The organism is Blastococcus sp. SYSU DS1021 (assembly GCF_054050995.1).
Window position 1 is genome coordinate 1 of record NZ_JBJHAL010000012.1, and the last position, 111,983, is coordinate 111,983.

The following is a 111,983-nucleotide window of genomic DNA, read 5'->3' on the forward strand; positions in this document are numbered from 1 at the left end:
AACCCGGAAGCTAAGCCTCTCAGCGCCGATGGTACTGCCCTGGAGACGGGGTGGGAGAGTAGGACGCCGCCGGACAACCATTCCCGAAGGGGCCCCAGCATTCGTGCTGGGGCCCCTTCGTCGTTCCTCCCTCACCGCGCCGGCCCCCGCGCACGGCGCCTCTCCGCACGTCGCGGAGGAGCCGGCAGGGGCGGCGGGTCACCGGTCGTCTGCCCGGGTCAGCGCCGGGGGCGGGGCTCCTTCGTGGTGGCGCCGACGTTGTCGGCGAGCCACGCGTTCAGCCGGCCCAGGTCCCGCCAGGCGGCGCGAACCCGGTCGACGGCCTCCCGGGTGTGCAGCCAGTCCTCCGGCGTCCACCGGCGGGTGGCGTGCAGCGCCTTGTGCCTGAGCAGCTCGATGCGGGGATCCGCAGCCGAGTACCCGGCCGGGACCCGCACCAGGCGGTCACCCTCGATCTCCCAGCCGGCGGTGCGCAGGCGGGACACCTCGGCCTCCAGGCGGGGCCCCTGCACCGGGTCGGCCACCGCCCGCCGGTACCTCGCCACCTGGTCGGACTCCAGGCGCCAGGCGCCGCCCGAGACGGACAGCCCGTCGGCGGAGATCTGGACGTACCAGGCGCCCGCGCCGCGCCCCTCCGGGTTGACGACGGCGCCCTGGTGGGTCTTGTAGGGGGTCTTGTCGTGGCTGAACCGGACGTCGCGGTACGGGCGGAAGACCTTCACCGTCCCGAACTCGGGCGCCAGCTCCTCGACCAGCGCGGTCATCGGTGCGCGGACGTGGGCGTCGTAGTCGGCGCGGTGCGCGGTCCAGTAGGCCTTGCTGTTGTCGGCCTCGAGCCCCTCGTAGAAGACCAGTCCCTCGTCCGGGAAACCGTCGAAGGTCATCGGTCCATGTCCTCCTCGTCCAGCGCGACGTGCCAGCGCAGCTCCCGCAGAGGTGCTGCCCCGGTGTCCAGCGTGCGCGCCCACCCGTCGGGCGCCCAACCCGCCGATGAGTAGAAGTCGGCGGACGCCCGGTCGGATTCCGCGAGCCACACCTGGAGCCGGGCGGTGCTGTCGGCAGCGGCGAGGTCGGTGACCGCGGCCAGCAGGCGGCTGCCGTGGCCGCGCCGTCCCCACCGGGGCTCGACCAGCAGCGTGGTGATCTCGGCGGCGTCGTCCCCGGGCGTCACGGCGGCGAAGCCCACGACCGCCTCCCGCTCGACGGCGACCAGCACCCGGTGCCGGGTCGAGGGCGGGCTCGCGACGGCCGACCGCCAGGACGCCGTGACGGCCGCCTCGTCCCAGCTGTCGAGGACCTCCGGCGGCAGCAGCGCTCGGTACGCCGTCCGCCAGGTGACACCCTGCACCCGGGCGATGGCGGCGGCGTCGTCCGGTCGGGCCGGTCGGACCGACACGTCGGCGGAGCCCGTGCGGCGGGGGAACGGGAGCGAGGTCACCCGGGCAGCGTAGGTCCGGTGGCCGGAGCGGCGGGTGTCGTACCGGGCGGGCAGGATCCTCGGGCGTGACCTCTGTCGAACGGTTGCCCGCCGCGCTGGCGAGGCGGATCGCCCTGGCCGCCCAGGGCTTCGCCGAGCCGCGGCCGGTCGCCGCCGTCGGGACGCGGCAGCTGCGGCGACTCACCGAGCGGCTGGCCGTCGTCCAGATCGACTCGGTCAACGTGCTCTCCCGCTCGCACTACCTGCCGGCGTTCAGCCGGCTGGGGCCCTATCCGCGCGAGGCGCTCGACGGGTTGGCGAACCGACGGCACGACCTGTTCGAGTACTGGGCGCACGAGGCGTCGTTCCTCCCGGTACGGCTGCACCCCTTCCTGCGCTGGCGCATGGCGGCCGTCCAGCGGGAGGCCTGGGGCAGCATGACCCGGGTGCACCGGGAGCGACCCGAGTACGTGGCGGCGTTGCTCGAGCGGGTGCGTCGCGACGGCCCGCTCCGCGCCGGCGAGCTGCAGGAGGAGCGGCCCAACCGGCCGGGCAGCATGTGGAACTGGCACGCGGGCAAAGCCGCGCTGGAGTACCTCTTCTTCACCGGCGCGCTCACCGCCGCCCGCCGGACGGCGGGGTTCGAGCGCGTCTACGACCTGCCGGAGCGCGTCCTGCCCTCCGCCGTCCTCGCCGCCCCCACCCCGGAGCGGCCCGACGCCGTGCGGGAGCTCGTCCGCACCGCCTCGCGGGCGCTTGGCGTCGCCACCGAGACCGACCTGCGCGACTACTTCCGCCTCACCGCGGCCGACGCCAGGACGGCGATCGGCGAGCTGGCCGACGCCGGTGAGCTCCTTCCGGTCGAGGTGGCCGGCTGGGGGCGCCCGGCCTGGCTGGACCCCGCGGCCCGCCGTCCTCGGTGGATCCGGGCGCGGGCGCTGCTCAGCCCGTTCGACTCCCTGGTGTGGGAGCGGCCACGGGTCGAGCGGATCTTCGGCTTCCGCTACCGGCTGGAGATCTACACACCGGCGCAGCAGCGGGTGCACGGCTACTACGTGCTGCCCTTCCTGCTGGGCGACCGGCTGGTGGCTCGCGTCGACCTCAAGGCGGACCGGAAGGCCGGCGTCCTGCGCGTGCAGGCGGCGCACGCCGAGGCCGGCGTGGAGCACGCTGCGGTCGCCGCCGAGCTCGCCGACGAACTGCGGCTGATGGCCGGGTGGATGGCGTTGGACGACGTCGCCGTCGTCCAGCGGGGGGACCTGTGGCCCGACCTCAGCCGTGCGCTGGGGGCCCCGCCGCTCCCGGCCTGAGGCCGGCGAGCCGGCGCACCACCTGCAGCCCCGCCGGCTCCCCGGGCCAGTGCCGCACGAGGGCGTCGTCGCCGGCGCGGCGCACCACCGAGCGCAGCGCCCAGGCCACGACCACGATGTCGTCGGCCTGGCCGAGGACCGGCACGACGTCGGGCACGAGGTCCACCGGCGAGAGCAGGTAGGCCAGCAGCAGCCAGAGCCGCACACGCAGCGCCGCGGGCAGGGTGCGGTCGGCGGCCAGCCGGCGCACCAGCCGCACGACGTCGGGGAGCAGGCGCAGGCCGTCTCGGACGGTCAGCCCGTCGGGCCGGGTGCGCCACAGGGCGGCGAGCAGCACCAGCCAGACCAGCAGGAATCCGCCGACCACGGCGAGCAACGGACGCCACCACTCCACACCGCCAGTCTGCCCGCCCGGCCGCCGTAGGCTCGACGGGTGCCAGAGATCGCGCCGCTCCGGGTCCAGGTCGTCGCGCAGACGCAGTTCACCGCGCCGGCGGACGTGCCGTGGGAGACCGACGCCGACGGCGGTCAGGCGCTCGCCGAGTTCGCCGGGCGGGCCTGCTACCAGGCGTGGGACAAGCCGAACCCGACCACCGCCACCAACGCCGGCTACCTGCGGCACATCCTGGAGGTCGGGCACCTCTCGGTGCTGGAGCACGGAACGGTGAGCATGTACCTCACCGGGGTCTCCCGCTCGCTCACCCACGAGCTGGTGCGGCACCGGCAGTTCTCCTACAGCCAGCTCTCCCAGCGGTACGTCCCCGAGGACGGCGCGGCCGTCGTCGAGCCGGCCGTGATCGCCGAGGACCCCGAGCTGCACGCACGGTTCCTCGCCGCCACCGAGGCCGCCGTCGCCGCGTACGGTGCGCTGCTCCAGGGGCTGGAGGAGCGGGTCGCCGACGCCCCTTCCGCGACGCTGCGCCGCAGGCAGGCCCGCCAGGCGGCCCGCGCGGTGCTGCCCAACGCCACCGAGACCCGCATCGTCGTCACCGGCAACTACCGGGCCTGGCGGCACTTCGTGGCCGTGCGGGCCAGCGAGCACGCCGACGTCGAGCTCCGCGAGCTGGCGATCGCCTGCCTGCGCGAGCTCCAGCGCGTGGCCGCCAACGTCTTCGGCGACTTCCGGATCAGCCGGCTCGGCGATGGCACCGAGGTCGCGGCGAGCCCCTTCGTCACCGAGGGCTGAGCCCCGCGCGACGGCTGGGGCGGGTGTTCCCGGGCCGCGTCCCGGTGGAGGCGGGCCGCCGTAGGCTCGGGGTCGTGGCAGCACCGATCGACACCCAGTACGAGGACCTCCTGCGGCGCATCCTGGCGCAGGGGACGCCGAAGGCGGACCGGACCGGGACGGGGACGGTGAGCGTGTTCGGCGAGCGGCTGCGCTACGACCTGTCGGAGACCTTCCCGCTGGTGACGACGAAGAAGGTGCACTTCCGGTCGATCGCCGTCGAGCTGCTCTGGTTCCTGCGCGGCGACAGCAACGTGAGCTGGCTGCGCGAGAACGGCGTCACCATCTGGGACGAGTGGGCGTCCCCGGACGGCGAGCTCGGCCCCGTCTACGGCGTGCAGTGGCGGTCGTGGCCCACCCCCGACGGCGGGCACGTCGACCAGATCGCGAACCTGCTCGACACGCTGCGCACGGACCCCGACTCCCGCCGGATGATCGTCTCGGCCTGGAACGTCGCCGCCCTGCCCGAGATGGCGCTGGCCCCCTGCCACGCGTTCTTCCAGTTCTACGTGGCCGACGGCAAGCTCTCCTGCCAGCTCTACCAGCGCAGCGCCGACATGTTCCTCGGCGTGCCGTTCAACATCGCGAGCTACGCGCTGCTCACCCGGATGATCGCCGCCCAGGTCGGGCTGGAGCCCGGCGAGTTCATCTGGGTCGGGGGTGACTGCCACATCTACAACAACCACGTCGACCAGGTGACCGAGCAGCTCTCCCGGGAGGTGCTGCCCTTCCCGACGCTGGAGCTCGCGCCGGCGCCCACGCTGTTCGACTACGGCTACGAGCACTTCACGGTGCGGGACTACCGCCACCACCCCGCGATCCGGGCGGCCGTGGCGGTGTGACCGGCCCGGCGAGCTCGCCAGCCGAGCGGAGCGGCGTGGCGCTGATCTGGGCGCAGGCGCGGGGTGGCGTCATCGGTGCCGACGGCGGCCTGCCCTGGCACCTGCCCGAGGACCTCGCGCTCTTCCGCCGGCTGACCACCGGGTCGACGGTGGTGATGGGCCGGCGCACGTGGGAGTCGTTGCCGGAGCGCTTCCGCCCGCTGCCGAACCGGGTCAACGTCGTGCTGACGTCGGATCCCCGGTGGTCGGCCGAGGGGGCGCTGGTCGCGCACTCGGTCGCCCAGGTGCTGGCCGAGCACCCGGCGTGCTGGGTGATCGGCGGGGGAGAGGTCTACGCCGCGTTCCTGCCGCACGCCGACCGGGTGGTGGTCACCGACGTCGACGTCGCCGTCGACGGCGACACCTGGGCGCCGGCGCTGGACGGGGGGTGGGTCCGCACCGCGCGCACGCCGGCCGAGGGCTGGTCGGTGTCGGCGTCGGACGGCCTGCGCTTCGCGGTGTCGGAGTACGTGAGGGGATCGGTTCCCTCCGCTGGGTAGATTCTCCCCATGACCACCGACCCCGCCCGGCCGTTCGGGCGCCTCCTCACGGCGATGGTCACCCCGCTGGCCGAGGACGGGTCGATCGACCTGGCCGGGGCCCAGGAGCTGGCCGCGCACCTGGTCGACCGGGGTGGGAACGACGGGCTGGTCGTCTTCGGGACGACGGGTGAGTCGCCGACGATCAGCGACGCCGAGCAGCGCGCCGTCCTCGAGGTGGTGCTGGACGCCGTCGGTGACCGGGCCACGGTCGTCGCCGGCGTCGGGACGTACGACACCGCGCACTCGATCGAGAAGGCGCGCGCGGCCGCGGAGCTCGGCGTCCACGGCCTGCTGGTCGTGACGCCGTACTACAACCGGCCCCCCCAAGCCGGTCTGCTCCGCCACTTCACCTCGGTCGCCGACAGCACCGACCTGCCGGTGATGCTGTACGACATCCCCGTCCGCACCGGGATGCCCATCGAGGTGGAGACGCTCGTGCGCGCCGCGGAGCACCCGCGGATCGTCGCGGTGAAGGACGCCAAGGGCGACTTCGGTGCCATGGCCTGGACGATGGCGCGCACCGACCTCGCCTACTACAGCGGCGAGGACATGCTGAACCTGCCGATCCTCGCCCTGGGCGGCGTCGGCATGGTCAGCGTCGTCAGCCACGTCGTCGGGCCCCGCCTGGCCGAGCTCGTCGCCGCCGTCGAGGGGGGTGACCTGGTCAAGGCCCGCGAGATCAACGACAGCCTGCTGCCGGTCTACACCGGCATCTTCCGCACCCAGGGCGTCATCCTCGCCAAGGCGGCGCTGCGCGAGCTCGGCCTCCCGGCCGGCCCCGTGCGGCCGCCCCTGGTCGACGCCACCCCCGAACAGATCGCGCAGCTGCGCGCCGACCTCGCCGCCGGCGGGGTCCAGCTCCGAGAGGCGACGACGTCGTGAGCGGACAGGCCACCCAGCCCCACCTGGACCTCAAGGCGCCCCCGCCGCTGCCGGAGGGCGGGCTGCGGGTGATGGCGCTGGGCGGTCTCGGCGAGATCGGCCGGAACATGGCCGTGCTGGAGTTCGACGGCACGCTGCTCGTCATCGACTGCGGCGTGCTGTTCCCGGAGGCGGAGCAGCCCGGCGTCGACCTGATCCTGCCGGACTTCGGCGTGATCGAGCACCGCCTCGACGACATCGCCGCGGTGGTCCTCACGCACGGGCACGAGGACCACATCGGTGCGATCCCGTACTTGCTGCGGCTGCGCGAGGACATCCCGCTGGTGGGCTCCCGCTTCACGCTGGCGCTGGTGGCCGCCAAGCTCCGCGAGCACCGGCTGGACGCGACCCTGGTCGAGGTCGCCGCCGGCGACGACCACGTCGCCGGGCCGTTCCACTGCGAGTTCATCTCGGTGAACCATTCGATCCCCGACGCGCTCGCCGTCGCCGTGAGCACGCCGGCGGGCCTGCTCGTGCACACCGGTGACTTCAAGATGGACCAGCTGCCCCTCGACGGGGTGCTGACCGACCTGGGGGCGTTCGCCCGGCTGGGCGTCGAGGGCATCGACCTGCTGCTGGCCGACTCCACCAACGCCGAGGTGCCCGGCTTCGTCACCCCCGAGCGGTCCATCGGGCCGGTGCTCGACGACGTCTTCGCGCGCGCCTCGCAGCGGCTCATCGTCTCCAGCTTCGCCAGCCACGTGCACCGCATCCAGCAGGTGCTCGACTGCGCGGACAAGCACGGCCGAAAGGTGGCGCTGGTGGGCCGCTCGATGGTCCGCAACATGGGCGTCGCCCGCGACCTGGGGCTGCTGCGGGTGGCGCCGGGCCTCATGGTCTCGCTGGACGACGCCGCGAAGATGCCGCCCGAGCAGGTCGTGCTGGTCAGCACCGGCTCGCAGGGGGAGCCGCTGTCGGCGCTGGGCAGGATGGCGCGCGGCGAGCACCACCAGGTCACCATCGAGGCCGGGGACACCGTCGTCCTGGCCTCGTCGCTCGTGCCCGGCAACGAGACCGCCGTCTACAAGGTGATCAACGGGCTGGCCCGGCTGGGCGCCACCGTGGTGCACAAGGAGACGGCGCGGGTGCACGTCTCCGGGCACGCCCCCGCCGGCGAACTGCGCACCCTGCTCAACGTCGCCAAGCCGAAGTACCTCATGCCGGTGCACGGGGAGTGGCGGCACCTGCGGGCGCACGCCAAGCTCGCCGAGGAGACCGGCATGGCCGCCGACCGGATCCTGCTGGCCGAGGACGGCGTCGTCGTGGACCTCCTCGACGGCAAGGCCTCGATCGTCGGCTCGGTGCCGATCGGCGACGTCTACGTCGACGGGCTCAACGTGGGTGACGTCGGCGAGGAGTCGTTGCAGGCCCGCCGCATCCTCGGCGACGAGGGGTTCGTCTCCCTGACCGTGGTGATCGAGCCGTCCACGCGCACCATCGTGCGGCCGGTGCACCTGTCCACCCGTGGCTTCTCCGACGACCCGTCGGCCTTCGACGAGGTGCTGGCCCTGGTCGAGGACAACCTCAAGCGGGCGCTCGCCGACGACGACGTGGACGCCCACCGCCTGTCGCAGATCATCCGGCGCACGGTCGGCAAGTGGGTGTCGGACAAGCACCGCCGCCGGCCGATGATCATCCCGACGGTGCTGGAGGTCTGAGCTCCCGCCGCATGGCGGCCCTCGGCCAGCGGTCGAGGCCGCGAGCTGCCTCCGCCCGGCGGATGCGCCGCAGGCCGTGCGTGAGCTCGGCGTCCGACAGGAACCGGAACCCCTGCCGCCGGAAGTGAGGGCCGTTCCACGGGACGTCGACGTAGGTGGTGAGCGTGATCGCCGGTAGGTCCCGATCCTTCGCCCACTCCTCCAGGCGGGCGAGGAGCTCCTGACCGAGGCGGCGGCCGGCGTGCTCCGGGTGCACGCTCACCTGCTCGACGTGGGCGCAACCGTCGACCTCGTCGGCGAGGAGATAGGCCACCGGCCGGCCGTCGTCGTCCGTGCGGACCCAGGCGCGGCCCGCGTCCGCGTACTCCCGCAGCGTCTCCAGCGACGGGGGATCGTCCTCCGCCACCAGGCTCATGCCGAGGTCGGCGAACGGGCGGCCGGCGGCGCGCTCGACGTCCTGGAGCGCGGCCAGGTCGGCGTGCACGGCCGCCCGGACGACGCCGGTCATCCCCGCACGACCGCGATCGGCTCGATCGCCTCGCCCGGCGGCAGGTCGAACCCCCAGACCTGCGCGTAGAAGGAGAGCTCCCCGTCCAGCGCGGCGCGGATGTTCTCCGCCTTGCGGAAGCCGTGCTGCTCGCCGGGGAACAGCAGGTAGGCGTGCGGCACCGCTTTGTCGCGCAGCGCCGCGACGATCGCCTCGGCCTGCGACGGCGGCACGACGGCGTCCTCGTCGCCCTGGAACACCGCCAGCGGGGTGTCGAGGGTGTCGACGTGGTTGATCGGTGAGCGCTCGGCGTAGACGTCGGCGCCCTCGGGCCACGGCGCGACCAGGCCGTCGAGGTAGCGGGACTCGAACTTGTGCGTCTCGGCGGCCAGCGCGCCCAGGTCGGCGACGCCGTAGTGGCTCGCCCCGGCGGTGAAGACCCCCGGGCGCATGGAGAGCGCGGCCAGCGTGGTGTAGCCCCCGGCCGACCCGCCGCGGATCGCCATCCGGGCGGGATCGACCCGGCCGGCGTCGGCGAGGAAGCGCGCGCACGCGACGACGTCGTCGAGGTCGACGACGCCCCACCGGCCCTGCAGCGCGTCGCGGAAGCGGCGGCCGTAGCCCACCGAGCCGCGGTAGTCGACGTCGGCGACGCAGAACCCGCGGGAGGTCCAGTACTGGATCTCCAGGTTCAGCACCGGGACGGCGGCCGCGGTAGGGCCACCGTGGACGACGACCACCAGCGGCGGGAGGCTCCCCTCCGGGGGCGTCACCTCCGGGTTCGCCGGCGGGTAGACCTGGGCGTGGGCGACGCCGATCCCCGTGCCGCGGTCCTCGGTCGGAAAGGTGACGTGCTCGGGCCGGGAGAACCAGGCCGGGTCCAGCTCCAGGTCCCGCGCCGGGCGCAGCACCTCCGCCGCGCCGTTGTCGACGTCGACCCGCAGGACCACCGGCTCGCTCGCCGGGCCGCCGGCGACGCAGACCACCGAGGTGCCCTGCGCGGTCAGGTACCGGAACGTGCCGTAGGGGAGGTCGAGCTCCCGGGGCTCCGCGCCGGGGCTCAGTACCGCCAGGCGGTCGCGCCCGGCCCGGCCGTAGGCCAGGACGACCCTCCCGTCGGCCAGCAGGGCGTAGCGCGACTGACCGAACACCCACTGCGGCCCGGCGATGTCGCTCCCGGCGTCGAGCACGAGGTCCGGTGCCCCGCCGGGACGCCGGCGGTAGAGGGACCAGACGTCGGTGCGGTCGCACAGGAACCACAGGGTGCCGTCGGGGCTCCACGTCGGCTGGACGACGGACTCGCCAGGACCGCCGGCGACGACAGTCTCGTTACCGTCACCCGACCGGACGACCAGCTGCGCCGCGTCCCACGGCATGTCCGGGTGGTCCCACTGCAGCCATGCCAGCGTGACCCCGTCAGGGCCCGGCCGCGGGTCGGAGACGAAGTCGGGACCGGAGACGAGCACCTCCGTCGCCCCGTCCGGGCGCACCAGCACGATCTCGTTCACCACGTCGGCCGCTGCGCCGGAGGCGGTGTGCGTCTCCCGCACCGCGAGCACGCCGTCCGCGACCACGGCGAGGTCCGCGTGCCGGACGCCGGACGGAACGGCCGGCTCCGGGGTCACCGCGGCGGGCGAACCGTCGCCGGGCGCCAGTCGGTACAGCCGCTGGTCCGAGAACTCCGTGAACCACAGGACGCCGTCGGACACCGTCCAGGCGCCGCCGCCGTACTCGTGCACCCGGGTGCGGGCGTTCCAGGGCGCCGGCAGGGCGTCGGTGACCACGCCGTCGGGGGATCGCCGCACGAGCGCGGTGCGGCCGCCCTCGGCCGGTCGCGACTCGGCCCACCAGACGTCGTCCCCGTCCACGACCACCTCCCCGAGACGGGCCGCCGCCCGCACGACGAGCTCGGAGGTGACGGGGGTGGGCCAGCTGCCGTGGGGGAGCGGGGTGCTCATGCGTGTGACGTTATGGGATGGCGGTGCGCGGGACACGACGTCCGGCCTGCCCGCCGGGAACCCGCCCCGGGCTTACGGTCTGACGCATGCCTGCCCGCACCACGCCGAACCGCCGGCCGGCCGCGACCCGCAGCCGCTCGGGCTCGACGGCGGCGAGCAAGAAGCGGCCCGCCACCAAGCGGGCGCCCAACCGGCGGCAGCCCGCCCGGAAGAAGCCGTCGTCCGGTGGCTCGGTCTGGCGGATCGCCAGCGGGGGCTGGAACCTGCTCGCCCGCGGCGCGGGCGGTCTGGCCCGGTCCGTCGCCCGGCCGGAGGAGGCGGAGCCGCTCGCCCCCGAGCACCGGCGCGACGGGGTGGGACTCGCCGTCCTCGGTCTGGCGATCGTGCTCGGGGCCGCCGCATGGAGCAACGGCATCGGCCCGGTCGGGGCCGCCCTCACCGACGGGGTGCGCTGGGTCGTCGGCTCGCTGGTGATGGTGCTGCCCGTCGTCCTCTTCTTCGCCGCCCTGCGGCTGCTGCGCCGCGGCCCTCGTCCGGAGGCGCGCGGCCGACTGGCGATCGGCTGGCTGTGCGCCGTCGCGTCGGTGCTGGGCATCGCGCACGTCCTCGGTACCCCCGCAGTGCCGGAAGCGGGCGAACCCGGGTCCGGTGGGATGGTCGGCTGGGCCGTCGGCACGCCGCTGGTGGCCGGTGTCGGTGCCGCGGTCACCGTCGTGCTGCTCGGGCTGCTCGCCTTCTTCGGCCTGCTCGTGATCACCGCGACGCCGGTCCACCAGATCCCCGAACGGGTCCGCGAGCTCACAGATCGGCTGCTGGGCCGCGACGACTACGACGAGGACCACGACGCCGACGAGGACGACGAGGAGCCCGCGCCCAAGGGGCGCCGGCGCCGCAGCTCGCTGTCGGAGGACCTGCTCACCACCGGGCCCATCGACCACGGGGCCTACGCGGAGGCGCCGGAGGCGACCCGCACCACCGACCCCGAGCACACCGTGCTGGCCCCCCCGCCGCCGGTACCGCCGACCGTGCGGCGGCCGGTCGAGGACCGCACCTCCCCGCCCGAGGACCTGCCGCCGATCACCGAGCCCGAGCAGCTGTCCATCCAGCCGGTCGAGGGCGACTACGTGCTGCCGGCGCTGTCCATGCTGCGGGCGGGGGACCCGCCGCGGGCGCGGTCGAAGGCCAACGACGTCGCCATCGAGGCCATCAGCGGGGTGCTCGACCAGTTCAACATCGACGCCGCCGTCACCGGGTTCACCCGTGGACCGACGGTCACCCGCTACGAGGTCGAGCTCGGTCAGGGCGTCAAGGTCGAGAAGATCACGCAGCTGACCAAGAACATGGCCTACGCGGTGGCCAACGACAACATCCGCATCCTCGCCCCGATCCCGGGCAAGTCCGCGGTGGGCATCGAGGTGCCCAACACCGACCGCGAGAAGGTCAGCCTGGGCGACGTCATGCGCTCGCAGGCGGCCAAGCAGGACCCGCACCCGATGCTGGTCGGGCTCGGCAAGGACATCGAGGGCGGCTTCGTCTGCGCCAACCTGGCGAAAATGCCGCACCTGCTGGTCGCCGGTGCGACCGGTGCGGGTAAGTCCAGCTGCGTCAACTCGATCCTGACCTCGCTGCTGCTGCGGGCCACCCCCGACCAGCTGCGGATGATCCTGGTCGACCCGAAGATGGTCGAGCTCACGCCGTACGACGGCATCCCGCACCTGATCACGCCGATCATCACCGACCCGAAGAAGGCGGCCACCGCGCTGGCCTGGCTGGTCGAGGAGATGGAGCAGCGCTACCAGGACATGAAGTCCACCGGCGTGCGGCACATCGACGACTTCAACCGCAAGGTCGAGAAGGGCGAGATCACCGCGCCCCCCGGCAGCGAGCGGGTCTACCGGCCCTACCCGTACATCCTGGCGATCGTCGACGAGCTCGCCGACCTGATGATGGTGGCCCCGCGGGACGTCGAGGAGCACATCGTCCGGATCACGCAGAAGGCGCGTGCGGCCGGCATCCACCTGATCCTGGCGACGCAGCGCCCCTCGGTCGACGTCGTCACCGGCCTGATCAAGGCCAACGTGCCCTCGCGGCTGGCGTTCTCCACCTCCAGCCTGACCGACAGCCGGGTCATCCTCGACCAGCCGGGCGCCGAGAAGCTCATCGGCATGGGTGACGCCCTCTTCATGCCCATCGGCGCCGGCAAGCCGATGCGCGTGCAGGGCGCCTTCGTCACCGACGCCGAGATCGAGGCGGTCGTCGAGTTCACCAAGCGCCAGGCCGAGCCGGAGTACCGCGAGGAGGTCTTCTCCGCGGGCAGCGCCGGGGGCGAGCAGAAGGAGATCGACGAGGACATCGGCGGCGACCTCGACCTGCTGCTGCAGGCCGTGGAGCTCATCGTCACGAGCCAGTTCGGGTCGACGTCGATGCTCCAGCGCAAGCTGCGGGTCGGCTTCGCCAAGGCCGGTCGGCTCATGGACCTGATGGAGAGCCGCGGCATCGTCGGGCCGTCCGAGGGCTCCAAGGCCCGCGACGTGCTGGTCAAGCCCGACGAGCTCGAGGCGACGCTGTTCACCCTCCGCGGCGGATCGTGATGAAGGACCCCGCTGCCCCCCGCCACTCGCAGGCTCGCGGCGGGACCCTGCCCCGGGGCCGGACTACGATGGCCGGGTGACAGCCACGCCCAGCCCTGCCCGGACCGTGGCCGTGGTGACCCTCGGGTGCGCGCGCAACGAGGTCGACTCCGAGGAGCTGGCCGGCCGGCTCGCCGCGGAGGGCTACCAGCTGGTCGAGGACGCCGAGGGCGCCGATGCGGTGCTCGTCAACACGTGCGGGTTCATCGAGACGGCCAAGAAGGACTCCGTCGACGCGATCCTCGCCGCGACCGACTCCGGTGCCTCCGTCGTCGCGGTCGGCTGCATGGCGGAGCGCTACGGCTCCGAGCTCGCCGACGCACTGCCCGAGGCCACCGTCCTCGGCTTCGACGACTACGCCGAGATCGGGGGCCGCCTCGACGACGTCCTCACCGGCCGCCCCCTCGTGCCCCACACGCCGCGGGACCGCCGCACGCTGCTCCCGATCAGCCCCGTGGAGCGCTCGGCGGTGCTGGCCGGCGCCGGGGGCCGGACGGACGCCGCCGCCGGCCCGGCGATCCCCGGGCACGACTGGCTGCGCCGTCGCCGGCTGGCCTCGGGGCCGTCGGCCGCGCTGAAGCTCGCCTCCGGGTGCGACCGGCGCTGCGCCTTCTGCGCCATCCCGGCCTTCCGCGGCGCCTTCGTCTCCCGGCCGCCGGCCGAGGTGCTGTCCGAGGCGGCCTGGCTGGCCGGCCAGGGCGTCACCGAGCTGGTGCTGGTCAGCGAGAACTCCACCTCCTACGGCAAGGACCTCGGCGACCTGCGCTCGCTGGAGAAGCTGCTGCCGCAGCTGACCGCGATCGAGGGCGTCGCGCGGGTGCGGGTCGCCTACCTCCAGCCGGCCGAGCTCCGTCCGGGTCTGCTGGAGGTCATCGCCGCGACCGACGGGGTGGCGCCGTACTTCGACCTCTCCTTCCAGCACTCCTCGCCGTCGCTGCTGCGCCGGATGCGCCGCTTCGGCGGTACCGACGACTTCCTGGCGCTCATCGAGCGGGCACGTGCGCTCGCGCCGGCGGCGGGGTTCCGCACCAACGTCATCCTCGGCTTCCCGGGGGAGACCGAGGACGACGTCGCCGAGCTGGAGCGCTTCCTCGTCGAGGGCCGGCTCGACGCCGTGGGCGTCTTCGGCTACTCCGACGAGGAGGGCACCGAGGCGATCGGCCTGGACGGCAAGCTCGACCAGCACGAGATCGACGCCCGGGTCCGCCGGATCACCGACCTGGTCGAGGAGCTGACCGCCCAGCGGGCCGAGGAGCGCATCGGCGAGCGGGTGGAGGTCCTGCTCAGCGAGGACCTCTCCGCCACCGACGGCCCGGGCACCTGGTTGGGGCACGCGGCCCACCAGGACCCGGACGCCGACGGCACCACCACCCTCACCGGCGTGCCGGCGGGTGCGGTCGCCGGTCAGGTGGTCCCCGCGGAGGTCGTCGGCACCGAGGGCATCGACCTCGTCGCCACCGCGCTCGTCGCCGCCGTCGCACCGGCCGGGCGGTGACGCAGATGAGCGGCGTGGCCCCCGACCCGGCGGCGACCCCGCCGCAGTCGGTGCGTCTGCTCAACCTGCCGAACGCCCTCACGGTGCTGCGGCTGGCGGTGGTGCCCGTGCTGGCCGTGCTGCTGCTGCGCGAGGACGGTCTCGACGACGCCGGGCGCTACTGGGCCACGGTCGTCTTCGGCCTGGCGATCATCACCGACCGCTACGACGGGCTGATCGCCCGGCGCACCGGTCAGGTCACCGAGTTCGGCAAGCTCGCCGACCCGATCGCCGACAAGGCGCTGACTGGCACCGCGCTCGTCGCCCTGTCCGTGCTGGCGCTCCTGCCCTGGTGGGTGACCGCGGTCATCCTGGTCCGCGAGGTGGGGGTCACCCTGCTGCGGTTCTGGGTCATCCGCCACGGCGTCATCGCCGCCAGCCGCGGCGGCAAGGCCAAGACCGTGCTGCAGTCGCTCGCGATCGGCCTGTACATCCTGCCGCTCAGCGGCGTCCTGGCCACCACCCGCTGGTGGGTCATGGCCGCCGCCGTGGTGCTGACGGTGCTGACCGGCCTGGACTACGTCTACCGCGCCATCACGCTGCGGCAGACCAGCGCCCGGGCCATGCGGGCGGCGACCGCCCGCCGCCAGTCGGGTGCCGACCCCTCCACCCGCCGCGACACCGCCGCCTGAGCGGTCGTGGCCACCGCGGACGGCTCCGCCGCGCTCGAGGCGCTCGCCGGTGAGGTGCACCACGCACTGCTCACCCGCGGCGCGACCGTGGCGGCCGCGGAGTCGCTCACCGCGGGGCTGTTCTGCGCCACCCTCGCCGCCGTCCCCGGCGCCAGCGCCACGCTGCGCGGCGGGGCCGTCGTCTACGCCACGGATCTGAAGACGGTCCTCGCCGGCGTGCCTGCCGACGTGCTGGCGGCCTCCGGGCCGGTCAGCCCGGAGACGGCGGCGGCGCTGGCGGAGGGCATCCGTGCCCGGTGCTCGGCCACCTTCGGCATCGGGCTCACCGGGGTCGCGGGCCCCGGCGAGGTGGACGGGCACGGCCCCGGCCGGGTGTACCTCGGGCTCAGCGACGGGCAGCGCACCGACGTCGTCCGGCTGGACCTGCCGGGAGACCGCGCCGCCGTGCGCGCGGGCGCGGTGGCCAGCGCGTTCACCGCCCTGCGGGACCGGCTGCGTGGAGCGGGCGACGGGAACGCCGAGCCCGGGGACGGCGTTACGCCATGAGCGGACTCGGCCCCGTCGGCGGGCTGACGGCGCACGCGCCGCGTACCGTGAGCGCACGGTGCCGGACGGCACCGCCGCTTCCCCGCTCGCAGGACAGGAGACGGCCATGACGCTGCTGCGCACCCAGCTCGGGAACACCCTGCGCGGCCACCGGCTGCGTCAGCACCGCACGTTGCGCGACGTCTCCGGTGCTGCCCGGGTCAGCCTCGGGTACCTCTCCGAGGTGGAGCGGGGGCAGAAGGAGGCCTCCTCGGAGCTGCTCGCCTCCATCTGCGACGCGCTCGAAGTCGAGCTGGCCGACCTGCTCGCCGAGGTGAGCCTCGAGCTGCGCGGTGCCGCCGCCGGCGCGGAGGTGCGCCCGCTGGCGGCCTCCGGCGAGGCCGCCCCGGCAGCCGAGACCGCCGAGGCACCTGTCCCGGTGGACGCCGGCGCCGAGCCCGCGCTGGCGCTGGTCGGCGCCGGGCAGCAGGGGCGCACCGCGCGCCGACGCGACGCGGTCTCGCTCGCCGCCTGACCGCCCGTACTTGACGGCGCCGTCCGTCGGTGCGAGACAGGGCACGTGCTCCCCGACCCGGATCCTGGTGCCGTGCCGGCGCGTCCGGTGCCCGGCCGACGGGCCCGGGGTGGGATGAACCGCACCCGCGCGGGGCTGCTCGAGGGCGCCACGCGCGCGTTCGCCGCTGCCGGGCTGCGGCGCAGCACGATGCAGTCGGTCGCGGCGGCAGCCGGGGTCGCCAAGGCCACCCTGTACAACCACTTCCGGACCAAGGACGACGTGGTGCGCGCGCTGCTGGCCGCGGAGCTGCACCGCCTCACCGACCTGGCGGCCGGGCTGCCCGCGGCCGAGGCCCTCGCCGTGCTCGCCGACGAGCTCGCCACGCACCCGGTGCTGCGCCGGCTGGCCGAGACCGAGCCCGACCAGCTGGCCGGGCTGCTGGCGCCCGGCGCCGAGACGTGGGCGGGCCTCACCGGCCGGCTCGCCGTCGTCCTCGGCGTGGACGACGACGGCGCGCAGCTGGCCGGCCGATGGCTGCTCGGCGTGGTGCTGCAGCCAGGGCTCACGACGCAGCGGCGCCGGCAGGCGGCGCTGCTTGGTCAGCTCCTGGATTCCGCCGGCTGAGCCGGGTGCTCCAGGGGCAGCCGGCGGGTGAACACCACCCGGTCCTCGTCGGGACCCGCGTGACCCGCTGAGGGCGCCGAGTGTGCCCCGAGGTGGGCGGCCAGGGCGGCAGCCCCGGCGTCCCCGGGCAGGGCGACGGCCTGGAGGACCCGGGCGCCCACCCCGGCCGCGAGGCCCGCGAACCGCTCCAGCAGCCGGACGGCGACGCCACGGCCGCGGTGGGCCGGGTGGACGGCCACGGCCTGGACGACGGCGAGCCGGTCGGCGCTCACGACACCGAGCAGGTACCCCGCGTCCTCATCGTGCGGCGTGAGGGCGACCGCCCCGAAGCCACCCAGCTGGTGGAAGAACACCGGGTCGTGCAGCGCGGTGACGGCGGCGTCCTCCAGGGGTGAGCCGGCCCAGAACTCGGCACGCCGGGCGAGCAGCCGGCCGCGCAGCGCCCCCGCGGAGAGCTCCTCGAGACCGACGAGGCGGAGGCCGGCGTCACTCACCGGGGGCCCCGCGCCGCCGCCAGCGCCGCGCGGGTGGGCGGATCGGCGCCCACCCGGGTGCAGTTGACCGCGGCGACGAGCGCGGCGTCGTCGAGCAGCGCCAGGAGCTGGTGGTCGGGAGCGGCCGCCAGGGCGGCTCGCGTGGTGAGTCCCGCGCCCAGAAGCCCGGTCAGCAGCCCGGCGGCCAGCGAGTCGCCCGCTCCCACCGTGTCGACCACGGCGACGCGGGGGCTCTCGCGGTGCTGCACCGGCCGGCCCGGACGGGCCATCCGCAGCGGAGCGCCGCCGTCGGTGAGGACGACCAGCGCCGGACCGCGGTCGGCCCAGCGCCGGGCGGCGTCGTCCAGGTCGGTGACGCCCGGTTCCAGCCAGGCGAGGTCCTCGGCGCTGACCTTCACCACGTCGGCGTGGCCGACGAGCTCGTCCAGTCGGCTGGTCACGGCTGCCCGGTCGTTGCCCAGCGAGGCGCCGACGGGCCCCTCGGCCAGCATCGGGCGGATGTTGGGGTCGACGCTGACCAGCGCGCGGCCCGACAGCCGGCGGACCAGCCGGGAGATCGCATCGCTGCCGGGCTCGGTCCAGCTGGAGATCGAGCCGACGTGCAGCGCGCCCACGTCCTCCGGCAGCACCCGGTCCAGCTCCTCGTCGGTCCACTGCCAGTCGGCGGCGCCGAGCACGTGGAAGCCGTAGTCCGGGGAGCCGTCGGCGTCGACCCCGACGACGGCCAGGCTCACCGGTTCGGCGGCCTCGACGAAGCCGGTGGTGTCGACGCCGGCCAGTTCGGCGTGCCGGCGCAGGTTGGCGGCCAGCGGGCCGGTGCCCAGCCGGGCGAGCAACCGCACCGGGGTCTCGAGGCGGGCGGCGGCGACGGCGACGTTCAGCGCGTTCCCCCCGGGCCGCGCGACGTAGTGCGGCGCCGTGCTGCTCTCGCCGGCCCCGGGCACGGGCAGCAGGTCGACGACGAGCTCGCCGAGGACGCAGAGAACGGGGCTGGCGGGCGGCATTCTGCGCACCCTAGCCGCGACGCGGCTGGCCCGCGTTGGCTGCCGAGGGTGATCACCTGGGACGATGCTGGGGACGAGCATCGCCGGTCCGGCGAGTGCGCCGGAGCAGGAGGACCCCATGCCCAACCCGTTCGTGAAGCTGTGGAAGTACCTCACCGCATCGGCCAATGCGCAGATCGACCAGCGGGCGGACCCGAAGGTGCAGATCGCGCAGGCGATCGAGGCGGAGCAGCAGCGGCACCAGTCGCTGGCCAACCAGGCCGCCGCGGTGCTCGGCAACCAGCGGCAGCTGGAGATGCGGCTCAACCGCCAGCTGGGCGAGGTCGAGAAGTTGCAGTCCTCGGCCCGCCAGGCCCTGACGCTGGCCGACCAGGCCCGCGCCAAGGGCGACGCGGCGAAGGCGGCCGAGTACGAGCAGGCCGCCCAGGCGTTCGCCACCCAGCTGGTGGCTGCCGAGCAGTCGATGGAGGACCTCAAGCGCAGCCACGACGAGGCGCTGCAGGCCGCCGAGCAGGCGCGTGGCGCGGTGGAGCAGTCGCGGATGCGGCTGCAGACGACGCTGGCCGAGCGCACCAAGCTGATGAGCCAGCTCGAGCAGGCGAAGATGCAGGAGCACGTCGCCAACTCGATGCGTCAGGTCAACGAGCTCTCCGCGCCCGGCAACACCCCCAACCTGGGGGAGATCCGCGACAAGATCGAGGCCCGCTACGCCAACGCGCTGGGTCAGGCAGAGCTGGCGCAGACCTCGGTCGAGGGCCGGATGCTCGAGGTCGAGAAGGCGACCCTCGACGTGGCCGGGGCCTCGCGGCTGGACCAGATCCGCGCCGGGATGGGCGGCGGGACGCCGGCGGTCGAGGCCGGCGGCGCCGCGGGTGCGATCGAGCAGGGTGCGCCCGCGCCGGAGCAGGCCGCCCAGCCGCAGGCGCAGCCGGCGGAGCGCCCCGAGCAGGCCTGAGCAGCTAGCGGTAGACGGTCACCGGCTGCGGGCGGTCCGGCTCCCCGGTGCGGGCCTGCGGGTCGATCGGGGAGCGGGCCGCCTGGCAGCGGGGGCACCACCACGTCACGCGCTCCTGCGTCGGCGGCCCCTGCTCGCCGAGCAGGATGCCCGTTCCGCACCGGAAGCAGGGGCGGCCCTTCCGGCCGAAGACCCAGTGGTCGCGGCCGCGCCGCGGGTCGCCGGTGGTGTTCTGCTCGGGGTGGTGCAGGTTCGCACGCATGAGCCGCTGAGCGCGCTCGACCAGCGGAGCCAGGCGGCCGTCGACGTCGGCCACCCGCGCCCACGGGTGCAGGCCCAGCAGGAACAGCGACTCGACCTTGTAGAGGTTGCCGATCCCGGCGAGGTTGCGCTGGTCGAGGATCGCCACGCCGACCTGTTCGTCGGGGTGGGCGCGCAGGCGGCGCAGCGCCTCGTCGAGGTCCCAGTCGGGACCGAGCACGTCCGGCCCGAGGTGGCCGACGAGCTGCTCCTCGTCCGTGGTGGGCACGAGGTCCACGTCGTGCAGCCGGTAGCCGACGCACTCCCACTCGTCGGTGGCCAGCACGATGCGGACGTCGTGGGCCGGGCCGCCCTTCCAGCGGGTGCCGGGGCGGTGGATGTGCCAGCTGCCGTCCATCCGGAAGTGGGTGCGGAGCGTGCGCCCGTCGGCCAGGCGGATCAGCAGGTGCTTGCCGCGAGGGAGGACCTCGGTGACGGCCGCGCCGGTGACGTCCAGCGCGGCCAGCTGAGGGAGCCGGAACTCGCCGCGCCGCAGCGTGGCCCCGGCCAGCGCGGTGTTCAGGCGCTCGGCGGCCAGCCAGACGGTGTCTCCCTCGGGCACGTGTCCATGATCCCCGGCGGTGGGCCGGCCTGCCCCTCCGGTGTGAGAGCCCCGACAACCGGGAAGCCTGCCGCCGCCCGATGCGCTGGCCCGGCTGTGAGCGTGCCCCCGCGACTGCGCACCCGGCTCGGAAGCGCCCGAACCGCCCCCGACCGCCAGCCGGTCACCGTCACCGTCGCGCGCGTGGTGCGGCCCGATCGGCGGGCGGCCTTCGAGCGGGCGGCCGGCGCGGTCCTGGCCGAGGCCGCCAACTACCCCGGCAACCTCGGCGCATCCCTGCTCCACCCGGGCTCCGGCAGCTCCGAGTACCACCTGGTCTACCGCTTCGCCGACGCGGACTCGCTCGCCGCGTGGGAACGCTCGCCCGAGCGGCAGGCGTTCCTCGCGCGGTTGCCGGGGATGGTCGAGGACGAGCGCTACGCCCGCGCCGACGGCCTGGACAGCTTCTTCACCCGCCCGGCCCGGCCCGGCCCCCGCTGGCGGGCGTCGGTTCTCACGATCGCGGCGGTGTTCGGCATCACCTCGGTGCTGCAGCAGGTCGTCATGCCGTACCTGTCCGGCTGGCCCCTGGAGCTGCGCCTGCTGCTTTCGGCCTGCGTGGTCGTGACCGCTCTCGGATACGTCGTGATGCCGGTGCTCACCCGCCTGTTCGCCCGCTGGCTGCACCCCGACAGGGACTGATCCCCCGGCAGGTCGAGGTGGTGGCGCGGGGCGCCGGCAGACGTAGGCGCGGCGTTCGGTCGTAGGCCATCGGCCGTTCGCCGGCCGGCGTGACCCTGGGAGAGGTCGGACCGCCTACCGGGGGGAATGCCGTGACCGACCCGACCGACGAAGCCGCCACATCCGCGCAGCCGGCCCCACGCTTGAGCCGGAAGCAGATCCTGGTCCGCGCCGCACTGGCCCTCGTGCTGCTCTACCTGTTCCTCGTGGGCGTCGGCATGGTCGAGGACGGCATCGCCCACATGGGCGAGGGGTTCAACGATGCGGTGCTGGCCGGGGTCAGTCATCCGCTCTCCGGCCTGTTCGCCGGTGTGCTGGCCACCATCCTCGTGCAGTCCTCGTCGGTGTCGACGTCGGCGATCGTCGGGATGGTGGCGGCCGGGGTGATCCCGGTGGAGATCGCCGTGCCGATGGTCATGGGAGCCAACATCGGCACCACCGTGACCAACACGCTGGTCACGCTGGTGAGCATGCGCCGGAGGGCGGAGTTCCGGCAGGTGGTGGCGGCGGCGACCATGCACGACCTGTTCAACTTCCTCGCCGTGCTGATCCTGCTGCCGCTGGAACTGCTCACCGGCTTCCTGGCCTCGGCGGCGCGCTGGCTGGGTGACGTCATCGCCGGCACCGGCGTGACCGGGGTGGACGTCGAGAGCCCGTTGGCGATGGCCACCGACCCGGCCGTCGAGGGCGTCTCCACCCTGGTGGCCGCGCTGGTCCCGGCCGGCGCCTTCCTCGGCACCGTGCTGCTGGTCGGAGGCATCGTCGCGCTGTACGTGACGATCCGCTTCATCAGCACGAACATGCGGGCCGTGGTGACCGGCCCGCTGCAGGAGAAGGCGAATCGGTCGGTGAGCAAGGCGGGTGGCCTGGTGGGCATCGCGGTGGGCACCGTCGCCGCCATCGCGGTCGTGAGCTCCTCGATCGTCACGGTCACGCTGCTCCCGCTGGTGGCCGCGGGGGTGCTGACCGTGCGGAACGCCTATCCGATCACCATCGGCGCCAACCTGGGCACCACGGTGACCGCCCTGCTCGCGGCGCTGGCCACCGGGCAACCAGAGGGGCTGGTGATCGCGCTGGTGCACGTGCTGTTCAACATCTCCGCCGTCCTGCTGATCTACCCCGTGCCGCAGGTCCGCTACCTGCCGGTGCGGCTGGCCGAAGGCCTGGGGGCCTTCGCCGCACGCCAGCGCTGGGCCATGCCGGCCTACGCCGGTGGGGTGTTCATCGCCCTGCCGATCGCCGCCGTGAGCCTGGGCTGAGGCCGGCGCGGGGGCTCACCCGCGCAGGCGCAGGCCGCGGGGAGTGGCCGCGAAACCGGCTGCCTGCAGTGCCTGGGACAGCGCGGTGTCCTCGTGCACCGAGGCGCCGTCGGCCTTCTGCACGACCATCCGGCCCAGCGCACCCGCGGACACCGCGCCGGAGAGCGCCGTCGCTGCTTCCTTGAGCACCTGTTCCTCCTCGGTCCAGGAGAGCAGCGTCTTCCCACCGCGCTCGACGTAGAGCACCAGCTCGCCGTCGACCAGGACGACCAGCGCCCCCGCCTTGCGCCCGGCCCGGTGCCCCGCCTTCCGGCCGGCGCCGGTGCCCTCGCCGAGGTCCACGGCCGTCCCGTCGGCCGCGACCGTGCGCTCGGGCCAGGGCAACGCCGCCCCGTAGACGTTGGCCGGGTCGGTCGCGGCGAGCACGACGGCGCCCGCCGGCACCCGGTCGGGCGAGGCGAAGCTGCGCAGCCGGTCGACCGATCCGGGCGTGCCGAACTGGGCGGCCCCGAGGGTCTCCACGAAGTAGCCGCGCCGGGCCCGGCCGTTCTCCTCGAACGCCCGCAGCACCGGGTAGACGGCGGAGAAGCCGCCGACGACCTGCTCGGCCATGACCGCGCCGCGGGTGAGGACGCCGTGCCGCTCCAGCAACGCCTCGGCCCGTGCCGTGGTGCGCCGGGTGGCGTTGGCCTCCCGGTCGGGCAGCCGCGACCAGCGCCCGGCCACCGTGGGCGGGCCGCTGCGGGTCGGCATCGCGCCCCGGCTCAACCGCGGGCGGCCGTACCGGTTGCGCGTGACCCGCGGGGGAGCGGCGGCCCGCTTGTGGGTGCCGCCCCCGCCGAGCCGGGTGCGCAGCGGGGCCAGGGTGTCGTTGGTCAGCGCGCCGGCCCACACCAGGTCCCACACCAGGTCGGCGAGCGCGGCGTCGTCGGTGGCGCCGAGGGCATCGGAGAGACCCCGGAAGAACATCGCCTGCCCACCGGCGAGCAGTTCGAGCAGCGGCTGCCCCTCACCGGCGACCTCCAGCTGCTCGGGCAGCAGCAGCGGCGCCAGGTCGGCGGGCACCAGGCTGAGCCAGCCGTCCCCGCCGGGCAGCCCCCCGGCGCCGGCCCACAGCACCTCGCCTGCGCTGGTGAGCTCGTCGAGCATGGCCGGCGAGTAGTCGCGTACTCGCGCCGGAAGCACGAGCGACTCCAGCGCGCTGGCCGGTACCAGGGCACCGGCCAGCTGCTCCACGACGGCTAGCACTCCGTCGGCACCCCGCAACCGGCTGCCCACCGACTGCCAGGACGGCGTGAACCGGGCCAGCGTGCCGGTGGGCACCGGCTCGACCTCCTGCCGGAGTTTGGCCAGGCTGCGCCGCCGGATGGACCGGAGCACGTCGGCGTCGCACCACTCCTGCCCGGTGCCGCCGGGGCGGAACTCCCCGGAGACGAGCCGCCCGGTACCGGTGAGCCGCTGCACCGTCGCGGTGACCACGGCGACGCCCAGGCCCAGCCGGGTGGCGGCCTCGGCGGGCTGGAAGGGGCCGTGCGTGCGCGCGTAGCGGCCGACCAGGTCGCCGAGCGGGTCGGCGACGGGCTCGGTGAACACCTCGGGCACGCCGACGGGCAGCGCGGTGCCCAGGGCGTCCCGTAGCCGGCCGGCGTCCTCGATGGCGACGTACCGCTCCTCGCCGGCGATGCGGACGACCAGGGCCCGGCGGGCGGCGACCAGCTCGTCGAGCCACTCCCGGGGCACGCCTCGGCGCGCTGCCTCTGCGGCGGTGAGGTCACCGACCACCCGGAGCAGGTCGCCGGCGCCGTCGACGTCGCGGGGGTGGCGCTGCTCGGGCAGCCGCTGCAGCTCCGCCTCGATCTCGGCGATCGCCTCCGCGTCGAGGAGCTCGCGCAGCTCCGAGCGGCCGAGCAGCTCCGCGAGCAGGCCGGTGTCCAGGGCGAGCGCCTGGGCCCGGCGCTCGGCCAGCGGGGCGTCACCCTCGTAGAGGAACTGGCCGACGTAGCCGAACAGCAGCGACTGGGCGAACGGTGACGCCGTCTCGGTCTGCACGTCGACCACCCGCACCCGGCGGGCCCGCACGTCGCGCATCAGCTCGACCAGCCCGGGCACGTCGTAGACGTCCTGCAGCACCTCGCGCGCCGCCTCGAGGGTGATCGGGAACGAGGCGAACTCGCTGGCGACCGAGAGCAGCTGGGCGGCGCGCTGCCGCTGCTGCCACAGCGGGGTGCGGCGGCGCGGGTCGCGGCGGGGGAGCAGCAGCGCGCGGGCGGCGCACTCGCGGAACCGGCTGGCGAACAGCGCCGAGCCGCCGACCTCCGCGGTGACCTCGCGCTCGACGTCGTCGGGGTCGAGCACGGCCAGCTCGCCCTCCGGTGGCTCGCCGGTCGTGTCGGGCAGCCGCAGCACGATGCCGTCGTCGGAATGCATGGAGGAGACGTCGACGCCGTAGCGCTCCCGCAGCCGCGCAGCGAGCACCAGCGCCCACGGAGCGTTGACCTGGGCGCCGAAGGGGGAGTGGACGACCAGCCGCCAGTCGCCGAGCTCGTCGCGGAACCGCTCGACCAGCAGCGTCCGGTCGTCGGGCAGGTGGCCGGTGGCCGCCTTCTGCTCGCCGAGGTAGGCCGCCAGGTTCGCCGCGCCCCACTCGTCCAGCCCGGCGGCCCGCGCCCGCTCCAGCCCGGCCTCCGGGGTGGCCGAGCCGACCTCCCGCAGGAACGCCCCCAGCGCCCGGCCGAGCTCGAGCGGCCGCCCGGGGGCGTCGCCGTGCCAGAACGGCATCTTCCCGGGCTGGCCGGGCGCGGGGGTGACCAGCACGCGGTCGTGGGTGATCTCCTCGATCCGCCAGGACGAGGACCCCAGCAGGAACACGTCGCCCGCGCGCGACTCGTAGACCATCTCCTCGTCCAGCTCGCCGACCCGGCGGCCACCGGCCCCTTCGCCACCGACCAGGAAGACGCCGAACAGCCCGCGGTCGGGGATCGTGCCGCCGCTGGTGACGGCGAGCCGCTGGGCGCCGGCGCGGGCGGTGAGCGTGTCGGTGACCCGGTCCCAGGTGAGCCGCGGGCGCAGCTCGGCGAAGGCGTCCGACGGGTAGCGCCCGGCCAGCATGTCGAGGACGGCGTGCAGCGCCGACTCCGGCAGCGAGGAGAAGGCCGCCGAGCGCCGCACCAGCGCGCCGACCTCCTCCACGGTGCGGGGCCGCTCGGAGACGATCGCGACGATCTGCTGCGCCAGCACGTCCAGGGGGTTGCGCAGGTAGCGGATCGACTCGATCGCGCCAGCCTTCATCCGCTCGGCCACCAGCGCGCACTGCACCAGGTCACCGCGGTACTTGGGGAACAGCACCCCGCGGCTGACCGCCCCGACCTGGTGCCCGGCGCGACCGACCCGCTGCAGCCCGCTGGCGACCGTGGGCGGCGCCTCGACCTGGACGACGAGGTCGACCGCGCCCATGTCGATGCCGAGCTCGAGGCTCGAGGTCGCGACGACGGCGGGCAGGCGGCCGGATTTCAACGCCTCCTCGACGACGGCCCGCTGCTCGCGGGAGACCGAGCCGTGGTGGGCCGCGGCGACCGGCTGGAAGGCCTCCGGGAGGCCGCCGCCGGAGCCGGCCTGGGCCATCAGGGCGGCGGCGTTCGTGCCGGGCGGGACGGGCTCGCCGGTGGTGCGCTCGTAGGCCAGCTCGTTGAGCCGGCTGGTCAGCCGCTCGGCCAGCCGACGGGAGTTGGCGAAGACGATCGTGCTGCGGTGCGCCTGCACCAGGTCGAGCACCCGCTCCTCGACCGCCGGCCAGATCGAGTTGCGCGGCTGGTGCCCGGCCGCCGAGCCCTCCAGCTCGCCGGTCGGTTGCCCCAGCTCGCTCATGTCCTCGATCGGCACGACGACCGAGAGGTCCCAGCGCTTGGTCGAGCCGGGGGAGACCACCTGCACCGGCCGGCCGCCGGCGAGGAAGGTGGCGACCTCCTCGATGGGCCGCACGGTGGCCGACAGGCCGATCCGCTGCGCCGGCCGGTCGAGCAGCTCGTCGAGCCGGTCGAGGGAGACGGCTAGGTGGGCGCCGCGCTTAGAGTCGGTGACCGCGTGGACCTCGTCGACGATCACCGTCTCGACGCCGCGCAGCGCCTCCCGCGCCTGGCTGGTGAGCAGCAGGAACAGCGACTCCGGCGTGGTGATGAGGATGTCGGGCGGGCGGCGCGCGAAGGTGCGCCGCTCGTCGGCGGGGGTGTCGCCCGAGCGGATGCCGACGCGGATCTCCGGCCGCGGCAGCCCCAGCCGTGCGGCGGCCTGGCCGATGCCGGCCAGCGGCGCCCGCAGGTTGCGCTCGACGTCGACGGCCAGCGCCTTGAGGGGGGAGACGTAGAGGACCCGGCACCGTGTCCGCTCGTCGGCCGGCGGGGTGGCGGCGAGCCGGTCGAGCGACCACAGGAACGCCGCCAGGGTCTTCCCCGACCCGGTCGGGGCGACGACGAGGGCGTGCTCGCCGCTGCTGATCGCCTGCCAGGCCCCGTCCTGGGCGGCCGTCGGCTGCTCGAACGCACCGGTGAACCAGGCGCGGGTGGGCTCGGAGAACCGGGCCAGCGCACCGGGGGCGGGAGTCGGGCGGGCGGGCACGCGCTCAGTGTCCCCGCCGTGTACGACACTTCGCTGACCGGCGGGCGCCGGACGGCGGGACCTTCCCGCCCGGGAGACGGGAGTGCACGTGCCACCGCTGCAGCAGCCCGAGGCCACCATCAACGTCGCCGGCGTGCAGCGCCGCACCCTGGGCGTCCTCAGCGGCGGTGTGGCGCTCGCCGGGCTCGGCGTCACCGTCGGCATCACCGCGGGCGGGTTGCTGGCCCGCGACGTCGCCGGCACCGACACCGCCTCGGGCCTGGGGCAGACGGCCGGTGTCCTGGGGGCGGCGGTGCTGGCGGTGCCGCTGGCGCGGATCAGCGACACCGCGGGGCGGCGGGCCGGTCTGGCCACCGGCTACGGCGTGAGCGTCGTCGGCGCCGTCCTCACCGTCCTCGCCGCGGCGGCGTCGTCCCTGCTCCTGCTCCTGGCCGGGCTGTTCCTGTTCGGCGCCGCGACGGCGTGCGGGCTCCAGTCGCGCTACGCCGCGGCCGACCTCGCCGCACCCGAGCGCCGCGGCCGGTCGCTGTCGCTGGTCGTGTGGGCCACGACCGTCGGCTCGGTGGTCGGCCCCAACCTCGCCGCACCGGGCGCCGAGCTCGGCGAGGCCCTCGGGCTGCCGGCGCTCGGTGGCGTCTTCGTGGTGTCGGCGGTCGTGTTCGCGCTCGTCGCCGTGGGCTTCCTGCTGCTCCTGCGGCCCGATCCGCTGCTGGTGGCCCGGGCGCTCGGCGGAGGCGACGGCGGTTCCCGGCCGCGGCACGCCACCGGGGCCGCTCTGCGGGCGGTGTGGGCGACCCCGGCCGGGCGGCTGGGGATCACCGCGGTCGTGGTGGCCCACTCGGTGATGGTCGGGGTCATGGTGATGACGCCGGTGCACATGGGCCACGCGGGCGGGCCCGAGGGGACGGTGCTCCGCCTCGTGGGCCTGGTGATCAGCGTGCACGTCGCCGGCATGTACCTGTTCTCCCCGCTGGTCGGCATGCTCGCCGACCGGGTCGGCGCGCCGACGGTCGTAGCCCTGGGTGCCCTGCTGCTCCTGGCCGCGGCCGCCGTGTCGGGGACGGCGGCCCCCGCCGACTCGGTGCAGCTGGGCGCCGGCCTGCTGCTGCTCGGCCTGGGTTGGTCGTGCGGGCTGATCGCGGGGTCGGCGCTGGTCACCGCGTCGGTCGGCCCGGAGCTGCGGCCGACCGCGCAGGGCGGCACCGACCTGCTGATGGGGCTCGGGGCCGCGCTGGCGGGGGTGGTCGGGGGGCCGCTCCTCGCCTGGGGCGGGTTCGGCCTGGTGTCCGCCGTGTCCGCCGCGCTGGTGCTCCCGCTGGTCGTGGTGTGGCTCGGGACGCGGGTCAGCGCCCGCGGTAGTTCCTGATCAGCACCACGATGATCGCGACGAGCGCGACGACGATGCCGATCTCGAGGACGGTGTCGAGCGTCGCGGAGCCGGTGCCCGGGATCATGCGCGCCAGCCTAGGGCGGCACCGGCGCGAGCGGGTCCCGGCGGGTTAGCGTCGGGGTGTGCGCCTGCAGGAGTTCTGGTCCCGGCTCGACGGTCAGTTCGGGTCCATGCGCGCCCAGAGCGTGGCGCGCGACCACGTCTTCTCCACCCTGGGCGGCCGCACCGCCGTGGACGCCATCGACGAGGGCGTGCCGGTCCGCAAGGTGTGGCTGGCCATCTGCGAGGACTTCGACGTGCCCGTCAAGGAGCGCTGAGACGACGCCCACGGCCGGGTCGGCGTGTCGGCCTGGCAGTCGAACAGGTGTTCGGCCTACTGTGACGTCCACAGGGCGGCCGCTCCTCCACACCCCGCCCCGCAATCCGGAAACTGTCGGTGCCTCGCCCTAGCGTCGGTCCCGACCCGCTTCTCGCGAACCGAAGGTGACGCACCATGCCAGCAACGCTCGACCGCGACAAGGCCCTCGACATGGCCCTCGCCCAGATCGACAAGCAGTTCGGCAAGGGCTCGGTGATGCGGCTGGGCGACAGCCCCGAGGTGGCCATCAAGGTCATCCCGACCGGCTCGATCGCCCTCGACATCGCGCTGGGCATCGGTGGCCTGCCCCGCGGCCGGGTCATCGAGGTCTACGGGCCGGAGTCCTCCGGTAAGACCACGGTCGCCCTGCACGCGGTGGCCAACGCCCAGGCCAACGGCGGCATCGCCGCGTTCATCGACGCCGAGCACGCGCTCGACCCGGAGTACGCCCGCGCCATCGGCGTGGACACTGACGCGCTGCTGGTCAGCCAGCCCGACACCGGTGAGCAGGCGCTGGAGATCGCGGACATGCTGATCCGCTCCGGCGCGCTCGACATCATCGTCATCGACTCCGTCGCGGCCCTGGTGCCGCGCGCCGAGATCGAGGGCGAGATGGGTGACAGCCACGTGGGTCTGCAGGCCCGCCTGATGAGCCAGGCGCTGCGCAAGATCACCGGTGCGCTGAGCAACTCCGGCACGACGGCGATCTTCATCAACCAGCTGCGCGAGAAGGTCGGCGTCGTCTACGGCTCGCCCGAGGTCACCACCGGTGGCCGGGCGCTGAAGTTCTACTCGTCGGTGCGGCTCGACGTCCGTCGTATCGAAACCCTCAAGCAGGGCACCGACGCGATCGGCAGCCGTACCCGCATCAAGGTGGTCAAGAACAAGGTCGCCGCGCCGTTCAAGCAGGCCGAGCTCGACATCCTGTGGGGCCAGGGCTTCAGCCGCGAGGGCGGCATCGTCGACGCCGGTGTCGAGCAGGGCATCGTGAAGAAGTCCGGTGCTTGGTACACCTACGAGGGCGACCAGCTCGGCCAGGGCAAGGAGAACGTCCGCAACTTCCTGAAGGACAACCCCGACCTCGCCGACGAGATCGAGAAGAAGGTCAAGGAGAAGCTGGGCATCGGCCCGACGCTGGACGCTCCGGCGCCGGTCGACGCCCCCGACTTCTGATCCGGTGCTGGACGACCGGCCCTCGAACCGTCGGCGCGGCTCCGGGGTGACCCGGGCCGGCCGACGTTCGCGGACGCCGGGTGGCGACGATCCCCTGACCCCGGACGTCGCCCCCGGTTCCCCGGAGGACGACGCGGGCGATCCCGAGCAGGTAGCACGGTCGATCTGCCTCCGTGCGCTGACCGGGGCCCCGAAGACCCGCCAGCAACTGGCGGATCTCCTCGCGACCCGGGGAGTGCCCGATGACGCGGCCGAGGCGGTGCTGGACCGGTTCACCGAGGTCGGCCTGATCGACGACGCCGCGTTCGCCCGCGCCTGGGTGAGCAGCCGGCAGGCCGGTCGTGGACTGGCGCGCCGGGCGCTCTCCGCCGAACTGCGGGCGAAGGGCGTCGATCCGGAGACGGCCGCGGAGGCCGTCGAAGCGGTGGATGACGACGACGAGCGCGACGCGGCTCGTCGGCTCGTGGCCCGGCGGGTCGGGAGCATGCGCCGGCTCGACCGTGCGACGGCCACCCGCCGGCTCATCGGCATGCTCACCCGCAAGGGCTACAACGGCGGTCTCGCCGCGGCGGTCGTGCGGGAGACGCTGGACGAGGCAGAGCTCGGCGATGACGTCGGCGACCTCCCCGAGTTCGACGAGGAGAGCGCGCTTCCCTGACCGGCGAGGTCGAGCCGGCCGTGAGTACGGCTCACGAGGGGTGGCGGCGAGGTCCGTCTGGTGCCGGCCGGTCGAGCCGGCGCATCAGCTCGAGCACCACGTCGGTGACCGGCTGTCGGGCGTCTACCCGTAGGGGCGATTCATGAGCCCAGGGTGCGTACGCCGCCGCGCGCGCGACGATCTCGCCCCACGAAGGCTCCGGCACGTGCGACAGGTCTCGTAGCCGGCCCTCCAGCCGACGGCGGTGCTCGACCTCGTCCTCGAGGACCAGCAGCACGAAGGCGAGGTCCACGCCGGCGGTGGCGGCCGCCACCCGCCAGGTCTCGCGGGCGGGTTCGCTGTCGTTCACCGCATCCACCACGACGGATGCTCCGAGCGCGAGGTTCTGCTGCACCACGGCCCGTGCGGCTTCGTACGCCGCTACCCCGGTCTCCCCGGAGCGGGGGAGCCCTGCGCCCAGGAGCGCGTCCTCGATCGGGTCGATGGAGATGTGGACGGCCCTCAGCCGGGCAGCCAGCTCGGTGGCGACCGCGGACTTGCCGGTGCCCGGCAGCCCCGAGATGACGATCAGCATCCACTCACCGTGCCGGGTCGGGGCGCGGTGCACCGGCCGACTCGGCGTGTCCGGCGGGCTCCGGTGCGCGTTCAGCCGCCGGCGACCTCGGTGCCCTGGTGGTAGATGACGCGCCAGTCGTCGGCCGTGCGTTCCCAGATGGTCGCGCGTCGCGTGACCCGGGCATCCTGCCGGAGTCGGTAGGTCAGCAGGAACGTGTCACCACCCAGCGGGCGGCAGGCGACGTCGCTGGTCTCCCAGTCATCGAGGACGCCGTCTGCGTAGCGCTGCTCCAGCACCGACCACACGTGCTCGCGGTCGTAGCGGGCGCCGGACGCGCCGACCTCCCAGAAGTCCTCGGCGGTCATGGCCTCGAAGGCGGACCGGCTCGTTCCTCGCTCGGTTCGGTGGAACAGAGGTTCCCGGGCCATCAGTTCGTCGAGGACGGCGGTGACGTCCGAGGCACCCATGCACGCCACTGTGCCTGTCCGCGAGACGATCGCACCGGGCGAGGACCGGCCACCATCGCGTTCCTCGGCCAGACTTAGCCTGCGGCGAGCCAGGCGGTCACGTCGACGGCCACCCCGTCCGGGGCTTCCGGGTCGGCCACCAGCCAGGCCGGGTCCCGGAGTTGGCCGCTCGACAGCCAGCGGGTGATCTCCGCGTCGAAGGCGTCCTCGTCCGAGGCGTTCGGGCGGCGGCGCTCACCGACGAACGTCAGATCGGTCTCGGTGCCGTCCTCGTAGCGGAGCACCACCCGGCACCGCGACCGCCGGTGCCGGGCCGGCGGCACGACCTCGCGGACGACCGCGCTCTCCGCGCCGGCTGCCTCGGCGAGCGCCGGCGCGGCGGCGCGCAGACGCTCGACGAACGCCTGGCCCGCGTCCAGCTGGGCCGCCGCATCCACGGTCACGGGGGCGACGACGGGCGCGTCGGCGGCCGGCGGGATCGTCTCAGTGGAACTCCGGGGAACCGGGGGCAGGTTGCGGCGCCCGGCCGCGTGCATCGTCTCCATCGTGCCGACCAGTCTCGCGACCGTTTCGCTCCGTGACCCTCCGGCGCGCCCAGCTGGGACGAGTGGGTCGGACGTGAACGAGCCGGTCAGGCGGGTGGCGAGTCGGTGGCCCCCTGGTCGAGGGCGCCGTCGGTACGAGCGGGCAGCTCACACCGCGCCGCCGCCACCACCCATCTGCACGTCCGCCGGCAACTCGGCCTTGCCTCCACCCGACGTAGCGCTCCGGCGGGTGCGCCGCTCGACGAGTTTCGCCAGCTGTGAGAGCAGCACGTTGATCACGATGTAGATCAGCCCTGCGGCGACGTACAGCTGGAAGGTGTACTGGTTGCCGAAGCTGAGGGAGAAGAACTCCACCAGGCTGCGCGCACCTCGGAGCAGCTCGAAGTAGCCGATGATGAACCCGAGCGAGCTGTCCTTCAGCAGGACGACGAGTTGGGCGATCAGGACCGGGAGCATGCGTCGGGTGGCCTGGGGGAGCAGCACCAGCGACATCACCTGGTACTTGCGCATGCCGATGCCGAAGGCGGCCTCGCGCTGCCCCTTGTCGATCGACAGGATCCCGGCCCGGAAGATCTCGGCGAGCACCGCCGAGTTGTAGAGGATGAGCCCGCCGGCGAGCGCCTGGAAGGCGGAGAGCTCGATGCCGTACTTCGGCAGTACGAAGTACAGCGCGAAGATGACGACAAGCAGCGGGATGGCCCGGAAGAACTCGATGTAGGTGCCGACCAGCCAGCGCACTGGGCGGTGGTCGGACAACCGCCCGACGGCCAGCAGCAGCCCCAGGACTGTGGCCACGACCATGCCGACAGCTGCGACCTGGAGCGTGTTGACCAGCGCGCGGCCGAGCGTCTGCGGGACGCCGGTGCGCGGATCGAACAGCACCGCCCAGCGCTGGCTCTCCAGCTGACCGTTGCCGGCCAGCCGGATGAGGACGACGGCGAGGATCCCCAGGATCAGCAGAATGCCGATGCCGGTACCGACGCGGATGCGGGCGCGCGCCTTGGGCCCGGGGATGTCGAAGAGGACCGGCGTGGTCATCGGAGGATCGCCACCCGTCGCTCCAGGCGGTGCACGCCGAAGGCGAGCGGCAACGTGATGATCATGTAGGCGACCACGACCCCCAGCAGGACGGCGGTGAGCTGCCCGGCGTCGGCGTTGACCAGGCGGGGGAGCAAAGAGCTCAGCTCGCTGGTGGCGAAGCCTGCCGCGATGGAGCTGTTCTTGACCATCGCGATGAAGACGTTGCCCAGCGGCGGGACGACGGTGCGGAACGCCTGCGGGAGCACCACCTCGCGCAGCGACTGCCCGAAGGTGAGGCCGATGGCGCGGGACGCTTCGGCCTGCCCGGTCGAGACGGAGTTGATCCCCGAGCGCACCGCCTCGCAGACGAACGCCGCGGTGTACAGCCCGAGGGACAGCACAGCCCCTGTGTAGAAGCCCAGGATGAAGTCGATCTGCGGCAGGCCGAAGATCAGGAAGAAGAAGACCACCGTCAGCGGCGTGTTACGGAAGGTCTCGACGTAGAAGGTCGCCAGCCCGCGCAGCGGCGGGACCGGACTGACCCGCGCCGCGGCCAGGAGCGTGCCCAGCACCAGCGCCAACAGGCCGGCGAGCAGTGACAGGCTCAGCGTCGTCAGGAACGCATCCCACAGCAGGCCGAAGTTGTCAGCGAGGAACTGCACACCGCCTCCTCTCGGGGCTGGTCAGAAGGCGGCGCTGTGGGGCGGATACCCCCGCCCCACAGCGCCGGAGATTGTCAGTAGCGGTCGACGTCCGGCGGCTGGGGGGCCTCCTGGCCGCTGATGGCGCCGGCGGTGCGGTCCCAGGCGTCCGCCCAGGCGCCGCTCTCGTAGGCCTCTTCCAGCGTGTCGTTGATGAACGCGCGGAACTCGTCGTCACCCTTCGGCACGCCGATGCCGTACGGCTCCTCGGTGAACGGGTTGCCCACGAGCTCGAACGCGCCGTCGCTGCCGGCGACCAGGCCGGTGAGGATGACGTTGTCCGTGGTCACGGCGTCGACCTGGCCGTTGGCCAGGGCGTCGGCGCACTTGGAGTAGACGTCGAACAGCGTCAGGGTCGCCTCCGGGTAGTTGTCCCGGATGTTCTGTGCCGGCGTGGAGCCCTCCACCGAGCAGACGTTCTTGCCCGCCAGGTCCTCGGGGCCCTCGATGCCCTCCGGGTTGCCGGCCGCCACCATGATGTCCTGGCCGGCCTCGTAGTACGGCCCGGCGAAGTCGATCAGCTCCTTGCGGGCGTCGTTGATGGTGTAGGTCGCCACCACCATGTCGACCTGGCCGTTCTGGAGGAAGGGCTCGCGGTTGGCCGAGACGGTCTCGGTCCACTCGATGTCCTCGGGTGCGATGCCGAGTTCGGCGGCGATGATCTTGGCGATCTCGACGTCGAAGCCCTCAGGGGTCTCGGTGTTGGGGTTGAGGAGCCCGAACCCGGGCTGGTCGAACTTGGTGCCGACGGTGATGGACCCCGCCTCGGCCAGTTCGGCCATCGTGGTGCCGGCTTCGAAGTCGACCTCCTCCTGCACCTCGACGGTCGAGTCGGCGGCGTCCTCTGCCTGGTCGCCGGCCTCGCTGCCACCGCAGGCGGTGAGCATGAGGCCGAGGGCCGCGAGCGAGGCGGCGTAGCGGGTGGTGCGCATGAGCTGTCCTTCCGTAGGGACGGTCAGTGGTTCAGGATCTTGGACAGGAAGTCCTTGGCCCGGTCGGAGCTCGGGTTGCTGAAGAACGTCTCGGGGTCGGACGACTCCACGATCCGGCCGCCGTCCATGAACACGACGCGGTTGGCGGCCTTCCTCGCGAAACCCATCTCGTGGGTGACGACGATCATCGTCATGCCCTCGGCCGCCAGGCCGACCATCACGTCGAGCACCTCGCTGATCATCTCGGGGTCCAGGGCCGAGGTCGGCTCGTCGAAGAGCATGACCTTCGGGTCCATGGCGAGGGCCCGCGCGATCGCCACCCGCTGCTGCTGACCACCCGAGAGCTGAGCCGGGTACTTGTCCGCCTGGGCGCCCACGCCCACCCGGTCCAGCAGCTCGCGGGCGCGCTTCTCGGCGTCCACCTTGGAGCGCTTGCGGACCTTGATCGGCCCCAGGGTGACGTTCTCGAGGATCGTCTTGTGCGCGAAGAGGTTGAAGCTCTGGAAGACCATGCCGACGTCGGCGCGCAGGCGGGCGAGCTGCTTGCCCTCCTCGGGCAGCCGCTCGCCGTCGATGACGATCTCGCCCCTCTCGATCGACTCGAGGCGGTTGATCGCACGGCACAGCGTCGACTTGCCCGACCCCGACGGGCCGATGACGACGACGACCTCCCCGCGGGCGATCTCGAGGTCGATGTCCTGCAGCACGTGCAGGTCGCCGAACCACTTGTTCACGCCGGACAGGCGGACGAGAGGCTCTCCGGTCGTACGGCTGGTCACCCTGGGGACCCTAAGGGTGGGAGGTCGCGGTTCCCGCACCGCGCGATCACGAAGGCGTAACGAACCCCGGTAGGTCGCGCGCTCACGGCTCGGTGTCCGCCCGTTCGGGTGACCGCTCCGGCGCGACGGAGAAGAGATCGCCCGGCTGGCAGCCCAGCGCGCCGCAGACCGCGGTCAGCGTGGAGAACCGGACGGCGCGCGCCCGCCCGTTCTTGAGCACCGACAGGTTGACCACTGAGACGCCGACGCGTTCCGAGAGCTCGACCAGCGTCATGCCCCGCTCGTCCAGGAGCCGGTCCAGGTGGCAGACCACGCGGTGGGCGGCGTCCTCGTCGGGGGCCGGCTCGCCCAGGCGGGGGCTCACACGGTCCCCTCGACCTCGTCCTCCAGCGCGCGCCCGCGGCGGAAGGCCTCGGCCGCGGCCAGGAGGGCGAGGGCCAGCCCGATCGGCATGAACGGGATCGTGACCTCGAACAGGACGAGCGGGGAGTCGGGCCCGGCCAGGTCGAGGTGCTCGAGCACGGCGGTGGCGACCACTCCCTCGGCCATGGGCACCACCAGGCCGCCGAGGACGACGGCCGCGGCGAGGCCGGCCAACCGGCCGGGGTTGCGCCGGTCGAAGGGGTGCCCGTCGTGGATGGCCCAGAGCACCCGCGCCAGCAGCCATGCGCCGACAGCGACGGCGATCGCGCTCAGCGAGGCCGGCAGCTCGGTGAGCGCCCGCAGCCCGGCCGGGAGGTCGGAGGCGACCAGCGTCGACTCCGGCGTGGAGTCGACGACCCAGACGCCCTCCGGCAGCCCGGGCAGGTCGAGCGCGCGGTCCCCGTCCGGTTCGGCCGCGTTCACCGTGATGCTGCCGCCCGGCTGGGTGAGCTGGTTGATCGGCTGCACCACCGCGAAGAGGGCCGCGACGCCGGCGACGACGAACAGGACGGCGGCGCCCAGGTTCGTGCCGGTGCGGCCGAGGAAGGGGCGGCTCGTCGTCATGGCGCGGACCATAACGACTTTCGATAGCAACGACAATCGTTGTTCGGGCCGCGACGTACCCTTCCTCCTGTCATGAGCAGCCTTGTGGAGAGCCCCGCCCCGCGCACCTACCGGGTGCGCACCTACGGGTGCCAGATGAACGTGCACGACTCCGAGCGGCTGTCCGGCCTCCTGGAGCAGGCGGGGTACACCGCCGCGGCGGACGGGGACGACGCCGACGTCGTCGTCCTCAACACCTGCGCCGTGCGCGAGAACGCCGACAATCGCCTCTACGGCAACCTCGGGCACCTCCGCCCGGTCAAGGACGCCCGCCCCGGCATGCAGATCGCCGTCGGCGGCTGCCTCGCGCAGAAGGACCGCGGCGAGATCGTCCGGCGGGCGCCGTGGGTCGACGTCGTCTTCGGCACCCACAACGTCGGCTCGCTGCCGGCCCTTCTGGAGCGGGCCCGGCACAACGCCGAGGCGCAGGTGGAGATCGCCGAGGCGCTGGAGGTCTTCCCCTCGACCCTGCCCGCGAAGCGGGACTCCGCCTACTCCGGCTGGGTGTCGATCAGCGTCGGCTGCAACAACACCTGCACGTTCTGCATCGTCCCGGCGCTGCGCGGCAAGGAGAAGGACCGCCGTCCCGGCGAGATCCTGGCCGAGGTGCAGGCGCTGGTCGACCAGGGCGTGCTCGAGGTGACCCTGCTCGGGCAGAACGTGAACAGCTACGGCAGCGACTTCGGTGACCGTGGCGCGTTCGCCGACCTGCTGCGGGCCACCGGCCGCATCGAGGGGCTGGAGCGGATCCGGTTCACCAGCCCGCACCCGGCGATGTTCACGGACGACGTCATCGCCGCCATGGCCGAGACGCCGGCGGTCTGCCACCAGCTGCACATGCCGCTGCAGTCCGGCTCGGACGACGTCCTCAAGCGGATGCGCCGCGCCTACCGGCAGGAGCGCTACCTCGGAATCATCGACCGGGTGCGCGCCGCCATGCCCGACGCCGCGATCACCACCGACATCATCGTCGGGTTCCCCGGGGAGACGGAGGAGGACTTCCAGCAGACCCTGGACGTCGTCCGGCGGGCGCGGTTCGCCAGCGCCTTCACCTTCCAGTACTCCAAGCGGCCGGGCACGCCCGCCGCCGAGATGGAGGGGCAGCTGCCCAAGGAGGTCGTGCAGGAGCGCTACCTCCGGCTGACCGCGCTGCAGGACGAGATCAGCTGGGACGAGAACCGGAAGCTCGTCGGCGCGCGGGTGGAGCTGCTCGTGGCCGCGGGGGAGGGGAGCAAGGACGCCGCGCGCGGCCGGCTCTCCGGCCGTGCCCGCGACGGGCGGCTCGTGCACTTCACGGCGGCCGACGGGGTGCGCCCCGGCGACGTCGTCGAGACCGTCGTCACCCAGGCCGCGCCGCACCACCTGGTCGCCGACGGCCCGCTGCTGTCCCACCGGCGCACCCGCGCCGGGGACGCGAGCGAGGCCGGGACCCGGCCCACGACCCCGGGCGTCTCGCTGGGCATGCCGCGGATCGGCGTCCCCGAGCCGCTCCCGGTGCTCACGACCGGCTGCTGAACCAGGGCACAGGAAGCTTTACCTACGGGATCGCGAGCAGAACCGTAGGTAAAGCTTCCTATGCCTGGCAGGGCTAGCGGCGAGCGGACTTCTCGGCCTCGGCCAGCCACTCCCGCCGGGTGGCGAGGTTCGCCTGCGCCTCGGCGATGCGGCGCTGGTCGCCCGCGGCCTCGGCCTTGGCCAGCTGCTCCTCGGCCTTGGTGACGGCGGCCCGCATCGAGGCGACCATCGGGTTCTCCGGGGCGGTGCGCACCCGGCCGGCGTCGGCGGCCCCGCGCACCTTCTGCTCCACGGCCTGCATCCGGTCCTCGAGCTGTCGCATCACCGCGCGCGGCACGTGCCCGATGGCGTCGTAGCGCTCCTGGATCTTCCGCAGCGCGTTCTGTGCCCCGCGCAGGTCCTTGCCCGGGTCGAGTTGCTCGGCCTCGGCCAGCAGCTCCTCCTTGGCCCGCTGGTTGGCGACCTGCTCGGCGTCACGCGCCTTGTCCTGCTCGGCGCGGGCGCTGAAGAACACGTCCTGCGCGGCGCGGAACTCCTTCCACAGGTCGTCGTCGCCGTCCCGGCCGGTGCGCGGCACGGCCTTCCAGCGGTCCATCAGCGAGCGCATCGCGGCGCTGGTGGAACCCCAGTCGGTGGACGTCGACAGCCGCCGCGCCTCGGCGATCAGCTCCTGCTTGGCCGCACGGGCCTCACCGCGCTGGGCGTCCAGCTGCGCGAAGTGGGCGCCGCGGCGGCGGCCGAAGGCGTCGCGGGCGGCGGCGAACCGGGACCACAGCGCGTCGTCGGTCTTGCGGTCGATGCCGCGGATGGTCTTCCACTCCTCGACGATCGCCTTGAGGCGGTCGCCGGCGGCCTTCCAGGACGTCGACTCGGCGGCGATCTGCTCGGCCTCGGCGGCCAGGGCTTCCTTGCGCGCCACCTGCGCCGCCCGGGCGGCGGCCTTCTCCGCCCGGTACTCGACGGCGGCGGCCTCGGCGGTCGCCACGATGGCGCGGGCCCGGGCGGCCAGCCCCTCGAGGTCGCCCACCGCGGCGGCGGTCGGGATCGACTCGGCCAGCGCCTGGGCCTTCGCCTTGATCTCGCCGGGGTTGCCGGTGTGCGCCTTGAGCCGGGCCTCCAGCAGCGACACCTCGGTGGCGAGGTCGTCGAAGCGGCGGCCGTAGTGGGCGAGCCCCGCCTCGGCGTCGCCCGCCTGCCACGAGCCGACCTCGCGCTCGCCGTCGGCGGTGCGCACGTAGACGGTGCCGTCCTCGTCGACCCGGCCCCACTGCGCCGGGTCGCTCACCACCCGCTCGACCGGAGGAGCCGCCGGGGCCGGGGCCGGCGTCGGCTCCGGGGTGGTCGCGGGTTCCGGTTCGGCCGCGGGTGCGGGCGCCGGCTCCGGTGCCGGCGCCGCGCCGGTGGGGTCGGCGAGGGCCGCCTCCGCGGGGGTCGGCGCCGCCGGCGTGCCGGCCGCGGGGGTCACCGCGTCGGCGCCGTCGGTCGGGGTCGCCGCCTCGGGGGCGGGGGTCTCGGGGGTCTCCGCAATCGGCGGAGCGGCCTGCTGCACCCCGTTGCCGGGGTCGTCCGTGCTCGACACGTCCGGCAGTGTCCCACGTCGCATCGGCGACACTGCTGCGGTGACCTCCCACCACGGCGGCGTCCCGGCCCGGACGCCCCGCCCGTCGGCTGCCGTCGCCTTCTGCCCGTGCCCGCCGCTGCTCGTCCCGGCGGTGGAGGGGCGGCCCTCGCCCGAGACCGCCGCGCTGCGGTCGGCCTGCGCGGATGCGGTGACCGCCTTGCTCGGCGCCGCGCCGGAGGTGGTGGTCGTCGTGGGGCCCGGTGCGGCGCCCGGGGAACGCTTCGGGCCCGGCGACGGCGGTGACCTCCGCGGGTTCGGCGTCGACCTGGAGCTGCCCTTCGACGGGTGGTTGCGCCCGGGAGGTCTCCGGCTCCCCCTCGCGCACACCGTCGGTACCTGGCTGCTCGACCAGGCGTCGTTCGCCGGCACCCGCGTCGGGGTCGGGCCGGCCGACCTCGGCCAGCTGCTGCGGGACCTGCCGCCTCCGGTGGGCGTGCTCGCGATGGGCGACGGCTCGGCCCGGCGCTCGGTCAAGGCACCCGGGTACCTGGATCCGGCGGCCGAGCCGTTCGACGCCGCCGTCGCCACCGCCCTGGCGACGGGGGACACCGCCGGGCTGGCCGCGCTCGACCCGGCGGCGGGGGAGCGGCTCCTCGCCGCCGGCGTACCGGTCTGGCGGGCGGTGGGAGCCGCGCTCGCGGGCCGGCACGTCACCGCGCGGCTGCGGTACGACGGGGCGCCGTTCGGGGTGGGCTACCCGGTCGCCGACTGGGTGGTCGCGTGAGCGGAGCGCCCGGCGGCGGCGGACCAGTGGTCCCGACCCCGCCGCCGGTGGTCGCGATCGTCGGCCCGACGGCGACCGGCAAGACCGCGCTCGCCGTCGAGCTGGCCCGGCGGCTGGGCGGCGAGGTGGTGAACGCCGACTCGATGCAGCTCTACCGCGGCATGGACATCGGCACCGCCAAGCCCGGTCTCGCCGAGCGCGGCGGGGTGCCGCACCACCTGCTCGACCTGTGGCACGTGCGCGAACCGGCATCGGTGGCCGAGTACCGGCGGCGAGCGCGAGCCGAGATAGACCGGCTGCGGGCCGCCGGCACCGTGCCGCTGCTCGTCGGCGGCTCGGGGTTGTACGTGCGCGCCGTCCTCGACGAGCTGGAGTTCCCCGGCACCGACCCGGTGGTCCGCGCCCGCCTGGAGGGGGAGCTCGCGGACGCCGGTCCGGCCGCGCTGCACGCCCGGCTGGCCGGGCTCGACCCGGCCGCCGCCGCGGCCGTCCTGCCCAGCAACGGCCGGCGGATCGTGCGCGCTCTCGAGGTGATCGAGCTGACCGGTGGGCCGTTCCGCGCCGAGCTCCCCGAGCCGCGCCCGCACTACCCGGCGGTGGTGCTCGGGCTGGACCGCGAACCCGCGGAGCTCGACGAACGGATCGCCGTCCGGGTCGACCGGATGTGGGCCGCGGGGTTCGTGGACGAGGTGGCGGCGCTCGCCGCCGACGGGCTCCGCGAGGGGCCGACGGCCTCCCGCGCCCTCGGCTACGCCCAGGTGCTGGCCCAGTTCGACGGCGCGCTGTCGGCCGAGGAGGCACGCGAGCGCACCGTCACCACGACCCGCAGGTTCGTGCGTCGGCAGCGGTCCTGGTTCCGGCGGGACGCCGCGACGATGTGGCTCGACGCCGCCCGGGCCGACCTGGCCGACGCAGCGACCGGGGTGATCACCGGCCGTACGATCGATCCGTGACCTCCTCGCCGCGCGTGCTGCTCGGGCACGGCACCGAGAACGACTTCGTGGTGCTGCCCGACCCCGACGGCACCGTGTGGGCCGGCGACCGGCTGGATGCCGCCATGGTGCGGCGGCTGTGCGAGCGCCGGGCCGGGCTGGGGGGCGATGGCGTGCTGCGGCTGGTGCGCAGCGCCCACGTGCCCGACGCTCCCGCCGTGCTGGGGGAGGACCTGCCCCGGTGCGAGTGGTTCATGGACCACCGCAACGCCGACGGCTCCTACGCGGAGATGTGCGGCAACGGCATCCGGCTGTTCCTGCACGCGCTGATCAGCGAGGGGCTCGTCGACCGCGCCGCCTGCGCCGACGGCCTGCTCGTCGGCACCCGGGGCGGGCCCCGCCGGGTGGGCGCCGGTGCCGACGGCGGCTACTGGGTCGACATGGGCCCCGCCCGCCCGTTCGGCGAGGGCGAGGCGCTGCTCGACGGCCGGGCGTTCGCCGGTCTCGCCGTCAGCATGGGCAACCCCCACCTGGCCTGCCTGACCGACGTGCCCGTCGAGCAGCTGGACCTGACCGGTACCCCGGCGTTCGACGAGGGGCTGTTCCCGGAGGGCGTCAACGTCGAGCTGGTGAACGTCCTGGAGCCGGGTGCCCACGTGCGGCTGCGGGTCAGCGAGCGCGGGGTGGGCGAGACGCGGTCGTGCGGCACCGGCGCCTGCGCCGCGGCCTACGCGGCCCTGCGTGCCGCGGGCGCCGACGAGGGCACGGTCGTCGTCGACGTCCCCGGGGGCCGCCTGTCGGTGCAGGTGACCCCCGGGACGACGGTCCTCAGCGGTCCGGCCGTGCTGGTGTCGGCCGGCACGCTGTGCCCGGAGTGGCTCCGGGCCTGAGGCGTCAGCGGCGGTCGTCGTCGGGCGGCAGCGGGACCATCGCGTCGTCGTCGCCGGTGGCCGGAGGGGTGGGTGGCGCCCCCCGGCCGCTGTCCTGGTCGGCGCCGGCACCCATCGGGTTGCGCGGCGGGCCGCCGATGCCCTCGGGGTCCCGGCCCGGGTCGTCCAGCTCGCTGTTCGAACCCAGCCGGCTCGATCCGCTCTCGCTCATCGGTTCCTCCTCCGTGCGTCGCGTTCGTCGCGCTGGCCCTACCCCTGCCGCCGGTCGGGATGCATCCGGGGCGTCGATGCGTTGTACCGGGCGATGACAACTCAGGTGCTTTCCATGCAGGACCGTGCCACGCTGGAGACGATGACGACCGCCCCCGACGCCCTGCCCCTCGACGAGCAGGCCGACCTCGACACCCGCTCCGCGCCCACCGGGCGGTGGGCCGAGGCCGACGACACCACCGGCTCCTACGCGCTCGAGGCGCGCGGCGCCCTGCGCCGGGTGGCCGGTCTCTCCACCGAGCTCGCCGACGTCACCGAGGTCGAGTACCGGCAGCTGCGACTCGAGCGCGTCGTGCTCGTCGGCGTCTGGACCGAGGGCACCCAGGCCGACGCCGACCGCTCGCTGGCCGAGCTGGCCGCCCTGGCCGAGACGGCGGGCTCGCAGGTGCTCGAGGCGGTCAGCCAGCGGCGCGACAAGCCCGACGCTGCCACCTACGTCGGCTCGGGCAAGGCCAACGAGATCCGCGACATCGTCGCCGCCACCGGCGCCGACACCGTCATCTGTGACGGTGAGCTCACCCCCGGCCAGCTCAACCAGCTGGAGAAGGTGCTCAAGGTCAAGGTCGTCGACCGGACGGCGCTGATCCTCGACATCTTCGCCCAGCACGCGACGAGCCGGGAGGGCAAGGCCCAGGTCGAGCTCGCCCAGATGCAGTACATGCTGCCGCGGCTGCGCGGTTGGGGTGAGTCGATGTCCCGGCAGGCCGGTGGCCGGGTCGCCGGCGGTGGCGGCATCGGTACCCGCGGACCGGGTGAGACGAAGATCGAGACCGACCGCCGGCGCATCCGCGCCCGGGTGAGCAAGCTGCGCCGGGAGATCGCCGGCATGGCGACCGCCCGCGCCACCCAGCGGGCGAGCCGGGGACGCAACGCCGTGCCGAGCGTGGCGATCGCCGGGTACACCAATGCGGGCAAGTCAAGCCTGCTCAACCAGCTCACCGGCGCCGGCGTGCTGGTGGAGAACGCGCTGTTCGCCACCCTCGACCCGACGGTGCGCCGGGCGCAGTCGCCGGACGGCCGGGAGTACACGCTCACCGACACCGTCGGCTTCGTGCGCCACCTGCCGCACCAGCTGGTGGACGCGTTCCGCTCCACGCTGGAGGAGGTCGCCGCGGCGGACCTGCTGCTGCACGTGGTCGACGGCTCCGACCCCGATCCGCTCGGTCAGATCGACGCCGTCCACGTCGTGCTGAGCGAGATCGACGCGGCCGCCGTGCCGGAGGTCATCGTCGTCAACAAGGTCGACGCGATGAGCGAGGAGGACATCCTCACCCTCCGCCAGGCCCTGCCGGGCGCGGTCTGGGTCTCGGCCCGCACCGGCGTCGGCATCGACGCCCTCCGCAAGCTGGTGGCCGAGCGGCTGCCGCACCCCGACGTCGAGGTCGACGTGCTCGTGCCCTACGAGCGCGGTGATCTCGTGGCCCGGGTGCACCGGGACGGCGAGGTGCTCGGCGAGCGGCACGAGGACGGCGGCACACGGCTCACCGCGCGGGTGGACGGCGCCCTCGCCGCGGTGCTCGAGGAGTTCGCGGTCCCGGTGGGCTGAGCTGGGGCGGTCGATCGGCTCGGATCACGATCCGGTCACGGGCCGGTACGGTGGCGGCGTGACCAGGGGCGCGGTGCGGGTGGCCGAGTCACCGCGCGCCGCCCCCGTGGTCCCGCCCGGCCGGCCGCCGTGGTGGCTGGTCGCCGTGGCGCTGCTGGTCGGCGTCCTCATCACCGCCGACCTGCTCCGCCACGGGCCGTCGGAGCGGATGGACCTCCGGGTGTCGGAGATCGTCAGCGACTGGGGCCTGAGGGACACGCCGGGCTACCCGGCGGTGTGGGTGGTCACGCAGCTCGGCGGGCGCGTGACCATCCTCGTCGTCCTCGCCGGCCTGGTCGGCTACCTGCTGTGGCGGCGCGGCACCTGGATGCCGGCCCTCCGCGTGCTGCTGGCGCTCGGGGTGCTGACCGCCGGGGTGTACGCGATCAAGCACGGGATCGGGCGGACGGCGCCGGCGTTCCCGGGCTCCTACTTCTTCCACGCCGACGGCGCCTCGTTCCCCTCCGGTCACGTCGCCAACGCAGTGCTCATGTGGGGGGTGGCCCGCTGGCAGGCGGTCGAGTACGGGCTCCCGCCGGCGGTACAGCGGACCTTCTGGTGGCTGAGCGTCGTCGGGCCGGTCGCCACTGGCGCGGCGATGGTGTCGCTGGACTTCCACTGGGTCACCGACGCGGTCGTGGGCGCCGCTGTCGGGATCGTCCTCCTGGGCGTGGTTCATGCACTGGACGCGATGGTTCTGTCACGCTTGGTACGTGCCCGAGCAGGCCAAGCGAGTTCCTAGCCGCGCCCGGCGGCGTCGGCTCGTCGTCGCGAGCGCCCTGACCGGCGCCCTGGCCGTGCTCGTCCCCGGGTCCGCGTCGGCGGAGGAGCCGGCGCCGGAGGTCCGGTGCGCCATCACGGACCCCCGACTCGCCGAGCTGTCCGGCCTGGTGGTGGTAGGAGAGCAGATGCTCGCCCTCAACGACGGCGGTGACCGGGTCGAAGTCCTCGGGCTCGATGCCGCCTGTGCGGTGGTCGACGTGCAGGCCGGGGCCGCGGACCCCTTCGACCCCGAAGACCTCGGCGTCGGCTCGGACGGGAGCGTCTGGATCGCCGACACCGGTGACAACGGCACGAGCCGTGCCACCGTCGCGCTGCATGTCCTCCGGCCCGACGGCGCGGCAGCGCTGCATCGGCTGACCTACCCCGACGGCGCGCACGACGCCGAGGCGCTGCTCCTGGCCCCGGACGGGACGCCGTACCTCGTGACCAAGGAAGTGCTCGGCTCCAGCGGGGTCTACCGGCCCGCCGCCGCGCTCGTCGACGGCGGCACTGTGCCGATGGAGCGGGTGGGCACGGTCAACGTCACCCTCACCGGAACCCCGGGTGGCCCCGTGGGTCGTGCGGGGCAGTTGCTGATCACCGGAGGTGCCGTTGCCGGCGACGGGAGCGCACTGGCGCTGCGCACCTACACGGACGCCTACGTGTGGCCGCTGTCCGGTTCGGACGTGCCCGGTGCGCTGGCCGGCGAACCGGTGCGGGTGGCGCTCCCCGAGTCGCCGCAGGGCGAGGCCGTCAGCTTCTCCGCCGACAACCGGGCGCTCGTGGTCGCGAGCGAGGGCCTGCCCAGCGCCGTCACCGTGGTTCCCCTGCCCGCCGCGACCGCCGCCGCGAAGCCGACTCCCGCGGAGGACCCGCTGCCGTCCTTCGCGGAACTCACCCGCTCGGACCGCTCGCCGATCGCCTCGGCGCTGATCGCCGCCGTCGTCGCCACTCTCGTGGTCTGGGTGGGCGGGAAACTGCGCCGCCGGACCTGACCCTCAGACCCGGCGCAGGACCGACACCACCCGCCCGAGGATCGTCGCCTCGTCTCCGGGAATCGGTTCGTAGGCCGGGTTGTGCGGCAGCAGCCACACGTGACCGTCCCGGCGCTTGTAGGTCTTCACCGTCGCCTCGCCGTCGATCATCGCCGCCACGATCTCCCCGTTCTCGGCGGTCGGCTGCTGGCGGACGACGACCCAGTCGCCGTCGCAGATGGCGGCCTCGACCATCGAGTCGCCGGCCACCTTGAGCATGAAGACGGTTCCCTCGCCGACCAGCTCGCGCGGCAGCGGGAAGACGTCCTCCACCGCCTGCTCGGCGAGCACTGGGCCACCGGCGGCGATCCGGCCCACGAGCGGGACATAGGCGGGCGCGGCGGCCTGCACGCCGTCGCCGACCACGGGGGGTTCGACCGGTGCGGCGGTGGCCCGGCCGGCATCCCCGGGCAGTCGCACGTCCAGGGCGCGCGGGCGGTTCGGGTCGCGCCGCAGCCAGCCCTTCTTCTGCAGCACCGAGAGCTGGTGCGCGACCGAGGATGCCGAGGACAGCCCGACGGCCTCGCCGATCTCACGCACCGACGGCGGGTAGCCGCGCCGGTCGATGGAGTCGCGGATCACCTCGAGCACCCGCCGCTGCCGCTGGGTGAGCCCGTCCCCATCGGCCGCGCGGTCGGGAAAGGCCCGTACCGACGCCGAACCGTCCGCCGTCCCCGGGGCCACGCCCGCGGTGCCGCCCCGGTTGCCGGACGTCCTGCTCGAGTCCGCCACGTCTCCTCCTCGCCGGCTGCCCGCGCAGCTCTCGACCCTCGTCGTCGGAGGAACGGTAGCGCCGATCGGCGGCCACTTCAAACAGGTGTTCGAAACTTTCCCGTGTCGCTCCCCAAGTGTCGGTCCCATCCGGTAGACATCGGACAAGCGTTCGAATCGAACACACGTTCGCGTCCGGCGGGTGCCGGCCAGGAGGGCTGAACACATGACGAGCAGCACGGCACTGCGGGTCCGCGGCCAGGTGTCGGTCGACCCGGGGGAGCGGCGCGCCGGTCCGCCACCCGCCCGGCGTCTCCGGGTGCTCCCGCCGCCTCGCTCCTACGCGGAGATGCCCGAACCTCTGCCCGCGCCGGCTCGCGGGAGGATGAGCGGCCCACGGGCGACGGTGGGGCGATCGCCCGGCCGGGGGCGTCGGGAGCGGGTGGAGCAGCCGCCGCTCCGGTTGACGTCGCGCGGCCGTCGTGTGCTCGCGGTCCTCACCCTCCTCCTCGCCGCGGGCGTGATCGTCCTCGGCAGCGCCGTCCTCGGGGATGCGGGTGGCGGATTGGAGCTCATGGGGACGACCAATGTGATCGTCGAGCCGGGTGACACGCTCTGGTCCATCGCCGGCGCGGTCGCCGACGGGCGCGATGTCCGCGACGTCGTCGTCGACATCCAGCGGCTGAACGGGCTCGGCTCCGCGGCCATCTCGCCTGGTCAGGTCCTCGTCCTGCCCTGACGGCCCCGTAGGGCTCGGTGCCTGCGCGCCAGGGCGAGGTGTTCACAACGCGGCCCGGCGACTTCGTCAACCCTCAGTACAGGCACGTTCACCGTGCGTGCTGGTCGGCCACCTACGGTACGTCCGTGTCCAGCGTCATGGAGAACCGCGCCGCCGTGTTCACCACTCGTCCCCAGGCCGTCGAGGTCCACCAGGCGGGTGCCTGGTGTGCGGGGGAGCTGTTGGGGTGGCGACACGACGACTCCGGCGCGTGCCAGATGTGGGTGCGGGTCGTCGCCGGAGGCGAGGAGCAGGCGCTCTGGATCGACCTGGGGGATGTGCGGCTCCCGGAGTCGCCGGCCGTCGAGGTGTCCCCGGTGACGCAGGCGATGCCCGCCTCCCTGTCAGCGGCACCGCTGCGTGACGGTCCGTCGACCGATGTCGAGGCGACCGCCAGCCTGCCGCTGCTGCGCGACCGCTGCGAGCCGCGAACCGGTGCCCAGCGGCCGGGCGGTCGCCGGCGCGCGCCGGAGAGCGACGCCGTGCAGGCCGCGCCGGCGTCCTCGGTGCCGGTGCCGGTGCCGCCCCCGGGTCGGCACCGCGCTCCGGCCACCGAGTCCGGCCCGGTCGTGGGCCGGCACCGCGCCGCCGACACCGACCTCTTCCCGGCCGTCGTCGAGAGCGCGCCGGACGCGCAGTCCCCGACCCGTGAGGACCGACCGCGGGGCGGTGGCTGGTCGGTGCCCGCGGCCCGCTCCGCGAGCACGGTCGAGACCCGCTCCACGGCGAGCGGCTGGACCCCGCCGGCCGACGTCGACCAGGATCTCCTGACCCGCCCGATGCGGTTGAGTGACCAGATCCCGCACTCGCGGCGGCCCCGGGTGGGCGGCGCGGTCAGCGTCTGATCGTCGTTCGGCGGCCCTCGCCGCGTCGACCCCGCGGGGGTGCTCGGCGCCGCCGTCGCGTGCCCGCCGGGTCGCCCGTGGCCGGGTGCGGACCGCCCAGTTCGCCGATCGGTGTGCGGCCGGCGCGTGGTTCTGCGGGTCGGAACCGCGCATGAGCGCACAGCCTTGCCGGGGCGAGCGTCCCCGGGTCGTTCCTGCGGTGTGTCGCCGCGCTCGGCACCCTCTCCGGGGAGCGTCGGGCACGGAGTTCGGCGCGTCGTCGCGGCGTGTCCTGTGACAGCTGGGGACCGCTGTTCCGCCTGCGCACCGCAGTGTCGGGGCGGAACACGCCGACGGAACGATCACTTGCACATCTTGTGTGGCCCGTCCTAGGGTTCCCCTACATCTAGTAGTTACAGAGCTGTAAGCCCGTCCACAGGCTGGTCCTCAGGTTGTCCCCGGCGCATCCACCGGATGTCCCCAGGGGAGTGCACAGCCGGCCGGTGGCGGGCGCGGCGCGAAGGGAGGTGAACCACCGTGCGTTGCCCGTTCTGCCACAACGCCGACAGTCGGGTCATCGACTCGCGGGAGGCCGACGAGGGCGCCACCACCCGGCGTCGTCGCTCCTGTCCTGCGTGCGGGCGGCGGTTCACCACCGTCGAGGAGGCGGTGCTCGCCGTCGTCAAGCGCAACGGCGTCAGCGAGCCGTTCAACCGCAGCAAGGTGGTTGCCGGCGTCCGGCGGGCCTGCCAGGGCCGGCCGGTCGACGAGGGCCAGCTCAAGCTCCTCGCCCAGCAGGTGGAGGACGCCATCCGCGCCAGCGGCGCGGCGGAGGTGCCGAGCCACGAGGTCGGCCTGGCCATCCTCGGCCCGCTGCGCGAGCTGGACGAGGTGGCCTACCTCCGGTTCGCCAGCGTCTACCGCTCCTTCACCTCGGTGGCCGACTTCGAGCGGGAGATCGCCGAGCTGAAGGCCCGGCAGCCCGCCGCGCCGCCGGGGGAGACGGGCCCGCCCGAGCCCCGGCGACCCGTTCCGTCCGGCACCGGCGCCGGCACCTGAGAACTGTCGGTGCCACCCGATAGACAGCAGTTCGAGCAGTTACCGATCGCGGCTCTTCCCCAGCCCCCGATCCACCACCGCGCAGCACCACCGCGCAGCCCCGCGAAGCACCACGCGACACACGACCAGGGAGAGCTCCACACCATGACCGAGACCGACGACCGCGTGGCCGGCGCCCGCCCCCGCCGCAGCGCCAAGACTCCCAGCCGGGCCAAGGGCCTCAAGATCAAGCGCGTCTTCACCACCGCTGGTGTGCACCCGTACGACGAGGTGACCTGGGAGCGTCGTGACGTCGTCATGACCAACTGGCGGGACGGCTCGATCAACTTCGAGCAGCGCGGTGTCGAGTTCCCGGCCGAGTGGAGCATCAACGCCACCAACATCGTCACCACGAAGTACTTCCGCGGCGCCGTCGGCACCCCGCAGCGCGAGACCAGCCTGCGCCAGCTCATCGACCGCGTGGTGCTCACCTACACCGAGGCCGGCCGCGAGCACGGCTACTTCGCCACCGAGGGCGACGCCGAGGTCTTCGAGCACGAGCTGACCTGGATGCTGCTGCACCAGTACTTCAGCTTCAACTCGCCGGTCTGGTTCAACGTCGGCACGAGCGCGCCGCAGCAGGTCAGCGCCTGCTTCATCCTCGCCGTCGACGACGAGATGGACTCGATCCTGAACTGGTACCGCGAGGAGGGCCTGATCTTCAAGGGCGGCTCCGGTGCCGGCCTGAACCTCTCCCGCATCCGCTCCTCCAAGGAGCTGCTCTCCTCCGGCGGCACGGCCTCCGGCCCGGTCAGCTTCATGCGCGGCGCCGACGCCTCCGCCGGGACCATCAAGTCCGGTGGCGCCACCCGCCGCGCGGCGAAGATGGTCGTCCTCGACATCGACCACCCCGACATCGAGGAGTTCATCGAGACCAAGGCGCGCGAGGAGGACAAGATCCGCGCGCTGCGCGACGCCGGGTACGACATGGACCTCGGTGGCAAGGACATCACCAGCGTCCAGTACCAGAACGCCAACAACTCGGTCCGCGTCTCCGACGAGTTCATGCGCGCGGTGGAGGAGGGCGACGAGTTCGGCCTGCGGGCCCGCCTCGACGGCTCGGTCATCGAGACCGTCGACGCCAAGTCGCTGTTCCGCAAGGTCACCCAGGCCGCCTGGGAGTGCGCCGACCCGGGCATCCAGTACGACGACACGATCAACGACTGGCACACCAACCCCGAGACCGGCCGCATCAACGCGTCCAACCCGTGCTCGGAGTACATGAGCCTGGACAACAGCTCGTGCAACCTGGCGTCGCTGAACCTCATGAAGTTCCTCAAGGACGACGGCACGTTCGACGCCAAGAACTTCGTGAAGGCCGTCGAGCTGGTCATCACCGCGATGGACATCTCGATCTGCTTCGCCGACTTCCCGACCGAGCCGATCGGCGAGACCACCCGCGCCTACCGGCAGCTGGGCATCGGCTACGCCAACCTGGGCGCCCTGCTCATGGCGACCGGCCACGCCTACGACTCGCGCGGTGGCCAGACGCTGGCCGCGGCGATCACCTCGCTGATGACCGGCACCGCCTACCGGCGCTCGGCCGAGCTCGCTGGCATCGTGGGGGCCTACGAGGGCTTCGCCCGCAACGCCGACGCGCACGCCCGGGTCATGCGCAAGCACGCCGCGGCCAACGACGCGATCCGCCCGGTGGGCGCCGACGACGCCGACGTGCTGAAGGTCGCCACCCAGCAGTGGCAGGAGTGCCTGGAGATCGGCGCCGAGAACGGCTGGCGCAACGCCCAGGCCTCGGTGCTGGCCCCCACCGGCACGATCGGTTTCATGATGGACTGCGACACGACCGGCATCGAGCCGGACTTCTCGCTGGTCAAGTTCAAGAAGCTGGTCGGCGGCGGCTCCATGCAGATCGTCAACCAGACGGTGCCGCGGGCGCTGCGGAGCCTGGGCTACCAGGAGGAGCAGATCGAGGCGATCGTCGAGTACATCGCCGAGCACGGCCACGTCGTCGATGCCCCGAGCCTGCGCCCGGAGCACTACGAGGTGTTCGACTGCGCCATGGGTGAGCGGGCCATCTCCCCGATGGGCCACGTCCGCATGATGGCCGCGGTCCAGCCCTTCATCTCCGGCGCGATCAGCAAGACGGTCAACATGCCGGAGACGGCGACCGTCGAGGACGTCGAGACGATCTACTTCCAGGGCTGGAAGATGGGTCTCAAGGCGCTGGCGATCTACCGCGACAACTGCAAGGTCGGCCAGCCGCTGTCCGGCGGCAAGGGCAAGAACGACGGCACCAAGGACGAGGTGAAGGCCGAGGCGACGGCGCCGGCCGCGCTGGCGCACCCGGTGCGCAAGCGGCTGCCGAAGAAGCGGACGAGCGTCACCACCTCGTTCAGCGTCGCCGGGGCCGAGGGCTACATGACCGCCGGGATGTACGAGGACGGCAGCCTCGGTGAGGTCTTCCTGAAGCTCGGCAAGCAGGGGTCGACCCTCGCCGGCGTGATGGACGCCTTCTCCATCTCGCTGTCCATCGCGCTGCAGCACGGTGTTCCGCTGGAGACCTACATCCAGAAGTTCACCAACATGCGCTTCGAGCCGGCCGGCATGACCGACGACCCGGACATCCGGATCGCCCAGTCGGTGATGGACTACATCTTCCGTCGCCTGGCGCTGGACCACCTGCCGGTCGAGAAGCGGGCCGGGCTCGGCATCTTCACGGCCGAGGAGCGCGCGGCCCAGGTGGCCGGGTACGACACCTCTGCCTCGACCGCCGCGGTCGTCGAGGAGGAGGAGGTCGACCTGGAGCAGCTGCGCGGCTCCGCGCCGATCGAGAGCGCTCCGGCCAAGGAGAAGGTGACCCCGGAGGGTCCGAAGTCGGTCAAGGAGGCGCACTCCTCGGCCGAGCTCCTCGAGCTGGTCACCGGCACCGCCACCGACGCGCCGCTGTGCATGACCTGCGGCACGAAGATGCGCCCGGCCGGCAGCTGCTACGTCTGCGAGGGCTGCGGCTCCACCAGCGGCTGCAGCTGAGATGAACGGCCAGGAGGACTTCCGCTGAATCGGACGCCTTCTCCCGCCTGAGGGCAGGAGCGCCCGATCCCGGTCGGCGGGAGACCTCCTCGGCCAGCACGGCTCGCCCACCGGCCCGGCTCTGCTCGGCAGAGCCGGGCCGGTGGCATGTCCACGGCCGGAACGACGCCACCGGCGGACGGTCGGCGGCCGTGATGACGGAGCGGCGACTCAGCCGGGGTGCGGGTGGCCGCGGCGGGCGACCGTAGGCTGGTGGCGGTACCGATCACGCTCGGAAGGACGACGATGTCGGACGGCGAGGGCGCGAGCGCGCCGCAGTCACAGACGCTCGACCGCGGCATCCGCATCCTCGAGCACCTGGCTGCCACCGGCAGTCCCCAGCCGATCGCCGACATCGGGCAGGCGCTCGGTCTGCACCGGTCCATCACCTACCGCCTGCTCCGGACGCTCGAGGACCACCAGCTCGTCGAGCGCGACGCGGTCGGCCGGTACTGGCTGGGGCTGGGGATGGCCGGCCTGGCGCGCGGTGTGCGCAGCGACCTCCAGACCGCCGCCCTGCCGCGGCTCAACGCGCTCGTGGCGGAACTGGCCATGACCGCCTTCCTCGTCGTCCGGACCGGCGACGAGGCGGTCACGGTGGCCACCGTCGAGCCGCAGGACGCGTCCGCGCACGTGGTGTACCGGCCCGGCACCCGCCACCCCGTCGGCCGGGGAGCGCCCGGGCTGGCGCTGCTCATGCCCGAGCCCCCCGCCCCCGACGACCGCGACGCGCTGCGGGAGGCCCGGCGGGTCGGCTGGGCCTCCTCGCACGGCGAGGTGATCCCCGGCCTGCGATCGATCGCCGCGCCCGTGGTGGGCCCCGACGGCGGGCAGCGAGCGGCGCTCGCCGTGGTCTTCGTCGACGACACCGCCGACGTGGCCCGGATCGGGCGCGCCGTCGTCGAGGCGGCCGAGAAGGTCGGCGCCGCGCTCCGCTGACCCGCGCGGAGGACGCCGCTGCCCCGGCACCCGTGGGGGATGCCGGGGCAGCGGCGGCGCGAACCGGGACCCGGGCTCAGCCGTTGATGACCTGCGGAACCGCGACCGCCTTCAGCCCCTCCACCCCGAACTCGAGCCCGTAGCCGGACTTCTTGACCCCGCCGAAGGGGATCATCGGGTGCACGGTGCCGTGCGAGTTGATCCAGACGGTGCCGGCCTGCAGCCGCGCCGCCACGGCGCGCGCCGCTGCCCGGTCACTGCTCCACACCGAGGCGCCCAGGCCGACGTCGAGCCGGTTGGCCATCGCCACCGCCTGGTCGACGTCCTCGTACCGGATGATCGGCAGCGCCGGGCCGAACTGCTCCTCCGCCACCAGCGGGTTGTCGTCGGCCACGTCGGTGACGATCGTGGTCGGGTAGAAGTACCCGGCCGCGTCGGGGTCGGGGTCCCCACCGAGGAGCACCGTCGCGCCGGAGTCCCGCGCCGCCTCGACCAGCCGGGCGACGATGTCGAACTGCGCGCGGTTCTGCAGCGGGCCCAGCACGTTCTGCTCGTCCAGGCCCCGGCCCATGGGCATCGCCTTCGCCACGTCGACCAGCGCGGCGACGACCTCGTCGTAGACGTCGGTGTGCACATAGAGCCGCTTGAGCGCGGCGCAGGTCTGCCCGGTGTTGATGAACGCGCCCCAGAACAGGCCCTCGGCGATGGCGCGGGGGTCGACGTCGGGCAGCACGATGCCGGCGTCGTTGCCGCCGAGCTCGAGGGTCAGCCGCTTCACCGTGTCCGCCGAGCTCTTGATGATCGCCTGCCCGGTGGCGGTCGAGCCGGTGAACATCAGCTTGTCGACGTCGGGGTGGCTGGACAGGCGGGCCCCGATCTCCCGCCCCCCGGCCACGACGGAGAGCACGTCGGCGGGCAGCACCCCGCTGAGCACGTGGACGAGGGCCAGCACGCTCAGCGGCGTGTACTCCGAGGGCTTGACCACCACGGTGTTGCCCATCCGCAGGGCGGGCGCGACCTGCCAGACGGTGATCATCATCGGCCAGTTCCACGGTCCGATGGCGCCGACGACACCGACCGGGCGGTAGTGCAGCTCCGCGTGCACCTCGCCGTCGTCGACCACTGTCTCGACCGGCAGCTCGGTGGCAGCGGTGGCGCGCAGCCAGGCCGCGCAGGCGCCGACCTCGAACCGGGCGTTGGGACCGTTGAGCGGCTTGCCCTGCTCGCGGGAGAGCAGCTCGGCGAGCGGCTCCGCGTACGCCTCGACCGCGTCCGCGGCACGCAGCAGCAGCTCGATGCGCTCCGCGTCGGTGCGGGCCGCCCACGCCGGCTGGGCGGCGCGGGCACGGGCGACGGCGTCGTCGAGGTCCGCGACGGACTGCTCCGGGGCGCGGCCGACGACCTCGCCGGTCGCGGGATCCAGGATCTCCCGGCCACCGGGATCGACGACGGCGGCCAGCAGGCTCTCGCACGTCGGGGTCTCCGGCGTGGTCGTAACGGGCTCGGTCACGGTCGGGGTGGTCATCGTCGTCCTCCGGGGTGGGGGCTGGGGCGGTGCCGAACGGGTCGCCGGCGGTCGGGACGGTGGTGCTCACGGCGCGGGCACGGGTTCGACCCGGCCGGTGACCTCGCCGAAGGAGATCCGGCGACCGCCGGTTCCCGGCGCGGTGGCGGTGAGGGTGACGACGTCGCCGTCCTCGAGAAAGGTGCGGCTGGTGCCGTCGGGCAGCTGCACCGGCTGCTTCCCGCCCCAGGACAGCTCGATGAACGAGCCGCGCTGGTCCTCGGCCGGGCCGGACACGGTGCCCGAGGCGAACAGGTCGCCGGTGCGCAGGCTCGCGCCGTTGACCGTCATGTGCGCCAGCTGCTGGGCGGGGGTCCAGTACATGAGGCCGAACGGCGGGCAGGACACCAGCTGGCCGTTGAGCCGCACCTCGATGGCGATGTCCAGTCCCCAGTGCTCCTCGGTGGTGTCGTCCAGGTAGGGGAGCGGCCGCGGATCGCGCGGGGGCGGGGAGACCCGGGCCGCCTCCAGCGCGGCGAGGGGCACGACCCACGGCGAGACCGAGGTGAGGAAGGACTTGCCGAGGAACGGCCCCAGGGGCACGTACTCCCACGCCTGCAGGTCCCGGGCCGACCAGTCGTTGACCAGGCAGACGCCGAAGACGTGCTCCGGGAAGGCGCCCAGCGGCACCGGCCGGCCGAGCGACGAGGGGGCGCCGACGACGAACCCCACCTCCGCCTCGATGTCCAGCCGCTGCGAGGGCCCGAACGTGGGCGCCTCGTCGGTCGGGGCCTTGCGCTGCCCGCTGGGCCGCACGACCGGGGTGCCGGAGACCTGCACCGTCCCGGCGCGGCCGTGGTAGCCGATGGGCAGGTGCTTCCAGTTGGGGGTCAGCGGCGGCGAGTCCGGCCGGAACATCCGGCCGAGGTTCTCCGCGTGGTGCTGGGAGCTGTAGAAGTCGACGTAGTCGGCGACGTCGAACGGCAGGTGCAGCGTCACCTCCGCGCGCGGCAGCAGGTGCGGCTCGACGGCGCCCCGGTGCGCCGGGTCCGCGAGCAGCTCCTGCAGCCGGTCGCGCAGTGCGTTCCAGGTCTCCCGCCCCCGGCTCATGAGCGCGTTGAGCGTCGGTGCGGCGAGCGCGTCGGCGGCGGGGACGTCCAGCCGGGAGACGTCGAGGACGGAGTCGCCGATGGCGACACCGATCCGGCGGGGGCCGTCGGGCTCGGTGGAGAAGACGCCGTAGGGCAGGTTCTCCGGCCCGAAGCCCGTGCCGTCGGGGAGCTCCAACCAGGTGGCGCTCATGCCAGGGTCCGTTCCGGGGCGGCCAGCAGGCCGAGCGCCACCAGGTCCTCGACGGGCTCGGTCACGCTGCACGTGCCGAAGGAGGTGAACAGCGACCGCACCCGGTGCACCCGGTCGGCCGGCCAGGTGCGCACGGCCGAGGCGACCGTGCCCGGGTCGGTCTCGCCGAGCCAGTCCGCCGCCACGGCCGCCGGGGCCCCCGAGCTGAGCGCGGAGACGGCCAGCAGCACGTTGAGGAAGCCGTGGTGCGCGAAGCCGGTCGCCGGGGCGGTGTGCCGCACGGCGTGGTGCAGGCCGGCGGTGCACTTGAACGGCACGCTCCGCGCGATGCACGCCTGCAGGCTGTCGGCCAGCTCGGCGGAGGAGGGGAACAGCTCCGCCGACACGCCACCGGTGCGCAGCTTGGCCCGATAGCGGGTGCCGGCCAGCACGTCGAGGACGGCGTCGCGGGCGGTGGTCCGCGGCAGCTCCAGCGCCGCGGGCACCCCTTCGGGGAGGACGTCGTCCAGGGCGCGCAGCGCCTCGGCGGCGGCCGCGGCGTCGGGCGTCACCGGCACCTCGACCGCAGCCAGCGCCAGGCGCGGCTCGGCGGCGACCCGGGCGGCGGCGGCCGGGAGGTCACCGGCCGCCGCGATCAGCGAGACGTCGACGGCGGGTCCGTCGCCGACCTCGGCCACCAGCTCGTCGAGCCGGGCCGCGGGGACCACGAACGGCCCGACCAGTCCACCGAGGCGGTCGCGCAGCGCGCGGTGCTGCGGAACGGCCGCCGGCATCGGCGCGTTCCCGGGTGGGAACAGTGCGGCGTCGTCGAACAGGCCGTCGAACAGCGGCGTCGTCGCCGGTGCCGGGGCGGGCGGGTGCACCGGGGCCGTCACGCCGACGGCCCCCGTCCCGACCAGGACCACGCGTACTTGCCGTCGTCGACGGCGGTGCCGCCCTCGCCGAGGTCGAGCGGGCGGAACGTGTCGACCATGACGGCGAGCTCGTCGAAGAACTCGACACCGAGGGAGCGCTCGACGGCGCCGGGCTGCGGGCCGTGGCTGTGCCCGCCCGGGTGCAGGCTGATCGAACCCTTGCCGATGCCCGAGCCCTTGCGGGCCTCGTAGTCGCCGTCGACGTAGAACATGACCTCGTCGGAGTCGACGTTGGAGTGGTAGTAGGGCACCGGCACCGCCTCGGGGTGGTAGTCCACCTTCCGCGGCACGAAGTTGCAGATGACGAAGTTGGAACCCTCGAACACCTGGTGCACCGGCGGCGGCTGGTGCACCCGGCCGGTGATCGGCTCGAAGTCGGCGACGTTGAAGACGTAGGGGTAGAGGCAGCCGTCCCAGCCCACGACGTCGAACGGGTGCTCCGGGACGACGTGGATCGTGCCGGCGAGGCCCCCCGGGCCGGCGCCGCGGTGCTTGACGTAGACCTCGACGTCGCTGCCGTCGGCCAGCAGCGGCTCGGCGGGGCCGCGCAGGTCGCGCTCGCAGTAGGGGGCGTGCTCGAGGAACTGGCCGTAGCGGGAGAGGTAGCGCTTGGGCGGCGCGATGTGGCTGTTGGCCTCGATCGCATAGGTGCGCACCGGCTCCTCGCCGGTCGGGATCCAGCGGTGGGTGGTGGTCCGCGGGAGGACCACGTAGTCGCCCGGTCCCACGTCGAGGGAGCCGAACACCGTCTCCACCGTGGCGGTGCCGCGCTCGACGTAGACGCACTCGTCGCCGGTGGCGTTCCGGTAGTACGGCGAGGTCGCCGAGGAGACGGCGTAGGAGATCCGCACGTCGCCGTTGCCGAGGACCAGCCGGCGGCCGGTGACCGGGTCGGTGGCCTTGTGCTCCTCGCCGGGGAAGAGGTCGTGCAGCTTCAGGTGGCGGGGCACCAGGGGGGCGTTGGGGGTCAGCGTCTGGTCGGGCAGCTCCCAGGGGCGGGCGTCGACGATGGCCGACGGGACGCCGCGGTGGTAGAGCAGCGAGGAGTCGGAGGAGAAGCCCTCCTCGCCGACCAGCTCCTCGTAGTACAGGCCGCCGTCGGGACGGCGGAACCGGGTGTGCCGCTTCGGTGGGACCTGGCCCACCTGCCGGTAGAACGCCATGGGGTACTCCTTCGGGGATCAGGCGGGAACGGGAGCGGGGAGCGGGCGGGCCAGCAGCCGGGCCACCGCGGTGCCTAGGTCGGCCGGGTCGGTGAGCACGGCGGCAACGTGGGCGTCCGGGCGCAGCACCCACACCTCGCCGGGGTGTGCACCGAGGGCCTTGCGCAGCAGGCCGCCGGGGTCGAGATCGGTCATGCGGTGGACGGTCACCGGCAGGTCGCCGAGGTCGGGCAGCGCCGGCGCGTCTGCGTCGTCGCCGAGCAGGACGGTGACGCCTTCCCGGGCGAGCTGGCGGAGCCGGACCAGGTCGGGTCGGCCGGCCACCGTCACCGGGCAGTCGGGGACGAGCACCCCGGGCGCCGGGACGGGGACGTCGCCGCGCGCGGGCCGGCCGGGGAACGGGCGCGCCGGGTCAGGGGTGGTGAGCGGCGAGTCGACGTACCAGAAGGGCTCGGCCAGCCGGCCGGAGTCGACCTGCGCACGGGCCGCGGGGTCACCGGCCGCCCGCTCGAGGACGTCGAGCCGGTGGCGGGCCTCGGCCTCGTCGCGGGGCACCAGGAAACGCATCGTCGCCGTGGTGACGTCGATGTTCTCCACCGCCGCGGCGTGCCGCTCGTCGTGATAGCTCTCCAGGAGCCCCTCCGGAGCCCAGCCACGGCGGACGAAGGCGATCTTCCAGGCGGCGTTCTCGGCGTCGAGGACCCCCGAGTTCAGCCCGCGCGCGCCGAAGGGCGAGACCAGGTGCGCCGCGTCGCCGGCGACCAGCACCCGCCCGACCCGCATGCGGTCGACCACCCGGGAGTGGAAGCGGTAGACCGACTTCCACACGATCTCGTAGGGCCGGTCCCCGATGACCTGGCGGATCCGCCGGTCGAGGCCGCCCGAGGCCTCCTCGGTGGCGAGGTCGAAGTCCTGTGGCACCTGCCAGTCGATGCGGAACGTCGAGTCCGGGCAGGGGTGGATGAGGACCTGCCGGCCGGGGTTCCACTCGGGGTCGAAGTAGAACCGCCGCTCGGTCTCCCAGCCGGGCAGGTCGGTGCGGATGTCGCAGATGAGGAAGGAGTCCTCGAACGACTCCCCGGGGAAGGTGAGCCCGAGCATCGAGCGCAGGGCGTCGCCGCGCGGGCCGGGGCAGGCCACGGCGTGCGAGCCGGTGACGAGCACCTCGCCGTCCTCGGTCCGGCAGGCCACCGTCACCCCGGTGCCGTCCTGGTGCAGGCCGGTCACCCGGTGACCCCACCGGACGTCGATCAGCGGCGAGGCGGCGATGCGCTCGTCGAGCAGCGCCTCGGTCTCGCACTGCGACACGTTGACGAACGGGGGGAAGGGGGATCGGCCACGGTCGGCGAAGGTGAAGGAGAACAGCTCGGCGTCGCGGTGGAAGGTCCGGGCGGTCGTCCAGGTCACCCCCCGGCGGGCGATCTCGGCGCCGACGCCGACGGCGTCCCACACGTCGAGCACGTCACGCTGCTGGCAGATCGCCTTGCTGCCGATCGGGTCGCGCTCGGGCCGCGCGTCGAGCACGACGACGCGCAGACCCCAGCGGGCGAGCAGGAGCGCGGCGGTCTGGCCGACCGGGCCGGCGCCCAGCACCAGCACCGGCGGTCCGGGGACGGGAGTGGTCACGGGGATCTCCTCGGGGGCCGGGCCGGTCAGCCCTGGAGCTGGTCCCACACGGCGCGGTCGCGCTCGGCGGTCCAGATGACGGGGCGCTCGACACCGGAGAACTCGTCCCACAGCCGGGAGACGTCGAAGGGCAGGCAGTGCTCGAAGATCGGCCACCGGCCGTACTTGGGGGCCAGCGCCGCGTGGGTGGCCTCGAAGGCCTGCTTCAGGGTGCCGCCGGCGCGGTGGACGTCGCCCACGGTGCGCTGCATCGTGAGCAGGAAGTCGCGGGTCTGCTCGACGGCGGCGTCGACCTCGTCGCGGCCACGGGCGATCCGGCCCCGGCCGCCGACCAGCTGCCGCGCGCCGAGGGCCTTGACCCGGTCCAGGGTGCCGCCGGCCCAGTCGAAGTGGAACGCGTCGCCCGTGTAGAGGGCCGCCTGTGACTCGACCAGGTCGCCGGCGAAGAGGATCTCCTGCTTGGGCAGCCAGGCGACGATGTCGCCCTCGGTGTGGCCCCGGCCGAGGAACTCCAGGACCAGCTCGCCGCGGTCGCCGCCCAGCTCGATGGTGAGCTTGTCGCGGAAGGTCATCGTCGGCCAGGTCAGGCCGGGGATGGATTCCGGCTCCTCGAACAACCGCGGCATGCGGCCGTACTCGCTCTCCCAGTCCTGCTGGCCGCGCTCCTCGATCAGCCGCTTGGTCTGCTCGGAGCTGACGATCACCTCGGCGTCGAAGGCGCTGGCGCCCAGCACGCGCACCGCGTGGTAGTGGCTGAGCACCAGGTACCGGACCGGCTTGTCGGTGTGCTCCCGCAGCTTGGCCAGCCACCGCCGGGCGGCCACCGGCGTGGCCAGGGCCTCGAAGCAGACGAGGAAGTCCTCACCCTCGATGGCGCCGAGGTTCGGATCGCCCTCGGCGGTCAGCGCGTACACGCCGTCGGCGAGCACCTCGAGGGTCTGCTCCTTGACGCCCAGGTCGGCGGAGGAGGCGAAGGGCTTGGCTGCCATGGGATCTCCAGATCACGGGCGTTCGATAAACGAATAAGCTGTTCTTCTACTGACGGAGACGCTACGCCCGAGTGGCGTGCGACACAAGGCGTGACGCGGCCGGAAAGCGGCGCGCAGCGACGCCCGGATCCGGGGGAGGGGCCGGGCGTCGCTGCGCGGGCGCGGCTGCTCAGCCGACGGGGGTGTGGTCCGTCGTGGGGTCTGCTGCGGCCGTGGCCGCCCAGGAGGGACGGCGGTAGACGTCCAGCGCGACGCCCAGGAGCAGGGCCACGGGGACCGAGAGGATCAGCGGCACCGCGGTCGCCATCGAGCCATCGATGAGCAGGGTGAAGTTGCTGAGCACCAGCCAGGTCAGGCCGGCCACGAGCACGATCGCGAGCGAGGGGGCGATCAGCGTCTGCCACGGTCGCGTGTCCAGCCGGGTGCGCCGGAAGAAGACCACCACCGAGACCGAGGTCATCAGGTAGAGCGCCAGCAGGGCGAGGACCCCGACGCCGCTGAACCAGGCGAACAGCGTGAGCACCGGGTCCTTGTCCAGCACGGCGAACGGCAGCACCAGGGCCAGCGCGACCAGCGTCTGCACGGCGCTGGCCACGAAGGGCGCCCCCTGGCGGGTGGTCCGGGCGACCACCGGCGGCAGCGTGCCGGTCTGGCCGAGCGAGTGCACGTAGCGGGTGAAGGCGTTGTGGAACGCGAGGATGCCGGCCAGCAACGACGTCGCGAGCAGCACGCCGCCCACCTCGCCGACCCACGGGCCCAGGGCGTCCTCGATGGCGGCGAACAGCAGGACGGTGCCGTCGCCGGACTCCAGGGCGGCGCCGGCCGCGGGCACGACCTGGTCGGCCCCGTAGTAGCTGACGACCATCCAGGAGACGAAGGCGAAGAAGAGGGAGATGACGCCGACGGCGAGGTAGGTCGCCCGCGGGACCGTGCGCTGCGCGTCGCGGGCCTCGGTCGAGTAGATGGCGGTCGACTCGAAGCCGAACATCGACGCGATGCCGAAGGTCAGGGCGATGCCCGGCGCGCCGGCGAGGAGCGCGGACGGGGAGAAGCTGGCCCCGGGGTTCAGACCCTGCGGTCCGCCGCCGGCGAGCAGGGTGGCCAGCGCGAAGGCGAGCAGGATGGCCAGCTCCGCGGCCACGATCACCCCGAGGAAGCGGGCGCCGAGCTCGACGTTGAGCGAGCCGAGCAGCTGGACCACCGCCATCGTGACGACGGCGCACAGCCACCACGGCGGGCCGAAGCCCAGGTAGGTGTCGGCCAGCGAGGAGACGATCGCGCCGTAGAGCCCGTACATGCAGGCCTGCACGGTGCTGTAGGCCCACAGCGCCACCAGGGCGGAACCCGTGCCCAGGCGCCGGCCGAGACCGCGGCTGATGTAGGCGTAGAACGCGCCCCCGTCCGTCACGTGGCGGCTCATGGCGATGAAGCCGACGGCGAAGACGGCGATGATCGCACCGACGACCAGGTAGGCAGCCGGCGCGCCTGCGCCGTTGCCCAGCCCGATGGCCAGCGGCAGCGCGCCGCCCATGCCGGTCAGGGGCGCCTGTGCGGACAGGACGAAGAACAGGATGCCGACGACGCCGATGGCGCCGCGCTTGAGCTGCCGGTTGCCGGTCCGCTCGCGGCTGGTCGCGGCGGTCTCCGTGGGTAGGACCATGATCGCTCCGAAGGAAGGTGGGTGCCGGCGGCCGTGCCCCGGGGGGCGTGGCGCCGGGATCGAGGCGTCACCCCGGGCGGGGCGACGGCAGGCATGGGTCAGGCCCGTCCGGGGGGACGGCTCGGACCCGGGGCCCGGGGGGTGCCGGCCGGGGGGACCGGTCGGCGGGTCGGTCCGGGGGTGGTCCGCCGAGCGGCGTGCGGCGGCCGGGTGCGGGCGCCACCTGCCGGTCGGGACACGCGCCGCCGTCGGGAGGGATCCGCCTCCGGAAGGCAGTGCGGGGGAGCGCCGCGTCGAGGGGGTGCGGGGCGGCCGTCCGGTGCGCGGCGGTGGTCGCTGCGCGCCCGGTGCCCGGCTAGCGGGTGGTGCGACGCGCCGCGTGGCGGCCGGGAGGCCGCGGGAGGAGGTGCTCGGTCAGCGAGCGAGCGCGGCCAGGGTGGCGTCGAGCATCGCCAGCTGGAGCTCGGGCGTCGTCGGCGCGTCGGGCAGCAGCGCGAGGACCTGGAGGCCGAGCGCGAGGGCGAGCAGCTGCTCCACCACGACGTCGTCGGCCGTGTCGACGACGACGTCACCGTCGGCACGCGCCTGGGCGACGAGGCCCGCGAGGTCATGCCGCCACCGCCGCATGGCCTCGTCGTTGAGCCGGGCGAGTCGCTCGTCGGTGACCGTCCGGCTCCAGAAAGGGAGCACGATCCGCGCCTCGAGCCGGGTGAGCTCGGTGGCGGGGAGGACCTCCACCAGGAACGCCCGCAGCGCGGCCAGCCCGCGCTTGCCCGCGACGGCCGCCCGGATGCGCTCGTTCGTCCGGTCGAAGACGAAGACGTAGGCCGCCTCGACGAGCTCGTCCTTGCTGGCGAAGTACGGCGCCAGGGCACCGTTGGCGTAACCGGCCGCGCGGGCGATCTCCCGCATGGTGGCCGCATCCGCCCCGCGCGAGGCCATCAGCCGCCAGGTCACCTCGAGGATCTCCTGACGTCGCTGCTCGCGGTCCACCAGCTTCGGCACGGGGCTCCCGTTCGTCGTCGGAGACCCCAGTGTCCCCGTCGGCGACCTCACCCATGGCAGCAGCCGTCTGCCGCGGCACCGCCCGCAGTGCCGTTCGCCGACCCCGCCGGCCGCGACCGGCAGTGCGCGCTGGCGTTCGGCGGGACGTCGAGCGTGGGGTTCCGGTCGAAGAACCCGACCGGCTTGAGCGTGAAGCCGGTGTAGTCGACCGGCATCACCGGCCAGTCTTCGGGCCGCGGGACGTGGGTCAGGCCGAAGGTGTGCCAGACGACGAGGTCGGTCGCCTCCAGCTCGCGGTCGGCCGCGACGTATGCCGGCAGCCCGGCGCCGCCCTTGTGCTGGTTGACGAAGTCGCCGGCGGCGTAGCGCTCCGCGGGGTCGTAGCGGGTGACCCACAGGTGCTTGGTGGCGAAGGTCGCCCGCCGGTGGATGGAGCTGCCGGGGTCGGCCAGCAGCGCCGGCCGGCCCTCGGGCAGCAGCGCGTAGGCGACGGGCTCGCCCACCCGGTTGCGGCTGTCCGGGTTGGTGATGTGCCAGATGCGGCCCACGCCCTGGTCGGCCATCCGCTGGGCCTCGGACTCCCGGTGCAGCGTCGTCCGGCGCTGCGCGAAGGCGTTGCCGCGGGGGTTGTCCGGACCCATCGGGACGCGGACGAACTCCAGCTCCTCGACGGTGTTCGTCGGGCCGTCGACCATCATGTCCAGCCGCGCGCTGAACAGGTGCTGGTGGAACGGCGCACCCAGCCCGGGGGCGAGCTGCGAGGCGTACGGGTAACCGGCGCCCGGGTAGGCCGAGGTGAACACGACCCCGGTGGCCTTGACCTCGAAGCCGATCGTGCCGTCGAGGTACAGGTACCAGTAGAAGCCGTAGTCGTAGTTGCCGATGGTGGTGAAGAAGCTGATCACCATGCGGCGCTGCCGGCGGGTCTCGGCGGAGCCGGCCCACAGGTCGGTGTGCTTCCAGAGGACGCCGAAGTCCTCTTCGTGCATGCAGATCGCGTTGCGCAGCACCTGCGGGTTGCCGCGCTCGTCGGCGATGACGGCGTCCATGTAGGTGATGTCGCCGAGGCAGTCGCAGCCGAGCTCGAGGGCGTTGGCGTAGCGGCCGACGAGGTACTCGCCGGTGTCGAAGTAGTTCTGCCAGGAGCGGATCGGGGAGGGGTCGGCGTAGGGCACGACCATCTCGGCGATGGACGCGCGGTGGATGATCGGCCGCAGCCGGCCGGCGTCGAGGAAGCCGATCTGGTGCAGGGTGAGCCCCTCGCGGGCGTCGAACCCGACCCGCAGCTGCCAGCCCTCCCAGGTGAGCAGGTTGCCGTCGAGGGTGAAGCTCGGGCCCTCGGGCTGCGTGATCTCGATGGGCTTCAGGGTGGTCCGCATCGGCCCGGTGACCGCCGGGTCGTCGAAGTTCCCCGACTCCTCGGGGATGGGCACCGGACCGAGGTCGATCACCTGGTCGACAGTCTTGTTCATGACGTCGACGTAGCCGACGAGGCCGTCGATCGGGTGCGCCCACGGGTGGTCGGCGGGGTGGTCCTGCCGGAAGGCGAGACCGCGGAGGATGCGGCGCCCTTCCTCCTCGGGGTACTCGAAGACCCCGGCGGACAGCGGAGCGACGCGCACGTCGGCGACGTCCAGCCCGCGGGCGGCCAGCGCGGCCAGCCAGCGCTCGTCGGACGCGAGCACCTCCTCGACGAGGGCGAACTCCTCGTCGAGCACCGGCAGCTGACCGTCGACCGTCGTGTCCAGCATCCGGTCCGAGACGATCTCCCGGCGGGTGACCGAGACGACGACGTCGCGGGCAGCCGGGCGCTCGACGTCGTGCAGCAGGATGCGGAGCCTGCGGTCCGTACCCGCTCCCTCGGCGTAGAGGGCGCTCTTCTCCGGCTCCTCCAGGCCCACGTAGACGAAGCGGGTGGACTCGGCCACCAGGCCGGCCTGCGCCAGGACCTCCCGGGCTGCGGTGACCTCCGCGGCGGTCAGCTGGGCGAGCGGGTGCGTCGTGGCAGGGGGGGCCGAGGTTGCCGTCATGGGGTCTCCCAGTTTTGGTTCTACGGGTGTAGAAACACTGCGTGACGTACGTTACAGCCGTGCGACCGGCATGTGAAGAGGGTGTTCGCTTTGCGGGCAACACTCGGGCCTGGTGGCGGGCGCTGCGGGTCACGACGGCCGCCGTGATGGGTGCCTGCGCCGTGCTGCACCTGATCGCGGCAGCGGGTTCTCCGCCCGTGTCGGACGCCCACCTGGTGCTGATGCTGGGAATGGCCGCCGTCTGCCTTCCGTGCGCGACCCACCTCGTCCTCGCTCCGTCGGCCCGGACATGGCTGCACGCCGGGGTGCTGTCGGCCGGCATGCTGCTGGCGCACTGGCTGCTGGCCGGCCTCGTCGGCGACGCCGGGCACCAGCACCCCGTCTCGGGGTGGTGGGCGGTCGCGCACGTGGGCGTCGTGCTGGGGCCCGTGCTGACGTTGTGCCTGGCCCTCGCCGGGGCGGCGGTGCAGCGCCGGGTCGCGGGCGTCGTTCACTAGCCTTCCGCGGGTGAGGCAGCTGCTCCGGTTCGGCTGGGTCCAGGCGCAGTGCTGCCTGTTCGCGGTGCTGTTCTTCCTCGGGCTGGGGTTGGTCCGGCTGGTGCCGCTGCCGATCGACCCCGCGGACGCGCTCCTGATCTGGTCGCTCGGCGTCACGCTGGTGCTCTGGCTCGTGCGCTGGGAGACCGGCCGGGAGGTCGCCGTCATCTTCGGGTTCCACCTCGTGGGCCTGGCGCTGGAGCTCTACAAGGTGCGCCAGGGGTCGTGGTCCTACCCCGACACCGGCGTGGCGACGATCGGCGGGGTGCCGCTCTACAGCGGCTTCATGTACGCCGCCGTCGGCAGCTACATCTGCCAGGCCTGGCGCCGGTTCGAGCTGCGGATCACCAACTACCGGGCCCGCACGACGGCGGCCGTGGCTGCCCTCGTCTACCTCAACTTCTTCACCTCGCACGCGATCTGGGACGTGCGGTTGCCGCTGGCCGTGGCCCTGCTCGCCGCCACGTGGCGCACGTGGGTGCACTTCACCGTCGGCCGGCGCCGCTACGCCATGCCGCTGGCGCTCTCGTTCGTCCTCATCGGCTTCTTCCTCTGGGTCGCCGAGAACGCGGCCACCCTCCTGCGGGCCTGGCAGTACCCGTCGCAGGAGTCGGTCTGGACCCTGGTCCACGCCGCCAAGCTGGGGTCGTGGTCGCTGCTGGTCGTGGTCAGCATCGTCCTGGTCGCGGCGGTCAAGGCCTACGAGGGGCGGCTGTACGGAACCGGCCGCGACCTGACCGTGCACCGCGCCTACGACGCCCCGCCCGAGCTGCTGCCCGGCCGGGCGGCGCGCCCCGCCGCGACCGTGGCCAGCGGCGCGGCTCCCTGACGGATCGCGTCACGCCCGCGGGGCAGGCGAGCCGGCGGTCACCGGCACCTCGGCTGCGGCGCGCGGAGCGGGGGAGCGGTGGTCGGCCAGCCAGCAGCCCCCGGCCACCGCGGCCAGCCCGGCGACCACCCACCACGGGTGGGCGATGACGGCCTCCTCGGCCCCGGAGAGCGGGTTGGTGAGGACGCCGAGGCGGTCGAGCGCCCAGCCGGCCGCCGCGGTCAGCGCGACGGCGGCGCCGGCGATCCGGAGCCCGCCGTAGAACCGGGTGCGCGAGGCGAGGTGGAGGGAGGGGAACAGCAGGGCCACGGTGAGCAGCTGCGCCAGCTCCACACCCACGTTGAACGCCAGCAGGGCGAGCACCGAGGTCGAGCCCTCCAGGCCCAGGTCGGTGAGGATGCCCGCGAAGGCCAGGCCGTGCACGAGGCCGAAGAGCCCGGCGATGACGGTCTCGCCGTGACGGGCCAGCGGGCGCATCGCGTGGACCGCGGCAACACCCACCGACACCGCGATCAGCACCTCCACCGGTGTGCTCGGCAGCGACACCCAGCCCAGGGCCGACGCGACGAGCGTGAGCGAGTGCCCGACGGTGAAGGCGGTGACGACACCCACGACCCGGCGAACGGTGGGCAGCAGGCCGTCCGCCCGCCGCCACCGGCCCCCTCCCGCGACCAGGGGGGCGACCAGTAGCAGGGTGATCAGGAACAGCAGGTGGTCGGCGCCCTCGAGCACGTGGTGCAGGCCGTAGCCCACCATGTCGGCCAGCCCGGTCGCGGCCGTCTGCCCGACCTGCAGTGTGCCGTCGGTGGCGTCGAGCACCCCCGCGGTGGAGACCTCGCCGGCGGCGTCGGTCAGGACGACGACGGCCTCGTGGGTGCTGTCGGTCTCGATGACGGCGTCGTAGGCCAGCGTGAAGCTCGACGGATCGGCCGCCCCGGGGTCGAGGGCGACGTCCACGCTGATCGAGTCGATGCCCTCGACCGTCTCCCGAACCGGCTCGGCGTAGGTCTCGGACCACTCGGTGCCGTCGGTGCCGGTCACGGCCAGGTGCTCGTCGAGGTAGGTGAGCACGTCGGCGTAGGAGCCGGCGTCGGTCGCGGCCGCGTGGTCGGCGCCCAGCGCGTCGTCGAGGGTCTCCAGCGCGATGCTGATCGTGGCGTCCGCCCGGTCCTCCCCGACCCGCACGGACAGCGTGCTGCTGTCCAGGCTGTGCGCGGAGGCGGTCGAGGGCAGCAGGAGCACGGAGCCGCCGGTGAGGGCGGCGGCCGCGGCGAGGGTGCGGCGGCGGAGGGGGCGGGCCATGACCCAGAGGCTCGGAGACGAAGCTGGGAACTGCCCCGGAACCGGCTGGGAGACGTCGCGGAACGTAACGGGACCCTCTCCCAGCGCATTCCCAGCGGACGTCCAGGGGTGGTCGAGTTCCGCCGTCGAACCTGGTACACGACCGGCTCCCCGACCCGAGAGAAGTCCACGATGAAGCTCCGCAGGACGATCGCCACCCTCCTCCTCGCCACCGTCGTCCCGATCGCCGCCGCGTGCGGCAGCACCGGCACCGCGACCAGCTCGGAGACCAGCACCTCCGTCGCGGCCGAGGAAGCCGCCGGCAGTGGCTTCGCCGGCGGCGGCCCCGGCGGCGGTGGTGGCCCGGGCGGTGTCGACGTCGACTCCGTGACGACGGAGGCCGAGCTCATCGCGCTGGTCCAGGAGGCCTACGGCGACGGGAGCCTCGACCTGCACCGCGGTCACCAGCCCGTGCAGGACGTGCTCGACGAGGTGCTGGCGATCAGCCACGACGAGCTGCACGTGCGGATGGAGGAGCAGGAGCAGAACCTGGCCGCCGTCGCCGAGGACATCGGCGTCGACCCGCAGGAGTTGATCGACGCGCTCGTGGAGTCGTGGAGCCCGGCCGTCGACGACGTCCTGGCCGCCGGTGAGATCACCGAGGCCGAGGCCGAGCAGTACCGCGAGGCGCTGGAGGAGGCCTTCACCTTCCGCGTGACCTGGGACGGCGAGGAGGCGATGCCGACGTTCTCCGGGCTCAGCGCCTAGGGGCCCGACGCCGGGCCGGTCATGGCGGCGCGACGGCGGCGGAACTCCTCGACCGGCCGGTTCGTCACCCCGCCGAGCCGCAGCGACACCACCCGGCCGTCGGCGTCCCGCTCCAGCGGGACGAGCTCACCGGCCGCGCCGAAACCCGGCTGCGCGGCGACCCGCAGGGTGTCGGCGTCGACGATCTCCAGCTCCTCGACCCCCGGCAGGGGGTCGGCGGACGTCGGCCGGACGAGCACCAGCCGGCCCCCGAGCTCGGCGACGTCGAGCACTCCCCAGAGGCCGGCGAACCGGCCGGTGAACGACGACGGCGGCGGGGCGCCGGGCGGCGGTGCGGGCACCGTCGCCCGCGGGCGCAGTGCGACGTCCACCAGCTTCACCAGCCCGGTCGCCAGCTCCTCGGCCGGTCCGTCGATCGCGTTCGTCAGCACGCTGACCACCAGCCCGTCGGCCGGGTCGACGAAGGTCACGGTGATCTGCCCGGGGAAGCCGCCGCTGTGCCCGACGAGGCGCCGCTCGCCCACAGTGGTCAGCACCATCCCGACGCCGTACCGGCCCACCTCGGTCCCGTAGGCGGTGACCACCGACTCCAGGCGCTGCATCAGCCGCTTCGAGTCGTCGGTCAGCAGTCGCTCGTCGCCGAGCACGTGCGCCGCCCCGAAGAGGGCGAGGTCCTCGGCCGTCGAGTAGAACCCGGTCGCCGCCGCCATGGCGCCTGTGCCGGCGGGGCCGAGGGGCTCGCGGACGTCCTCACCCAGGAGCAGCCCGGTGTGCCCGCTGACGTACTCGCCGGTCCGCGCCGCGTCGAGGTCGGTCCCGGTCCGGGTCAGGCCGAGCGGCTCCACGATCCGGGTGCGGACGGCGTCGGCGTAGGAGGTCCCGGTGACGGCCTCGATCGCCAGGCCCACGAGCGCGTACCCGATGTTGGAGTACTTGAAGTGCTCGTTGCGCCGGTGCACCGGGCCGGCCCGCAACGCCGCGCCGATCACCCCTGCCCGGTCCGGGAAGGGCTGCTCCAGCTGCCAGAAGTCGGCGTCGGCGCCGTCCCGCGTGATCCCGGCCTGGTGCCCGAGCAACTCGCGGACGGTCGCCCGGGCGACCGGCGAGCCGGCTGCCGCCAGCTCCGGCACGTGCGTGCCGATCGGGTCGTCGAGCCGCAGTCGCCCGGCTTCGACCAGCTGCAGCACGAGGGTCGCGGTGAACGTCTTGGAGTGGGAGGCGATGCGGAACAGGTGTGCCGGGGTCAGCGGTGCGCCGGTGGAGACGTCGGCGACCCCGACCGCTGCCGACAGCACCAGTTCGCCGCCGTGGCGGACGGCCGCCTGCACACCGGGCACCCGCCGGTGCCGCGCCTGGGCGTCCAGCCACGACCGCAGGTAACCGGCGGCGGCGCGGACGGTCTCGGTCGGCGTCGTCACGGCCGCCCAGCCTAGGGAGCCGGAACCCGTCGCGCGGCGCGGGAGGACGACGGCGGGGCGACGAGGGTCACAGAAGGCAACCGGCCGGTCACGGTCGGGTCACGAATGCATAACGCCGATGATGTCTCCGGCCACCTCCCGCCCCCGCCGATGCCGCTCACCGACGAGCGCCCCCGAGCCGGGTCCCGCGCAGCTCCTCGCCGGTGGCCACCTTCTCGCACCGACTCCGAACGGATTCCCGCTCCACCATGTCCGCCGCTCTCGGCATCCTCGCGGCCACCCTCAGCATCGCCGTCGTCTGGCCCCAGGTCTGGCTCTCCTGCCGGCACCGTCGCACCCTCGGCCTCTCACCCACCAGCGCCTGGCTCGCCGTCGCGCTCAACCTCTGCTGGCTGTCGTTCGGCCTGCTCACCGGCGACCGCGTGCAGATCCTGTCCAACGCCGTCGTCGGCGCCGGCAATACCGCGGTCCTCGCGGCGCTGCTGGTCACCCAGCCGCGGCTGCGGGCGGGGCGGGCGCTGGCGCGCACCGCGTCCGGCGCCGCCGTCCTCGCCGCCCTGGCCGGCGGGGGGCTGGCCGGCACCGTGCTGCTCGGCGCCGATCCGGCGGCGGCCACGGCGCTGCTCGGCGGGGTCGCCTCCGCGGTGGGCGCGGCGGCCGCGCTGCCCCAGCCGCTCAGCCTCCTGCGCGACCGCACCCAGGACCTCTCCGGCCTCTCGCCCGCGCGGTGGTGGCTCGGCTCCGGGGCGTGCGCCTCGTGGGCCGGCTACGGCTGGTGCCTCGACCAGCCCATGGTGTGGCTCTCGGCCGGCGTCGGGCTGTGCTGCGCCCTCGTCGTGTGCGGGATGCTGCGCGCCCGGCGGGCGGTGCTGCCGGCTGCCGGATCAGCCGCCGCAGCGGGGGACGTCGGTGGCATCCAGGGCCCAGCCGGGGATGTCGGCCAGGAATGCCTCGCGGACCCGCGGCGAGCCGGTCGCCCGCCAGTCCACCCGACCGCCGACCTCCGGCTCGTCCTTGGCCCACTCGAACCAGTTCACCATCGCCAGCCGGGGCAGCTGCTCGACCAGCTGCGGATCGAACAGCTGCTGCCACCAGGCCTGCTTGACGGCCAGCTCGTCGGCGCCGCCGCCGCCCGGGGCGAAGAAGGCCGCCGTCTCGGGCACGGCCACCGGCTTCCCGTACCGCTCGCCGTAGTCGGCGTGGAAGTCCGGTAGCCCCCGGTCGTCGCCGCCCCGGCCGACGTAGGTGCCGGTCAGCTGGGCGAGGAACTTGCCCGGCTCGGGCACCTCGTTCTCGCCCCACGGGTGGGCGTCGCCCCAGTGGTAGAGCGACATCCCCACCCAGTCCACGGCGTCCTCGCCCGGCCAGTACGGGGCGTAGGGGTCGTCGGCCGCCGACAGCACGCCGTCGCCGTCGGTGTCCAGCGCCGCGACGTCATCGGGCGTGGCGGCGTGGGCGCCCCCGGTGAACGGGTAGCCGCCGCCGTAGTTGGGCGCCCACATGACCGCCGACCCCGGAGCCCCGGCGTGGACGGCGGCGGCGAGCCGCCGGAACGCCTCGACGTAGGCCGCCGGCTGTTGCCCCCAGGCATACCAGGAGCCGTTCATCTCGTGGGCGAACCGGACCACGACGGGCACCCCGCGGCCGTTGTAGCCGGCCAGCCGCTCGGCCAGGTCCGCGGTCACGCCGTCGGTGACCGCCGCCAGCCCGTCGTGCGGCTCGAGGGTGAGCAGCAGCAGGCCGCCGCCGTCCCGCACCTGCTCGACGGCGGCGTCGAGGTTGCGCTCGTCGGCGGCGGAGAAGGGGAAGCCGGTGAACGAGACGGCGACGGCGGGGCGCGAGCCGAGGGCGGTGCCGTGCTCGGCCAGCGTCGCGGCACCCCAGTCGAGGTTCACCCCCAGGTAGACCCCGTCCCCGGCGCCCGGCCGGGTCAGCTCCGCGGCCGGGCACGCCACCCCGGTCGCCGCCTCGGTGCTCCCGTCGGCGGTGGCGCAGGCCGAGGTGCCGAGCAGGGCGCTGACGGTCAGGGCGGTCAGGGCCAGGGCGGGCGGTCGTCGTCGCACCCGTTCTCCATCGGGCGGAGCGCGGCGGGGCTGTAGTGATCGGCGCAGGTCACGGTCCGGTCACGGCGGCGCCAGCCCTTGACAGAGGAATGTAAGGACGGTGTCCTAACAAATGTGAGTGTGATGCGGGACACGACGCGCCAGGGGCGCCTGCGACGGGCGACCGCGAAGGTCCTTCCGGAACACGCGCGTGCGCACAACCGCTCCATGGTGCTGCAGCACCTGTTCCACGCCGGGCCCGGCTCACGGGCCGACCTGGCGCGGGCCACCGGGCTGACCCGGGTCACCATCTCCGACCTCGTCGCCTCCCTGATGGCCGAGGGCCTGGTGGCCGAGCTCGGCGCCCGGGCGGAGGGGCGCCCGGGCAAGCCCGGCACGCTGCTGGGGGTCCGCACCGACGCGTTCCAGATCGTCGCCGTCGACCTGGCCGACGACGAGCGGATGCACGGCGCGGTGCTCGACCTCTCCGGCGCACTGCTGCAGCGCCGCACGACCCGGGTCGAGGGGCGGACCGGGGCGGCGGCCGTGGCGGCGCTGACCTCGCTGTGCCGCGACCTCGTGGTGGTCGCCACCCGCCCCGTGCTCGGGGTCGGCGTCGGCTCGCCGGGCGTCATCGACCCCTCCGGCCGGGTGCTGCAGGCGCCCAACCGCGAGTGGTACGACCTGCCGCTGGCTGATCGGCTCGGCGCCGACCTCGGTGTCCCCGTGCACGTCGCCAACGACGCCAACACCGCGGCCCTCGGCGAGTTCACCTACGGCGGCGCCTCCGGCGGCGGGCTGCTGGTGCTGACCGTCGGGGGCGGTGTCGGGGCCGGGATCGTGCTCGACGGCGGCCTGGTGCAGGGCCACGAGCACGCGGCGGGGGAGATCGGCCACGTCACCGCCGTCGACGAGCGCGACGACATCGACGGCGCTCCGCTCGGTCGCCCGCTCCCGTGCGCGTGCGGGCGCCGCGGCTGCCTGGAGACGGTGCTCTCGGTACCGGCGCTGCGCCGGCGGATCGAGGGCCTGGACGCCCCGGGCGCGGCGGTGGCCCTCGGCGCCGTGGGGCGGCGCCTGGGCATCGTCCTGGCCCCGGTGGTCAGCGCGCTCAACCTCTCCGAGGTGGTGCTCAGCGGACCCCGTGAACTCCTCGACGGCCCGTTGCGCGAAGCGGCGCTCGCCACCCTCCACGAACGCACCATGCCCGTCGTCAGCAGCTCCCTGCAGCTGCGGATGACCTCGCTCGGCGAGGACGGGGCCCTGTCCGGGGCCGCGGTCCTCGTGCTGTCCGGCCAGCTCGGGGTCACGTGACGACCCCGAGCCGGCCAGTTGCAAGTCGGAGGACCACACCCCTGTGGCGGCGCTGTCCGGCACCGCCTGTGCACCAGGAAGGAACCCCAACATGACGAGGGTACGCACGAGCGGGCTCGCCGCCGCGAGCGTCGGCCTGCTGCTGGCGCTGACCGCCTGCGGCGGTGGGAACGAGGCCGAGGCGGGGAGCTCGGAGGAGATCCGGCTGTGGCTGGCCGGCTCCGACACCCCCCAGGAGCTGCGCGACTACCTGGTCGAGACGTTCGAGGCCGAGCACGAGGGCATGACGCTGGTCATCGAGGAGCAGGACTGGAGCGGCCTGGTGCCGCGCCTGCAGACGGCGCTGTCCTCGGAGGGGCAGACGCCCGACGTCGTGGAGATCGGCAACACCCAGAGCCCGACCTTCACCCACGCCGGCGCCTTCTCCGACATCAGCGACCTGGTCGACGAGCTGGGCGGTGACGACCTGCTCGAGGGCTTCGTGGAGGCCGGCACGGTGGACGGCGACGTGTACGCGGTGCCGTACTACTCCGGCGCGCGTGCGGTGTTCTACCGCAAGGACCTCTTCCAGCAGGCCGGCGTCGAGGTGCCGGAGACCCTCGAGGAGTTCGGCGCCGCGGCCGTCGCGCTGCAGGAGGCCAACCCCGCAGGCACGCCGAACTTCTCCGGCTTCTGGTTCCCCGGCCAGGACTGGTACAACGGCATCGCCTGGATCTACAGCGCCGGCGGGAGCCTCGCCGAGCAGGACGGCGACCGGTGGGTCGGCGCGCTGTCCAGCCCCGAGTCGCAGGAGGGGCTGGCCCAGGTCCAGGAGCTGTTCGCGAACGCGACGAACGCCCCGCGCGACGCCGACTCGGCCGAGCCCTGGGTGCCGTTCAACAACGGCGAGGCGGCGATGTTCTCCGCCCCGACGTGGGCCCGCTGGAGCATCGACCTGCCCGAGTGCAACCAGGGCGTCGACCCCGACGACGAGTCGGAGGCGGCCCAGGCCGCGCTCGCCGAGCAGCAGGCCTGCAACGAGGAGAAGACCGGGATCTTCCCGCTCCCCGGGCCGACGGCGGGGGAGCCGGCCACTGTCTTCGCCGGTGGTTCCAACATCGCCATCCCGGCGAAGTCGGGGAACCAGGAGGCGGCCCGCGACCTGCTGCGGATCATCTTCAGCGAGGAGTACCAGACGATGCTCGCCGAGAACGGCCTGATCCCGGGCAACAGCGAGTACGCCGACGCCCTCGGCGACGACGTCTACGCCGAGGCGGCGCTCGCTGCCGCCCTCGACGCCAAGCTGACCCCGCCGGCGGAGAAGTGGGCCGACGTGGAGGCCAACCGCATCCTGGAGGACTTCTTCCAGCAGATCGCCTCCGGTGCCGATCCGGCGGAGGCGGCGGCGCGGGCCGACCAGCTGATCACGGACACGCTCGCCTGACCCTGTGATCCGGGGCGGGGGCCCGACCGCCCGCCGACCGCGGCGGCCGCGCCCCCGCTCCCACGCCCCGGAGGAACCGTGTCCACATCCCGCACGTCCCCCGCGGCGGTGCTCCCGCCGGCACCGCCGCGCGCCGCCGTCCCACCGGTCCACCCGGATCCGGCGGCCGCGCCCGGCCCGCGGCGGCGCCGGTCGCTGCGCTCCCGCCTGGGGCCCTACCTGCTCCTGGTGCCCGCGCTGGTCCCCGTCGCGGTCGGCCTCGGATACCCGCTGGTGCGGCAGTTCGTGCTCTCGTTCCAGGAGTACGGGCTGGCCCAGCAGTTCGGCCGGCCGGCCGAGTGGGTGGGGCTGCGCAACTACACGGAGCTGCTGTCGGACCCCTACGTCTGGGGCGTGATCGGGCGGTCCGTGCTGTTCTGCCTGGTCAACGCGGCGCTGACGATGCTGGTCGGCATCGCCCTGGCGGTCCTCCTGACCCGGGTGGGCCGCGGACCCCGCATCACTCTCCAGGTCGGGTTGCTGCTGGCCTGGGGGACGCCGGTGCTCGCCACCATGACGGTCTGGCAGTGGCTGTTCGACTCGCAGTACGGGGTGATCAACTGGTTGCTCGCCGAGCCGCTGGGCATGGCCGGGATGCGCCACCACTCCTGGATCATCGAGCCGGCCTCGTTCTACCTCGTGGCGACCGTCATCGTCGTCTGGATGTCGGTGCCCTTCGTGGTGTTCACCGTCTACGCCGGGCTGCTGCAGGTGCCCGAGGAGTGCGTGGAGGCCGCGCAGCTCGACGGCGCCAACGCCTGGCAGCGGCTGCGCCACCTCTCGCTGCCCATGGTGGCGCCCGTGCTGCTCGTCGTCGCCCTGCTCCAGGTGATCTGGGACCTGCGGGTCTTCACCCAGATCCACGTCCTGCAGCGGGCCGGGGCACCGACCCGGGAGACCCACCTGCTCGGCACCTACATCTACTCGCTGGCGAAGGAGTTCTCGATGGCCGGAGCCATGGCCACGATCATGCTGGTCATCACCTTCGTGCTCACGGTCTTCTACATCCGCCGGATGCTGAAGGAGGAGGTGTGAGCCCCGCGCACACGGGTGCCCCCGCACCCGCCCGGCGGCGCACCCGCGGCGGCGGGACGGGGCGGCGGCTGCTCGGCCTGCTCGCCGTCGCCGTCGCGCTGGTGTGGGTCTTCCCGATCTACTGGATGGTCAACAGCGCATTCCTGCCGACGAATCGGATGCGTACCGGCGAGCCGTCGTTCCTGCCATTCGGGGGCACCCTGTCGAATTTCCGGAACGTGCTGACGAACCCTGATTTCTACGCTGCCTTCAAGGTGTCGCTGGCGGTCACCGGCCTCACCCTCGTCGTCGCCATCCTGTTCGCATTCCTGGGTGCGCTCGCGATCAGCAGGTTCCGTTTCCGCGGGCGCCGGTCGTTCATCCTCACCGTTCTCGTGGTGCAGATGATCCCGGCCGAGGGACTGTTCATCTCCCAGTACCAGATGTTGGACAGCTGGGGCCTGGTGAACGCGGTCCTGGGGCTCACCATCGTCTACGTGGCGGCGATCGTGCCGTTCACCGTGTGGATGCTGCGGGGCTTCGTCGCCGGGGTGCCGCTGGAGCTGGAGGAGGCCGCGATGATGGACGGTCTCTCGCGCACCGGGGCCTTCTTCCGCATCACCTTCCCGCTGCTGGCGCCCGGCCTCGTCGCCGCCGGGGTCTACGGGTTCCTGCAGGCCTGGAACGAGTACACGCTGGCACTGGTGGTCATGACCGATCCCGACCAGCGGACCCTCCCGCTGTGGCTGCAGGGCCTGGTGGAGGCCAACCGGGCCACGGACTGGGGCGTCGTCATGGCCGGGGCCACGCTCATCTCCGTGCCGGTCATCGTGTTCTTCCTGTTCGTGCAGAAGCGGATGAGCGCCGGGCTGGTGGCCGGGGCGGTGAAGGGGTGAGCGCGCACCGGTCCGGCGCTCGGAGCTGCTCGGTCGGGCTCGACATCGGAGGGACGAAGGTCCTGGGCGTGCTCCTGGGCCCCGACGGGGCCGTGCTGCGGACCCTGCGGGTGCCGACCCGCCCGGGTGTGCCCGGCGTCGTCGACACCGCCGAGGAGGTGGTGCGCCGGCTGTGCGCCGATGCCGGCGTGGCGCCGCGGGCGCTGGCGGGGGTCGGCGCCGGGGTGCCGGGGCTGGTCGACCCGGCCACCGGGCGGCTGTCCTACGCGGTCAACCTGGGGATCCACGAGCGCGGGGTCGACCTGGCGCCGGTGCTCGCCGCCCGCCTGGACGGGGTTCCCGTCGTCCTGGAGAACGACCTGAACGCCGCGGCCGTGGGCGCCGCCCGGCTGCTGGGGCTGCCGGGGGACCTGGCGCTGCTGGCCCTGGGCACCGGCGTGGCCGCGGGGTTGCTGCTCGGCGGCGAGCTCCGGCGCGGGCGGCACGGCGCCGCCGGCGAGATCGGCCACCTCCCGTACGACCCGGCCGGGCCTCGCTGCCCGTGCGGTCAGCTGGGCTGCCTGGAGCTGTACGCCTCCGGCGCCGCCCTGGACCTCGCGTGGCCCGTCCGGTCCGCGCGGCCGGCGGCCGCCGACCTCTTCGCCGCCGCCGCGGCGGGGGACCGCCGGGCGGTCGTGGTCCGGGACCGGTTCGCCGACGCCGTGGCGACGGCGGTGCGGTTGCTCGTGCTCACCTGCGACGTCGAGCACGTCGTCCTGGGCGGCGGGGTGGCCGACGTCGGCCCGCCGCTGCTGGACGCGGTGGTGGCCGCCGCCGGGCGCCAGGCCGCGGGGTCGGCGTTCCTGCAGAGCCTCGCCGTCCCCGAGCGGGTGCAGCTGGTGCCCCGCGACCTCCCGGTGGCACCGGTGGGTGCGGCGGTGTGCGCCCGCGGCGGGGTGCCCGGTGTGGTCGAGCCGGTGGGATCCTGACGCATGGAGGTCGTGATCCTGCCCGGCCCGGACGACGTGGCCCGGGAGGCTGCGGCCCGGGTCGCCGCCGTCGTCCGGAGGCGCCGCGACGCGGTGCTGGGTCTGGCCACCGGGTCCTCGCCGCTCGGTCTCTACGCCGAGCTCGCCCGCCAGGTCGCCGCCGGTGAGCTCGACGTCTCCGGCGTCCGCGGCTTCGCCCTGGACGAGTACGTCGGCCTCCCGCCCGAGCACCCGGAGAGCTACGCCTCGGTCATCCGGCGGACCGTCACCCGGCCGCTGGGGCTGGATCCGGCCCGGGTGCACGTGCCCGACGGCCGCGCGGCCGACCTGGCTGAGACGGCGGCCGGCTACGAGCGGGCGATCGTCGCGGCCGGCGGCATCGACCTGCAGATCCTCGGCATCGGCACCAACGGGCACATCGGGTTCAACGAGCCGACGTCGTCCATCGCCTCACGCACCCGGGTCAAGACGCTGGCGCCGCGCACCCGCGCCGACAACGCCCGCTTCTTCGCCTCCGCCGACGAGGTGCCGATGCACTGCCTCACCCAGGGGCTGGGCACCATCCTCGAGGCCCGCGAACTCCTGCTCGTGGCGCAGGGGGAGCGCAAGGCCGACGCCGTCGCCGCGGCGGTGGAGGGCCCGCTGAGCAGCATGTGCCCGGCGTCGGTGCTGCAGCTGCACCCGCGGGCCGCCGTGCTCGTCGACGAGGCGGCGGCCTCCCGGCTGCGCCTGGCCGACTACTACCGCCACACGCACGCCCACAAGCCGGCCGGCTCCGGCGGGTGAGTCAGCGGACCGGACGGCCGGCCGCCCAGACCGCGCGCACCGACCAGTCGTCGTCCAGCACCACGGCGTCGGCCACGGAGCCCGGCGCCAGCCGGCCTATCCGGGAGCCGAGGCCGAGGGCGCGCGCCGGCGTGCGGGTCAGCGCGGTCACGGCGACGACCGGGTCCAGCCCGACGTCCGCCACGGCGGTACGCAGCGCACGGTCCAGCGTGAGCGTCGAGCCGGCCAGCGTGTCGGTGCCCGCCAGCACCGCGCGGCCGGCGCGCACCTCGACGTCGGCCCCGCCCAGGCGGTAGCGGCCGTCTCCGGTGCCCGCCGCCGCCATCGCGTCGGAGACCAGGGCCACCCGGGCGGGCGCCCCGGCGAACAGCAGCCCCACGACCGACGGGTGGACGTGGTGCCCGTCGAGCACGACCTCCAGCGTCACCCGGGGGTCGGCGAGCGCGGCGCCGACCGGCCCGGGGGAGCGGTGCCCGAGGCCGGGCATCGCGTTGAAGGCGTGGGTGAGCACCCGGGCGCCCGCGTCGAACGCCCGGGCGGTGCACGCCATGTCGGCCTCGGTGTGCCCGACGGCCACGGTGACCCCGGCCGCGGTGAGGCGGCGCGCGGCGTCGAGCGCACCGGGCAGCTCGGGGGCGATCGTGACGGAGCGCAGCGCGCCGCGGGCGGCGCGCAGCAGCCGCTCGACGACGTCGGGTGCCGGTGGGCGCAGGTGCCCGGGGTCGTGCGCCCCGCACCGGGACGCCGCCAGGAACGGCCCCTCCAGGTGCGCGCCGAGCACCCGCTCGTCGGACCGGGCCAGGTCGGCGATCGCGGCGAGGGAGGCCTCCAGACGCTCCACGGGCGCGGCGACCAGGCTGATCAGCGAGCGGGTCGTGCCGTGCGCGCGGTGCACCTCCAGCGCCCGGCGCATGCCGTCGGGGCCGTCCTCCGCGGTGTACCCGCCGCCGCCGTGGACGTGCAGGTCGACGAACCCGGGGGTCAGCCAGGCGCCGGCCAGGTCGACGACCCGGTCGGCGGCCGGCGCTTCCCCGGTGCCGGCCGCGGCGATCGTGTCGCCCCGGAAGAGCACCCAGAAGCCGTCCACCCGGCCGTCGGCGTCGACCTTCCGGCCGCCGCGCAGCAGCGTCGAGATCCCGCGCCCGGTCACCGGCCGACCAGCGCCTCGGCCGCAGCCCGGGTGCAGGCGCGGGAGGCGCCGTGGACGGCGACGGCCGGCCCGGGCACGAGCGCGAGGTCGTCGGGCATGCCGAGCGCGACGGTGACCGCATCGGGCCGCAGCTGCGCCAGCCGGCGCAGCCAGCGTTCCTGCCACGGGCTCCGGTACGCGTCCCGGACCGCCACGACCAGCGGCCGGCCGGCCGCTGCACCGGCGACCGCGTCGGGGGTGGGGCCGCCGTCCGTGACCGTCACCAGGGCGTCGAGGTGCCCGAGCTCCCGCAACGGGTCGGCCAGGCTCCACCCGGCCGCGCCGACCGCCATGTTCGCCTCCGCCCGCAGCTCGGCCACCAGCGCGGGCGCGGGCAGCTGCCGCAGGTCGCGGGCCCGTCGGGCCGCCCGGGCCGTCCGCACACCGATGTCGGCGGGCGCGTCACCGACGTCGACGGTCGGGGCCGAGGCCAGTTCACGACGCAGCCCGGCCACCCGGCCCGCGGCCTCGTGCAGCCGGTCCTCGGTCAGCGTGCCATCGCGCAGGTGCCCGGCGACCGCCTCGCGGATGGCGGCGCAGTGCTCCTCGCCGTCCTCGGCGCCCACGAGGAGCAGGTCGGCGCCGGCGGCCAGTGACAGCGCCGCGGCGCGTGGGATGCCGTGCGCCGCCCGCACCCCGGCCATGTCGAGCGCATCGGTGACGACCACGCCGCGGAAACCGAGCTCGGTGCGCAGCAGGTCGACCAGCAGGCGGCGGCTCAGCGTGGCGGGGGCCGCGTCGAGGGCGGGGAACACGACGTGCGAGGTCATCACGAGCCGGGCGCCGGCCTCGATCGCCGCGACGAACGGCGGCAGCTCGCGGCGGCGGAACGTCGCCTCGTCCACGTCGACGACCGGGAGGTCCAGGTGCGAGTCGACAGTGGTCGCCCCGTGCCCGGGGAAGTGCTTGGCGGCCGCGGCGACGCCGGTCGACTGCAGGCCGCGCACGTAGGCCGCCCCGTGCCGGGCGACGAGCCCGGGATCGGCGCCGAAGGCGCGCACCCCGATGACCGGGTTGCGGCTGTCGCTGTTGACGTCCACCGACGGCGCCAGGTCGACGTTCACGCCGGCGCGCCGGAGGTCCGCGCCGATGGCCGCGGCGACCCCCGCGGTCACCTCCTCGTCGTCGAGCACGCCGAGGGCCAGGTTGCCCGGGTAGCTGCTGCCGGTCCGGTACTCCAGCCGGGTGACGTCCCCGCCCTCCTCGTCGACGGCGACGAGCGCGTCCGGCCGCGCCGCGCGCACCGCGCCGCCGAGGCGGGCCACCTGCCCGTCGGCGCCACCGGCGGTCAGGTTCTGCCCGTAGAGGCAGACCCCGGCGAGCCCGTCGCCGAGCGCGTCGAGCACCCACCCGGGAACGTCCGGACCGGCGAATCCGGGCATCAGGCAGGCATTCACCAGACTGCCGAGATCGGACATCTCTCCTCGTTCCGCCGCCGGTGGGCCGACCATTCCCGACGCGGTCGGACGTGGAGCGCGGCGCCATTCTGCAGCGCCGCCCCCGTTCTGCCGTCCATTCGGGTGGGGAACGTCGTCGATCATCGCATGCGCGCTCACGTCCGGTCATTACTCGCAGCCCGCGAGAAATGAGGCGGCGACCGCGGCCGACCTGGCGGGAGAGGCGCGCACCGCACCATTTCCCGCGCCGCGCCGATCGCCTCGGAGTTCCGACGACGGGGGTCACCCGGGAGGCGCCCGGGTCGTCGCTACGCGGGTGTGGACCCGCCCGCGGTGGGTGCGCCGGATCTGGCTGCCGACGGCGGCCCGGCCACCTCCGGGATGATCGCCTCGGTGGCCCGCTCGTTCTGCGGAGCCTGCGACCGCACCCGGCCACCGCCGACGGGCAGATCCGCAACTGCCTGTCCGCCCGCGAGGAGTCCGACCTGCGCACCGCGATGCGCGACGGCGCCACCGACACCGAGCTGGCCGACCGGTGGCGGATCGCCACCCTGGGCAAGCTGCCCGGCCACGGCATCGACGACCCCAGCTTCCTGCCGCCCACCCGCCCCATGTCCGCGACCGGCGGGTGACGTGGGCGACCAGGCGAGCGCGGTCGCCTTCGGGACGCCGGCGCACGATGGGGCCCGTGGACGACCGACGACCCGTGGACCTGGAACGGCTGGCCGCCGAGCTGCTCGCCGACGCAGCGGCGGGGAAGGCCCAGCGCGCCGCGCGCACCCTGCCGCACCCCGTCGACGGGCTGCGGCAGACCGTGATCGCCCTGGTGCGGGGCCAGCAGCTCGCGGAGCACGAGAGCCCCGGCCCGGCCAGCCTGCTGGTCCTGCGCGGGAAGGTCCGGCTCGTCTCCGGGGAGGACGCCGTGGAGCTGGGCGCGCTGGAGACAGGTCCCATCCCCGATCGCCGGCACAGCCTGCACGCCGACGAGGACAGCGTCGTCCTCCTCAGCGTCGCCGTGCCCCAGCGGGCGCCGACCGGCGGTTGACCCCCCTGGCGGTGCCGGCCGGGAGCCGCCGACGTCAGAGGGGCGCGGCCACGCCGGGCACGGCGCGGGCCGGTCTGGACGATCCGGTCGCCGGGGTGGAGGGTGCGCCCATGACGGAGAACCGCTACGCCATCGGACTGGACGACCTGGAGGCCGGCGTCCGCGTCACTCCCGCCGAGCAGGTGGCCGGGCAGCCGGTGCCGGAACTGCCACCGGTGGACCGGCGCACCGATCAGCTGCCGTACGCCGACGGAGCCGGCGGCGACGCAGACGGGGACTGACCGGCCCGGTCAGACCTTGCTGCTGCCCTTCAACCAGCCGTAGGCGGCGGTGGCCAGGAAGAGCACGACGCCCACGAGCAGCAGCCAGAACAGCCCCTCGATCAGCGCCCCGATGATCGACAGCGCCAGCCAGACGACCAGCAGCAGACCGATCAGGCGCAGCAGCACGGGCACTCCTGGGGTGAGGCGGGGACGGCGCCGCCCAGCCTAGCGGCGGCGACCGCGCCGGACGAGGCTACGGGGCCGGTGGGCGGGGGAGCGGGCGGTCGGACAGGATGCAGCGATGGCCTACTCCGCTGCCGACGACCGCTACGAGTCCATGCCCTACCGCCGCACCGGGCGCAGTGGCCTGGACCTCCCCTCGATCAGCCTGGGCCTCTGGCACAACTTCGGCGACGACGTCCCGTTCGACCGTCAGCGCGCCATCCTCCGCCGGGCGTTCGACCTGGGCATCACGCACTTCGACCTCGCGAACAACTACGGGCCCCCCTACGGCTCGGCCGAGAGCAACTTCGGCCGGCACCTCCGGGACGACTTCCGGCCCTACCGCGACGAGCTGGTCATCAGCACGAAGGCCGGCTACGACATGTGGCCCGGCCCGTACGGCCAGGGCGGCGGCTCGCGGAAGTACGTGCTGAGCAGCCTGGACCAGTCGCTGCGGCGGATGGGCCTGGAGTACGTCGACATCTTCTACAGCCACCGGCCCGACCCCACGACGCCGCTGGAGGAGACGATGGGGGCGCTGGACACCGCCGTCCGTTCCGGGAGGGCCCTCTACGCGGGCATCTCGTCGTACTCGCCGGAGCAGACCCGCCGGGCGGCGGCGATCCTCGCCGACCTGGGGACGCCGCTGCTGATCCACCAGCCGTCCTACTCGATGCTCAACCGCTGGATCGAGCGGGAGGACCTGCTCGACACCCTCGCCGACGTCGGGGCCGGGTGCATCGCCTTCTCGCCGCTGGCGCAGGGCATGCTCACCGACAAGTACCTCGGCGGCGTCCCGGAGGGATCGCGCGCCAGTCAGGGCAAGTCGCTCTCGCCGGACCTGCTCACCGAGCAGGCGCTCACCCACGTCCGGGCGCTCGACGACATGGCGCAGCAGCGCGGGCAGTCGCTGGCCCAGATGGCGCTTGCCTGGGCGCTGCGGGACCAGCGGATGACCACCGTGCTGATCGGGGCCAGCAGCGTGGCGCAGCTGGAGCAGAACGTCGGCGCGCTGGAGAACCTCGGGTTCACCGAGGACGAGCTCGCCGCGATCGACCGGCACGCCGTGGACGCCGGCATCGACCTCTGGGAGGGCCCCCGCACCGCCTGAGCTGCCTGTGGACAACGGATCCGGACCCGAGCCGGATCCGCCTAGGGTCCGCGTCGTGACTGACGGCCTCGAGGTGGAGACCCCGGTCCTGCGCGACGCCGGCCGTGCCCTGCTGGTCGTCTACCGGGAGTTCGACGGCGCACGGGACACGGCGGACGTCGGCAGCGACGTCATCGCGCACGACCGGCTGCGCGACCGGCTGCGGGAGTTCGGCAGCAACTGGGACCATCGGCGGACGGAGATGGCCGGGCTGGTCGAGGGCCTCGGCCAGGCCGCCCAGGACGCCGCCGAGGTGTACGAGCGGATCGAGACCGAGCTGGTCGCCGCCCTGGCCGGTGAGCGGTGAGCCGCCCGCGTGACTGGTCGCCGCTGCGCCCCTCGGACCCGGTCGGCGGCGACCCCGCGGCGATCGCCCGGCTCGCCCGGCGGTACGCCGACACGGCGGCGGCGATCACCACGGCGGCCAGGGCGCTCCGCACCATCCACGACAGCGCGACGACCTGGGAGTCCGACGCCGGCCGGGCCTTCCGCGAGCGGACCGCCGAGGTGGCCGGGACGATCGAGCAGGCCCTCGACCGGTACGAGGGCACGGCGGAGGCGCTCGCCGCCTACGCGCGCACGCTCGACGACGTCCAAGCGGGCGCCGACACGGTCCTCGCGCGCGCCCAGCGGGCCGAGGACGCCCGGGACGCCGCCTGGCGGGCGAGGGAACGCGCCGCGACGCTGCCGGAGCCCGATCCGGTCGCCGAACGCCGGGCGCACGACGATGCCGCGGCCGCCACCGCCGGCATCCGGGCGGCCGACGAGGAGCTCGCGGCGCTGGAGGCCGAGTGGCAGGCGGCGGGGAACGCCGCAGCCGACGCCATCGACGACGTCCTGGGCGCCAGCGACCACCTCGCGGACAGCTTCTGGGACGACGTGCTGGACGTCGTCGCCGTCGTCACGGGCTGGGCCGGGAAGCTCTCGGCGGTCTTCGGGCTCGTCGCGCTCTTCCTGCTGGCCATCCCGGGCCTGCAACCGTTCGCCGCGGCGTTCGCGGGGCTCGCGTTCGTCACCGGGGCCGTCTCCCTGGCGGGGAACACCGTGCTGCACGCGGCGGGCCGGGCGGAGCTGTCGGACGTGCTGTGGGACGCGGTGGGCGTGCTCACCTTCGGGGTGGGCCGTGCCTTCGCGCTGGCCGGCCGGGCGGTCGCCACCGGCACCCGCGGGCTGGCCCGCCCCTCGCTGGTGCAGCACCTGCGCGCCTCGGGGATGACCCGCCGGCAGGCCCGGCAGGCGGTGCGGGACCAGGGCGTCCCGGCCGGCGGGTCCGTGCCCGGCGCGCTCACTTCCCGAGCCCGCCGGCCGTCCGGCTGGGTGCCCACCCGCGGGGAGTGGGCCGAGGCCTACCGCCCGTCGGGGCTGTTCCGCGACGTGACCTCCGGTCGCTCCCCGACGGTCCACCCCGCGACCACCGCCGCCCCCGTGGTCCGGACGGGGCAGCGCAGCCAGTTCCTCGCCGACGCCGCGGTGCTCTCCTCGGCCGGTGCCGGGAGCGCCGCCACCGGCCGCGCGATCGGCGAGGAGCTGCGCGGCCACGGACCCCGCACCCCCGTCGGGTCCGGACGGTGACCACGGCGCTCCGCCCCCGGGACTTCACGTTCGCGGTGCCCGGCGACTGGGCGCGGATCCGGGTCCTGGACGAGGCGCGGCGGGATGCCGACGTCCGTCGGATCGCCCGGGCGGTCACCCGGGGCCGGCCCGACCGCGACCGGCTGATGCCGCAGGTGGCGCGCGCGCTGCACGGCGCGGCCGCCGCCCGCAGCGACAGCCACACCGTCGAGGTGCACCTCCCGGTGTTCCAGGACGGCGCCCCGCCGATCGCGTGCGCCCTGGCGGTGGGCGTCGTCCCCCCGCGCCCGGCGGGGGACCGGCCGGGCGCCGCGGAGGCGGCCTTCCTCGCCGCGGGGGGAGCGGGGGCGGCCGCGGAGGTGGTGGAGCTCGCGGCCGGCCCCGTGGCCCGCCTGCGCCGCCGGACGCAGGCACCGGCACCGGACGGCCGGCTGCTCGAGACGGCGGTGGTGCAGTACCAGCACCCGATGCCCGGCGGCGGCTACGTGCTGCTGAGCTTCTCGACGCCGCTGCTGGAGCTGCTCGAGCCGCTGACCGCGCTGTTCGACGCCGTCGCCGGCTCCTTCCGGTGGCTCCCGTGACCGGCGCCGTCCAGGACTGGACCTACCGGGTCGAGCCGTCCGGCGCGGGCTGGGTGTGGCTGCCACGCTCCGGGGCCGTCGCCGCCTGGACGCAGGCGGTCTGCGACGGCCTCGGCGTCCACGGCGCCGCGGCGGGAACGCTCGGCGAACAGGTGCTGTCGCTGGCCACCGCCCTGCGCGAGGGAACCCCCGACCTGGCCGCGCTCTGGATCCCCGATCCCCGGTACGGCGTCCTCGCCACCCTCCGCGCGGACCGGTACCGGCTCACCACCGGGCTGGCGGAGCTCGCCGAGCAGGAACGCGCCACGGTCGGGCGTGGGCTGGCCCCTCCCGAGGTCGACCTGGTGGCGCTGCCGGCGGGCCCGGCGCTGCGCGTCCGGCGGGTGGAGCGGCAGGCCGGTGGCCCCGGGGACGGGCTGCTCGTCGAGAGCGTCCGGCACCTCGTGGCGCCGCCGGCAGTCGTCGACGTGGCCGGTGTGCCCTCGGCGGTGGAACTGGTCCTGGCGTGGACGCTGCTGCACGAGGGGGCCGAGTTCGCGGACATGGCCGATCGGACCGCTGCCCGGCTCCGCGTCACCTCCGGCTGAGCACGCGGGTCGATCTCACCCCTCGGGGGGATGTGCGCGCCGCGGGGAGATGTCGATTCCCCCGGGGTGAGCATCGAACGGGCGGCGCTGGGCCGCCCCAGCGGGACCCGGGACGCCGTTCCGGCGCCGGAGAGCGCCCTGCGGCTCCTCGGCGTGCGCGCCGTGGCCGTCGCCGCCGTCCTGGCGACCGCCGGCTACCTCACCTGGCGGCTGCTGGCCACGCTGCCCGAGGGGCCGGCGCTCTGGCTGGGGGTGCCGTTCCTGGCGCTCGAGGTCTACGGCGGCCTCGCCCTGCTGCTGTTCGTGATGACCACCTGGACCGTCGCCCCGGCGACCGTGCCGGCGCCCCGCCCCGGGCCGCCGCCGTCGGTCACCGTGCTCATCGCCACCTACAACGAGCACCTGGACGTGCTCCTGCCGACCGTCGCCGCCTGCCTGGCGATGGAAGGCGAGCACGAGACCTGGGTGCTCGACGACGGCGACCGGCTCGAGGTGGAGGAGATGGTGACGGCGCTCGGCGCGCGGTACGTCACCCGCCCCGAGCACGACCACGCCAAGGCGGGCAACCTCAACCACGCGCTGGCGCTGGTGCGCACCGACCTCGTCGCGGTGTTCGACGCCGACCACGTCCCCGACCCGGACTTCCTCACCCGCACGCTGCCCTACTTCGCCGACGAGCGGCTGGCGCTGGTGCAGACGCCGCAGCACTTCTACAACACCGGCTCGTTCGAGCACCTGCGCCCGGGCGCCGACCTGCACGAGGAGTCGCTCTTCTACCGGGTGATCCAGGCGGGCAAGCACCACGCGGGGGCCGCCTTCTGGTGCGGCACGAACGCGGTCCTGCGCGCCGAGGCGCTGCGCGAGATCGGGGGAGTGGCGACGGAGTCGCTCACCGAGGACTTCCACACGACGATGAAGCTGCACCGCGCCGGCTGGCGGAGCGCGTACCACAACGAGGTGCTCGCCCGCGGGCTCGCGGCCGGCAGCCCGGACGCGTTCTACGCGCAGCGCCGGCGGTGGGGCCGGGGGGCGATGCAGGTGCTGCGGCACGACAACCCGCTCACCGCCACGGGACTGACGCTGCGGCAGCGGCTGGGCTACCTCTACTCGCTGTCGGCGTGGTTCGACTCGTGGCGGACGCTGGGGCTGGCCCTGGTCCCGGTCGCCGTGCTGGTCACCGGGCTCTTCCCGGTGGATGCACCGCCCGCGTTGTTCGCGGTGATGGCCGGCGTCCCCTTCCTGCTCCAGCAGGCGGCGCTGACGCTGCTGTCGCGCGGGTTCGCCCCGGCGCGCTTCTCGCTGCTGTTCGAGGTCGTCCGGCTGCCCTCCAACCTCGCCGCGACGCTGTCGCTGGTGCTGCGCGGCACGGGCCGCTTCGCGGTCACCGCGAAGGGGCGCACCGGGGAGGAGCGGACCCGCGCTCGGGTGCCCGCGCTGCTGCTCGCACTCACCGCCGTGCTCGCCGGCAGCCTGCTCCACACGGCCGCGAGCCTGGTCGGCTGGACCCCGATCGAGCTCCGCTGGGGCGGCACCACGCTGGTGCCGGTCCTCTGGGTGAGCGTCACCCTCGGCTTCGTGCTGGCCGGCATCCGGCGGATCCGCGATCCGCGCTTCTCCGCCGAGCGCCGGGACGGTCACCGCTTCCCGGCCGCGCTGCCGGCCGTGGTCGACGGGGCGCCCGCGCGGCTCGTCGACGTCTCGCTCGGAGGCGCGCAGCTCCGCGTCCGCGGCGTCGGCGCCGCCGTCGGCGCCGAGGTCGAACTGGCCATCCGCGTGCCCGACCGCGCCGAGCACGTCGTCTTCCGGGCGGTGGTCCGGTCCCGGACCGACGACGTCCACCGGGTGCAGTTCGTCGGGCGGCAGTGGCGCGAGCTGGCCGCGCTGTCGGCGACGGCGTTCGGCGCCGGTGCGGCCCGCTGGGCGGCCGTCGAGGTCACCCCCGTCGGGCTCGCCGCCCCCGTCGACACGGGCGGCCGGGTTCTCGCCGCCCGCGCCGACCCGGACGCGGTGGCCGCGGCGGTGCGCAGCCCGTTCGTCTCCGCGGCCACGCGGCGCCCGGTGGACGACGACACCCGGCCGATCCCGCGGCTGACGCCGGAGCTCGAACGTTCCCTGGCCGGCGCCGACGGTCCATGAGCAGCGGTCCCGGGGACCGCACGCCCGGCTCTGGGACCATTCCGACCGTGGACCGGACCGGGAACCGTCCCGCGCGCACGCGGGTGGACGCGGCCACGGTGATCGCGCTGGCGGCCCGGTGGATCCACTCCGGGCGGCGCATCGACATGGGTGCGCTGGGCGAGGAGATCGGGGTCTCCCGGATGACCCTGCACCGGCACGTCGGCAGCCGCGAGCGACTGGTCGGCGAGGCGGTCTGGTACCTCGCCGAGCGCGGCTGGCAGGCGTGCACGGCCGCGGAGGACGCGCGGCGCACGCCGGGGGACCCGGAGCTCCGCAGCGCGCGGGTCATCCGGGCGTTCAACGCCGGGGTCGTCGGCAGCACCGGCATCCGCACCTTCATCGACAGCGAGCCGGAGTTGGCGTTGCGGGTGCTCACCGATCCCGCGGGGCCGGTGGAGCCCCGCGCGGTGCGGGTCGCGGTGGAGCTGATCGAGAGCGACGAGCGGGCCGGCCGGCTGCGGCCGATCATCGACCGGGAGAGCCTGGCCTACGCCCTGGTCAAGCTGGCCGAGGCGTTCCTCTACGCCGATCTGGTCGCCGGCCGTCCGGTCGCCGTCGAGGCGGCCGACCGCGTGCAGACGGCGCTGTTGGAGGCCGGCTGGGTGCGGCCCGGCGGTTGAGCGCCACCGGGCCGCACCCGTCAGGTCAGCGACGCCCGAAGGCGTAGTCGTCCTGGACCGAGTCGCGGAGCTGCACCGAGATGCGGTCGTTCACCGACGGGAAGCCGGGAACCGTGATCACCTCGGGCTCCCCGCCGCCGCGCGGCCGCACCTCGATGCGGATCGGGCGCAGCCCGCGCGGGCTCGCCGGCAGGTAGGCGTCGACCGCGTTGAGGAACGTGAGCGTGTTGAACGGGAACAGGTCGCCCTTGCTCAGGTCGGTGGCCTGGTCCGGCGCGGTGTACCCGGTCGGCGTCCGCGTGCCGACGTCGGTGAGGAAGAGGGCGTTCACCTCACCGACCCGCCCGAACGTGCCCTCGGTGCTGCTCCGCGGCGTGGTGGCGGGGGTGGTCACGTCCAGCGGGCCGGTGCGGTCGCCGATCACGTCGACGGTGATCTCGTCGGAGTCCGCACCCTGGTCACCCCAGATCTCCCGCGCCCGGATCAGGGCCAGGTTGGTGTGCTCCTCGCTCTTGGGCACGAAGGCCTCGAGGCCCTCGCCGGCGATGCCGCTGTTGAGGCGGACGAAGTGGTCGGACCGGGCGAACGGCGACTGGTAGAAGTGGTGGACCGAGCCGTCGGGCCGGTGGAGCGCGAACTCGTAGCTGTGCCGGCCGTACAGGTCCAGCGGGCCGAAGGACCCGTCACCGGTGATCGGGATCGTCGCCACCGGGTGGGCGGAGGTGTGCCGGCCGGTCCGCGTGCTCACCCGCCACACCTCGAGGGTGGCGCCCTCGAAGCCGAGGTTCTGCGGGAACAGCACGGCGCGTCCGGCGACGGTGACCTCGGCGGGCGGCTCCGGCACGACGTCGGTGGTCGCGGGCGCCGAGCCGGTGAAGAATTCGTAGACGGCGGCGAAGGTCCGCGCCGACGAGGCGGCCTCGGTGTGGCCCTGGTCGGGGTTGTAGAGGTTCGCCACCGCGCCTTCGATCACGCCGACGCTGCCGCGGCGGGGCTCGGGCGGGGAGTACCACTCACCCCAGACCGCCAGCGTCGGGACGCCGCCGGGCGGCGTCTCGGCGCTGCGCCCGTCCAGGTTGGCGTACTTGGCGACCTTCGCCGCCTGCGCCGGCTCGGCCAGGTACGCGTGGCTCACCGTGGTGCCGCGGGAGTGCGCGGCGAGCAGCACCTGCTCGGCGCCGGTCTGCGCCAGCACGGCGTCCAGGAAGGGGTCGAGCTCCGCGATCGCCTGCGTGTTGTCGCTGCCGCTGGTGTCGTACTCGTAGGCGAACAGCAGCTCCTGGGGGTAGCCGTTGCTGGTGAACCGCTGGAACTGCGTCTGCCACTGGGCGGCCGAGCCGCTGTTGCCGTGCACGAACACGACCGGCAGGGGTTCGGCCGACGTCTCGTCGGGGTCGGCAGCCGCCGTTCCGGGGACGGCGGTGATCATCAGGGCGCCCAGCAGGACGGCGGCCCAGCGGCTGCGCCGTGGATGTCTCGGTGTGGTCCTCACGCGTGCTCCTCCCGGCGCCGGCGGCGCCCCGCGCGGACGTTACACACGGGTGATCCGTATCACTAGAGCCGTTGCAGCTCGCCCGGCTCGACGCCGGCGGGGGAGCGCGGCAGGCTGGCGGGCGACCGGCCGGACCAGGCGAGAGGACGGGTGACCCGTGGCTGCAGCGCGCTACGAGTACAAGGTCGAGGAGATCCGCGAGGGCCTCATCGGCGGCAAGATGAGCGGCGGCAAGCTGGAGAAGGTGCTCAACCAGCACGCCCGGGAGGGATGGCAGCTCAAGGCGATCACCTCGGTGGAGGTCAAGGGCCGCATCGGCCCGGGTGGGGTCGACGGCGTGCTGGTCACCTTCGAGCGCCCGGTGGGGTGACACTGCGGTTCACCAGCCCGGACGCGTGGGTCCGCGATGCCCAGCGGGACGGTGTCTCCCGGGCAGAAGCGCAGTCGTCCTTCGACTGGTTCGAGCCGCAGCCGGTCGAGGAGATGCTCGGCCGGTGGCGGGGCAGCGAGCTGCCCACGGGCTCCCCGCTGGACGGGCTGCTGGCGGCCTACGGCTGGTGGGGCAAGGAGTTCCTCGACACCGAGACGGTGCACCCGCTGCTGTTCGGGACGGCGGCGGGGCCGCGGCCGGTCGACCCCGCGCTGATCCCGGTCGGCGTGCTCCGCGCCGCCCCGCGGCTGGCTCACTCGCGGGCTGCCCGGGCCGCGTTCACCGCCGTCCGGCCGCTGCTGACCACCTCCCGGCCGAAGGCGCGGCTGCGGATGGTCGAGCACCGCGGCGTCGTCTCCGCCGCGATGGTCTACGACCGCCTGCCGATCATCGACGTCTTCAAGCGGGTGAGCAGCCGCACGGTCCTCGGGATGATGGACCTGCGCGGCCTGCCCGATCCGTTCTTCTTCGTGCTCAGGCGGGAGCGCTGACCCCCAGCTCGGCGAGCAGCCCGCGGATGCGCCGCTCGATCTCGTCGCGGATCGGCCGCACCGACTCCACGCCCTTGCCCGCCGGGTCCTCCAGCGCCCAGTCCAGGTAACGCTTGCCCGGGAAGATCGGGCAGGCGTCGCCGCACCCCATCGTGATGACCACGTCGGAGGCCTCGACGGCCTCGGTGGTGAGCACCTTGGGTCGCTGGTCGGAGATGTCGATGCCGACCTCGGCCATCGCCTCGACCGCCGCCGGGTTCACCTGGTCGCCGGGCAGCGAGCCGGCCGACCGCACCTCGACGCCGTCGCCGGCCAGGTGCCGCAGCCAGCCGGCGGCCATCTGGGAGCGGCCGGCGTTGTGCACGCAGACGAACAGCACGCTGGGGCGGTCACTCACGGGGTTCTCCTCTGTCACGGGGCTCATTCGGCCATCGCCGCGGGCAGGGCGGTGACGGTGGGCGGGCGGTGCTCCCTGCTCCACGCCTGGGCGGCCATCTGCACAGCGTCCCAGGGCGACCCGAGCGGTGGGGTGTAGGTCAGGTCGAGGTCGGCCAGGCCGTCCACGGTCATGGCGTGGAACAGGGCGGTGGCGTAGACGTCGGCGCGCTTGGCGACCTCGCTGCCCAGCCGGCCGACCAGTTGCGCGCCCAGCAGCCGGCCGGTGTCGGCGTCGCCGGTCACGCGGATCGTGATCGGCCGGGCGCCGGGGTAGTAGGCCTTGTGGTCGTCCGGGCTGGTCGCGGTGGTGACCGGACGGAAGCCCGCGGCGGCAGCCTCGTGCTCGAGCAGACCGGTGCGGGCGGCCACCAGGTCGAAGACCTTGACCACCTGGGTGCCGACGCTGCCGGCGAAGCGGGCGTGCCCGCCGACGGCGTTGGCGCCGGCGACGCGGCCCTGCTTGTGCGCGGTGGTGCCGAGCGGGAGGTAGGTGACGCCCAGCAGGCGGTGGTGGGTGACCACGCAGTCGCCTGCCGCCCAGACGTGCGGCAGGCCGGTGGCCATGGTCTCGTCGACGACGACCGCGCCGCCGGCCCCTGTGGTCGCTCCCGCGCCGACCAGCAGGTCCACCGACGGGCGCACGCCGGCGACGACCACCACCAGGTCGAAAAGGCGCTCCAGCGGACCCCTCGACGTGAGCGCGCTGACCCGGGAGCCGTCGGCACGGGCCAGCCCCGTGACGGTGGTCCCGGTGAGCACCTGCACCCCGTGCCGGGTCATCTCCGCCCGGACCAGCGCACCCAGCTCGGCGTCGACGGTGGGGAGCACCTCCGCGGACCGCTGGACCACCGTGGTGGCGATGCCCCGGGCGACGAGCGCTTCGGACATCTCCACACCGATGTAGCCGGCGCCGACGACGAGCGCCGAGCGCACCGGGCGGCCGGTGAGGGTGGCCATCAGGCCGTGGGTGTCGTCCATGGTGTGCACCACGTGCACGCCGTCGGCCGGTCCGAGCCCGTCGGTGCCGCCGAGACCGCTGATGGCCGGGAGCGCCGGACGTGCACCGGTGCCCACGACCAGTTCGTCGTAGGCCAGCAGCTCCGTGGCCCCGCTCGCGTCGGTCACCGAGACGCGCCGGCCGGCGACGTCGATGCCGGTGGCGCGGGTGCCGACCCGCAGGGCCAGCCCGGCCGCCTCCAGGTCGGCGGAGGTCCGGTGGGCCAGCGACCGCCAGTCCGGTACCTCGCCCGAGACGTGGTAGGGGATCCCGCAGATGGAGAAGTTGGGGTATGCGTCGGCCACCACGACGGTGACCTCGGCCCCCGGGTCGAGCTCGCGGGCGCGCAGCCCGGCGGAGATCCCCGCGTCGCTGCCGCCGACGACGACCAGGCGGCGGCTCATGCGCCCAGTTCGGCGAGGAGTCCTCGCACCCGGTTCTCGATGTCGGCCGCGATGGAGCCCACCGTGGCGGGGTCCTGGCCGGCCGGGTCACGCACCTCCCAGTCCAGGTACCGCTTGCCCGGGTAGACGGGGCAGGCGTCGCCGCAGCCCATGGTGATCACCACGTCGGCGGCCTGGACGACGTCGTCGGTCAGCGGCTTGGGGAAGGCGTCGGTCACCGTCATGCCGCGCGCGGCGAGCACCTCGAGGACCACGGGATCCACCGTGTCGGCGGGCATGGAGCCGGCGGAGCGCACGTGTACCCGGCCCTGCGACAGGTGCTCGACCATCGCGGCGGCCATCTGGGAGCGGCCGGCGTTCTGCACGCAGACGAAGAGGACCTCGGGGGTCTCCTTCGCCAGCGCCCCCTTGGCCTGCGCCAGCGCGGTGAGTCGCTCGGTGGCGAACCGGCAGGTGAGCACGGGCAGGTGGCTCGTGACGTTCGCGGTGCGCCCGAGAGCGGCGTAGGACTCGAAGACCATCCGCTCGACGGTCTCCGGGCCGACCATCCCCGCGAAGCGCGCGGACAGGTCCTCCACGTGGCGCCGCAGCACCACGTTCGGGTCCAGCAGCCCGGGGACGCCGGTGGGCCGGTCGGTCCGGGTCATCGGGATGCTCCTCGGTCGAGTCGGGCCGGGACGGTCGGGTCCCCCGGGAACCAGCGCCGGGCGGCCCAGAGGGACACGTAGACGAGGGCGACCAGGACGGGCACCTCGATCAGCGGGCCGACGACGCCGGCGAGCGCCTGCCCGCTGGTGACGCCGAAGGTGCCGATGGCCACGGCGATGGCCAGCTCGAAGTTGTTGCCGGCGGCGGTGAAGGCCAGCGTGGCCGTCTTGGCGTAACCGAGCCGCAGCCGCATGCCGAGCAGGAAGGACCCACCGAACATCAGCACGAAGTAGGCGAGCAGCGGCAGTGCGATGCGGGCGACGTCCCAGGGGCTGGAGGTGATCGCGTCGCCCTGCAGCGCGAAGAGCATGACGATCGTGAACAGCAGCCCGTAGAGGGCGACCGGGCCGATGCGCGGGAGGAAGCGGCTCTCGTACCAGGCCCGGCCCTTGCGGCGCTCGCCCAGGGTGCGGGTCAGGAACCCGGCCAGCAACGGGATGCCGAGGAACACCAGGACCGAGACGACGATCGCCCAGAAGCTGAACTCCGCGGAGGTGGTGGTCAGCCCGAGCCAGCCGGGCAGGACCTGCAGGTAGAACCAGCCCAGCAGGGCGAAGGCGAGGATCTGGAAGACCGAGTTGATCGCGACCAGCACCGCGCCGGCCTCGCGGTCGCCGCAGGACAGGTCGTTCCAGATCAGGACCATCGCGATGCAGCGGGCGAGGCCGACGATGATCAGCCCGGTCCGGTACTCGGGCAGGTCGGGCAGCAGCAGCCAGGCGAGGGCGAACATCAGTGCCGGGCCGACCAGCCAGTTGAGCACCAGGCTGGCGACCAGCAGCTTCCGGTCGCCGGTCACCCGGTCGAGCTCGGAGTACCGGACCTTGGCCAGCACCGGGTACATCATCAGCAGCAGCCCGATGGCGATCGGCAGGCTCACGTCGCCGACCTCGACCGCGCTCAGCGCGTCGTCGAGGCCGGGGACCCAGCGGCCCAGCGCCAGCCCGAGCGCCATCGCGGCGATGATCCAGACGGGCAGGAAGCGGTCGAGGGTGGAGAGCTTCTGCAGGACCGGCGCGTCGGCGGGGGCGTCGGGCCGGGCGGTCTCCCGGACGGCGTCGCTCATGCCGGCACCGCCGTGCGGAACAGGCTGGCGACCGCGTCGAGCGCGGCCGGGCGGACGGCGTAGTACACCCACACCCCGCGCTTCTCCCGGTCGAGCAGCCCGGCGGAGTGGAGCACCTTGAGGTGGTGGCTGATCGTCGCCTGGGTCAGCTCGAAGGCGTCGTTGAGGTCGCAGACGCAGGCCTCCCCGCTCGCACTGGAGGCGATCAGGCTGACCAGGCGCAGGCGCACCGGGTCGGCCAGCGCCTTGAGCAGCGGGGCGACCTGCTCGGCCTGCTCCGCGGACATCGCCGTACCGGACAGCGGCGTGCAGCACGCCAGGCCGGGCTCGCTCATCGAAAAACTCCTCGCGTCGGACGTCGACCGCCATCGTAACGATGCCCATCGTATTGACAAGCATCGATACCTGATGTTCATTCTGCGACAGACATCGATGTTCGTCGATGCCTTGTCTCCCGAGGAGGAACCATGTCCCGCGTGCAGCTCGCCCTCCGCGTCGCCGACCTCGACGCCGCGGTCGACTTCTACTCCCGGCTCTTCGACACCGCCCCGGCCAAGCGGCGGCCCGGTTACGCGAACTTCGCCGTCGCCGAGCCGCCGCTGAAGCTGGTGCTGCTCGAGGGCGTGCCGGGGGAGCCCACCCGCATGGACCACCTGGGTGTGGAGGTCGCCTCCACCGACGAGGTCACCGCGGCCACCGACCGGCTGGCCGACGCCGGCCTGGCGACCCGGCCGGAGGCGGACACCACCTGCTGCTACGCCGTCCAGGACAAGGTCTGGGTGACCGGGCCCGGCGGCGAGCCGTGGGAGGTCTACACCGTGAAGGCGGACGCGCGCCCCGACCTGGAGGGGCAGACGGCCGCCGAGCTCTCCGCCGTCAGCGGGGACGGCGCCTGCTGCCGGACGGAGGACTCCGACAGCGACGCCCGGCTCGCCGCGGCCTGCTGCTGAGCGTCCCGCGGCCACGAATGCTACGAACTCGTGGTGATCAGGTGCCGATCACCACGAGTTCGTAGCACTGGGGGAGGGGCGTGGAGTTCGACGAGGTGGCCGACGAGCTGTACGAGGCCGCCCCCGGGGAGTTCGTCGCCCTGCGCACGGAGCGCCAGCGCGAGGCCAGGGCCGCGGGGGACAAGGCGCTGGCCAAGGAGATCGCGGCGCTGCCCAAGCCGTCGACCGCCGCCTGGGTCTGCAACCTGCTCGTCCGCGCCCACCGCGAGGAGATCGAGGGCCTGGTCGAGCTGGGCGACCTGCTCCGCGGGGCCCAGGAGAACCTGGCCGGGGACGAGCTCCGGGCGCTGAACACCCAGCGCGGCCAGTTGCTGAACGCGCTCACCCGGCAGGCCGCCGCCCTCGCCCGCGAGCGTGGCCACCCGGTGAGCGCGTCGGTGTCCGGTCAGGTGGAGGAGACCCTGCGCGCGGCCATGGCGGATCCGGACGCCGGGGCGGCACTGCTCACCGGCCGGCTGACCGGAGCGATGTCCTACAGCGGGCTGGGGACCGTCGCACCGCGTCCGGCGCTGCGGCTGGTCCGGTCGTCGGGGTCCCCGACCCGTCCGGCGAGGAACGCGGCGGCGCGGACGGCGGGGGAGGAGAGGCCGACCGGCCCCACCGCTGCCGAGCGCCGGGAGCGGGAGCGGGAGGAACGCCGCCGGGCCGAGGAGGAGAAGCGCCGCCGGGAGCTGGCCCGTGCCCGGGCCGCCGCGGAGGAGGCCACCGCGGCCGCCGAGGAGGCAGCCGCCGCTGCCGCGGAGCAGCGCCGCGAGGTGGAGCAGCTCGAGCAGCGACGCGGTGCCCTGCAGGCGCGCGTCGAGGAGCTGGCCGACGAGCTCGCCGAGGCCGAGCGGGCCGCCGGCGAGGCCGCCGCCGTCCTCAAGCGGGCGCAGCGCCGGCAGAACGCCGCCCAGCGCGAAGCCGAGGACGCGGCGGAACTGCGGGATCGCGCCGTCGCCCACGCCGAGGAGCTCGCGGGCGACGGGCCGGGCTGAACCGGCCTGTCGCCCGTGGCGCGGCGGAGGCCGAGGCGCCGGCGGACCGGCCGGACGAGGAGCCTCAGCCCATCGTCTTCTGCCCGTCCAGGGACTCCCGCAGGATGTCGGCGTGGCCGGCGTGCTGGGCGGTCTCGGCCACGATGTGCAGGAAGACGCGGCGGGCCGAGCGGTGCGCCCCCGGCTCGAACCACGGGGCCTCCGGCAGCGGGTGGGACGCGTCGAGGTCCGGCAGCGTGCGCACCAGCTCGTCGGTGCGCCGGGCGACCTCCGCGTACCGCGCCAGCACGCCGTCGAGGGTCTCCTCCGGGAGCAGGCGGAACTCCTGCGCCCACGCATCGCGGCGCGTTGCGTCGGCCGGGGCGGCCATCGCCTCGGTGCCCTCGACCACGAACCGTGCCCACGCCGCCTCGGTGGCGGCGACGTGCTTGATCAGGCCACCCAGTGTCAGCTCGCTGGCCGTGGGCCGCTGCCGTGCCTGCTCGTCGGTGAGCCCGTGGACGGTGAAACGGAGGAAGTGCCGGTGGGTGGAGAGGGTCTCGAGCAGATCGGCCCGTTCGGCGGGGAGGGCCGCCGTGCCGCCGGGGGTGGGGGTGCCGCTGGTCATGGCCGTCCGCCTTCCGCCGGGCCGGTGGGGTCACCCGGGACGCTAGGCCGCGGCTACGACCGTTCCGCGGCGCCGAGGAACCGAGGCGGCCTCACCGCCGCGCCGGCTCCCGGTCACCGGTGCCGGCCCGGTCCGCGGTCCGGGAACCGACCGCGTCCGCTGCCCGGTCCCCGGCCTGGTCCGTGGCGCGGGAACTGGCTCGGTCGCCGAGGTGGTCCCCGGCTCGGTCCCGGGCGTCGTCCGGCCCCGGGTCCCGGGGACGGCGGGCGTGCACCCGGCGGGCCATGACGCGGTACCCGGCGATCAGCGCGGCGTTGCCGAGCAGCAGCCAGAGCCCGAGCAGCACCGCCGTCGCCAGCGCCGTCGCCCCGTAGCGCGCGGTGAAGTCGGCGTACTCGAGGTAGACGAGGTAGCCGCCGGTAGTGGCGGCGACCAGGCAGGTCGCGGTCGCGGCGCCGACGACGACGTCGCTGATCCGCGTCTCCCACAGGCGGAACAGTGCGTAGACGAGCCCGATGAGCACGCCGAGCAGCGCCAGCGACCCCAGACCCATCGCGATGCGCACCGCCGTCCCCGACCCGAGCAGCCGCGGCACCAGGTACAGCGCCGCGAGCCCCGAGAACACCGCCACCGGCAGCACGGCGATGATCGCCAGCGCCAGCAGCCGGCCCTTCCAGCCGCGCATCCGCTGCTCCGACCGCGGCGCCACCTCGCTCAACGCCCGGGCGAGGGCGGCGCCGTAGGTGGTCGCCGGCCAGACCGCCGCCACCGCCGCCACCGGCCCGGTCTCGGCGGCGACGTCGATCAGCGCGCGCAGCACGTCGGCGACCGGCAGCTGGTCGGGCGCCTGGGCGTCCACCTCGGTGCCGAGGTCCTGCAGCGCGGACTGGTCGACCACCAGGCCCGCTCCCCAGAAGCCCAGCAGCACCATCGGCGGCAGCGAGACCATCGCGTAGAACGCGAGGCTGGAGCTGGTGGTGAGGAACTCCGGGCTGCGCAGCCAGGCGAGGAAGCGCCGGGCCGGCTCGGGCACCCGCCGGTAGCCCTCGCCCAGCCGCCGCCGCAGCCGGCGGACCCGCTCCCGCGCCTCAACCACAGCTGGGGCCGTCCTCCTCGGGCCGGGCGATCGGCTCCTCCGGCGGCGTCTCCCGGCTGACCTCGGGGCGGTCGGAGCCGACCGTGCGCCCGAACTGCTGGGTCCCCCAGACCGAGCCGTCGGGGGCGCAGTGGAAGCCGATGCCGATGCGGTCCCAGCCCGGGTTGAGCACGTTGACCCGGTGGCCGTCGGAGCGCATCCACCCGACGTGCGCCGTCCCGGCGGGCACCGGCGCCGATGCGGTGAACACGTTCTCCCCGATCCCGGCGTAGCCGTCCAGCTCCTCCAGATCGAGCACCTCGCGCATGTCCTGGTGCTCGATCTGGTCGTTCTCGGCCATCTGCTCGCTCCACTCGCGCGCGACGGTCGCCAGCTCCTCGTCCCACTCCAGCGGCGGCAGGTCCCGCGCCGCCCGCTCGTCGTTCACCCGGTCCAGGACGTCCCGGGCCATCCGGTCCTCCACGTCGCCGTCCTCGGCCGACGGTGGCTCGTCGGGTTCGGGCGCGGAGCCGGTGCCGGTGCCGGGCGACGACGTGTCCACGACCACGCAGCCGGTGGTGGTGAGCAGGACGGCGGCGAACGCGAGCAGGAGCCGGGCGAGCAGGGATCGGGTGGCGTCCATGCTCCACCCCTACCCAGCGGGGGGCCGGGACCCATCGCGCTGCGGGCCTGTTCCGGGATCGTTAGCGTCGCTGCCATGACCGCAGGCAGCGGGCGGGTCGCGCTCGTCACGGGATCGGAGTCCGGCATCGGGCGCGCCGTCGCGGTGGCCCTGGCCGAGCAGGGCTGCGACGTGGGCATCACCTGGTACCGCGACCGCGAGGCCGGCGAGGCGACCGCCGAGCAGGTGCGCGCACGGGGCCGGCGGGCCGAGGTCCGCCACCTGGACCTGACCCGGCTGCCCGGCGCCGCCGACGTCGTCGACGAGCTGGCCGATGCCCTCGGCGGCCTCGACGTGCTGGTCAACGATGCGGGCACCGGTCACATGACGCCGCTGCTGGACCTGGAGTTCGACACCTGGCGCGAGGTGCTGGCCACCGACCTCGACGGTGCGTTCCTCTGCCTCCAGCGCGCCGCGCGCCGGATGGTCGCGGCCGGGGGCGGCGGGCGGATCGTGAACGTCACCAGCGTGCACGAGCACGCCCCCCGGGTCGGTGCGGCCGGCTACTGCGCGGCCAAGGGCGGGCTCGGGCTGCTCACGAAGGTGGCCGCCCTCGAGCTGGCGGAGCACGGCATCACCGTGAACTCCGTCGCGCCGGGCGAGATCGCCACCCCCATGACCGGCCAGGGGGACGAGGACCCCACCGCTCCCGGCCACGAGCGGCCCGGTGTGCCGCTGCGCCGCCCGGGGGACGCCCGCGAGGTGGCGGCCGTCATCGCCTTCCTCGCCTCGCCGGCCGCCGGCTACGTCACCGGGGCGTCCTGGGCCGTCGACGGCGGGATGCTGCAGATGGGCCCGATGGCGGGGTCGCACCTCCAGGCCGACGACTGGCGCCGCGGCTGACGCCGGCCCGCACGCCGGTCACCCGGTGCGGCCGCTGCGCTTCTTCCGGTAGAGCTGCTCGTCGGCGCGGGCGAGCACGGCGGTCACGTCGTCGCCGGGACGGGCCTGCGCGACCCCGGCCGTCCACGTGGCGGGATGCGTGCGGTCGAGCTGCTCCAGCAGCTCCCGCGTCGCCTCCTCGTCGGTCGCCGGCAGGCAGAGCACGAACTCGTCGCCCCCGTAGCGGCCCAGCAGGTCCGCGCGGCGCAGCCGGCCGCTCCAGCTGGCGGTGAGGTCGCGCAGGAGTTCGTCGCCGGCGCGGTGGCCGTCCCGGTCGTTGACCCCCTTGAAGTCGTCGAGGTCCAGGATCGCGAAGCTGAGCGGTTCCCCGGTGCGCGCCGCACGCGACAGGTGCCCGGCGGCCTGCTCCTCCCACGCGCGGCGGTTGGCGACGCCGGTGAGCGGGTCGGTGCCCGCGGCACGGCGCAGCTGCCGCGCCAGCCGCCCCTGCACCTCGGTCAGCACGGCGACCGACGCCACGACCGGCAGCCAGGCGGGCAGGAAGCCCGACGGGGCCGCGGCCCAGGCACCGACGCTGCCCGAGAGGATGACCAGGCCGGCGTGCACCCGGGCGGCGGGCAGCGGCAGGAAGTGCGCGGCGTACAGCCCGATGCCGATCATCGCCGGGCCCAGGCCGACCACACCGACGGCCGTGGCCGACCGCCAGGCGAGCACCCCGAGGAGCACCGACAGCAGGGCCACCGCGCCGTGCAGGGCCCACGGGCGCGCCCGGACCCCGGCGACGCCGAGCCCGGCGCCGGCGCCCAGCCCGACGGCGCCCAGCACCTGCAGCAGGCCCACGGGGGTGGCGTCGTCCATCGGCGCGGCAGCGCCCACCCAGCACAGCGCACCGCTGACGGCGTAGACCACCGCCAGGAGCGCCGCGGGCATCCGTCGTCCGGTCTGCACCGCGCCTCCTCCCCGTTGCGGTCCATCCTCGCTGGTCACCGGGCCGCCGGGGACGCCGGGCGATCGGATACCACCACTCCGGGTGGGGCCCGGGGCGTGGGCGCCTCGGGTGCAGCCGGGCCGGCCCGGCCGTACGGTGGCCCTGCGGCTGGGCAAGCAGCCGACCCCAGGCCCGGGCGCCCGGCAGCGCCGGACGTCCCGGCCGCGGCCCCGCAGGAGCGCGCGTGGAGTCCTCCGGTCGCCCCCCGGGCGTCGTGGGCGCCACGGTGGGGGTGGAGGAGGAGTTTCACCTCGTCGACCCGCAGACCTACCGGCTGGCACAGAGCCCGGGGCTCGCCGCGGCGGCGGTGCGCCACGAGTTCGGGGAGCGGGTCCACCCGGAGATCAGCACGACGCAGCTGGAGACGGCCACCGGCGTGTGCCGTTCGCTGGACGAGGTGCGCGCCGAGCTCGCCGGCACCCGTGCGCAGGCGCGCGCCGCCGCGGCGGGGGCCGGGGTGGCGCTGCTGCCGGCCTCGACGCACCCCGCGGCGGGCTGGCAGGAGCAGGTGATCACCCCGGGGCCCCGCTACGAGGCGATGGTCGAGCGCTGGGCAGGCCTCGCGCAGCGGCAGGACATCTGCGGCTGCCACGTGCACGTGGGCGTGCCCGACCTGGACACGGCGGTGGCCGTGCTCGACCGGGTCCGCCCCTACCTGCCCGTGCTGCTGGCCATGACCGGCAGCTCGCCGTTGCACGACGGCGCCGACACCGGCTACGAGAGCTACCGGACGCTGCTGTGGGGGCGGTGGCCGCACGCCGGGATCCCGGAGGCGCTCGGCTCCGCCGACCGGTTCCGGGCGGTCGTGACCGGGCTGGTCGACGCCGGCGTGATCGGCGACGCGTCGCACCTGTACTGGGACGTCCGGCCGTCGTCGCACCTGCCCACGCTGGAGTTCCGGCTGGCCGACGTGTGCACCGACCTGGACGACGCCGTGCTGCACGCCGCGCTGGTCCGCTCGCTCGTCCGGGTGCTCGCCGAGCGGGCGCAGCGCGGTGAGGCGGTGCCCGCGGTGCGCACCGAGCTGCTGCGTGCCGCTCGCTGGCGGGCCGCGCGCGACGGCATCGGCGGGCAGCTGTTCGACCCGGTCGCCGGCGTCCTGGTCGACGCCCGCGCCGCCGTCGAGGCACTCCTCGCCGAGCTCGCCGACGACCTCGCCGACCGCGGCGACGAGGCCGAGGTCCGCGACCTGGTGCAGCGGCTGTTCCGCCGGGGTACCTCCGCAGCTCGGCAACGGTCCGTCTGGCGGCGCACCGGTGACCTGCGCGAGGTCGCCGCCGCCGTCGTGCGCGAAGGGAGACCCGATGGCTGACCGACTCGGCGAGCAGATCCGCGACCTGGCCCGCCCGCTGCGCACGGCGGCCGACCTCGACCCGCTCCTCGACCGCGTCGGCGACGCGCGGATCGTGGCGATCGGCGAGGCCAGCCACGGCACCCACGAGTACTACGCCTGGCGGGCGGCCCTCACCCGGCGGCTGGTCGAGGAGCACGGTTTCGGCCTGGTCGCCGTCGAGGGGGACTGGCCCGACTGCTACCGGGTCAACCGCAGCGTCCGGCTGCGGGAGGACGCCGACGCCGATCCGCGCGACGCGCTCGACGCCTTCTCCCGGTGGCCCACGTGGATGTGGGCCAACGACGACGTCGTGGACTTCTGCCGCTGGCTGCGCGAGCACAACGCGGGCCTGCCGGAGGACGCGCGCGTCGGCTTCTACGGCATCGACGTCTACAGCCTGTGGGAGTCCATGCACGCGCTGGTCGGCTGGCTGGCCGAGCACGAGCCCCAGCACGTCGACCAGGCCAAGCAGGCGCTGGCCTGCTTCGAGCCCTTCGGCGAGGACGGTGCCGAGTACGCCTTCGCCAGCCGGTTCACCCCCTCCTCCTGCGAGCAGGCCGCGGTCGACCTCCTGCGGTCGCTGTGCGAGGAGCGCGGCCGTGCGGAGTCCGGGGCCGACGCCGAGGCGCGGTTCTCCGCCGAGCAGAACGCCGCGGTGGTGGTCGATGCCGAGCGCTACTACCGGGCCATGATCCGCGGGTCGGCCGAGTCGTGGAACGTCCGCGACGTGCACATGGTCGACACCCTCGACCGGCTCCTCGCGCACACCGGCCGCAAGGTGGTCGTGTGGGAGCACAACACCCACATCGGGGACGCCCGGGCGACCGACATGGCCGCCGCCGGGATGACGAACGTCGGTCAGCTCCTGCGCGAGCGGCACGGCGCCGACGACGTCGTCCTCGTCGGCTTCGGCGGGTACCGCGGCGGGGTGGTCGCCGGCCGGGAGTGGGGCGCGCAGATGGAGCGGATGGCGGTCCCGCCGGCGCGGTCGGGCAGCCTCGAGGCGCGGTTGCACGACGCCCTGGGCGAGGACGCGCTGTTCGTCTTCCCGCGCGGCGACCAGCCCGAGTGGCTGCGCCGGCGGCTGGACCACCGCGCCATCGGCGTCGTGTACCGGTCCTCGCGGGAGAAGTGGGGGAACTACGTGGCCACCGTGCTGGGCGAGCGCTACGACGCCTTCCTCTACCTCGACGACACCACGCCGCTGCAGCCGCTGCACCTGGAGCGGGCCGAGGAGCACGTGCCCGTCGCGGCGTTCGACGCATGACCGGGGCGGGGCACGCCGCGGGCCGCCTCGGCAGCCGGCCGGTCGTGGCACCCACGGGGGAGCCGTGGCCGCCCGGGGTGCACGCGCTCGACCTGGGAGGCGGCGCGGAGGTGTTGCTGGCCGTCCCGGCGGGCGAGCCGGCACCGCGCCCGCTGCTGGTCTTCTTCCACGGCGCCGGAGGCGAGCCCGCGCAGAGCCTGGCGGCGGTCGGTGCCGCTGCCGGCGCGCGCGGGGTGCTGGTGCTGGCGCCGCGGTCCGGCGCCCCCACCTGGGACCTCGTCGCCGGCCGGCTCGGCCGGGACGTCGCGGTGCTGGACGCGGCGCTGGCGCAGGTGACCGACCGGGTGCCGGTCACCCGGTGCGCGGTGGGCGGGTTCTCCGACGGCGCCTCCTACGCGCTGTCGATCGGGCCGGCCAACGGGGACCTGTTCGACGCGGTCCTCGCGTTCTCGCCGGGCTTCGCGCACCCGCCGGCGCGCGTCGGCCGACCACGGCTGTGGATCACCCACGGCACGGAGGACCGGGTGCTGCCGGTCGCGCGGTGCGGCCGGCGCCTGGCGGCCGGCTTCCGCGACGCGGGCGAGGACCTCACCTACGTGGAGTTCGACGGCGGGCACGTGGTCCGGCCCGAGGGCGTGGCCGCGGCGCTGGAGTGGTGGCTGGGCCGGGTCTGACCCCCGCCGCTCACATCGAGCGGGTCTCGCCGGCGCGGTCGGCGAACGCGTCGACGGTCCGCCCCTCGAGGGCAGCGGTGACCTGCTCGCGGTGCAGCTCGACGGTCGCGGTGTCCGTCGGGCTCCAGTCCGGCGAGAGTTCCCCGGCGACCAGGTCGGCGGCCCGGGCGACCTCCGCCCGCTGCTCGCCGTCCCGGCAGGCGACGGCCACGTCGCGGAGCATCCGCAGCAGGGCGGTGATCAGCGTGGGCTCGTTCCCGCCGAAGCGCGCCACCTGACCGCAGGCGAGATCGAGGTAGTACCGCAGGTCCCGGTCGGGGACGATCGCCCGGCCGGTGCCGTCCTCGTCCTCGTGCAGCGTGGGCCCGAGGTGCCGGCCGGTGAGCCGGACCAGCAGATCGCCCATGTGGCCGATCGCCGTCGCGGCGGTGACCGGGTCGTTCACGCTCGGGGACATGGCCTTCACGGCGATGTCCTCCAGCTGGCGGAACCCGAAGCCGGCGTCCTGGTCGATGGTCCGCTCGTTGTTGAGCACCACGGCGGCCCGGACGGCGTCGTCGAGCTCCTCGGACGCGCCCCACACCGTGCCCAGGGGCGTGCCCATCGTGACCTGGTCGCCCGGCCGGACCTCGACGCGGACGACGGTGTCGTGCGCCCGGGCGGCATCGACCAGCGTCCCGGTGTCCACCACCTCCACGAAGCCGCTGCCGGCCGCGGGAACCAGCCGTCCCTCGGCCGTCTCCAGGTCGATCTCGTCGGGCGACCGCTGCCCGTGGTCGGCGTACGGGCCGTAGAACGTCTCGATCGCCCGCCGGGCGTCGTTGTGGACGCGCGTCATCATCGTGTCGACGCGGAGCATGCGGACCATGTGGCTGATGAAGGCCAGCAGGGCACCGACGCAGGCGATCCCGAGCAGCGCGGCGGCCAGGCAGACGAGCGTGGGCACCGGCTGGTCCTGGTTGATCCCGCGCAGCCCGGTGATCGCGAAGACGAACGTCGCGGTCAGCACCGACAGGACCCGCTTGGTGACCGGGTCGCGGGTGAAGTCGCGCAGCAGTCGGGGGGAGAACTGCTGCGAGGCCAGCTGCAGCGCCACGATCGTGATGCTGAAGGTCAGGGTGGTGATGGTGACCGCAGCCGTCGCCACCAGTTGGAGCAGCGTGCCGGCGGCGCTGGTGTCGGCCGGCCACAGCGCCGCGAGGACGCCGCCGCGGGGCTCCACCATGCCCAGGGCCCAGCCCGCGGCGGCCGCGGTGACCCCGGCGATCGCCGGCCACAGCCACAGGGGTGTCTGCGAGCGGGCTGCACTTGCCTGACCTCGTCGTCCTGCCACGAGGGGGCCGCTACCCTCCCCGACCCGGATATGCACCGGCCGGGGGAGGGATCACCCGGCCGGTGTACCGGTCAGGCGGAGTCCCGCTGCGTGGCGTCCTCACCGGCCGGGTCGACGTCCTTGGGCCCGCCGGTCTTGGAGACCTCCCACCGCGGGCCCAGCTGCTCCAGGGCGAGCCGGCCGTAGACCTGCTGCTGGGTGGCCACCCGCTCGGAGCGGCCGCGGCCGAGGAAGCTGACCATCCAGTGCAGCACCGTGGTGAGGCGGCTCTTGAAGCCGACGATGTACATCAGGTGCACCACCAGCCACAGCACCCAGGCGATGAAGCCGCTGAACTTGAACTTCCCGATGTCGGCGACGGCCGAGAACCGCGAGATGGTGGCCATCGACCCCTTGTCGAAGTACTTGAACGGCTCCTGCGGCTTCTTGCCGGTCGCCCGCCGCTCGATCGCCTCGGCGGCGTAGCGGCCGCCCTGGATGGCGACCTGGGCGACGCCGGGCAGCTTGCCCAGCGCCATCATGTCGCCGACCACGTGGATTTCCGGGTGTCCCGGCAGCGTGAGATCGGGCTGGACGGAGATGCGGCCGGCGCGGTCGACCTCGGCGCCGGTCTGCTCGCCGAGCATGCGGCCCAGTTCGCTGGCCTGGACGCCGGCGGCCCAGATCTTGGTGGCCGCCTGGATGCGGCGGACCTGGCCGTCGGTGTCCTTGACCTCCAGGCCGTCGGCGTCGACACCGGTGACCATCGCGCCGAGCTGCACGTCGACGCCGATCTCGTTGAGCTGCCGCCGGGCGCGCTCGCCCAGCTTCTTGCCGAAGGAAGGCAGCACCGCCGGGGCGGCGTCGAGCAGGATGACCCGTGCGCCCGTGGGGTTGATGTTGCGGAAGTCGCGCCGCAGCGTGCGACGCGCCAGCTCGGCGATCTGCCCGGCCATCTCCACCCCGGTGGGGCCGGCGCCGACCACGACGAAGGTGAGCAGCCTGTCGACCTCGGCCGGGTCCTTGGCGATCTCGGCCAGCTCGAAGGCGCCGAAGATCCGGCCGCGGAGCTCGAGGGCGTCGTCGATGCTCTTCATGCCCGGCGCGAACTCGGCGAACTGGTCGTTGCCGAAGTACGACTGCCCGGCGCCCGCCGCGACGATCAGCTCGTCGTAGGGGTGGACCAGCTTCCGGCCGAGGATCTCCGACGTCACCGTGCGGGCGGCCACGTCGATGTCGGTGACCTCACCGAGGATGACGCGGGCGTTCTTCTGCCGGCGCAGGATCTCGCGGGTGGCCGGCGCGATCTCGCCCTCGGAGAGGATGCCGGTGGCCACCTGGTAGAGCAGCGGCTGGAAGAGGTGCTGGGCGGTCTTGCCGATCAGCGTGACGTCGACCGGTGCCTTCTTCAGCGCCTGAGCGGCGAAGAGACCCCCGAAGCCGGAGCCGATGATGACGACGCGCGGCCGGCCGCCGGGGGAGTCGATCGGGGCCTGCGCCTGCGCTGGTGATGTCGTCATGATGTTTCATCCTTCCACCTCGGCCCACGCCGGTCGTGAGCGCCCCGGGAGATGCGTGTCACGCCGCGGACCCCTCGGTCGGCTCGCGGGCCGGGCGCGGGGCCGGTAGACCATCCGGGTGCCACGATCGGTGTCGGTCCTTCTCGTTCCCGGTCTCGGGCTGGATGAACGTTCTGCCCGCAGGTTGCGGGCAGAAGTTCCCGTCGACGTCGTCGTCCTGCCGGGCATGGGCCGCGCCGCGGAGGTGCCGTCGGTCGACGACCTGGCGCGGCACCTGGTGGCGGCGCTGCCGGCGGGGCCCGTGGTCCTGGTCGGGCACTCCCAGAGCTGCCAGGTGGTGGCCGCGGCCGCGGGCGATCCCCGGGTCGCGGGGGTCGTGCTGTGCGGGCCGACCACCGATCCGCGGATGCGCCGGTTCCGGGTGCTGGCCGCCCGCTGGGTGCGCACGGCCCTCGCCGAGCCCTGGTGGCAGGTGCCGCTCATCGTCCGGCAGTGGTTGCACACCGGACCGCGCGCGATGGGGGCCCTGTGGCGGGTGGCCGCGCCCGACGGCATCGAGGGGCGCCTGGCCCGGGTCGCGGCGCCGGTCGTCGTCGTGCGCGGCGATAGGGACGCGCTCTGCCCCGCGGACTGGGCGGCACGGGTGGCGTCGGCCGCGCCGCGGGGCCGGCTGGTCGAGCTGCCGGGTGCGGCGCACATGACGGTGCAGACGCACCCGGCCCAGCTCGCCGCCCTGCTCCGCTCGTTCTGACCATCCCGCCTCGTCCGCGCCGTGCGGCAGCCGGACGCGCCGGACACCGCTGCCGCACCGCGTGGTCGCACCGCCACGAGCGGAGCGAGGTGTGGGAGTGACGTGCTGGAACGGCCACCCTTCAGGGACCCGCCACGAGCGGAGCGGATGGTGGGCGGTGACGCACTGGAACGGCCCCGTCCAGAGGCTCACCGCGAGCCTGCGAGCGGTGAGGAGGACGGGGTCCCTTTACTGGCCGTCGGTGCGGCCCCGCACCTCGGCGTAGCGCTCGCGGACGTGCGTGGCTGCCGGCGCGTCGAACTCCTGCAGCCCCGGTTGCGCCCACTCCGGCGGGGCGTCGGCGCCGGAGAGCACCCAGGCGGCCTGTCGCGCGGCACCGTCGGCGACGTACTCGCCGGGGGCCGGTACGAGGACGGGGCGGCCGAAGATGCCCGGGGCCAGCTGCTGCACGGCGGGTGAGCGGGCGGCGCCGCCGATCAGCAGCACCCGCTCGACCTCCACCCCTTGGGCGACGACCGCCTCGATGCCGTCGGCCAGGCCGCACAGCAGGCCCTCGATCGTCGCGCGGGCCCAGTGCGCCGGTGTGGAGGTGCGCAGGGTGAGGCCGTGCACCGAGCCGGTGGCGTCGGGCAGGTTCGGCGTCCGCTCGCCCTCCAGGTAGGGCACGAGCACGAGCCCGTCGGCGCCCGAGGGAGCCGAGAGCGCCAGCTCCGACAGGGTGGCGTGGTCGACGCCGAGCAGCGCGGCGGCGGCGTCGAGCACGCGGGCGGCGTTGAGCGTCGCCACCAGCGGGAGGTGGTTGCCGGTGGCGTCGGCGAATCCGGCGACGGTGCCGGTCACGTCGGCGACGGCCGTGGGGGTGACGGCCGAGACGACGCCGGAGGTGCCGATCGAGACGACGACGTCGCCCGGTCGCGCGGCCAGGCCCAGCGCGGCCGCGGCGTTGTCGCCCGTGCCGGGGCCGAGGACGCCGTGACCGCCGGCGAGGCTGCCCACCCGTTCGGCCGGCCCGGCCACGCGCGGAACCGCCGGGCGCCGCCCGCGCATGGCGCGCTCGAGCAGGTCGAGGCGGTACTCGCCGGTGCGGGCCGACCAGTACGCGGTGCCGCTGGCGTCGCCGCGGTCGGTGACCAGGGTGCCGAGGTCGCGGTCGGCCGAGAGCCGCCAGGTCAGCCAGTCGTGGGGGAGACAGACGGCGGCGGTGCGGTCGGCGTTGCCGGGTTCGGCGTCGGCCAGCCAGCGCAGCTTCGTCGCGGTGAACGACGCGACCGGCACCAGCCCCACGGCATCGGCCCACGCCTGGCGGCCGGCCTGCTCGTCGCCGTCGCCGAGCTCGCGGATCAGCTCCGCCGCCGCCGGGGCCGACCGCACGTCGTTCCACAGCAGCGCGTCGCGGACCACCTCGCCCCGTTCGTCGAGGCAGACCATGCCGTGCTGCTGCCCGCCGACGGCGAGCGCGGCGACGTCGTCGAGGCCGCCCGCCTCCGCGGCCGCGGCCCGGAACGCCTCCTCCCAGGCACGGGGGTCCACCTCGGTGCCGGGCGGGTGCGGCGCCCGCCCCGACCGGACCAGCTCGCCGGAGTCGGAGTCCCGGACGACGACCTTGCACGCCTGCGTCGAGGTGTCGACGCCCGCCACGAGCGTCATCGGACGTGCTCCCGTCCCGAGGCAGCGGGGAGGGGCAGGGGAGCGGGTGGCGGAGCGCACACGGCGGTCATGGGAAGGGGACCTTAGGCCGCCTCCGCCCGTCGCGCCCGGCGGAGGGTCCTGCCCCGGGCGCCCGGCGCGGCGGCGGTCCGTCTTGACCGCCCGACCGGCGGCCCCTAATTTGTTTGCTCAACCGACGAATGTCGGCGGCGACCCCGAGGAGGTGGACGTGGGCGAGGTTCCACCGCTGTACGACGGGTCCTCCGAACGGCGCGCTCCGGCCGACCAGGCGACGGTGCGCCGCACCAACCTGGGGCTGGTCCTGCGGCACCTCCGCGACCACGGCCCGCGCTCCCGCGCCCGCATCGCCCAGGAGACCGGCCTGAACAAGGCCACGGTGTCCAGCCTGGTGGCCGAGCTCGCCGACCGTCGCCTGGTCACCACCGGGGAGGTCGACCGCGCCGGTTCGGTGGGGCGCCCGGGGCTCACCGTGCACCTGGACGGCGCCTGCGTGTGCGGCATCGGCGTCGAGCTGAACGTCGACTACGCCGCCGCGCTCGTGCTCGACCTGCGGGGCGAGGTGCTCTTCGAGCAGCGGCTCGCGCTCGACCTCCCCGCGCTCGGCGCCGAACGCACCCTGGACGCGGTCGCCGGCCTGGTCTCCGACGCGGTCGCCGCGGCCGCGGCGCCCGGGGCCAGCCCGGCCGGCCTGTCCGTGGCGGTCGCCGGCCTGGTCCGCAGCCTCGACGGCGTCGTGACCCTGGCGCCGAACAAAGGCTGGCGCGACCTCGCCCTCCACGACGGGCTGCGCGCCCCCCTGGGCACCGACTTCCCGATCCGCGTCGAGAACGACGCCAACCTCTCGGCCATCGCCGAGTGGGCCATGGGCTCCGAGGCGCGGACCTCCGACCTGGTCTACCTGACCGGTGAGGTGGGTGTCGGCGGTGGCGTGATCGTCGGCGGCCGGCTGCTGCGCGGAGCCGGTGGGCTCTCCGGCGAGGTCGGGCACACCTCGCTCGGCGATCCGGACGCCGTCTGCGGCTGCGGGCGGCGCGGCTGCTGGGAGACCGTCGTCGGCCTGGCCGCCCTGCTGCGCGCGGCCGCCGATCCCGGTGACCCGGTGGCCGATCCGGGCCGTGACCTGGAGGCGCGGCTGGCGGAGGTCGCTGCCCGCGCCGAGGCCGGTGACGCCCGCACGCTCGCCGCGCTCCGGCAGGTCGGCACCTCCCTCGGGACCGGCGCCGCCGTGCTCATCAACCTCTTCAACCCCCGGGTGGTCATCCTCGGCGGGTACTTCGCGGTGCTGGGGGAGTACCTCATGGAGCCGCTGCTCACCGAGCTGGAGGCCCGTGTGCTCGGGCCCGGCGTCGCCGGTGCGCGCGTCGTCCTCTCCACCCTGGGGTTCACCGCGGCCGTCCGCGGGGGCGCGCACGTCGCCCTGGAGTCCGTCCTCGAGGACCCGACGCTGGTGCCGGTGCCCTCGCTCACGCCGACAGGCGCCGGGGCCCGATGACCGCCACCGGCCCCTCTTCCGCGGCCCACCCCACCACCGGCGACCAGCCGACCCCCTCGTCCGCCCCGGGCCGCGCGATCCAGCGTGTGCCGGAGGCCCTCGCGCGCAGTGCAGCCAACCGATCGACCCGGATGGAGATCCCCGCATGACCGACTACACCCCGACCAAGGACGACAAGTTCAGCTTCGGTCTCTGGACCGTGGGCTGGCAGGGCGTCGACGTCTTCGGCGGCGCCGTCCGGCCCCCGCTGGACCCGGTGGAGTCGGTGCACCGGCTCGCCGAGCTCGGTGCCGCCGCCGTCACCTTCCACGACGACGACCTGGTGCCCGACGACGCCACCCGCGACGCCACTCTCGAGCGGTTCAA

The 111,983-nt window shown here is 74.4% G+C and carries 110 protein-coding genes, 1 rRNA gene and 1 pseudogene (1 of these 112 running past the window's edge); 63 read left to right on the forward strand and 49 right to left on the reverse strand.

What is annotated here, in order from left to right; genetic code table 11:
* Nucleotides 1-75: ribosomal RNA gene (gene rrf, locus ACI8AP_RS10755) — 5S ribosomal RNA — on the forward strand; the annotation flags it as partial.
* 143 nt (nt 76-218) lie between these two features.
* Here rrf and ACI8AP_RS10760 read toward each other — a convergent pair.
* Nucleotides 219-884, reverse strand: a complete 666-nt coding sequence (locus ACI8AP_RS10760) for a DUF2461 domain-containing protein (protein ID WP_456589331.1) — start codon at nt 882-884, stop codon at nt 219-221.
* Nucleotides 881-1,438, reverse strand: a complete 558-nt coding sequence (locus ACI8AP_RS10765; RefSeq protein WP_456589332.1) for an N-acetyltransferase family protein — start codon at nt 1,436-1,438, stop codon at nt 881-883. Before ACI8AP_RS10765 ends, ACI8AP_RS10760 begins: the two co-directional genes overlap by 4 nt.
* A gap of 65 nt (nt 1,439-1,503) precedes the next feature.
* Here ACI8AP_RS10765 and ACI8AP_RS10770 point away from each other — a divergent pair, with 65 nt between their 5' ends.
* The gene (locus ACI8AP_RS10770; protein ID WP_456589333.1) at nt 1,504-2,727 is read left to right on the forward strand and encodes a winged helix-turn-helix domain-containing protein; all 1,224 of its coding nucleotides are present in this window, start codon (nt 1,504-1,506) and stop codon (nt 2,725-2,727) included.
* On the opposite strand, the gene ACI8AP_RS10775 is transcribed toward ACI8AP_RS10770, so the two are convergent.
* On the reverse strand, nt 2,690-3,121 hold the full coding sequence (locus tag ACI8AP_RS10775) for a DUF1232 domain-containing protein (RefSeq protein WP_456589334.1): 432 nt from the start codon (nt 3,119-3,121) through the stop codon (nt 2,690-2,692). The genes ACI8AP_RS10770 and ACI8AP_RS10775 overlap by 38 nt on opposite strands.
* 39 nt (nt 3,122-3,160) lie before the next feature.
* Here ACI8AP_RS10775 and thyX point away from each other — a divergent pair, with 39 nt between their 5' ends.
* The 5 genes from thyX (at nt 3,161) to ACI8AP_RS10800 (ending at nt 7,954) form a co-directional block, all read left to right on the forward strand.
* Nucleotides 3,161-3,913, forward strand: a complete 753-nt coding sequence (gene thyX / locus ACI8AP_RS10780; protein WP_456589335.1) for an FAD-dependent thymidylate synthase — start codon at nt 3,161-3,163, stop codon at nt 3,911-3,913.
* Nucleotides 3,914-3,987: 74 nt separating this feature from the next.
* Complete coding sequence (locus tag ACI8AP_RS10785; RefSeq protein WP_456589336.1) at nt 3,988-4,794, forward strand: thymidylate synthase; 807 nt, start codon at nt 3,988-3,990, stop codon at nt 4,792-4,794.
* Nucleotides 4,795-4,829: 35 nt separating this feature from the next.
* A complete protein-coding gene (locus tag ACI8AP_RS10790; protein ID WP_456589337.1) occupies nt 4,830-5,333 on the forward strand; it encodes a dihydrofolate reductase in 504 nt (167 codons plus the stop codon).
* A gap of 9 nt (nt 5,334-5,342) precedes the next feature.
* The gene (gene dapA / locus ACI8AP_RS10795) at nt 5,343-6,257 is read left to right on the forward strand and encodes a 4-hydroxy-tetrahydrodipicolinate synthase (RefSeq protein WP_456589338.1); all 915 of its coding nucleotides are present in this window, start codon (nt 5,343-5,345) and stop codon (nt 6,255-6,257) included.
* A complete protein-coding gene (locus tag ACI8AP_RS10800) occupies nt 6,254-7,954 on the forward strand; it encodes a ribonuclease J (protein WP_456589339.1) in 1,701 nt (566 codons plus the stop codon). Before dapA ends, ACI8AP_RS10800 begins: the two co-directional genes overlap by 4 nt.
* Here the strand turns inward: ACI8AP_RS10800 and ACI8AP_RS10805 are convergent.
* Nucleotides 7,929-8,462: a GNAT family N-acetyltransferase gene (locus ACI8AP_RS10805; protein ID WP_456589340.1), complete on the reverse strand. Its 534-nt coding sequence runs from the start codon at nt 8,460-8,462 to the stop codon at nt 7,929-7,931. The two genes, ACI8AP_RS10800 and ACI8AP_RS10805, sit on opposite strands and share 26 nt — an antisense overlap.
* Nucleotides 8,459-10,399 (reverse strand): prolyl oligopeptidase family serine peptidase, encoded by a 1,941-nt coding sequence (locus ACI8AP_RS10810; protein ID WP_456589341.1) that lies wholly within the window; start codon nt 10,397-10,399, stop codon nt 8,459-8,461. Before ACI8AP_RS10810 ends, ACI8AP_RS10805 begins: the two co-directional genes overlap by 4 nt.
* 86 nt (nt 10,400-10,485) lie before the next feature.
* On the opposite strand from ACI8AP_RS10810, the gene ACI8AP_RS10815 reads away from it, so the two are divergent.
* From ACI8AP_RS10815 to ACI8AP_RS10840, 6 genes are all read left to right on the forward strand, one after another.
* Nucleotides 10,486-12,990, forward strand: coding sequence for a DNA translocase FtsK 4TM domain-containing protein (locus ACI8AP_RS10815; protein WP_456589342.1), 2,505 nt, complete (start codon nt 10,486-10,488; stop codon nt 12,988-12,990).
* Between the two features lie 76 nt (nt 12,991-13,066).
* Nucleotides 13,067-14,524, forward strand: a complete 1,458-nt coding sequence (gene rimO, locus ACI8AP_RS10820) for a 30S ribosomal protein S12 methylthiotransferase RimO (protein ID WP_456589343.1) — start codon at nt 13,067-13,069, stop codon at nt 14,522-14,524.
* A 5-nt stretch (nt 14,525-14,529) separates the two neighbouring features.
* Nucleotides 14,530-15,195 carry a CDP-diacylglycerol--glycerol-3-phosphate 3-phosphatidyltransferase gene (gene pgsA, locus ACI8AP_RS10825; RefSeq protein ID WP_456589344.1) on the forward strand — a complete coding sequence of 222 codons (666 nt, stop codon included), beginning with the start codon at nt 14,530-14,532 and terminating at the stop codon, nt 15,193-15,195.
* 6 nt (nt 15,196-15,201) lie between these two features.
* Nucleotides 15,202-15,741, forward strand: a complete 540-nt coding sequence (locus ACI8AP_RS10830) for a CinA family protein (RefSeq protein WP_456589345.1) — start codon at nt 15,202-15,204, stop codon at nt 15,739-15,741.
* A 106-nt stretch (nt 15,742-15,847) separates the two neighbouring features.
* Complete coding sequence (locus tag ACI8AP_RS10835) at nt 15,848-16,255, forward strand: helix-turn-helix domain-containing protein (protein WP_456589346.1); 408 nt, start codon at nt 15,848-15,850, stop codon at nt 16,253-16,255.
* A gap of 114 nt (nt 16,256-16,369) precedes the next feature.
* Nucleotides 16,370-16,861, forward strand: coding sequence for a TetR family transcriptional regulator (locus ACI8AP_RS10840; RefSeq protein WP_456589347.1), 492 nt, complete (start codon nt 16,370-16,372; stop codon nt 16,859-16,861).
* Here the strand turns inward: ACI8AP_RS10840 and ACI8AP_RS10845 are convergent.
* Both ACI8AP_RS10845 and ACI8AP_RS10850 read right to left on the reverse strand, forming a co-directional pair.
* The gene (locus tag ACI8AP_RS10845; protein ID WP_456589348.1) at nt 16,837-17,355 is read right to left on the reverse strand and encodes a GNAT family N-acetyltransferase; all 519 of its coding nucleotides are present in this window, start codon (nt 17,353-17,355) and stop codon (nt 16,837-16,839) included. The two genes, ACI8AP_RS10840 and ACI8AP_RS10845, sit on opposite strands and share 25 nt — an antisense overlap.
* Nucleotides 17,352-18,359, reverse strand: coding sequence for a PfkB family carbohydrate kinase (locus ACI8AP_RS10850; protein WP_456589349.1), 1,008 nt, complete (start codon nt 18,357-18,359; stop codon nt 17,352-17,354). The genes ACI8AP_RS10845 and ACI8AP_RS10850 overlap by 4 nt, the downstream gene beginning before the upstream one ends.
* A 118-nt stretch (nt 18,360-18,477) precedes the next feature.
* Between ACI8AP_RS10850 and ACI8AP_RS10855 the strand changes: the two genes are divergently transcribed.
* Nucleotides 18,478-19,314, forward strand: coding sequence for a PspA/IM30 family protein (locus ACI8AP_RS10855; RefSeq protein WP_456589350.1), 837 nt, complete (start codon nt 18,478-18,480; stop codon nt 19,312-19,314).
* A gap of 4 nt (nt 19,315-19,318) precedes the next feature.
* Here ACI8AP_RS10855 and ACI8AP_RS10860 read toward each other — a convergent pair whose 3' ends face one another.
* Nucleotides 19,319-20,176 (reverse strand): DNA-formamidopyrimidine glycosylase family protein, encoded by an 858-nt coding sequence (locus ACI8AP_RS10860; RefSeq protein WP_456589351.1) that lies wholly within the window; start codon nt 20,174-20,176, stop codon nt 19,319-19,321.
* 102 nt (nt 20,177-20,278) lie between these two features.
* Here ACI8AP_RS10860 and ACI8AP_RS10865 point away from each other — a divergent pair, with 102 nt between their 5' ends.
* Both ACI8AP_RS10865 and ACI8AP_RS10870 read left to right on the forward strand, forming a co-directional pair.
* The gene (locus ACI8AP_RS10865) at nt 20,279-20,857 is read left to right on the forward strand and encodes an antibiotic biosynthesis monooxygenase (protein ID WP_456589448.1); all 579 of its coding nucleotides are present in this window, start codon (nt 20,279-20,281) and stop codon (nt 20,855-20,857) included.
* Between the two features lie 182 nt (nt 20,858-21,039).
* Nucleotides 21,040-22,155: a Na/Pi symporter gene (locus tag ACI8AP_RS10870; protein WP_456589352.1), complete on the forward strand. Its 1,116-nt coding sequence runs from the start codon at nt 21,040-21,042 to the stop codon at nt 22,153-22,155.
* 15 nt (nt 22,156-22,170) lie between these two features.
* Here the strand turns inward: ACI8AP_RS10870 and ACI8AP_RS10875 are convergent, their stop codons facing one another.
* A complete protein-coding gene (locus ACI8AP_RS10875; RefSeq protein WP_456589353.1) occupies nt 22,171-26,766 on the reverse strand; it encodes an ATP-dependent helicase in 4,596 nt (1,531 codons plus the stop codon).
* A gap of 88 nt (nt 26,767-26,854) precedes the next feature.
* On the opposite strand from ACI8AP_RS10875, the gene ACI8AP_RS10880 reads away from it, so the two are divergent.
* From ACI8AP_RS10880 to ACI8AP_RS10895, 4 genes are all read left to right on the forward strand, one after another.
* On the forward strand, nt 26,855-28,132 hold the full coding sequence (locus tag ACI8AP_RS10880; RefSeq protein WP_456589354.1) for an MFS transporter: 1,278 nt from the start codon (nt 26,855-26,857) through the stop codon (nt 28,130-28,132).
* Between the two features lie 146 nt (nt 28,133-28,278).
* On the forward strand, nt 28,279-28,473 hold the full coding sequence (locus ACI8AP_RS10885) for a DUF3046 domain-containing protein (protein WP_456589355.1): 195 nt from the start codon (nt 28,279-28,281) through the stop codon (nt 28,471-28,473).
* A 176-nt stretch (nt 28,474-28,649) separates the two neighbouring features.
* On the forward strand, nt 28,650-29,687 hold the full coding sequence (gene recA, locus ACI8AP_RS10890) for a recombinase RecA (RefSeq protein ID WP_346619486.1): 1,038 nt from the start codon (nt 28,650-28,652) through the stop codon (nt 29,685-29,687).
* Between the two features lie 46 nt (nt 29,688-29,733).
* Entirely contained in the window at nt 29,734-30,345 is a 612-nt protein-coding gene (locus ACI8AP_RS10895; RefSeq protein WP_456589356.1) for a regulatory protein RecX, read from the forward strand.
* 31 nt (nt 30,346-30,376) lie between these two features.
* On the opposite strand, the gene ACI8AP_RS10900 is transcribed toward ACI8AP_RS10895, so the two are convergent.
* From ACI8AP_RS10900 to ACI8AP_RS10940, 9 genes are all read right to left on the reverse strand, one after another.
* Nucleotides 30,377-30,919: an AAA family ATPase gene (locus ACI8AP_RS10900; protein WP_456589357.1), complete on the reverse strand. Its 543-nt coding sequence runs from the start codon at nt 30,917-30,919 to the stop codon at nt 30,377-30,379.
* 71 nt (nt 30,920-30,990) lie between these two features.
* Nucleotides 30,991-31,368 carry a nuclear transport factor 2 family protein gene (locus ACI8AP_RS10905; RefSeq protein WP_456589358.1) on the reverse strand — a complete coding sequence of 126 codons (378 nt, stop codon included), beginning with the start codon at nt 31,366-31,368 and terminating at the stop codon, nt 30,991-30,993.
* Nucleotides 31,369-31,442: 74 nt separating this feature from the next.
* Entirely contained in the window at nt 31,443-31,913 is a 471-nt protein-coding gene (locus ACI8AP_RS10910; protein WP_456589359.1) for a hypothetical protein, read from the reverse strand.
* 147 nt (nt 31,914-32,060) lie between these two features.
* Nucleotides 32,061-32,951, reverse strand: coding sequence for an amino acid ABC transporter permease (locus ACI8AP_RS10915; protein WP_456589360.1), 891 nt, complete (start codon nt 32,949-32,951; stop codon nt 32,061-32,063).
* Nucleotides 32,948-33,595 carry an amino acid ABC transporter permease gene (locus tag ACI8AP_RS10920; protein WP_456589361.1) on the reverse strand — a complete coding sequence of 216 codons (648 nt, stop codon included), beginning with the start codon at nt 33,593-33,595 and terminating at the stop codon, nt 32,948-32,950. Before ACI8AP_RS10920 ends, ACI8AP_RS10915 begins: the two co-directional genes overlap by 4 nt.
* Nucleotides 33,596-33,669: 74 nt before the next feature.
* Nucleotides 33,670-34,566: a glutamate ABC transporter substrate-binding protein gene (locus ACI8AP_RS10925; protein WP_456589362.1), complete on the reverse strand. Its 897-nt coding sequence runs from the start codon at nt 34,564-34,566 to the stop codon at nt 33,670-33,672.
* A gap of 23 nt (nt 34,567-34,589) precedes the next feature.
* Nucleotides 34,590-35,345 carry an amino acid ABC transporter ATP-binding protein gene (locus ACI8AP_RS10930; RefSeq protein ID WP_456589363.1) on the reverse strand — a complete coding sequence of 252 codons (756 nt, stop codon included), beginning with the start codon at nt 35,343-35,345 and terminating at the stop codon, nt 34,590-34,592.
* 82 nt (nt 35,346-35,427) lie between these two features.
* Nucleotides 35,428-35,709: a helix-turn-helix domain-containing protein gene (locus ACI8AP_RS10935; RefSeq protein WP_456589364.1), complete on the reverse strand. Its 282-nt coding sequence runs from the start codon at nt 35,707-35,709 to the stop codon at nt 35,428-35,430.
* Nucleotides 35,706-36,332: a DUF2975 domain-containing protein gene (locus ACI8AP_RS10940; protein ID WP_456589365.1), complete on the reverse strand. Its 627-nt coding sequence runs from the start codon at nt 36,330-36,332 to the stop codon at nt 35,706-35,708. Before ACI8AP_RS10940 ends, ACI8AP_RS10935 begins: the two co-directional genes overlap by 4 nt.
* Before the next feature lie 72 nt (nt 36,333-36,404).
* Here ACI8AP_RS10940 and miaB point away from each other — a divergent pair, with 72 nt between their 5' ends.
* A complete protein-coding gene (gene miaB, locus ACI8AP_RS10945) occupies nt 36,405-37,886 on the forward strand; it encodes a tRNA (N6-isopentenyl adenosine(37)-C2)-methylthiotransferase MiaB (RefSeq protein WP_456589366.1) in 1,482 nt (493 codons plus the stop codon).
* Nucleotides 37,887-37,959: 73 nt separating this feature from the next.
* Here the strand turns inward: miaB and ACI8AP_RS10950 are convergent, their stop codons facing one another.
* A complete protein-coding gene (locus ACI8AP_RS10950; RefSeq protein WP_456589367.1) occupies nt 37,960-39,465 on the reverse strand; it encodes a DUF349 domain-containing protein in 1,506 nt (501 codons plus the stop codon).
* 40 nt (nt 39,466-39,505) lie between these two features.
* On the opposite strand from ACI8AP_RS10950, the gene ACI8AP_RS10955 reads away from it, so the two are divergent.
* From ACI8AP_RS10955 to dapF, 3 genes are read left to right on the forward strand one after another with little or no spacing between them, the layout of a single operon-like run.
* Nucleotides 39,506-40,231: a hypothetical protein gene (locus ACI8AP_RS10955; protein WP_456589368.1), complete on the forward strand. Its 726-nt coding sequence runs from the start codon at nt 39,506-39,508 to the stop codon at nt 40,229-40,231.
* Nucleotides 40,228-41,184, forward strand: coding sequence for a tRNA (adenosine(37)-N6)-dimethylallyltransferase MiaA (gene miaA, locus ACI8AP_RS10960; protein ID WP_456589369.1), 957 nt, complete (start codon nt 40,228-40,230; stop codon nt 41,182-41,184). The genes ACI8AP_RS10955 and miaA overlap by 4 nt, the downstream gene beginning before the upstream one ends.
* Nucleotides 41,181-42,053: a diaminopimelate epimerase gene (dapF, locus tag ACI8AP_RS10965; RefSeq protein ID WP_456589370.1), complete on the forward strand. Its 873-nt coding sequence runs from the start codon at nt 41,181-41,183 to the stop codon at nt 42,051-42,053. The genes miaA and dapF overlap by 4 nt, the downstream gene beginning before the upstream one ends.
* A 4-nt stretch (nt 42,054-42,057) precedes the next feature.
* On the opposite strand, the gene ACI8AP_RS10970 is transcribed toward dapF, so the two are convergent.
* On the reverse strand, nt 42,058-42,264 hold the full coding sequence (locus ACI8AP_RS10970) for a hypothetical protein (protein WP_456589371.1): 207 nt from the start codon (nt 42,262-42,264) through the stop codon (nt 42,058-42,060).
* Between the two features lie 114 nt (nt 42,265-42,378).
* Between ACI8AP_RS10970 and hflX the strand changes: the two genes are divergently transcribed.
* Genes hflX through ACI8AP_RS10985 form a run of 3 tightly spaced genes read left to right on the forward strand, consistent with a single transcriptional unit; the run spans nt 42,379 to nt 45,665 of the window.
* Nucleotides 42,379-43,869 carry a GTPase HflX gene (hflX, locus tag ACI8AP_RS10975; RefSeq protein ID WP_456589372.1) on the forward strand — a complete coding sequence of 497 codons (1,491 nt, stop codon included), beginning with the start codon at nt 42,379-42,381 and terminating at the stop codon, nt 43,867-43,869.
* Between the two features lie 58 nt (nt 43,870-43,927).
* Nucleotides 43,928-44,650: a phosphatase PAP2 family protein gene (locus tag ACI8AP_RS10980; protein WP_456589373.1), complete on the forward strand. Its 723-nt coding sequence runs from the start codon at nt 43,928-43,930 to the stop codon at nt 44,648-44,650.
* Entirely contained in the window at nt 44,622-45,665 is a 1,044-nt protein-coding gene (locus ACI8AP_RS10985) for a hypothetical protein (protein WP_456589374.1), read from the forward strand. The genes ACI8AP_RS10980 and ACI8AP_RS10985 overlap by 29 nt, the downstream gene beginning before the upstream one ends.
* Nucleotides 45,666-45,668: 3 nt before the next feature.
* On the opposite strand, the gene lexA is transcribed toward ACI8AP_RS10985, so the two are convergent.
* Nucleotides 45,669-46,436 (reverse strand): transcriptional repressor LexA, encoded by a 768-nt coding sequence (gene lexA, locus ACI8AP_RS10990; RefSeq protein WP_456589375.1) that lies wholly within the window; start codon nt 46,434-46,436, stop codon nt 45,669-45,671.
* Between the two features lie 205 nt (nt 46,437-46,641).
* Between lexA and ACI8AP_RS10995 the strand changes: the two genes are divergently transcribed.
* From ACI8AP_RS10995 to ACI8AP_RS11015, 5 genes are all read left to right on the forward strand, one after another.
* Nucleotides 46,642-47,154 carry a LysM peptidoglycan-binding domain-containing protein gene (locus ACI8AP_RS10995; protein WP_456589376.1) on the forward strand — a complete coding sequence of 171 codons (513 nt, stop codon included), beginning with the start codon at nt 46,642-46,644 and terminating at the stop codon, nt 47,152-47,154.
* Nucleotides 47,155-47,279: 125 nt separating this feature from the next.
* Complete coding sequence (locus ACI8AP_RS11000) at nt 47,280-48,038, forward strand: hypothetical protein (protein WP_456589377.1); 759 nt, start codon at nt 47,280-47,282, stop codon at nt 48,036-48,038.
* Nucleotides 48,039-48,554: 516 nt separating this feature from the next.
* Nucleotides 48,555-49,076 (forward strand): transcriptional regulator NrdR, encoded by a 522-nt coding sequence (gene nrdR / locus ACI8AP_RS11005; protein ID WP_456589378.1) that lies wholly within the window; start codon nt 48,555-48,557, stop codon nt 49,074-49,076.
* A 144-nt stretch (nt 49,077-49,220) separates the two neighbouring features.
* Nucleotides 49,221-52,103, forward strand: a complete 2,883-nt coding sequence (locus ACI8AP_RS11010) for a vitamin B12-dependent ribonucleotide reductase (RefSeq protein ID WP_456589379.1) — start codon at nt 49,221-49,223, stop codon at nt 52,101-52,103.
* A 252-nt stretch (nt 52,104-52,355) separates the two neighbouring features.
* Nucleotides 52,356-53,081: an IclR family transcriptional regulator gene (locus ACI8AP_RS11015; protein WP_456589380.1), complete on the forward strand. Its 726-nt coding sequence runs from the start codon at nt 52,356-52,358 to the stop codon at nt 53,079-53,081.
* 76 nt (nt 53,082-53,157) lie between these two features.
* Here the strand turns inward: ACI8AP_RS11015 and ACI8AP_RS11020 are convergent, their stop codons facing one another.
* From ACI8AP_RS11020 to ACI8AP_RS11060, 9 genes are all read right to left on the reverse strand, one after another.
* The gene (locus ACI8AP_RS11020; protein ID WP_456589381.1) at nt 53,158-54,606 is read right to left on the reverse strand and encodes an aldehyde dehydrogenase family protein; all 1,449 of its coding nucleotides are present in this window, start codon (nt 54,604-54,606) and stop codon (nt 53,158-53,160) included.
* 66 nt (nt 54,607-54,672) lie between these two features.
* Nucleotides 54,673-55,887, reverse strand: a complete 1,215-nt coding sequence (gene fahA / locus ACI8AP_RS11025) for a fumarylacetoacetase (RefSeq protein ID WP_456589382.1) — start codon at nt 55,885-55,887, stop codon at nt 54,673-54,675.
* On the reverse strand, nt 55,884-56,762 hold the full coding sequence (locus tag ACI8AP_RS11030) for a hypothetical protein (RefSeq protein WP_456589383.1): 879 nt from the start codon (nt 56,760-56,762) through the stop codon (nt 55,884-55,886). Before ACI8AP_RS11030 ends, fahA begins: the two co-directional genes overlap by 4 nt.
* Nucleotides 56,759-57,964 (reverse strand): cupin domain-containing protein, encoded by a 1,206-nt coding sequence (locus ACI8AP_RS11035; protein WP_456589384.1) that lies wholly within the window; start codon nt 57,962-57,964, stop codon nt 56,759-56,761. Before ACI8AP_RS11035 ends, ACI8AP_RS11030 begins: the two co-directional genes overlap by 4 nt.
* 18 nt (nt 57,965-57,982) lie before the next feature.
* Nucleotides 57,983-59,590: an FAD-dependent monooxygenase gene (locus tag ACI8AP_RS11040; protein WP_456589385.1), complete on the reverse strand. Its 1,608-nt coding sequence runs from the start codon at nt 59,588-59,590 to the stop codon at nt 57,983-57,985.
* 26 nt (nt 59,591-59,616) lie between these two features.
* Nucleotides 59,617-60,579: an MBL fold metallo-hydrolase gene (locus tag ACI8AP_RS11045; protein WP_456589386.1), complete on the reverse strand. Its 963-nt coding sequence runs from the start codon at nt 60,577-60,579 to the stop codon at nt 59,617-59,619.
* A gap of 169 nt (nt 60,580-60,748) precedes the next feature.
* Complete coding sequence (locus ACI8AP_RS11050) at nt 60,749-62,239, reverse strand: APC family permease (protein ID WP_456589387.1); 1,491 nt, start codon at nt 62,237-62,239, stop codon at nt 60,749-60,751.
* A gap of 414 nt (nt 62,240-62,653) precedes the next feature.
* On the reverse strand, nt 62,654-63,244 hold the full coding sequence (locus ACI8AP_RS11055; RefSeq protein ID WP_456589388.1) for a TetR/AcrR family transcriptional regulator: 591 nt from the start codon (nt 63,242-63,244) through the stop codon (nt 62,654-62,656).
* Nucleotides 63,245-63,291: 47 nt separating this feature from the next.
* Nucleotides 63,292-65,274 (reverse strand): primary-amine oxidase, encoded by a 1,983-nt coding sequence (locus ACI8AP_RS11060; protein WP_456589389.1) that lies wholly within the window; start codon nt 65,272-65,274, stop codon nt 63,292-63,294.
* Between the two features lie 197 nt (nt 65,275-65,471).
* Here ACI8AP_RS11060 and ACI8AP_RS11065 point away from each other — a divergent pair, with 197 nt between their 5' ends.
* On the forward strand, nt 65,472-65,771 hold the full coding sequence (locus ACI8AP_RS11065) for a hypothetical protein (protein ID WP_456589390.1): 300 nt from the start codon (nt 65,472-65,474) through the stop codon (nt 65,769-65,771).
* A 10-nt stretch (nt 65,772-65,781) separates the two neighbouring features.
* Entirely contained in the window at nt 65,782-66,639 is an 858-nt protein-coding gene (locus tag ACI8AP_RS11070) for a DUF817 domain-containing protein (RefSeq protein WP_456589391.1), read from the forward strand.
* A gap of 9 nt (nt 66,640-66,648) precedes the next feature.
* Here ACI8AP_RS11070 and ACI8AP_RS11075 read toward each other — a convergent pair whose 3' ends face one another.
* A complete protein-coding gene (locus tag ACI8AP_RS11075) occupies nt 66,649-67,941 on the reverse strand; it encodes a HupE/UreJ family protein (RefSeq protein ID WP_456589392.1) in 1,293 nt (430 codons plus the stop codon).
* 171 nt (nt 67,942-68,112) lie between these two features.
* On the opposite strand from ACI8AP_RS11075, the gene ACI8AP_RS11080 reads away from it, so the two are divergent.
* Nucleotides 68,113-68,688 (forward strand): hypothetical protein, encoded by a 576-nt coding sequence (locus ACI8AP_RS11080; protein ID WP_456589393.1) that lies wholly within the window; start codon nt 68,113-68,115, stop codon nt 68,686-68,688.
* Here ACI8AP_RS11080 and ACI8AP_RS11085 read toward each other — a convergent pair.
* Nucleotides 68,685-70,106 (reverse strand): serine hydrolase domain-containing protein, encoded by a 1,422-nt coding sequence (locus ACI8AP_RS11085; RefSeq protein WP_456589394.1) that lies wholly within the window; start codon nt 70,104-70,106, stop codon nt 68,685-68,687. The genes ACI8AP_RS11080 and ACI8AP_RS11085 overlap by 4 nt on opposite strands.
* A gap of 248 nt (nt 70,107-70,354) precedes the next feature.
* Here ACI8AP_RS11085 and ACI8AP_RS11090 point away from each other — a divergent pair.
* Nucleotides 70,355-70,945, forward strand: a pseudogene (locus tag ACI8AP_RS11090) (SemiSWEET transporter); the annotation flags it as partial.
* A 45-nt stretch (nt 70,946-70,990) separates the two neighbouring features.
* Here the strand turns inward: ACI8AP_RS11090 and ACI8AP_RS11095 are convergent.
* Nucleotides 70,991-72,169 (reverse strand): glycoside hydrolase family 26 protein, encoded by a 1,179-nt coding sequence (locus ACI8AP_RS11095; protein ID WP_456589395.1) that lies wholly within the window; start codon nt 72,167-72,169, stop codon nt 70,991-70,993.
* 207 nt (nt 72,170-72,376) lie between these two features.
* Here ACI8AP_RS11095 and ACI8AP_RS11100 point away from each other — a divergent pair, with 207 nt between their 5' ends.
* The 6 genes from ACI8AP_RS11100 to nagB all read left to right on the forward strand — a co-directional run bounded on the left by ACI8AP_RS11100 (nt 72,377) and on the right by nagB (nt 78,588).
* Nucleotides 72,377-73,462, forward strand: coding sequence for an ROK family transcriptional regulator (locus tag ACI8AP_RS11100; protein WP_456589396.1), 1,086 nt, complete (start codon nt 72,377-72,379; stop codon nt 73,460-73,462).
* Between the two features lie 91 nt (nt 73,463-73,553).
* Nucleotides 73,554-74,885 carry an extracellular solute-binding protein gene (locus tag ACI8AP_RS11105; RefSeq protein ID WP_456589397.1) on the forward strand — a complete coding sequence of 444 codons (1,332 nt, stop codon included), beginning with the start codon at nt 73,554-73,556 and terminating at the stop codon, nt 74,883-74,885.
* Between the two features lie 78 nt (nt 74,886-74,963).
* On the forward strand, nt 74,964-75,959 hold the full coding sequence (locus ACI8AP_RS11110) for a carbohydrate ABC transporter permease (RefSeq protein WP_456589398.1): 996 nt from the start codon (nt 74,964-74,966) through the stop codon (nt 75,957-75,959).
* Complete coding sequence (locus tag ACI8AP_RS11115) at nt 75,956-76,834, forward strand: carbohydrate ABC transporter permease (protein WP_456589399.1); 879 nt, start codon at nt 75,956-75,958, stop codon at nt 76,832-76,834. The genes ACI8AP_RS11110 and ACI8AP_RS11115 overlap by 4 nt, the downstream gene beginning before the upstream one ends.
* Nucleotides 76,831-77,802, forward strand: coding sequence for an ROK family protein (locus ACI8AP_RS11120; protein ID WP_456589400.1), 972 nt, complete (start codon nt 76,831-76,833; stop codon nt 77,800-77,802). Before ACI8AP_RS11115 ends, ACI8AP_RS11120 begins: the two co-directional genes overlap by 4 nt.
* A gap of 3 nt (nt 77,803-77,805) precedes the next feature.
* The gene (nagB, locus tag ACI8AP_RS11125; RefSeq protein ID WP_456589401.1) at nt 77,806-78,588 is read left to right on the forward strand and encodes a glucosamine-6-phosphate deaminase; all 783 of its coding nucleotides are present in this window, start codon (nt 77,806-77,808) and stop codon (nt 78,586-78,588) included.
* A gap of 1 nt (nt 78,589) precedes the next feature.
* Here nagB and nagA read toward each other — a convergent pair whose 3' ends face one another.
* The gene (nagA, locus tag ACI8AP_RS11130; protein ID WP_456589402.1) at nt 78,590-79,738 is read right to left on the reverse strand and encodes an N-acetylglucosamine-6-phosphate deacetylase; all 1,149 of its coding nucleotides are present in this window, start codon (nt 79,736-79,738) and stop codon (nt 78,590-78,592) included.
* Nucleotides 79,735-81,195, reverse strand: coding sequence for a glycoside hydrolase family 3 protein (locus tag ACI8AP_RS11135; protein ID WP_456589403.1), 1,461 nt, complete (start codon nt 81,193-81,195; stop codon nt 79,735-79,737). Before ACI8AP_RS11135 ends, nagA begins: the two co-directional genes overlap by 4 nt.
* Nucleotides 81,196-81,671: 476 nt before the next feature.
* On the opposite strand from ACI8AP_RS11135, the gene ACI8AP_RS11140 reads away from it, so the two are divergent.
* The 3 genes from ACI8AP_RS11140 (at nt 81,672) to ACI8AP_RS11150 (ending at nt 82,500) form a co-directional block, all read left to right on the forward strand.
* The gene (locus ACI8AP_RS11140; protein ID WP_456589404.1) at nt 81,672-81,806 is read left to right on the forward strand and encodes a hypothetical protein; all 135 of its coding nucleotides are present in this window, start codon (nt 81,672-81,674) and stop codon (nt 81,804-81,806) included.
* Between the two features lie 56 nt (nt 81,807-81,862).
* Nucleotides 81,863-82,219: a LuxR family transcriptional regulator gene (locus tag ACI8AP_RS11145; RefSeq protein ID WP_456589405.1), complete on the forward strand. Its 357-nt coding sequence runs from the start codon at nt 81,863-81,865 to the stop codon at nt 82,217-82,219.
* A 110-nt stretch (nt 82,220-82,329) separates the two neighbouring features.
* Nucleotides 82,330-82,500: a hypothetical protein gene (locus ACI8AP_RS11150; protein WP_456589406.1), complete on the forward strand. Its 171-nt coding sequence runs from the start codon at nt 82,330-82,332 to the stop codon at nt 82,498-82,500.
* A 9-nt stretch (nt 82,501-82,509) separates the two neighbouring features.
* Here ACI8AP_RS11150 and ACI8AP_RS11155 read toward each other — a convergent pair whose 3' ends face one another.
* The gene (locus ACI8AP_RS11155) at nt 82,510-82,668 is read right to left on the reverse strand and encodes a hypothetical protein (protein ID WP_456589407.1); all 159 of its coding nucleotides are present in this window, start codon (nt 82,666-82,668) and stop codon (nt 82,510-82,512) included.
* A gap of 115 nt (nt 82,669-82,783) precedes the next feature.
* Here ACI8AP_RS11155 and mgrA point away from each other — a divergent pair, with 115 nt between their 5' ends.
* From mgrA to ACI8AP_RS11190, 7 genes are all read left to right on the forward strand, one after another.
* Nucleotides 82,784-83,815 (forward strand): L-glyceraldehyde 3-phosphate reductase, encoded by a 1,032-nt coding sequence (gene mgrA, locus ACI8AP_RS11160; RefSeq protein WP_456589408.1) that lies wholly within the window; start codon nt 82,784-82,786, stop codon nt 83,813-83,815.
* A 55-nt stretch (nt 83,816-83,870) separates the two neighbouring features.
* Nucleotides 83,871-84,161, forward strand: a complete 291-nt coding sequence (locus ACI8AP_RS11165; RefSeq protein WP_456589409.1) for a hypothetical protein — start codon at nt 83,871-83,873, stop codon at nt 84,159-84,161.
* Nucleotides 84,158-85,426: a hypothetical protein gene (locus tag ACI8AP_RS11170; RefSeq protein ID WP_456589410.1), complete on the forward strand. Its 1,269-nt coding sequence runs from the start codon at nt 84,158-84,160 to the stop codon at nt 85,424-85,426. Before ACI8AP_RS11165 ends, ACI8AP_RS11170 begins: the two co-directional genes overlap by 4 nt.
* Complete coding sequence (locus ACI8AP_RS11175) at nt 85,423-86,007, forward strand: hypothetical protein (RefSeq protein ID WP_456589411.1); 585 nt, start codon at nt 85,423-85,425, stop codon at nt 86,005-86,007. The genes ACI8AP_RS11170 and ACI8AP_RS11175 overlap by 4 nt, the downstream gene beginning before the upstream one ends.
* Nucleotides 86,004-86,594, forward strand: coding sequence for a hypothetical protein (locus ACI8AP_RS11180; RefSeq protein ID WP_456589412.1), 591 nt, complete (start codon nt 86,004-86,006; stop codon nt 86,592-86,594). The genes ACI8AP_RS11175 and ACI8AP_RS11180 overlap by 4 nt, the downstream gene beginning before the upstream one ends.
* Nucleotides 86,595-86,660: 66 nt before the next feature.
* Complete coding sequence (locus ACI8AP_RS11185) at nt 86,661-88,730, forward strand: glycosyltransferase (RefSeq protein WP_456589413.1); 2,070 nt, start codon at nt 86,661-86,663, stop codon at nt 88,728-88,730.
* Between the two features lie 47 nt (nt 88,731-88,777).
* Nucleotides 88,778-89,392 carry a QsdR family transcriptional regulator gene (locus tag ACI8AP_RS11190; RefSeq protein ID WP_456589414.1) on the forward strand — a complete coding sequence of 205 codons (615 nt, stop codon included), beginning with the start codon at nt 88,778-88,780 and terminating at the stop codon, nt 89,390-89,392.
* A 25-nt stretch (nt 89,393-89,417) separates the two neighbouring features.
* Here ACI8AP_RS11190 and ACI8AP_RS11195 read toward each other — a convergent pair whose 3' ends face one another.
* Nucleotides 89,418-90,884 carry a hypothetical protein gene (locus tag ACI8AP_RS11195; RefSeq protein ID WP_456589415.1) on the reverse strand — a complete coding sequence of 489 codons (1,467 nt, stop codon included), beginning with the start codon at nt 90,882-90,884 and terminating at the stop codon, nt 89,418-89,420.
* 157 nt (nt 90,885-91,041) lie between these two features.
* Here ACI8AP_RS11195 and ACI8AP_RS11200 point away from each other — a divergent pair, with 157 nt between their 5' ends.
* Together ACI8AP_RS11200 and ACI8AP_RS11205 are read left to right on the forward strand one after the other, a co-directional pair.
* On the forward strand, nt 91,042-91,254 hold the full coding sequence (locus ACI8AP_RS11200; RefSeq protein WP_456589416.1) for a DUF4177 domain-containing protein: 213 nt from the start codon (nt 91,042-91,044) through the stop codon (nt 91,252-91,254).
* Nucleotides 91,251-91,805, forward strand: a complete 555-nt coding sequence (locus tag ACI8AP_RS11205) for a DUF4334 domain-containing protein (protein WP_456589417.1) — start codon at nt 91,251-91,253, stop codon at nt 91,803-91,805. Before ACI8AP_RS11200 ends, ACI8AP_RS11205 begins: the two co-directional genes overlap by 4 nt.
* Here the strand turns inward: ACI8AP_RS11205 and ACI8AP_RS11210 are convergent.
* Genes ACI8AP_RS11210 through ACI8AP_RS11230 form a run of 5 tightly spaced genes read right to left on the reverse strand, consistent with a single transcriptional unit; the run spans nt 91,789 to nt 95,753 of the window.
* A complete protein-coding gene (locus ACI8AP_RS11210; protein WP_456589418.1) occupies nt 91,789-92,202 on the reverse strand; it encodes an arsenate reductase ArsC in 414 nt (137 codons plus the stop codon). The two genes, ACI8AP_RS11205 and ACI8AP_RS11210, sit on opposite strands and share 17 nt — an antisense overlap.
* A 23-nt stretch (nt 92,203-92,225) precedes the next feature.
* Complete coding sequence (locus tag ACI8AP_RS11215) at nt 92,226-93,644, reverse strand: FAD-dependent oxidoreductase (protein WP_456589419.1); 1,419 nt, start codon at nt 93,642-93,644, stop codon at nt 92,226-92,228.
* Nucleotides 93,641-94,291 (reverse strand): arsenate-mycothiol transferase ArsC, encoded by a 651-nt coding sequence (locus tag ACI8AP_RS11220; protein ID WP_456589420.1) that lies wholly within the window; start codon nt 94,289-94,291, stop codon nt 93,641-93,643. Before ACI8AP_RS11220 ends, ACI8AP_RS11215 begins: the two co-directional genes overlap by 4 nt.
* Entirely contained in the window at nt 94,288-95,418 is a 1,131-nt protein-coding gene (gene arsB / locus ACI8AP_RS11225) for an ACR3 family arsenite efflux transporter (protein ID WP_456589421.1), read from the reverse strand. The genes ACI8AP_RS11220 and arsB overlap by 4 nt, the downstream gene beginning before the upstream one ends.
* Entirely contained in the window at nt 95,415-95,753 is a 339-nt protein-coding gene (locus ACI8AP_RS11230; RefSeq protein ID WP_456589422.1) for a metalloregulator ArsR/SmtB family transcription factor, read from the reverse strand. The genes arsB and ACI8AP_RS11230 overlap by 4 nt, the downstream gene beginning before the upstream one ends.
* A 132-nt stretch (nt 95,754-95,885) precedes the next feature.
* On the opposite strand from ACI8AP_RS11230, the gene ACI8AP_RS11235 reads away from it, so the two are divergent.
* Both ACI8AP_RS11235 and ACI8AP_RS11240 read left to right on the forward strand, forming a co-directional pair.
* Nucleotides 95,886-96,368, forward strand: a complete 483-nt coding sequence (locus tag ACI8AP_RS11235; RefSeq protein WP_456589423.1) for an ArsI/CadI family heavy metal resistance metalloenzyme — start codon at nt 95,886-95,888, stop codon at nt 96,366-96,368.
* A gap of 80 nt (nt 96,369-96,448) precedes the next feature.
* Entirely contained in the window at nt 96,449-97,405 is a 957-nt protein-coding gene (locus ACI8AP_RS11240) for a hypothetical protein (protein WP_456589424.1), read from the forward strand.
* Nucleotides 97,406-97,469: 64 nt separating this feature from the next.
* Here the strand turns inward: ACI8AP_RS11240 and ACI8AP_RS11245 are convergent, their stop codons facing one another.
* From ACI8AP_RS11245 to ACI8AP_RS11255, 3 genes are all read right to left on the reverse strand, one after another.
* A complete protein-coding gene (locus ACI8AP_RS11245) occupies nt 97,470-98,012 on the reverse strand; it encodes a DinB family protein (RefSeq protein ID WP_456589425.1) in 543 nt (180 codons plus the stop codon).
* Between the two features lie 91 nt (nt 98,013-98,103).
* Nucleotides 98,104-99,108, reverse strand: coding sequence for a YihY/virulence factor BrkB family protein (locus ACI8AP_RS11250; protein ID WP_456589426.1), 1,005 nt, complete (start codon nt 99,106-99,108; stop codon nt 98,104-98,106).
* The gene (locus tag ACI8AP_RS11255) at nt 99,101-99,730 is read right to left on the reverse strand and encodes a CAP domain-containing protein (RefSeq protein ID WP_456589427.1); all 630 of its coding nucleotides are present in this window, start codon (nt 99,728-99,730) and stop codon (nt 99,101-99,103) included. Before ACI8AP_RS11255 ends, ACI8AP_RS11250 begins: the two co-directional genes overlap by 8 nt.
* A 75-nt stretch (nt 99,731-99,805) precedes the next feature.
* Between ACI8AP_RS11255 and ACI8AP_RS11260 the strand changes: the two genes are divergently transcribed.
* Nucleotides 99,806-100,612 carry an SDR family oxidoreductase gene (locus tag ACI8AP_RS11260; protein WP_456589428.1) on the forward strand — a complete coding sequence of 269 codons (807 nt, stop codon included), beginning with the start codon at nt 99,806-99,808 and terminating at the stop codon, nt 100,610-100,612.
* Between the two features lie 18 nt (nt 100,613-100,630).
* Here the strand turns inward: ACI8AP_RS11260 and ACI8AP_RS11265 are convergent, their stop codons facing one another.
* A complete protein-coding gene (locus ACI8AP_RS11265; protein ID WP_456589429.1) occupies nt 100,631-101,560 on the reverse strand; it encodes a GGDEF domain-containing protein in 930 nt (309 codons plus the stop codon).
* A 224-nt stretch (nt 101,561-101,784) separates the two neighbouring features.
* On the opposite strand from ACI8AP_RS11265, the gene ACI8AP_RS11270 reads away from it, so the two are divergent.
* From ACI8AP_RS11270 to ACI8AP_RS11280, 3 genes are read left to right on the forward strand one after another with little or no spacing between them, the layout of a single operon-like run.
* Nucleotides 101,785-102,912 (forward strand): carboxylate-amine ligase, encoded by a 1,128-nt coding sequence (locus tag ACI8AP_RS11270; RefSeq protein ID WP_456589430.1) that lies wholly within the window; start codon nt 101,785-101,787, stop codon nt 102,910-102,912.
* Nucleotides 102,905-104,200, forward strand: a complete 1,296-nt coding sequence (locus ACI8AP_RS11275) for an erythromycin esterase family protein (protein WP_456589431.1) — start codon at nt 102,905-102,907, stop codon at nt 104,198-104,200. Before ACI8AP_RS11270 ends, ACI8AP_RS11275 begins: the two co-directional genes overlap by 8 nt.
* On the forward strand, nt 104,197-104,874 hold the full coding sequence (locus ACI8AP_RS11280; RefSeq protein ID WP_456589432.1) for an alpha/beta hydrolase: 678 nt from the start codon (nt 104,197-104,199) through the stop codon (nt 104,872-104,874). Before ACI8AP_RS11275 ends, ACI8AP_RS11280 begins: the two co-directional genes overlap by 4 nt.
* A 10-nt stretch (nt 104,875-104,884) precedes the next feature.
* Here ACI8AP_RS11280 and ACI8AP_RS11285 read toward each other — a convergent pair whose 3' ends face one another.
* Both ACI8AP_RS11285 and ACI8AP_RS11290 read right to left on the reverse strand, forming a co-directional pair.
* On the reverse strand, nt 104,885-106,207 hold the full coding sequence (locus ACI8AP_RS11285; protein ID WP_456589433.1) for a DUF2254 domain-containing protein: 1,323 nt from the start codon (nt 106,205-106,207) through the stop codon (nt 104,885-104,887).
* A gap of 71 nt (nt 106,208-106,278) precedes the next feature.
* Entirely contained in the window at nt 106,279-107,706 is a 1,428-nt protein-coding gene (locus tag ACI8AP_RS11290) for an NAD(P)/FAD-dependent oxidoreductase (protein ID WP_456589434.1), read from the reverse strand.
* A 130-nt stretch (nt 107,707-107,836) separates the two neighbouring features.
* Between ACI8AP_RS11290 and ACI8AP_RS11295 the strand changes: the two genes are divergently transcribed.
* Nucleotides 107,837-108,457 carry an alpha/beta fold hydrolase gene (locus tag ACI8AP_RS11295; RefSeq protein WP_456589449.1) on the forward strand — a complete coding sequence of 207 codons (621 nt, stop codon included), beginning with the start codon at nt 107,837-107,839 and terminating at the stop codon, nt 108,455-108,457.
* Nucleotides 108,458-108,685: 228 nt separating this feature from the next.
* Here ACI8AP_RS11295 and ACI8AP_RS11300 read toward each other — a convergent pair whose 3' ends face one another.
* Nucleotides 108,686-110,104, reverse strand: coding sequence for a xylulokinase (locus ACI8AP_RS11300; protein WP_456589435.1), 1,419 nt, complete (start codon nt 110,102-110,104; stop codon nt 108,686-108,688).
* A gap of 229 nt (nt 110,105-110,333) precedes the next feature.
* Here ACI8AP_RS11300 and ACI8AP_RS11305 point away from each other — a divergent pair, with 229 nt between their 5' ends.
* Both ACI8AP_RS11305 and xylA read left to right on the forward strand, forming a co-directional pair.
* Nucleotides 110,334-111,617 (forward strand): ROK family transcriptional regulator, encoded by a 1,284-nt coding sequence (locus tag ACI8AP_RS11305; protein WP_456589436.1) that lies wholly within the window; start codon nt 110,334-110,336, stop codon nt 111,615-111,617.
* Between the two features lie 145 nt (nt 111,618-111,762).
* A protein-coding gene (gene xylA, locus ACI8AP_RS11310) for a xylose isomerase (protein WP_456589437.1) crosses the window boundary here: on the forward strand, nt 111,763-111,983 show its beginning. 940 nt of this gene lie beyond the right edge of the window; 221 of the gene's 1,161 nt are visible here — the first part of the coding sequence; its start codon is at nt 111,763-111,765; its stop codon lies beyond the right edge, outside the window.

What these genes read in the sequence shown, in the direction of transcription:
- ACI8AP_RS10760 (WP_456589331.1), bottom strand. Translation starts at nt 884, where the DNA reads ATGACCTTCGACGGTTTCCCGGACGAGGGACTGGTCTTCTACGAGGGG.
- dapA (WP_456589338.1), top strand. Translation starts at nt 5,343, where the DNA reads ATGACCACCGACCCCGCCCGGCCGTTCGGGCGCCTCCTCACGGCGATG.
- ACI8AP_RS10805 (WP_456589340.1), bottom strand. Translation starts at nt 8,462, where the DNA reads ATGACCGGCGTCGTCCGGGCGGCCGTGCACGCCGACCTGGCCGCGCTC.
- ACI8AP_RS10810 (WP_456589341.1), bottom strand. Translation starts at nt 10,399, where the DNA reads ATGAGCACCCCGCTCCCCCACGGCAGCTGGCCCACCCCCGTCACCTCC.
- ACI8AP_RS10815 (WP_456589342.1), top strand. Translation starts at nt 10,486, where the DNA reads ATGCCTGCCCGCACCACGCCGAACCGCCGGCCGGCCGCGACCCGCAGC.
- pgsA (WP_456589344.1), top strand. Translation starts at nt 14,530, where the DNA reads ATGAGCGGCGTGGCCCCCGACCCGGCGGCGACCCCGCCGCAGTCGGTG.
- ACI8AP_RS10835 (WP_456589346.1), top strand. Translation starts at nt 15,848, where the DNA reads ATGACGCTGCTGCGCACCCAGCTCGGGAACACCCTGCGCGGCCACCGG.
- ACI8AP_RS10840 (WP_456589347.1), top strand. Translation starts at nt 16,370, where the DNA reads ATGAACCGCACCCGCGCGGGGCTGCTCGAGGGCGCCACGCGCGCGTTC.
- ACI8AP_RS10850 (WP_456589349.1), bottom strand. Translation starts at nt 18,359, where the DNA reads ATGCCGCCCGCCAGCCCCGTTCTCTGCGTCCTCGGCGAGCTCGTCGTC.
- ACI8AP_RS10855 (WP_456589350.1), top strand. Translation starts at nt 18,478, where the DNA reads ATGCCCAACCCGTTCGTGAAGCTGTGGAAGTACCTCACCGCATCGGCC.
- recA (WP_346619486.1), top strand. Translation starts at nt 28,650, where the DNA reads ATGCCAGCAACGCTCGACCGCGACAAGGCCCTCGACATGGCCCTCGCC.
- ACI8AP_RS10900 (WP_456589357.1), bottom strand. Translation starts at nt 30,919, where the DNA reads ATGCTGATCGTCATCTCGGGGCTGCCGGGCACCGGCAAGTCCGCGGTC.
- ACI8AP_RS10905 (WP_456589358.1), bottom strand. Translation starts at nt 31,368, where the DNA reads ATGGGTGCCTCGGACGTCACCGCCGTCCTCGACGAACTGATGGCCCGG.
- ACI8AP_RS10910 (WP_456589359.1), bottom strand. Translation starts at nt 31,913, where the DNA reads ATGGAGACGATGCACGCGGCCGGGCGCCGCAACCTGCCCCCGGTTCCC.
- ACI8AP_RS10915 (WP_456589360.1), bottom strand. Translation starts at nt 32,951, where the DNA reads ATGACCACGCCGGTCCTCTTCGACATCCCCGGGCCCAAGGCGCGCGCC.
- ACI8AP_RS10925 (WP_456589362.1), bottom strand. Translation starts at nt 34,566, where the DNA reads ATGCGCACCACCCGCTACGCCGCCTCGCTCGCGGCCCTCGGCCTCATG.
- ACI8AP_RS10940 (WP_456589365.1), bottom strand. Translation starts at nt 36,332, where the DNA reads ATGACGACGAGCCGCCCCTTCCTCGGCCGCACCGGCACGAACCTGGGC.
- miaB (WP_456589366.1), top strand. Translation starts at nt 36,405, where the DNA reads ATGAGCAGCCTTGTGGAGAGCCCCGCCCCGCGCACCTACCGGGTGCGC.
- ACI8AP_RS10970 (WP_456589371.1), bottom strand. Translation starts at nt 42,264, where the DNA reads ATGAGCGAGAGCGGATCGAGCCGGCTGGGTTCGAACAGCGAGCTGGAC.
- hflX (WP_456589372.1), top strand. Translation starts at nt 42,379, where the DNA reads ATGCAGGACCGTGCCACGCTGGAGACGATGACGACCGCCCCCGACGCC.
- ACI8AP_RS10995 (WP_456589376.1), top strand. Translation starts at nt 46,642, where the DNA reads ATGACGAGCAGCACGGCACTGCGGGTCCGCGGCCAGGTGTCGGTCGAC.
- ACI8AP_RS11010 (WP_456589379.1), top strand. Translation starts at nt 49,221, where the DNA reads ATGACCGAGACCGACGACCGCGTGGCCGGCGCCCGCCCCCGCCGCAGC.
- ACI8AP_RS11020 (WP_456589381.1), bottom strand. Translation starts at nt 54,606, where the DNA reads ATGACCACCCCGACCGTGACCGAGCCCGTTACGACCACGCCGGAGACC.
- fahA (WP_456589382.1), bottom strand. Translation starts at nt 55,887, where the DNA reads ATGAGCGCCACCTGGTTGGAGCTCCCCGACGGCACGGGCTTCGGGCCG.
- ACI8AP_RS11035 (WP_456589384.1), bottom strand. Translation starts at nt 57,964, where the DNA reads ATGGCGTTCTACCGGCAGGTGGGCCAGGTCCCACCGAAGCGGCACACC.
- ACI8AP_RS11045 (WP_456589386.1), bottom strand. Translation starts at nt 60,579, where the DNA reads ATGGCAGCCAAGCCCTTCGCCTCCTCCGCCGACCTGGGCGTCAAGGAG.
- ACI8AP_RS11050 (WP_456589387.1), bottom strand. Translation starts at nt 62,239, where the DNA reads ATGGTCCTACCCACGGAGACCGCCGCGACCAGCCGCGAGCGGACCGGC.
- ACI8AP_RS11060 (WP_456589389.1), bottom strand. Translation starts at nt 65,274, where the DNA reads ATGACGGCAACCTCGGCCCCCCCTGCCACGACGCACCCGCTCGCCCAG.
- ACI8AP_RS11075 (WP_456589392.1), bottom strand. Translation starts at nt 67,941, where the DNA reads ATGGCCCGCCCCCTCCGCCGCCGCACCCTCGCCGCGGCCGCCGCCCTC.
- ACI8AP_RS11080 (WP_456589393.1), top strand. Translation starts at nt 68,113, where the DNA reads ATGAAGCTCCGCAGGACGATCGCCACCCTCCTCCTCGCCACCGTCGTC.
- ACI8AP_RS11100 (WP_456589396.1), top strand. Translation starts at nt 72,377, where the DNA reads ATGGTGCTGCAGCACCTGTTCCACGCCGGGCCCGGCTCACGGGCCGAC.
- ACI8AP_RS11105 (WP_456589397.1), top strand. Translation starts at nt 73,554, where the DNA reads ATGACGAGGGTACGCACGAGCGGGCTCGCCGCCGCGAGCGTCGGCCTG.
- nagB (WP_456589401.1), top strand. Translation starts at nt 77,806, where the DNA reads ATGGAGGTCGTGATCCTGCCCGGCCCGGACGACGTGGCCCGGGAGGCT.
- ACI8AP_RS11135 (WP_456589403.1), bottom strand. Translation starts at nt 81,195, where the DNA reads ATGTCCGATCTCGGCAGTCTGGTGAATGCCTGCCTGATGCCCGGATTC.
- ACI8AP_RS11140 (WP_456589404.1), top strand. Translation starts at nt 81,672, where the DNA reads ATGCGCGACGGCGCCACCGACACCGAGCTGGCCGACCGGTGGCGGATC.
- ACI8AP_RS11150 (WP_456589406.1), top strand. Translation starts at nt 82,330, where the DNA reads ATGACGGAGAACCGCTACGCCATCGGACTGGACGACCTGGAGGCCGGC.
- mgrA (WP_456589408.1), top strand. Translation starts at nt 82,784, where the DNA reads ATGGCCTACTCCGCTGCCGACGACCGCTACGAGTCCATGCCCTACCGC.
- ACI8AP_RS11215 (WP_456589419.1), bottom strand. Translation starts at nt 93,644, where the DNA reads ATGAGCCGCCGCCTGGTCGTCGTCGGCGGCAGCGACGCGGGGATCTCC.
- ACI8AP_RS11220 (WP_456589420.1), bottom strand. Translation starts at nt 94,291, where the DNA reads ATGACCCGGACCGACCGGCCCACCGGCGTCCCCGGGCTGCTGGACCCG.
- arsB (WP_456589421.1), bottom strand. Translation starts at nt 95,418, where the DNA reads ATGAGCGACGCCGTCCGGGAGACCGCCCGGCCCGACGCCCCCGCCGAC.
- ACI8AP_RS11230 (WP_456589422.1), bottom strand. Translation starts at nt 95,753, where the DNA reads ATGAGCGAGCCCGGCCTGGCGTGCTGCACGCCGCTGTCCGGTACGGCG.
- ACI8AP_RS11235 (WP_456589423.1), top strand. Translation starts at nt 95,886, where the DNA reads ATGTCCCGCGTGCAGCTCGCCCTCCGCGTCGCCGACCTCGACGCCGCG.
- ACI8AP_RS11245 (WP_456589425.1), bottom strand. Translation starts at nt 98,012, where the DNA reads ATGACCAGCGGCACCCCCACCCCCGGCGGCACGGCGGCCCTCCCCGCC.
- ACI8AP_RS11255 (WP_456589427.1), bottom strand. Translation starts at nt 99,730, where the DNA reads ATGGACGCCACCCGATCCCTGCTCGCCCGGCTCCTGCTCGCGTTCGCC.
- ACI8AP_RS11260 (WP_456589428.1), top strand. Translation starts at nt 99,806, where the DNA reads ATGACCGCAGGCAGCGGGCGGGTCGCGCTCGTCACGGGATCGGAGTCC.
- ACI8AP_RS11275 (WP_456589431.1), top strand. Translation starts at nt 102,905, where the DNA reads ATGGCTGACCGACTCGGCGAGCAGATCCGCGACCTGGCCCGCCCGCTG.
- ACI8AP_RS11280 (WP_456589432.1), top strand. Translation starts at nt 104,197, where the DNA reads ATGACCGGGGCGGGGCACGCCGCGGGCCGCCTCGGCAGCCGGCCGGTC.
- ACI8AP_RS11290 (WP_456589434.1), bottom strand. Translation starts at nt 107,706, where the DNA reads ATGACGACATCACCAGCGCAGGCGCAGGCCCCGATCGACTCCCCCGGC.
- ACI8AP_RS11300 (WP_456589435.1), bottom strand. Translation starts at nt 110,104, where the DNA reads ATGACGCTCGTGGCGGGCGTCGACACCTCGACGCAGGCGTGCAAGGTC.